The sequence below is a fragment of the Apilactobacillus ozensis DSM 23829 = JCM 17196 genome (assembly GCF_001435995.1).
Classification (GTDB): Bacteria; Bacillota; Bacilli; order Lactobacillales; family Lactobacillaceae; genus Apilactobacillus; species Apilactobacillus ozensis.
Genome location: NZ_AYYQ01000029.1, coordinates 41,364 through 124,889 on the forward strand (window position 1 = coordinate 41,364; position 83,526 = coordinate 124,889).

Below are 83,526 nucleotides of genomic sequence, written 5' to 3' on the forward strand. Positions count from 1 at the left end.
CTATTTGAATATTTAATAAATCGGGAAATAGCTCAGCTTGGTAGAGCGTTGCGTTCGGGACGCAAAGGTCGCAAGTTCGAATCTTGTTTTCCCGATTTTTTTGTACAATCATTTATTTCACAAACAAATTTCTTTGCAATTAATACATAAATTCGTATAATGAAAGTCAATATTAGTCAAAGGTAGGAATAGCTATGCAAGGAAAAAATATTTCTGATATCATAGAAAAATATCTCAAAAAAATATTAGCTGAAGATTCAGAAGTCGAAATTAGTCGATCCGAAATAGCTAATCTTTTTAATGTTGTGCCATCACAAATTAATTATGTAATTAAAACGCGTTTTGGGATTCCGAATGGCTATATTGTAGAAAGTAAGCGTGGCGGCGGCGGTTATATTAGAATTGAAAAAGTTAAATTGTTGGATAACTTGGACATCCTTAATTTAATCATTGATTCAATAGATAACACTTTATCTTATAAAGAGGGTAAGTCTATTGCGTTAACTTTATTGGAAAATGATATTATTGATAATAAGGAAGTAAATATCATTTTATCCGCTATAAGCTGTAAAACGCTTAATACTGGAAATAAAAAAATCGAAGATAATTTAAGAGCACGTATAATGATTTCCATTTTGAATCATTTAAAGTATGAAAGTTAGAAAGTGAGGCTTATTTATGAACAATAATAATATTTTTACACCTAGTGCAAAGAATGTACTAATTTTAGCTCAAGAACAAGCTAAGGGCTTCAAACATCAAGCGATTGGGACTGAACACATTTTACTAGCTTTAACAATGGAAAAGAATGGTATTGCTTACAGTGCTTTACAACACTTTTCAGTTAATGAGGAAGATATTCGTGGCGAAATCGAACGAATTGCTGGTTATGGAAACTTTGTGGATGCTGACAATGACACTTACTTACCTTATTCACCTAAAGCACAAAACGTAATTGCCATGTCTGGTCAAATTGCTAAACAGTATGGAGCTTTAAAAGTAGGTACAGAGCATTTATTATTAGCTTTACTAAGTGACAATGCCTTAATTGCTTCTAGAATTCTATTCTCATTAGATGTTAAACCTAGTGAAGTTCAAAAAGTAACTTTCCGTAAAATGGGAGTTTCTTCAGCTTCAGCTAAACGCATGCAATATCGTAATAAAAACAAACGTAATGAAGGTCCTACTCCAACTCTAGACTCTTTAGCTCGTGATATGACTGAGATTGCTAAACAAGGTGGCATGGATCCTACCATTGGTCGTGACAAAGAAGTTCGTCGAGTAATTCAAATTTTAAGTCGTCGTACCAAGAACAATCCGGTGTTGATAGGTGAACCGGGAGTAGGTAAAACAGCGATTGCTGAAGGATTAGCTCAGAAAATGGTGGCTGGTGAAGTTCCTGGTGACATGGCTAACAAACGCTTAATGATGTTAGACATGGGTTCTTTAGTTGCTGGAACCAAATACCGTGGTGAATTTGAAGATCGTTTAAAGAAAGTCATTAACGAAATTCGCGAAGATGGTCATGTTATTTTGTTTATTGATGAGTTGCATACGCTAATTGGAGCTGGTGGGGCTGAAGGTGCAATTGATGCATCTAATATTTTAAAACCAGCCCTAGCACGTGGTGAACTGCAAACCATCGGTGCAACTACTTTGGATGAATATCAAAAGCACATTGAATCTGACCAAGCATTAGCTAGACGCTTTGCTACAGTTATGGTAAATGAACCTACTCCAGAACAAACTAAACAAATTTTAAGTGGGTTACGTCCTAAATATGAAAAACATCATCATGTAAAAATTACTGATGAGGCAATTGATGAGGCGGTCAAGCTATCCACTCGTTACATTAGTAATCGTTTCTTACCAGATAAGGCAATCGATTTAATGGACGAAGCTGCCGCTAAAATTAGAATTGATAGCATGGGTAAATCTAATCGTTTAGCTGCTAAGCAAAAGGAATTGAATCAACTTTCTAGACAAATGGAACTTGCAATTGAAAATCAAGAATTTGAAAAAGCAGTTCAAATTAGACAAGCAGAGAAAAAACTTCAAGATGAATTAGAAAATCTTAAAGAACGTGCTGAAAAGAAAAATCAAACTGAAAATGATAACTATTCATTAACTGAAACTGGTGAGGATATTGCTAACATAGTCCATGAATGGACTGGCATTCCAGTTAACCAAATGACTAAATCAGATTCCGCTAAGTTAGTTAACTTAGAAAAAATATTACACAAAAAGATTGTTGGACAAGACGAAGCAGTATCAGCTATTGCACGTGCTATTAGAAGAGCTCGTAGCGGTTTGAAAAATCCTAATCGTCCAATCGGTTCCTTCATATTCTTAGGTCCTACTGGAGTTGGTAAAACTGAGTTAGCTAAGGATTTAGCTGAAACTATGTTTGGTTCTAAAGATGATATGATTAGAGTAGACATGTCTGAATACATGGAAAAATACTCTACCAGTCGTCTAGTGGGTTCCGCACCTGGATATGTCGGCTATGATGAAGGTGGTCAATTAACTGAAAAAGTACGTCAACATCCATATTCAGTAGTATTGTTTGACGAAGTGGAAAAGGCTCATCCGGATGTATTTAACTTATTACTTCAAGTTTTAGATGATGGTTACATGACTGATTCTAAAGGTAGAAAAGTTGATTTCAGAAATACTTTATTGATTATGACTTCTAACTTGGGTGCTACTGCCTTACGTGATAAAAAGACGGTAGGTTTTGGTGCTGAAAGTGCTGATGAAAATTCATTTGAAGCCATGTCTAGTGTTATTAAAGCTCAACTTAAAAAGCATTTTAAACCTGAATTTTTAAATAGAATTGACGAAACGGTTATCTTCCATTCATTGAAGAAACCACAAATTCGTCAAATCGTTAAACTTAACTTAAAAGATTTAATTGCTAGAGTTGAAGAACAAGGCATTGAAATTAAATTTACACCAGCTGCTATTGATGTCATTGCTAAAGCTGGATTTGATCCAGAATACGGTGCAAGACCAATTCGTCGAGCTATTCAAACTCAAGTTGAAGATAAAGTCAGTGAAATGATTTTATCAGGTGACTTATCAGCTGGAAGTACACTTTCAATTGGTTCACATAAGGGTAAATTAACATTTAATAATAAAGAAACAGTTAAGCAATAAAATGAAAAAAGAGAAGATAATCCTTCTCTTTTTTTATTGACTTTTTAATACTTAGATAGTATAGTGGCATGTATATGACTATGAATTAAATGCACGTTTGCGATCTATTGTCCGTAAAACGTACCTATAATAACCAAAAGTAAGAAAAATTCTCTTATTTTTGGATTTTTTTTGCTCATTTTTAGATATAAATACCATTTTTTGGTATTTGTAATGAAAATGTAACATTTAATTCAATAGAATAATTTGGAGAGGTGAAGAACTTGGCAGGACATTTAGTTAAATATGGTAAACACCGTATTCGAAGAAGTTATTCGCAAATCAAGGAAGTTCTTGATTTACCTAATTTAATTGAAATCCAGACTGATTCATACAAATGGTTCTTAAAAGAAGGTTTACGTGAGATGTTTAACGGCATCATGCCAATTGATGATTTTCAAGGAAAATTATCATTGGAATTCGTTGACTATCAATTATTAGAACCTAAGTACACTGTGGATGAAGCAAGAGATCATGAAGCAAATTACTCAGCTCCACTTCATATCACATTAAAATTAACTAACCACGAAACTGGAGAAATCAAAAACCAAGATGTTTTCTTTGGTGATTTCCCATTGATGACAGAACAAGGTACTTTCATTATTAATGGTGCAGAACGTGTTATCGTTTCACAATTAGTAAGATCACCTGGTGTATTCTTCCATCAAGATAAGGCTAAAAACGGTAGAACTGTTTTTGGAACTACTGTAATTCCTAACCGTGGTGCTTGGATGGAATTTGAAACTGATGCTAAAAATCTTTCATATGTTCGTATTGATAGAACTAGAAAATTACCAATTACTGAATTGGTACGTGCATTAGGCTTCGGTTCGGATGACGAAATTTCTCAAATATTAGGTAGTAATGACAGTCTTTCTCTTACTTTGGAAAAAGATGTTCACAAGAACACAGATGATTCTCGTGTTGAAGAAGCATTAAAAGATATCTACGAACGTCTACGTCCTGGTGAACCTAAGACTGCGGATTCTTCTCGTAGCTTATTAACTGCTAGATTCTTTGATCCAAAACGTTATGACATGGCTCCAGTTGGACGTTACAAAACTAACAACAAGTTAAGTCTTAAAACTCGTTTATTAGGTCTAACCCTAGCTGAAACTTTAGCTGACCCTGAAACTGGTGAAATCATCGTTAAGAAGGGTACAGTTATTGACAAACAAGTCATGCAAACTCTTGCACCATACTTGGATAACAAAGACTTTAAAGCTTACACATTTAATCCTTCTGAAGAATCAGTTGTTCCAGAACCAATGACTGTACAAATCATTAAAGTTCAATCTGAAAAAGACCCTGAACATGTCGTACCAGTAATTGGTAATGACAACATTCCTTTGGACTACAAGCACATTACTCCTGCTGATATTATTTCATCAATTAACTACTTCTTTAATTTACAAGAAGGTATTGGTGAACCAGATGATATTGACCATTTAGGTAATCGTCGTATCCGTTCAGTTGGTGAATTACTACAAAATCAATTTAGAATTGGTTTAGCTAGAATGGAACGTGTTGTTCGTGAAAGAATGTCTATTCAAGACACTTCAACCGTTACTCCTCAACAATTAATCAACATTAGACCAGTAGTTGCTTCTATTAAAGAATTCTTTGGTTCATCTCAATTATCACAATTCATGGACCAAACTAACCCATTAGGTGAATTGACTCATAAACGTCGTCTTTCAGCTTTAGGACCTGGTGGTTTGACCAGAGACCGTGCTGGTTACGAAGTTCGTGACGTTCACTACACTCACTATGGTCGTATTTGTCCAATTGAAACTCCCGAAGGTCCTAACATTGGTTTGATTAGTTCACTTTCTAGTTATGCTAAAGTTAACAAATATGGATTTATTGAAACTCCATACCGTCGTGTTTCATGGGACACTCATAAAGTAACTGATAAGATCGATTACTTATCAGCTGATGAAGAAGATAATTATGTTGTAGCGCAAGCCAACTCACCATTGAATGAAGATGGATCTTTTGCTAATGATGTTGTAATGGCTCGTTACAAGTCTAACAATATTGAAACTAAGATTGAAAACGTTGACTATATGGACGTTTCACCTAAACAAGTTGTTTCAGTTGCTTCTGCATGTATTCCTTTCTTGGAAAACGATGATTCCAATCGTGCCTTGATGGGAGCCAACATGCAACGTCAAGCGGTTCCTTTAATCAAGCCACATGCACCATTAGTTGGTACAGGTATTGAATATAAGGCAGCCCATGATTCTGGAGTTGCATTAATTTGTAAACACCCAGGAACTGTTGAATACGTTGATGCTCGTGAAGTTCGTGTTCGTCGCGATGATGGTGCTTTAGATACTTATAAATTAATGAAATTTAGACGTTCTAATGGTGGTAAGAACTACAACCAAAGCCCAATCGTTCGTGCAGGTGATAAAGTTGATGCTGATGAGATTCTTGCCGATGGACCATCAATGGAAAATGGTGAACTAGCATTAGGTCAAAACCCTGTTGTTGCATTTATGACTTGGCAAGGTTATAACTTCGAAGATGCCATTGGTATTTCTGAAAGATTAGTTCGTGATGATGTATATACTTCAATTCATATTGAAGAATACGAATCAGAAACTAGAGATACTAAACTTGGACCAGAAGAAATGACTAGAGAAATACCTAACGTTGGGGAAGACGCATTGAAGAACCTTGACGATGAAGGTGTTATCCGTATCGGTGCTGAAGTTCATGATGGTGATATTTTAGTTGGTAAAGTTACGCCTAAGGGTGTTACAGAATTATCTGCTGAAGAAAGATTACTACATGCTATTTTCGGTGAAAAATCACGTGAAGTTCGTGATACATCATTACGTGTACCACATGGTGGTGGCGGAATTATCCAAGATGTAAAAGTCTTTACTAGAGAAAATGGTGATGAATTATCACCTGGTGTAAACAAGATGGTTCGAGTTTACATTGCTCAAAAACGTAAAATTCAAGTTGGAGATAAGATGTCAGGTCGTCATGGTAACAAGGGTACTGTTTCCATTGTTATCCCTGAAGAAGATATGCCATACTTACCAGATGGTACTCCAATCGATATCCTATTGAGTCCAATGGGTGTGCCTTCACGTATGAACATTGGTCAAGTTCTTGAATTACACTTAGGAATGGCTGCTAGAAAATTAGGAATTCATGTTGCAACTCCTGTTTTCGATGGTGCTCGTGATAGTGATATATGGGATGTAGTTAAAGAAGCTGGAATGGCATCTGATGCTAAGTCAATCGTTTATGATGGTCGCACTGGTGAACCATTTGATAAACGTGTTGCTGTTGGTGTTATGCACTACTTGAAACTTGCTCACATGGTTGATGACAAGATTCATGCTCGTGCAATTGGGCCATACTCATTAGTTACTCAACAACCACTTGGTGGTAAAGCACAATTTGGTGGACAGCGTTTTGGTGAAATGGAAGTTTGGGCACTGGAAGCTTATGGTGCTGCTTACACACTTCAAGAAATCTTAACTTACAAGTCTGATGATGTTGTTGGACGTGTTAAGACATATGAAGCAATTGTTAAGGGTGAACCAATTCCAAAACCAGGTGTTCCTGAATCATTCCGTGTTTTAGTTAAAGAATTACAAGCTTTAGGTTTGGATATGAAAGTTCTAGATAATGACAACAAAGAAATTGAACTACGTGATATGGATAGTAGTGATAATGACGAAGTTGTTAATGTAGATGCTTTAAGTAAACTTGCTGAAAAGCAAAAAGAACAAAAAGCAGCTGAAAAATCTAAGACTGAAGATGCTAAAGCTGACGAAGCAAATACAAATACTAAGGAATAGAGAAGGAGGACTATCAGTTGGTCGATGTCAATAAATTTTCAAGCATGCAAATTGGATTAGCATCTTCTGATAAGATCCGTAGTTGGTCATATGGTGAAGTTAAAAAGCCAGAAACTATCAATTATCGTACTTTAAAACCTGAAAAAGATGGTTTGTTCGATGAAAGAATTTTTGGACCAACTAAAGATTGGGAATGTGCTTGTGGTAAATACAAACGTATCAGATATAAGGGTATTGTTTGTGACCGTTGTGGAGTAGAAGTTACACGCTCTAAAGTACGTCGTGAAAGAATGGGTCATATTGAATTAGCTGCCCCAGTTACTCACATTTGGTACTTTAAAGGAATTCCAAGTAGAATGGGTCTTGTCTTAGATATGAGTCCACGTGCATTGGAAGAAATTATCTACTTTGCATCATATGTTGTTACTAATCCAGGCAATACACCATTGGAAAAGAAACAACTACTATCTGAACAAGAATATCGTCAAAAGAAACAAGAATATGGTAATCGTTTTGAAGGGGAAATTGGTGCTGAAGCCATTAGAACCTTACTAAAAACAGTTGACGTAGAAAAAGAAATTACCGAACTAAAAGAAGAACTTAAAAAAGCTACTGGCCAAAAACGTGTTAGAGCAGTTCGTCGTTTGGACATCTTAGAAGCCTTTTACACTTCTGGTAACGACTTATCTTGGATGGTAATGGAAACTATTCCAGTTATTCCACCTGATTTAAGACCAATGGTTCAACTAGAAGGTGGCCGTTTTGCTACTTCTGATTTAAATGATTTATACCGTCGTGTTATTAACCGTAACAATCGTCTAAAACGTTTGTTAGATTTACATGCACCAGGAATCATTGTGCAAAACGAAAAACGTATGTTACAAGAAGCTGTCGATGCCTTAATTGATAATGGTCGTCGTGGTCGTCCAGTTGCCGGTCCAGGTAACCGTCCATTGAAGTCACTATCACACATGCTTAAGGGTAAACAAGGTCGTTTCAGACAAAACCTTTTAGGTAAACGTGTTGACTACTCTGGTCGTTCAGTTATTGATGTTGGACCAAGTCTTAAGTTCAACCAAATGGGACTTCCAGTGCCAATGGCTATGGAACTATTCAAACCATTTATCATGAAAGAATTAGTTAAACGTGGGATTTCTTCAAATATTAAGAACGCTAAACGTCAAATTGAACGTGAAGAATCTGAAGTGTTTGATGTACTAGAAGATGTTATTAAAGAACATCCAGTACTATTGAACCGTGCACCTACTTTGCATAGACTAGGAATTCAAGCATTCGAACCAGTATTAGTTTCTGGTAAATCAATGCGTGTGCATCCACTTGCCTGTGAAGCTTACAATGCCGATTTTGATGGTGACCAAATGGCCATCCACGTTCCTTTATCTGATGAAGCACAAGCTGAATCTAGACTATTGATGTTAGCTGCCAGTCATATTTTGGCACCTCGTGATGGTAACCCAATCGTTGCTCCTTCTCAAGATATGGTTATTGGTAACTACTACCTAACTATGGAAGAAGAAGACCGTGAAGGTGAAGGCATGATCTTTAGTAGTACTGATGAAGCTCAATTGTCTTACCAAAATGGGCTAACACACTGGCACACTAGAGTTGGAATTGCCGCATCATCAATGCCTAAGAAACCATTTACTGATGAACAAAAAGGTAAAATTTTAGTAACTACTATTGGTAAAATTATTTTTAACAAGATTTTACCTGAAGCCTTTCCATTCTTGAACGAACCTACTGATACTAACCTACGTGGTCATTTATCAGATAGTTACTTCTTGGAACCAGGTGAAAACATTCATGATCACTTGAAAAATGCCAAGCTAGTAAAACCTTTCAAGAAAGGTTTCTTATCTGATGTAATTGCTGAAGTTTACAAGCAATATAAAGTTACTGAAACATCTCATCTTCTAGATCGCATTAAAGATTTAGGTTACAATGAGTCAACTAAATCAGGTTTAACTGTTGGTATTGCCGACATTACTGATTTAAAACAAAAACCTGAAATTATTAGCGAATCTCATAAAAAGGTTGCTACAATCACTAAACAATTCCGTCGTGGTTTAATTACTGACCAAGAACGTTATGAAAGAGTTATTAGTGTTTGGAACGATGCTAAAGATGAAATCCAAAATCAATTAATGAAAAACTTCGACCCTCAAAATCCTATCTTTATGATGAGTGATTCAGGTGCTCGTGGTAACATTTCAAACTTTACTCAGTTAGCTGGTATGCGTGGTTTGATGGCTGCTCCTAATGGTGAAATCATGGAATTACCTATTACTGCGAACTTCCGTGAAGGTTTATCAGTTATGGAAATGTTTATTTCTACCCACGGTGCTCGTAAAGGTATGACCGATACAGCCTTGAAGACTGCCAACTCAGGTTACTTAACTCGTCGTTTAGTTGATGTTGCTCAAGATGTTATTATTCGTGAAGACGATTGTGGAACTGATCGTGGTGTTATTGTAAAAGCCCTTAAAGAAGGCAAAGAAATGATTGAACCACTTTATGATCGTATCCTAGGTCGTTATGCGATGAAGACAGTTAAAGTCCCTGAAACTGGTGAAGTAATTGTAAAACGTAATCAAATCATTAACGAACCAGAAGCTCAAAGAATTGAAGACGCTGACATTGAAGAAGTTGAAATTAGATCAGCATTTACTTGTAACACTATCCATGGGGTATGTAAGAAATGTTATGGTAGAAACTTAGCTACTGGAGATGCCGTTGAAGTTGGTGAAGCAGTTGGTACAGTTGCTGCTCAATCAATTGGTGAACCTGGTACTCAGTTGACCATGCGTAACTTCCATACCGGTGGGGTTGCTGGTAATGCCGATATTACTCAAGGTCTACCTCGTGTTCAAGAAATTTTTGAAGCTCGTAATCCAAAAGGTAAAGCTGAAATTACCGAAGTTACTGGTGAAGTTTCATTGATCGAAGAAAACCCTGCAGAACGTGTTAAAGAAATTACTATTAAAGGTGATTCTGATACTCGTACTTACAAGGTCCCAATCAATGCCCGTATGAAAGTAACTGAAGGTGACTTTATTCATAGAGGTCAAGCACTTAATGAAGGTTCTATTGATCCTAAAGAACTTATCAAAGTTAAGGATTCTCTATCAACTGAAGTTTACTTACTAAGTGAAGTTCAAAAAGTTTACCGTATGCAAGGGGTTGCCGTAAGTGATAAGCATGCTGAAATTATGGTAAGACAAATGCTTCGTAAGGTTAGAATTATGGATCCAGGTGACACTGATGTTCTTCCTGGAACTCTAATGGACATTAACCAATTCGAAGACGCTAACCGTGATGCAATTATTACTGGTAAAATTCCTGCAACTGCTCGTCCAGTTATTCTTGGTATTACTAAAGCCGCTCTTGAAACTAACAGTTTCTTATCTGCTGCTTCATTCCAAGAAACTACTCGAGTATTAACAGATGCTGCTATTCGTGGTAAGAACGATCCATTAGTAGGTCTAAAAGAAAATGTTATTATTGGTAAGCTTATTCCTGCAGGTACTGGAATGAAGACTTATGGTGATATTGAGCCAGAAGAAATCGGAAAATCAAGTACTGATGGCGTTTACTCAATTAGTGAATTGGAAAAACGTATGCAAGAAGAAGACGCTAAAAAATAATCAAATATAAAAAGGGGCTGTGACATAAGTCTCTAAAAAAATAGGATTTACGTTTGGAACTGAACGTAAATCCTATTTTTGTATATAAATTTATAAAACTAATGACTTTCGTCATTAGTTTTCTTATATTTAATGCCATTACAGTAAAACCAATTTCTTTTTTTACCTTTTCGATTCCCCTAACAGAGAATCGATTGAAACGTAAAGAAGCCTTTAGTTTACCAAAAACTGATTCTACATCTATTTTTCTTCGTGCATAGATATCACTTGTTTTTGGTGTCAAAAGCAATTCTTTTTGTTTATTTAAGAACGGAATTAAGGTTCGAGTATCGTTAGGATTTTGATAAATATCAAAATTATTTATGAATTGTCCACTAGTAGCAATTTGTAAATTATAGGCAGGTTTCAATTGTCCGTTCAACATGTGATTTTCTTTAATACGCATGAAGGTAGCATCATGATCAGTTTTAGAATAACTATTACGATTAGCAAAAATTTTCTTGGTTTCTTGGTATTCTATTTGTTTATTTTTGCGAAAACGAAGTTTTCTTTTAATAGATTTTAACTTACGACGTTTTTGCTTATTGGGATTAGGTGATAACTTCTTATCTTTTTGAATTTGATTATTTAAATCCTCTAAACAATTTTCTAAATGAATAATAATTTCATCTAAATCATCTAATGAGATACTAGATTCAGCTGGAAGTTGTCCCATATATTTAACATCATTCATGTCATGAAGTAATTTTATAATCGCTACGCGATTTAATTTATCAAAACGAATTATATTTTTACGCCAAACAAATGAATATTTATTAGCGTCCGCTAGTATCTTAGTTCCATCAATAAAGCTTACATCATCAATACAATTGTTTTTTCTTAGATATTTAGTTAATTGATTCATGCATTTACTAATTAAATTTTCTGCTTCATCTGAAATCCTAAATCGACAAACTGTTCGATATGAAGGAAATAAATTTTTAGTTAACCAACGTGCAGGTAAATTTTCTTCTGCCAATTCGCTAATTTGGCGACTACTAAAAATTCCTTTGGAACAGGCAAACAAGGTTAACTTTAATAGTGACCGTAGGTCATATTTTCGTGGCCTACCAAATATGCATTTTTCTTATAAACCAATCATTTCAACAATTTTATTGATAATGTTTACTGGATGATTATTTTTAGGTTGCCAATCTTTAATATTTAAAGTATAATAACTACTCATTATTTTTAAGTTTCCTTTCAAGGAAATTTATTTAAACGATATCGGTTGGTGCGATATCGTTTTTTATTATGCATAAATAACGCTCGTTGGAAAAATCAAATTCCAACGAGCGTTATTTTTTTAGAGACTTATGTCACAGCCCCTTTATATTAAATAATTTACCAAAAAACCAGTTGTGAGAAATGGAATAAAAGCTATTTTATCTTTTTCACTGAATTTTATATATATTAAAGCTAAGAATGAAGCTATGAAAATAATTTTTATAACATTTTGTATTTCATATATTATAAAAAAGATGAATAATACATCGATATCACCATTTCCAATAAAATTGAATTTATGCCAATTGTTCACTAAGTATGTTCCTATATAACATAGAAGAATGATTATAATCGTAGCAAAACTTTTACTAGTTATTATTAGGCTAACTAAAAATGTTATGTATAAAGTTATACTAGGGACACATAAACTTTTTAAATCACTTAATGACATATATAACATTAAAGCTGCAATAATCAAAACTAAATAATCTTCATAATTTTCAATTTGCAAACCGGCTGATATAAGTCCTAAGTAGACTTCACTTAATAAATATACCATTGGGATTTTAAAATTACATTCTGCACATTTTCCTTTAGAAAATAAATAACCTAAGATAGGTATTTTTTCGATAATGGTTAAAGTTCTTTGACATTGATTACAATGAGAAGGTGGTAAAACAATTGACTCATGGTTACTACTCCTTTCAAATAACAAATTTATGAAAGAGCCTAATGATGCTCCAAAAAATATTTTTAAAAATAAAAAGTAAATTAAAATGCTGTAACCTCCTATGACATAAATATTTACGCTAATTAAGTTTGAAAATTTTTAAAAACTAACGTTGACACTAAAAAATATGAGTGTTACTATAATTTAGTGCTTTAAGCAGCAGGTGGTTATTTATCAAAAAATGAACCACCTGGATGTGTGGACTTAAATAAAAAATAATTTCGGAAGGAGGAATTTTTAGATGCCTACTATTAACCAATTAGTACGTAAAGGTCGTCATTCTAGAAGTTCTAAATCAAAAGCCCCAGCTTTAAACCATGGTTACAACAGTTACAAGAAGAAGCAAACTAATAACCCAGCTCCACAAAAACGTGGAGTTGCTACTCGTGTTGGTACCATGACTCCTAAAAAGCCTAACTCAGCTTTACGTAAATATGCTCGTGTTAGACTTTCAAACTTAATTGAAGTTACTGCTTATATCCCTGGTATTGGCCATAACCTTCAAGAACATAGTGTTGTTTTAATTCGTGGAGGCCGTGTTAAGGATTTACCTGGTGTGCGTTATCACATCGTTCGTGGTGCTCTAGATACTGCCGGTGTTACTGATCGTCGTCAAGGTCGTTCAAAATACGGTACTAAGAAACCTAAAGATTAAAACTAATTAATACGCTATTGCAATAAGGAGGACATTTTAATGCCAAGAAAAGGAAACGTACAAAAACGTGAAGTTCTTCCTGATCCAATTTACAATTCAAAATTGGTTACTCGTTTAATCAATCATTTGATGTTGGACGGTAAAAGAGGAACTGCAACACAAATCTTATACAATGCATTTGAAACTATCAAGAAAGAAACTGGTAACGAACCAGTTGAAGTATTCGAAGAAGCAATGAAGAACGTAATGCCTGTACTAGAAGTAAAGGCTCGTCGTGTTGGTGGTTCTAACTACCAAGTTCCTATTGAAGTTCGTCCTGATCGTCGTACTACTTTAGGTCTTCGTTGGATCGTGAACTATGCTCGTTTACGTGGTGAACACACTATGACTGAACGTTTAGCTCGTGAAATCATGGATGCAGCTAACAATACTGGTGCTTCTGTTAAGAAACGTGAAGACACTCATAAAATGGCTGAAGCCAACCGTGCATTTGCTCACTACCGTTGGTAATCTAAACATAGTTAAAACAACTATGTTATCTGAGTGGCTAATCCAAATTAGCCACTTTTTTCAAAAAGTGAACTATTTGAGAGGAGAAACAATTTATAATGGCTAACACTCGAGAATTTCCATTAGAAAAAACTCGTAACATTGGGATTACTGCTCATATTGATGCTGGTAAGACTACTGCTACTGAACGTATTTTGTACTACACTGGTAGAATTCACAAAATTGGTGAAACTCATGATGGTGCTTCACAAATGGACTGGATGGTACAAGAACAAGAACGTGGTATTACTATTACATCTGCTGCTACTACAGCTCAATGGAAAGACCACCGTATCAACATTATTGATACACCAGGACACGTGGATTTCACTGCCGAAGTTGAACGTTCACTACGTGTGCTAGATGGTTCTATTACTATTTTAGATGCCGCTGCTGGTGTTGAACCTCAAACTGAAACAGTTTGGCGTCAAGCATCTGAATACGAAGTTCCACGTATTGTTTTCGCTAACAAGATGGATAAATTAGGTGCTGACTTTGATGCATCTGTTAAATCACTTCACGAACGTCTAGATGCTAATGCACATGCCGTTCAAATGCCAATTGGTGCTGAAGATTCATTTAGAGGTATTATTGACTTAATCGAAATGAAAGCCGATTTATACGACGAAGATGAATTAGGTACTAAATGGGACATTGTTGATATTCCTGATGAATTCAAAGAAGAAGCACAAAAACGTCACGATGCTTTAGTTGAAGCAGTTGCTGATGTTGATGATGACATTATGGAAAAATACCTTGAAGGTGAAGAAATCAGTAAGGATGAATTAAAAGCTGGTATCCGTAAGGCTACTTTAAATCTTGAATTCTATCCTGTATTAGCTGGTTCAGCATTTAAGAACAAGGGTATCCAAATGTTAATGGATGCTGTTCTAGAATACTTACCATCACCTCTTGATGTTCGTCCTTACAAGGCTAACGATCCAAAAACTGGTGAAGATATCGAATTAAAAGCTGATGACAACAAACCATTTGCTGCCTTGGCATTTAAAGTTGCAACTGATCCATTCGTTGGACGTTTAACTTACATTCGTGTTTACCAAGGTACTCTTGAATCAGGTTCATATGTATTGAATGCTACTAAGAACAAACGTGAACGTGTTGGTCGTTTACTTCAAATGCACTCAAACAACCGAGTTGAAATTCCTGAAGTGTTCTCTGGTGATATTGGTGCTGCTATTGGTCTAAAGAACACTACTACTGGTGATTCATTAACTGACCAAGACCATCCATTACATCTTGAATCAATGGAATTCCCTGACCCAGTTATTAGTGTTTCTGTAGAACCTAAGACTAAAGCTGATCAAGATAAGATGAATACAGCTTTACAAAAACTTTCAGAAGAAGATCCAACATTCAAGGCTGAAACAAATCCTGAAACTGGTGAAACTATTATCGCCGGAATGGGTGAACTTCACTTGAACATTATCGTTGACCGTATGAAACGTGAATTCAAGGTTGAAGCAACTATTGGTCAACCACAAGTTGCTTATCGTGAAGCATTTACTAAGGCTACTAAAGCACAAGGTAAATTCGTTCGTCAATCTGGTGGTAAAGGTCAATATGGTGATGTTTGGATTGAATTTACACCTAACGAAACTGGTAAAGGATTCGAATTCGAAAATGCTATCGTTGGTGGGGTTGTTCCTCGTGAATTTATCCCTTCAGTAGAACAAGGCTTGAAAGAATCAATGGAAAATGGTGTTCTTGCAGGATACCCATTAATTGATGTTAAAGCTAAGTTATACGATGGTAGTTACCATGATGTCGATTCTAGTGAAGCTGCCTTTAAGGTTGCTGCTTCTATCGCCTTGAGAAATGCTGCTAAATCAGCTGGCCCTGTTATTTTGGAACCAATCATGAAAGTTGATATTGTTGTTCCAGAAGAATACATGGGTGATGTTATGGGACAAGTTACTTCACGTCGTGGTAACGTTGATGGTATGGAGTTGAGAAATAAAGCTCAATTAATTCATGCATTTGTTCCATTATCAGAAATGTTTGGTTACGCTACAACTCTACGTTCAGCTTCACAAGGTAGAGGTACATTCTCAATGGTATTTGATCACTACTCTCCAGTTCCAAAGAGTATCCAAGATGAAATCATTGAAAAAAATGGTGGAGAAAAATAATTTAGTCATTTAATTATTTTAAAAGAGCAATGCTATAAAGCATTGCTCTTTTTTTATTTTTTCTATTCATAACCCCTTGCATTTATATAATAAATCTAGTATTATGAATAGGTAATTGCCGCAGGGGATTAGTATGCTCTTGGGGTATATGCTTACATTCGGCTTTGATGTGAAAGGTTGCGACACACCCGGCCGCTTTGCCATGATAGGGCGTGGCGGTAATTTTCACGGAGCTAGTCTTATTTTCAAATAAAGGCGAGGAGGGAAAACAATGGCAAAACAAAAAATTCGTATTCGTTTAAAGGCATATGAACACCGTATATTAGATCAATCTGCTGAAAAGATTGTTGCTACTGCGCAAAGAACTGGAGCAAACATTTCTGGTCCAATTCCATTGCCAACAGATAGAACTGTTTATACTGTCTTGGCTTCACCACATAAATTCAAGAAGTCACGTGAACAATTTGAAATGTTAACTCACAAACGTTTAATCGATATTTTGAATCCAACACCAAAAACTGTTGATTCATTAATGAAACTTGATTTACCAAGTGGCGTTGATATCGAAATCAAACTATAATTAATACTTATAAATACATTAATATCGGAGGTGTACTCATGACCAAAAAAGGAATCTTAGGTAAAAAAGTTGGAATGACTCAAGTTTTCGATGAAAACGGAGAATTAATTCCAGTAACTGTTGTTGACGTAACTCCTAACGTTGTATTACAAACTAAGTCTGCAGAGGCTGATGGTTACAACGCTATTCAATTAGGTTACGATGACAAGAGAGCTGTTTTAAGTAACAAGCCAGAACAAGGTCATGTAGCAAAAGCAAAAACAGATCCTAAGCGCTTCATTAAAGAAATCAGAGATGTTGAGCTTGGTGATTATAAAGTATCAGATGAAATCAAAGCAGATATTTTCCAAGCGGGAGATGTCGTTGATGTAACTGGAATTACAAAGGGTCATGGATACCAAGGTAACGTTCATAAAGATGGTCAAGCTCGTGGACCTGAAACTCATGGTTCAAGATATCACCGTCGTCCTGGTTCACTTGGTGTAATTATTAACCGAGTAACTAAGGGTATGAAACTTCCTGGTAGAATGGGTAACAAACAAGTTACTATTCAAAACCTTGAAATTGTTAAAGCTGACGCTGAAAACAACGTTCTTTTAATTAAAGGTAATGTACCAGGTGCAAATAAATCATTCTTAACTATTAAATCTGCTTCACGCGGATCACAAAAATAAGAAAGGAGGAACCATAAATGACAAGCGTAGCATTATATAAACAAGATGGTAGCAAGAGCGGTAACGTTGATTTAAACGATGCAATCTTTGCTATTGAACAAAATGATAACGTAGTATTTGATGCAGTAACTATGCAAAGAGCATGTTTACGTCAAGGTACTCACGCTGTTAAAAATAGAAGTGCTGTTAGCGGTGGTGGTAAAAAGCCATGGCGTCAAAAGGGTACTGGACGTGCTCGTCAAGGTTCAATTCGTTCACCACAATGGCGTGGAGGCGGTATTGTATTTGGACCAACTCCTCGTTCATACAGTTACCACTTACCTAAAAAAGTTAGCCGTTTAGCTTTAAAATCTGTTTTAACAGAAAAAGTTGCTAACGATAATTTAGTAGTTGTTGATTCAATCAACTTTGATGCTCCTAAAACTAAGAGCTTTAAAGACATGTTAAGTAACTTGAACTCAGCAGCTAAAACATTAGTAGTTTTGGAAGAAGACAACAAGAACGCTGCTCTTTCAGCTCGTAACATTAACAATGTTAGAGTAGTAAACGCTGAAGGCATCAACACTTTAGATGTTTTGCGTAGTGAAAAAGTTGTCATCACAAAGGCTGCTCTTTCTCAAGTAGAGGAGGTGCTCGCATAATGGAATCACGCGATATTATTTTACGTCCAGTTATAACTGAAGCATCTACTTCAGTTATGGATGACAAGAGATATACATTTGATGTTGATTTACGAGCAACTAAAACACAAGTAAAGAAAGCAATTGAAGATATCTTTGATGTTAAAGTTGTTAAAGTTAACATAATGAATCTTAAAGGTAAATTAAAACGCCAAGGTCGTTATGTTGGATATACTAAGAAACGTCGTAAAGCAATTGTTACTTTATCTGACGATTCAAAAGAAATTAAATTATTTAGCGATAAATAAAATAAATAATATAGGAGGGAAATACAGTGGCGATTAAAAAATACAAGGCAACCACTAATGGTCGTCGTAATATGACTGGTTTTGATTACAGTGTTATCACTACTTCAACACCTGAAAAGTCATTATTAGCTGCTAAAAAGCACACTGCTGGTCGTAATAACTACGGTCATATGACTGTTCGTCATCGTGGTGGCGGTAACAAAAACCAATACCGTATTATTGATTTCAAGAGAAATCATGACGATGTAGATGGTATTGTTAAAACTATCGAATACGATCCAAACCGTACTGCTAACATTGCTTTAGTTGTATATACTGATGGTATTAAATCATACATTATTGCACCTAAAGGCTTAAAAGTTGGCGATAGAGTTCAATCAGGTTCAAACGCTGATATCAAGGTAGGTAATGCGTTACCATTAAAGGACATTCCTGTTGGTACTGTTATCCACAATATTGAATTAAAACCTGGTAAGGGTGGACAATTAGTTCGTTCTGCTGGTGGTTCAGCTCAATTACTTGGTAAGGAAGGTAAATACGTATTAGTAAGATTATCTTCTGGTGAAGTTCGTATGATTCTTTCAGTTAACCGTGCAACTATTGGTAGCATTGGTAACGAAGAACACGAATTAATCAACGTTGGTAAAGCTGGTCGTAACCGTTACAAGGGTCAACGTCCTCATGTTCGTGGTTCTGTAATGAACCCTAATGATCACCCTCATGGTGGTGGTGAAGGTAAAGCTCCTGTTGGTTACCCATCACCATTATCACCATGGCATAAGAAGACTAACGGTAAGAAAACTCGTTCTAAGAAAGCTCGTTCTAACAAGTTTATCGTTCGTCGTCGTAAAGCAAGAAAGTAATATAATTTATCTGCAAAACTTTGTAGATCGTTTTTATAAAGTTATCGAAGAGGAGGTTTCATAATGGGTCGTAGTTTAAAAAAGGGACCTTTTGCCGACAAACATCTTTTGAAAAAGATTGATGCTCAACAAGATCAAGAAAAGAAATCAGTAATTAAAACTTGGTCACGTCGTTCAACTATTTTCCCTAGTTTTATTGGTTACACTATCGCAGTTTATGATGGGAGAAAACATGTCCCAGTTTACGTTCAAGAAGATATGGTAGGCCATAAATTAGGTGAATTCGTACCAACTCGTACATTCCATGGACATGGTAATGGCGACGATAAGAAAACTGTTTAACAAGGGAGGATAACTAATGGCTGAACAAATTACATCAGCAAAAGCTACTGCTAGAACTGTTCGTATTGCAGCTCGTAAGGTCCGCCTTGTAGTTGATCTTATTAGAGGTAAAAGCGTTTCAGAAGCAAATGCAATCTTGAAGTTCACTCCAAGGAGTGCATCTCCAGTTGTATCAAAAGTTCTTATGTCTGCTGTAGCTAACGCAGAAAACAATTTTGATTTAGATAGAGAAGACTTGGTAGTAAGCGAAGTTTTTGTTAACGAAGGACCAACTTTAAAACGTTTCCGTCCTCGTGCTAAGGGTTCCGCTTCTCCAATTAACAAACGTACTAGTCACATTACAGTAGTAGTCTCAGAAAAATAGGAGGGATAAAGCCGTGGGTCAAAAAATTAATCCAACCGGATTGCGTGTAGGAATCATTCGTGATTGGGAAGCCAAATGGTATGCAGAAAAAGAATTTGCTGCTAATTTGAATGAAGACTTAAAAATCCGTGCTTATATTGAAAAAAGACTCGCTGACGCATCCGTCTCAACAGTAGAAATTGAACGTGCAGCTAAACGTGTTAACGTTTCAATTCATACTGCAAAACCAGGAATGGTTATTGGTAAAGGCGGTTCAGAAGTCGAAAATCTTCGTAAAGAATTAAATACTTTAACAAGCAAACGTGTACACATCAACATCATTGAAATCAAAAAACCTGATTTAGATGCTAAATTAGTTGGTGAAAACATTGCTCGTCAACTAGAAGGCCGTGTAGCTTTCCGTCGTGCAATGCGTCAAGGTATGCAACGTGCAATGCGTTCAGGAGCAAAGGGTATTAAAACTCAAGTTGCTGGTCGTTTAAACGGTGCAGATATGGCTCGTATTGAAACATACTCTGATGGAACTGTTCCTTTGCATACTTTAAGAGCAGATATTGATTATTCATGGGTAGAAGCACATACTACTTATGGTTCAATTGGTGTTAAGACTTGGATTTACCGTGGTGAAGTATTACCAACTAAACCAAGTGATAAGAAAGAAAATAAAGGAGGGAAATAAACATGCTAGTACCTAAACGTGTTAAGTTCCGTCGTGAACACCGTGGTAAGTTACGTGGACACTCAAAGGGTGGAAACAAGGTAGCTTTCGGTAGTTATGGTTTACAAGCTTTAGATTCACACTGGATCTCAAACCGTCAAATTGAAGCTTGTCGTATTGCTATTACTCGTTATATGAAACGTGGTGGGAAAGTTTGGATTAAAATTTTCCCTCACAAGTCATACACTGAAAAAGGTGTAGGAGTTCGTATGGGTAACGGAAAAGGTTCTCCAGCAGGATGGGTAGCACCCGTTAAACGTGGAAAAGTATTATTTGAAGTTGGAGAAGTTTCTGATGAAGTTGCTAAAGAAGCTTTGCGTTTAGCTTCAACAAAACTTCCTGTTCGAACTAAGATTATTAAACGTGAGGAAGTAGGTGGCGAATCAAATGAAGGCTAAAGAAATTAATGAACTAACCACTGCTCAAAAGATTGAGAAGGAACAAAGTTATAAAGAAGAATTGTTCAACCTTCGTTTTCAATTAGCTACTGGTCAATTGGAAAACACTGCAAGATTGAAACAAGTTCGTAAAAACATTGCTAGAATTAAGACATCTTTACGTCAAGAAGAATTAAACAAGTAGAATACGATAAAAGGAGGTTATAATGTATGGAACGTAATATGCGTAAGGTCTACAAAGGCCGTGTGGTTTCAGACAAGATGGATAAAACTATTTCTGTTGTTGTTGAAACATATAAAATCCATCCTACTTACGGAAAACGTGTTAAGTACTCTAAAAAGTACAAGGCTCATGACGAAAACAACGAAGCTAAATTTGGCGATATTGTTGAAATTATGGAAACACGTAAACTTTCAGCTACTAAGCATTTCCGTTTAGTAAATATCGTTGAAAAAGCGGTAACTATCTAGGATTTATATTTTATCGTATTCTGAGTAAATACCGGAAGGAGGGTATTAACTGTGATTCAACAAGAAAGTCGTTTAAAAGTTGCTGATAACTCAGGTGCCCGTGAACTTTTAACTATTAAAGTTTTAGGCGGATCAAGTAGAAGATACGCTGGTATCGGTGATATAATTGTTGCTACTGTTAAGCAAGCAACACCAGGTGGCGTTGTCAAAAAAGGTGACGTTGTAAAAGCTGTTATTGTTAGAACAAAGGCGGTTTCTCGTCGTGCAGATGGTTCATACATTCGTTTTGATGAAAATGCTGCTGTTTTAGTACAAGACGATAAAAGTCCAAAGGGAACACGTATTTTTGGACCAGTTGCTCGTGAACTACGTGACAACCAATTTATGAAGATTGTTTCCTTAGCGCCTGAAGTACTTTAATACTATTGTTGACCAAGGAGGTGCCGTTAAATGTTTATTAAGACCGGTGACAAAGTTCGCGTTATTAGTGGTAAAGATAAAGGTAAAGAAGGAACTGTTACCAAAACTATTGCCTCAAAAGACCGCGTAGTCGTTGAAGGTATTAACAAAGTTAAGAAACATCAAAAAGCTTCACAAGCTAATCCACAAGGTGGAATTCAAGAAGTTGAAGCTCCAATTCATGTTTCAAACGTTATGTTAATTGATCCATCAAACAATGAACCAACACGTGTTGGATTCAAAGTTGAAGATGGAAAGAAAGTTCGTATTTCCAAAAAGACAAACAAATCAATTGATTAATACTTATTGAAAGGAGGATACCTTTTCATGTCAAACCGTTTGCAAGACAAATACAAGAATGAAATAAGCAAATCTTTAGTTGAAAAATTCAACTATTCATCAATTATGCAAGCTCCTAAGCTTGACAAAATTGTTTTAAACATGGGTGTTGGTGACGCTGTTACCAATGCTAAAAACTTAGACGAAGCAGTTGCTGAATTAGCATTAATTTCTGGTCAAAAGCCTTTAATTACTAAAGCTAAAAAATCAATTGCTGGTTTTAGATTACGTGAAGGTAACGCTATTGGAGCTAAAGTTACTCTTCGTGGAGAACGTATGTATGATTTCTTAGATAAATTAATTAATGTTTCATTACCTCGTGTTCGTGATTTCCATGGTGTAAACAATAGATCATTTGATGGTCGCGGTAACTACACTTTAGGTATTCGTGAACAATTAATTTTCCCAGAAATTAATTACGATAACGTTAACCGTGTTCGTGGTTTAGACATCGTTATTGTTACAACTGCTAACACTGATGAAGAATCAAAAGAATTGTTAGGTCAATTCGGCATGCCATTCGCTAAATAAGAGGAGGTTATACAATGGCTAGAAAAGCATTAGTTGTAAAGAGTGAACGTCCAGCAAAGTTTTCTACTCAAAACTACACACGTTGTGAACGCTGTGGACGCCCTCATTCAGTTTACAAGAAGTTTCATTTGTGCCGACTCTGCTTAAGACAACTTGCTCATAAGGGACAAATTCCTGGTATGAAAAAGGCTAGTTGGTAAAATATATTTAAAAACAAGGGAGGTTTACGTTAATGTCCATGACAGACCCAATTGCAGACTTTTTAACACGTATTCGTAACGCTAACATGGTTCGTCACGAATCTGTTGAAGTTCCTGCTTCAAAAATTAAGCGTAACATTGCTGAAATCTTGAAACGTGAAGGTTTCGTTCGCGATGTTGAATACATTGATGATGACAAACAAGGCGTTATTCGTGTATTTCTTAAATATGGTAAAAACAATGAACAAGTTATTTCTGGATTAAAGAGAATCTCTAAACCAGGTTTACGTTCATATGTTAAATCTGATTCAGTTCCTAAGGTTTTAAATGGTTTAGGAATTGCTATCATTTCAACTTCTGAAGGTGTTATCACTGATAAAGAAGCTCGTGCTAAAAAAATTGGTGGAGAAGTATTAGCATACATTTGGTAATACTTTTTTAAAGAAATGGAGGTGTAATAATGAGTCGTATCGGTTATAGAAAAGTTGTATTACCTGAAGGCGTTGAAGTAAAAAGAGATGGTGATATGGTTACTGTTAAAGGTGCAAAGGGTACTTTAACCCGTGAATTTTCACCAATGATTAAAATGAACATTAACGATAACATCGTAACTTTTGAACCTACTGGTAAGTACGACAACAAAGAACGTGCAATGCACGGTACTATGCGTGCTAACTTTAACAACATGGTTGAAGGTGTTACTAATGGTTTTAGTAAAACACTTAAATTAGTCGGTGTTGGTTATCGTGCACAAGCTAAGGGTAGTAACTTAACTCTAAATGTTGGTTACTCAAATCCAGTTGAAATCGCTATTAACGATGATTTAACGGTTGAAACTCCTAACAACACTACAATTAACATTAGCGGTATCAACAAACAATTTGTTGGTGATTTTGCTGCTAAAGTTCGTGCCGTTCGTTCACCAGAACCTTACAAAGGTAAAGGTATTCGTTACGAAAACGAAATTGTACGTCGTAAAGAAGGTAAAACTGGTAAATAATCTTTTTGATTATATTACTTTATTAATATTTGAATTTAGAGGTGACTATTTTGATTTCAAAACCAGACAAAAACAAAACACGTCAACGTCGTCATTTACGTGTTCGTAACAAAATTTCTGGTACTGCTGAGTGCCCACGCTTAAATGTTTATCGTTCTAACAAAAACATCTACGCTCAAGTTATTGATGATGTAGAGGGTGTAACGCTTGCTAGTGCCTCTACTCTTGATAAAGAAGTTAGTGGTAGCAGCAAAACTGAACAAGCAAATGCTGTTGGTTCATTAGTTGCAAAGCGTGCTGCTGACAAGAAAATTAAAAATGTTGTTTTCGATCGTGGTGGATACTTATACCATGGACGTGTAAAAGCCCTAGCTGAAGGCGCACGTGAAAACGGATTAGAATTTTAAGAAAAGGAGGAATTAACCACAAATGGCAGAATTTATTGATCCAAGTAAATTAGAACTTGAAGACACTGTTGTTTCAATCAACCGTATCACTAAGGTTGTTAAAGGTGGTCGTCGTCTTAGATTTGCCGCTTTAGTAGTTGTTGGTGATAAAAATGGACATGTTGGATTCGGTACTGGAAAAGCTCAAGAAGTTCCTGAAGCTATTCGTAAAGCCGTTGAAGATGGTCATAAGAACTTAATCACTGTTCCAATTGTTGGTACAACTATTCCTCATGAAATTATCGGTACTTACGGTGGTGGTAAGATCATGTTAAAACCAGCTGAAGAAGGTTCTGGAGTTGCAGCCGGTGGTGCTGTACGTTCAGTTATGGAATTAGCTGGTGTTGCTGATGTTACAAGTAAGCGTTTGGGTTCAGATACCCCAATTAATGCTATTCGTGCAACATTTGCAGGATTAAAATCATTAAAGAGTGCAGAAGAAGTTTCCGCTTTACGTGGTGTTTCTACTCAACACTTAGCAGAATAAGGAGGGGTTAGAAGATGGCTAAATTACACGTTACTTTAACTCATAGTGCTGCTCACCGACTCCCCAAACAACGTAAGATTGTTAAAGCTCTTGGCTTAGGCCGTGTTAACAGTCAAGTTGAGTTACCAGACAATGAAGCTACTCGTGGAGCTTTGTTTAAAATTGCACACTTAGTTAAAGTTGAACAAGTTAAGTAAAATAACAAGGAGGTGCGCTTCTCATGAAATTACATGAATTAAAATACGCTGAAGGTTCACGTAGTTCAAGACAACGATTAGGTCGAGGTCTTGGAAGTAAAGGTAAGACTTCTGGTCGTGGACAAAAAGGTCAAAAAGCTCGTAGCAAAACTCGTTTAGGTTTTGAAGGGGGCCAAATGCCTTTATACCGTAGAATTCCAAAACGTGGTTTTACTAACATTAGTCGTAAAGAATACGCTGTTGTTAATTTAACTACTTTAGAACAATTCGATAACGGTACTGAAGTTACACCAGAATTATTAAAAGAATCTGGTATTGTTAAAAACACTAAGAGCGGTATCAAAGTTCTTGCAAATGGTAGTTTAAGCAAAAAGCTTACAGTTAAAGCAAGTAAATTTTCTGCTACTGCTAAGGCAGCAATTGAAGACGCTGGCGGTAAGATTGAGGTGATCTAATGCTATCAACCATGAAAAACGCTTTTAAGGTCAAGGATATTAGAAATAAAATCCTTTTTACCTTAGGAGTATTGATCGTATTTAGGCTTGGAGCTTTTATAACTGTTCCTGGAATAAACGCAAATGCACTCCAAAGCGTTGCCTCATCTGGATTGGTTAGCATTTTGAACACCTTTAGTGGTGGTGGATTAACAAATTATTCACTTTTCGCTATGGGTGTTTCGCCCTATATTACAGCACAAATAGTTGTTCAACTTCTTCAAATGGATATTGTCCCTCGCTTCGTCGAATGGAGCAAACAAGGAGAAGTTGGTCGGAAAAAATTAAATCAAGTCACACGGGTATTAACCGTTTTTCTTGCTTTTATACAATCTATTGGAATTACAGCAGGATTTAATGCTTTAAGTAGCTTAAACCTTGTTGAGAACCCTGGTCCTTCCACTTATATTAGTATTGGTTTAATTCTTACAGGTGGTTCTATGTTAACTACTTGGATGGGTGATATGATTACTGATCGAGGTATTGGTCAAGGTGTTTCAATGATTATTTTTGCCGGTATTATTGCTAGAATTCCTGTTGGGATTCAACAACTTTACAAAGAATATTTTGTTGGGGATTCTAATTCACAATTATGGCAATCAATAGCTTTTGTTGTAGCATTGTTTATAGTTATTCTTATAATAGTTACTTTTGTTACATGGGTTCAGCAAGCTGAACGAAGAATTCCTATTCAATACACCAAGAGAGTTTCAGGTTCATCTAGCAACAGTTACTTACCTTTAAAAGTTAACGTAGCTGGTGTTATCCCTGTAATTTTTGCTAGTTCTTTCATATCTACGCCACAAACTATTTTGATGGCTTTTGCTAAGAATCACTCCGGTGATACTTGGTATCAAGTTATGAGTAATGTCTTTAACATGCAAACTGTTTATGGAGCAACATTATATACATTATTAATTATCTTATTTACTTTCTTTTATGCTTTTGTTCAAGTTAACCCTGAAAAGTTATCTGAAAACCTTCAAAAGCAAGGAAGTTATATACCGGCTGTTTGGCCTGGTCATGAGACACAAAGCTATGTTTCATCATTATTAATGAGATTAAGTGCCGTTGGTGCTATTTTCTTAGGTGTAGTTGCTTTGATTCCTTTGATAGCTCAAAATGTTTGGAACTTAGATGAATCTATTGGTTTAGGTGGTACCAGCTTACTAATTGTTGTTGGTGTTGCTATCGAAACCATTAGACAAATAAAGGGTCTAATGATGAAACGAGAATATGTTGGTTTTATCAAAGACACTCGTCCCGATAAATTATAATTTTGAGCTGGAGGATATTATTATGTCAATGAATTTAATTTTAATGGGTCTTCCTGGTGCTGGTAAAGGTACTCAAGCAGAAGACATTGTTGCAAAGTACAAGATACCTCATATATCTACTGGGGATATTTTTAGAGCAGCAATTAGCAATAAAACTGATTTAGGATTAAAAGCAAAACAATATATAGATAAAGGTAACCTAGTACCTGATGACGTTACTTGTGGAATTGTTAAAGAAAGACTATCTAAAGACGATACCAAGATTGGTTACATGCTAGATGGTTTTCCTAGAACAATTGATCAAGCTAACAGTTTAGAAGATATAACTTCTGAATTAGACAATAAACTAGATGCTGTTATTAATATTGATGTTGATCCTGATGTTTTAGTTGAAAGACTCTCAGGCAGATTTATTTGCAAAAACTGTGGCGCTACTTACCATAAAATCTACAAAATGCCTAAAGTTAATGATACTTGTGATATCTGTGGTGGACATGAATTTTATCAACGTAGTGATGACAAACCCGAAACTGTTAAGAATCGTTTAGATGTTAACATAAAAATGAATACACCTTTAATTGATTTTTATAAACAAAAAGGTTTGTTATATACAGTTGATGGTAATCAAAATATTGATGATGTTAAAAAAGACATTGATAAAATATTACAAAGATTTTAGTAAGATACTTTGATTATAATGTTTATTGTAGCTATATTATTTGTATGATAGACTTTTGTGTATAATGATTGTGTTCTAATAGAATCTTTTAATGTTTTGTTTACTGATATAATTTATTTATTAAGTAAATTTACTATTTTCGAGGAGGAAATTCTTTGTCTAAAGATAATGTTATTGAAATTGAAGGTAAAGTTACTGAAACTTTACCTAATGCTATGTTTCGTGTTGAACTTGAAAACGGACATGAAATTTTAGCACATGTTTCCGGTAAAATACGTATGCACTATATTAGAATTTTACCTGGAGATCGCGTTACTGTTGAAATGTCACCATATGATTTAAGCAAGGGACGTATTACTTACAGATTTAAGTAGTCGTCTTGCATAGTATAGGAGGTTTATAGTATGAAAGTTCGTCCATCAGTAAAACCGATGTGTGAAAATTGTAAAGTTATTAAGAGAAAAGGCCGCGTTATGGTTATTTGCTCAAACCCTAAACATAAACAAAGACAAGGTAAATAATTTACCTATAAAAACAGGAGGTGTATTCTAATGGCTCGTATCGCCGGAATTGATTTACCACGTGAAAAACGTATCGTTATTGGTCTAACATACATTTATGGTATTGGTCAAAGTACTTCTGCTGAAATCCTTGCTAAAGCTGGTGTTTCAGAAGATGTTCGTGTTCGTGACTTAACTCCAGATCAAGAAGATAAAATCCGTGAAGTTGTAGATAACTACAAAATCGAAGGTGACTTACGTCGTGAAGTAAGTATGAATATCAAGAAGCTTCAAGAAATTGGTTCATACAGAGGTATTCGTCATCGTCGTGGATTACCAGTTAGAGGTCAACATACTAAAAACAATGCCCGTACTCGTAAGGGTAAAAAAACCACAATGGCTGGTAAAAAATAGTATATAAAGGAGGTTTGTAAACCATGGTTCAAAAAAGAAACAGTCGTAAACGTAGAGTAAAGAAAAACATCGAAAATGGTGTTGCTCACATTCATTCTACTTTTAATAATACTTTAGTTATGATTACTGATGTTCAAGGTAATGCAATTGCCTGGTCATCAGCTGGTGCTTTAGGTTTCCGTGGAAGTCGTAAATCAACTCCTTTTGCTGCCCAAATGGCTGCAGAAGCTGCTGCTAAGACTTCAATGGAACACGGTATGAAATCCGTAGAAGTTTCAGTTAAAGGACCTGGTTCTGGTCGTGAATCTGCAATTCGTGCACTTCAAGCTACTGGTTTAGAAGTTGCTGCAATTCGTGATGTTACCCCAGTTCCTCATAACGGTTCTCGTCCTCCAAAGCGTCGTCGAGTTTAATTTCTTATTCATCTAGTTCAAGATGAAAATAATTTTTGACTCATAGCGTTTTGAAAGGGGTAAAGGATAAGAATGATTGAATTTGAAAAACCTAATATTCATAAGATTGATGAAACTGATAATTATGGAGAAGTTGTCGTAGAACCATTAGAACGTGGTTATGGTACAACTCTTGGAAACTCGTTGCGAAGAATTTTACTTTCATCTTTACCTGGTGCCGCTGTTACTAGTATTCAAATTGATGATGTGCTACATGAATTCTCAACTGTTAAAGGTGTAGTAGAAGATGTTGCTCAAATTATTTTGAATGTAAAGAAAATTTCTTTGAAACTTGATATCGCTGACGATGAAGAGAAATCAATGGAAATCAATGTAACTGGTCCTGCTCAGGTAACTGCTGGAGATATCCAAGCTGATGGTGACGTTACTGTTTTAAACCCTGATCTTAAGATTTGTACAGTTGCTGAAGGTGCAACATTCCATATGAGAATGACTGCTAACAAAGGCCGCGGATACGTTTCTGCTGATGAAAATAAGGCTCGTAATGATGGAATGCCAATCGGTGTCTTACCAGTTGATTCCATTTATACCCCAATCGAACGTGTTAATTATCAAGTTGAAAATGCACGTGTTGGTCAAAGAGCTGATTTTGACAAATTAACATTGGATGTATGGACTGATGGTTCTATTACTCCTAGCGAAGCTGTTAGTTTAGCAGCTAAAATTTTGAGTGAACATTTATCTATGTTTGTTGATTTAACCGATGAAGCTAAAAATGCTGAAGTTATGGTTGAAAAAGAAGAAACACATAAAGAAAAAATGCTTGAAATGACTATTGAAGAACTAGATTTATCTGTTCGTTCATACAATTGTTTGAAACGTGCTGGAATCAACACTGTTCAAGAATTGACTGACAAAAGTGAAATGGATATGATGAAGGTTCGTAACTTAGGACGTAAGTCTTTAGTTGAAGTAAGAGAAAAACTTGCTAACCTTGGATTATCATTTCGTAAAGAAGATTAGTATAAAGGAGGATATCCAATTATGAGTTACCGTAAATTGCAACGTACTAGTGCACATCGTCGTTCACTATTAAGAAATTTGACTACTGACTTACTAGTTAATGGTCAAATTAAAACTACTGAAGCTCGTGCTAAAGAAGTACGCTCAACTGCAGATAAAATGATTACCCTTGGTAAACGTGGTGATCTTCATGCTCGTCGTCAAGCAGCTGCATTTTTACAAAATGTTGTTGCTGATGCCAAAGAAGATGGTAATGGTGTTAAGGTTACAACTGCATTACAAAAGCTTTTTGATGAAATTGCACCAAAATATGCTGACCGTAATGGTGGTTACACTAGAATCTTAAAGACTATGCCTCGTCGTGGTGATGGAGCATCAATGGTTATATTACAATTAGTTGATTAATATTTACTTTTTTAATATCTTATCATAGGAATCACTAGGGTTTTATAGTATAAAGCGTTATGATGATGGATTTATTCCAAGTCTAGCTTGAATGGAGATTTTATCTTCGTACTATAAGGCCTTATAGTGATTTTTTTATACATAAAATTATTAAATTATTTTATAGGAGGTGTCTGCTTGAGTTCAAATAACATAATAGAAGTGAAAAATCTTAATTTTAAATACGAAAATTCTAAAGAAAATACAATTAATGATGTAAGTTTTAATATTAAGCGTGGCGAGTGGGTATCAGTTATAGGGCATAATGGTAGTGGGAAAAGTACTTTAATAAAACTTTTAGATGGATTACTTCCCATTGATAGTGGTAGCATTACTATTAATGATAATTTAGTAAAAGAAAATAATTTAGATCAAATTAGGAAAAGCATAGGATTAGTGTTTCAAAATCCAGATAATCAATTTGTTGGTGCTACTGTCGAAGATGATATTGCTTTTGGCTTAGAAAATAATCAATTTTCACGAAATGATATGAACGTTATTATTGATAAGGTTTTAAAAGTCGTTGATATGAGCAATTATCGCACCCATGAACCTAGTAAATTGTCTGGTGGACAAAAGCAAAGAATAGCATTAGCTGGAGTTTTAGCTTTAAGTCCCAAAATATTAATACTAGATGAAGCTACCAGTATGATAGACCCGCAGGGGAGAAATGAAATTCTTGATATAATCAATAATTTTAGAACTGATAACAATATGACTGTTATATCCATAACGCATGATGTGGAAGAAATAAAGCTTTCTAGCCGAGTATTACTTTTAAAATCTGGAATGTTGATAGAAGATACTAATCCTTATGAATTATTTAACAGTGTAGAAAATTTGGAAAAATATTCTTTAGAAATGCCGTTTTCTGCTCAACTATCTAGACATTTAATAAACAGTGGTTTGGATATTCCCAATAGTTATATGGATGAAGAGGAATTAATTAAATGCATAAAGAAATTATATTTAAAAATGTAGATTATTATTATCAGCAAAATACACCATATGAACATAAAGCTTTGAAAAATATTAATTTACACATTCCAATGGGCTCTTTTACTTCTATAGTTGGCAAGACTGGTAGCGGTAAATCAACTTTAGTGCAAATGCTTAATGCTTTAATAAAGCCAACTCATGGATCATTAATAATTGATGAATTTAAAATAACTTCAGAAACTACTAATAAAAATTTAAATCCACTTAGAAAAAAAGTAGGTTTAATTTTTCAATTTCCAGAAAAACAGTTATTTGCTGATTCTATAAAAGAAGATGTTGCTTTTGGACCGCGTAATTTTGGAGTTGAAGAATCTAAAATAAAGCAGATTGTTGAAAATAGTCTAAAATTAGTTCAGTTACCTTTAGACATAATGGAAAAGTCACCTTTTGAAATATCTGGTGGTCAAATGAGGAGAGTAGCCATTGCCGGAGTTTTAGCTACAAACCCTGAAATATTAGTTTTAGATGAACCTACAGTGGGACTAGATCCCAAAGGTCAAAAATTTATTATGAATTTGATAAATAAACTTCATGTAGAGAAAAATATGACGATAATATTGGTTAGTCATCAAATGGACATCGTTGCTGAATATTCAGATAATGTTATCGTTATGCATGATGGTAAAATGATTAAAAGTGATAAATCTAATGTGATATTTAATGATGAAAAACTTTTGAGCAGATATAATTTAGAATTACCATCATCAGTAAAGTTCTATAATAAACTTGTTGAAAATAATATTCCTTTAGGCGAAGGGGTACCGCTAAATGTTGAAAGCCTAAGTAATCAAATTTTAAAATCGTTTTCTAAAGGGAGCAAGCGTAATGGATAATTTCATTTTTGGTCGATACATGCCTGGAAAATCTAAAATCCATAGTTTAAATCCAACTATAAAAATAATAATGAGCTTTTATTTTATAGTTATTGTGTTCTTTGCAAACAATCTTATAACTTACGTATCTTTGTTTTTATTATGCTTAGTTGCATTAAGATTTTCTAAAATACCTTTAAAATTTTTTGTAAATGGAATTAAGCCGTTAATCATACTAATAATTATAACGGTATTGTTACAGCTAGTTTTTAGTACAGGTGGTCAAACTTATGCTTCATTTTGGATATTTAAGATAACGTCTTTAGGATTATTGAGTGCGTTTTATATATTTATGCGTTTTATACTTATAATTACTATATCAACTTTATTGACTTTAACGACGAGCCCTCTAGCAATAGCTTATGGGATTGAAAAAATACTCTCACCATTAAAAAAAATTCATTTACCGGTAGAAACAATTTCTTTAATGATATCAATAGCACTAAGATTTGTTCCTACATTAACTGATGAGGCTATGAATATAATGAATGCACAACGTTCCAGAGGCGTTGATTTTGGTAGTGGTAACATTATTAAAAGAATTAAATCGTTGATTCCGTTGTTAGTACCACTATTTGTGAGTGCGTTCAAACATGCTGATGAATTGAGTATTGCTATGGAAGCAAGGGGATATTCACCGGAGATGAAAAGAAGTAAATTCAAGTCGTATCCTATAGAACATAATGACTATATTGGTATGATTGTAATTTTATTTATTAGTTTAATGGTAATATTTTTAAGAAATTAGGGAGACATTATTTTGAGATATAAGGTAACAATTGCTTATGATGGAACTAATTTTGCGGGATTTCAAAGGCAACCAAATCAAAGGACCGTTGAGGGAACTGTAACTAAAGCGGTTAATAAAATGGCTCATTCAGAAAGAATTGAAGTATTTGGTTCTGGTCGAACTGATTCAGGAGTGCATGCGCTAGGTCAAGTAGTTCATTTTGATTTTCCCTTTGATTTAAAAGAAATAAATATGTTCAAAGCTTTAAATAGTTTGATGCCGTTAGATATTGAAATTATTAAAGTAGAAAAAGTTGCTGATGATTTCCACGCTAGGTATGATGTTTCTGGAAAAAAATATGTATATAAAGTTTACTTAGGCGAATTTATTAACCCATTTAAACGCTTTTATACGGCGCATTGGCGTTTTCCGGTTAATTTGGATAGCATAAATGTAGCTTTACAGGATTTAATTGGCGAACATGATTTTACTAGTTTCGTAGCTTCTGGCTCTACTGCTAAAAGTAACATTAGAACTATTTATAATGCTACTTGTAAGTATGACAAAGTAGAAAATGAATTAGAATTTGAGTTTTACGGAAATGGATTTTTGTATAATATGGTTCGAATAATGGTTGGCGTTTTATTAGAAATTGGCTCAAAGTATCGTGATGAACATGATATTTTAAGACTATATAAGGTAAAAAATCGCGACCAGGCTCGTCGAACGGCAGCAGCCTGTGGACTATATTTAAAAAAGGTTTATTATAAAGGGGAGGATCCGGAGCATCCAACTAAATTACCATATCGTTAAAGTCATATTATGGTTGACTTTGTTGACATTTATTTGTATTATGGTAACTGGTATTGTTTGCCCCACAATAAGCCCCGGAAACTTATATTGGTGTCGAACAAACACAGAAACATGGAGGAATTTAAAGTGCGTACAACATATATGGCAAAACCAGGTGAAGTTGAAAGCAAATGGTTCATTATTGATGCGACTGACGTAAGTTTAGGTCGTCTTACTTCTACAGTTGCTAAGATTTTACGTGGAAAAAATAAACCAACATTTACACCTAACGTAGATACTGGTGATAATGTAATTGTGATTAATGCTGAAAAAGTTGCATTAACAGGTCGTAAAGCAAGTCGTAAAGTATACTCCCATCATACTGGTTATTTAGGTGGTCTTAAACAAAAGACTGCTGGAGAAATGCGTAAAAACACTCCAGACAAATTAATCGAAACATCAGTTAAAGGTATGCTTCCTCATAACACACTAGGTCGTAAACAAATGTTACATTTACACGTTTATGCTGGTGCTGCTCATGGTCATGAAGCTCAAAAACCTGAAGTATTAGACATTAATAACCTAATTTAAGGAGGAAACTTAATTGGCTCAAGTACAATATCGCGGCACAGGCCGTCGTAAAGATTCAGTTGCTCGTGTACTTTTAGTACCAGGAACTGGTAAAGTTGTTATGAACAAAAAATCTATTGAAGACTACATTCCATTCCCAAGTTTGAGAGAAGTAGTTGCTCAACCATTCAACGTTACTGAAACTCTAGGTAACTACGATGCTTTAGTTAATGTTCATGGTGGTGGATACTCTGGACAAGCTGGTGCTACTCGTCACGGAATTGCCCGTGCATTGCTAGAAGTAGATCCAGACTTCCGTGGTCCTTTAAAGAGCGCCGGTTTATTAACTCGTGATGCTCGTATGAAAGAACGTAAGAAACCTGGTCTTAAGAAAGCTCGTAAATCAGGACAATTCTCAAAACGTTAATATTATTAATGTTGAAAGACACTTTATTTTATTTAAAGTGTCTTTTTCTTTTAAATAATTGTTTTTGGAAGGAAACTTAAATGAAAAAAAGAAGTAGTTATAATGTCATGCTAGCCATGTTCATTGCTTTAATTTTAGTTCAAACGACCGTTCCAATTATAGGAAATATACCATTTGGTCCACTAAGTATAACTATTATACCTATAACTGTTATAGTATCTGCTATTTTAATGGGACCAAAATTTGGTGGAATAGTTGGATTTTCTTGGGGATTTATAACATTTATTAGAGCTTATTGGTGGCCTACAAGTCCGTTAGCTGCAATCGTTTTAGTAAATCCGATTATTTCGATAGTTCCGCGTATGTTGATTGGTATTATTATTGGATTTCTATATTTAAAGCTAAAAGATAAATATAAATCTAAAATTTTATTACCTGTGATGGGAATTTTAGGTTCACTAGTTAACACAATTATATTTCTAAGCTTAATTTATGTCTTTTATAGAAATCAATCATTCCAGCTTTACCACATAGATAATTCTTCAATGCTACCTTTTCTGCTAGGGGTAGCGGGAACTAATGGTTTAATTGAAATGTTGGTGTCAGGATTAGTAGTTCCATTAATAGTTAGACCACTACAAAAAATTATTAAATAAAAAGGCGTTGCATTAGCAACGTCTTTTTTAGTTCTTTTTGACCATTTTTAAGTTCTTATTATTAATAACAACTTTATCATGATATTTATCTTCTAATTCAATATCATTTGATTTAAATCCGATTAAAAAAGCATTTGTATAACTTTTTTCGATGGTTCCAGTGAATTCTTTTTTCTCTAGTTTGAATTTTACAGTGTCGCCTACGTCAAAGGGTGATTTTTCGTTACTGGTAGTTTTATCTTTTGGCATTTTTAGCATCTCCTAATTTATGTCTATATTTCAAACTAACTAAAAAAGCTGCTTTTGTCAATTAATTATGTTTATAAACGTTGTAAAATAGTGTATTTCCGGTTAAAATATTCATTAACAAAAGGAGCTTTTATTAAATGCCTAGAAAAAAAAGTAAAAAAAATTATCAAATAACGGTTAGTTTCAATAAACTATTAATTGCTGTCATATTTTTTGTAGGTTTATTTTTTTCAGGGATTTATTACGTTAATCATCGTACATATGATGTATATAATCAGACTAATGTTAATGTAAAACATAAAAATTTTATTAACAAAATTATTCCGTCAGCTTATCGTGCACAAAGAAAGTATAATATACTTGCTAGCGTTAGTATTGCTCAGGCTATCTTGGAGTCAGACTGGGGGACTAGTGGCTTGTCGGTTAAGTATAATAATTTATATGGAATGAAAACTAGTATCCACGATAGTGATGCGGTTAATCTTTCAACTCAAGAATATGTTAATGGGCAGTTCATTACTACCACAGGCAGATTTAAAGTATATCAAAGTTGGGACGAATCCGTTTTAGCGCACGCAGCACTTTTGAAAAATGGAACTTCTTGGAATCCTCAACAGTATCAGGATGTGGTAAATTCTGATAATTACGTAGAAGCTGCTGCTGGATTACAAAGTGATGGGTATGCAACTGATCCATCCTATACCAAAAAAATTATTCAAATCATAGAGAAATACCGTTTAAATCAATATGATAAATTAAAATGATTAGGGGGGATATTATTAAATATGAAATTATTAGAAGAACGTATACTAAAAGACGGAAATGTTTTGTCTGGCGACATTTTAAAAGTTGATACCTTTTTAAATCATCAAGTAGATCCACAATTAATGAATTCTATTGGAAAAGAGTTTAAAAAGCTATTTGATAATGAAAATATAACAAGAATTTTGACTGTAGAATCTTCTGGAATAGCTCCTGCAGTGTTAACAGGCTTACAAATGAATGTGCCAGTTGTTTTTGCTAGAAAACATAAAAGCGTCACAATGAATGATAATGCGTATACAAGTGATGTATATTCTTATACCAAAAAAGTAAATAATCATATCAGTATTGATAAACGTTTTATTAATGCCGATGATAATGTCCTCATCATTGATGATTTTCTAGCCAACGGTCAAGCTGTAAATGGTTTAGTAGATATTATCCATCAAGCTAATGCAAATGTTTCTGGAGTTGGTATAGTGATTGAAAAAAGTTTTCAAGATGGTAGAAAAAAATTAGACAATGAGGGCTTGCATGTGGAATCTTTAGCAAGAATATCTTCATTAGACAACAATAAGGTGACTTTTGTTGACTAGTTTAAAGGGTAGGCGTTTTTATGAATGATATTAAATTAGGTGATAGTATTGGCATAATTGGGTCTGATGTATTAAATATTGATTTAATAATTTTTTTACGTAGTCATGGTCTACGAGTGAACTTATACGATGAAACAAATTCTGATAATGTTGCCAAATATGTTGATTACTATCAGCACGGTAGTATTGATAGCTTTGAAACTTTAAATGATTTTATTGACAAATCTGATTGTGTTATTTACAACTCTGAGCTTATAAATGCTAATTTTATTAGAAAAAATGATAAATTTATACAGGAAAGTAAAATATTAGACTTTATTCAAGACCGCGTTATTGCTAAAACTTTATTTAAACAACTAAACATAAATACAGCTCCATACGTAACCGTTTTAAATGATGATGATTTAAAACAAGGAATTAAAGAAATTGGTTTTCCCGCCGTTTTAAGACCAATTCAAAAAAATGCTACTTTTGCAAAAGAATTTGTCTTGCGTAATGTTGATGACTTATTACACGCTAATAAATTATTGAAACTGGGAACTTTTATTTTAGAAGCTTACTTAGACAATAAAAAAGAATATGCTACCATTGTTTCTAAAGGTAAGCGTTGCTTTCAAATATCACCAATAATTGATGAAGGTACTAATGAAAATGATAATCCGTTATTTTCATTAAATACTAATTTAACTAGTGAAATATTTGAGGAATTACAAAGTATTGCTAGAAAATTAGCACTTAGTATTAATTACGTAGGACCATTTATTATTTATACTTATATTGGACCTAATGATTTAATTTATTTGGATCATTTGAGTATTAAATTAAATAGCTCAATCAATTTATTTGATGACTTAGTTTTTGAAAATTACTTAAGAGGAATTCTAGATGCAAAATTAGTACCTTATCGTTTTGATAATCATGATAAAAAGTTATGTGAAATTGATTCATCTAATCGTAAGAATGTTTTTAAACAGTACTTGCAAGATGAAAATACTAAGTTGCATTTTTATCAAGACAATAGGTTTAGTCTTAACGGATATTTTTTGAAGAATAATTAATTTCATAACTAGATTAGGTCGGTTGATACCGGCTTTTTTACGTTGATAGATGTAAAATTAATTGTGGTCCGTATGATATAATTAATGTAATAAAAATATAGAGAGGATTGTGTTTTACTTGCCAGATAAAGATTTAGTTTCAGGAATGAATGATAAACAAAGAGAAGCAGTTTTATGTACCGAGGGTCCTCTATTAATTATGGCAGGTGCTGGTAGTGGTAAGACTAGAGTTTTAACTCATCGAATTTCATATTTGATTCAAGCTAAAAATGTTTTACCATGGAATATTTTAGCTATTACTTTTACCAATAAAGCTGCTAAAGAAATGCGCGAAAGAGTGGGAAAACTTCTAGAGTCAGGTGGAAAAGAAGTTTGGGTTTCTACTTTTCATGCGCTTTGTGTCAGAATTTTAAGAAGAGATATTGATAAATTAGGATATAATCGTGCCTTTACAATTGCTGGTAGTTCAGAGCAAAGAACATTGGTTAAAAGAATTATGAAAGAATTAAACATAGACCCTAAAAAAAATGATCCTAGGGCTATTTTATCTTCGATTTCTAATGCTAAAAATGATTTACAAACTCCTGAAGAGTATATTAGTAGTCATGGTGGGAATAATCCTTTTGAAAAAAATGTGGGCTTAGTTTATCAAGAATATCAAAAGCAATTACATAGTAATCAAGCTCTAGATTTTGATGATTTAATTATGCTTACAATTGATTTGTTTAAACAAAATCCAGAAATTTTAAACTATTATCAAGATAAGTTTAAGTACATTCATGTTGATGAATACCAAGATACCAATGAAGCTCAATATAAATTAGTTCGTATGTTAGCTGATAAATATAGAAATATTTGTGTGGTTGGGGATGCTGACCAAAGTATCTACGGTTGGCGTGGTGCTAACATGAATAACATTTTAAACTTTCAAAATGATTATAAAGACGCTCATGTGACATTATTAGAGCAAAACTATCGTTCAACTAAAAATATTTTACGTGCTGCTAATTCCGTAATTCAAAATAATGCAGAACGTAAAGATAAAAATCTTTGGACTGAAAATGCTGAAGGTGAAAAAATATCTTATTATCGCGGTCATGGTGAAGTTGATGAAGCTTTATTTGTAGTTTCTAAAATTAAAGAGGGCATAGAAAGCAAATATTCTTATGGTGATTTTGCCATTTTGTACCGTACCAATGCTCAATCTCGTATTATTGAAGAAACTTTTCTAAAGTCTAACATTCCTTATACAATCGTGGGTGGACACAAATTTTACGACCGTAAAGAAATTCAAGATGTTTTAGCATATTTAACTTTAATTGCTAATCCTAGCGATTCAATTAGCTTTGAAAGGGTTATTAATGAACCTAAGCGAGGAATAGGTAATACTAGTGTAGATAAACTTAGGTCATTTGCTCAAATGAATAATTGGACGTTATTAGAAGCAGCTAAAAATATTGAATTAAGTGGTGATTTATCTTCAAGAGCTAGAAGTGCAATTTCAGATTTTGGAATGCTAATTGGGAAATTACAAGCTCAGCAAAGTCAATTATCATTAACAGATTTAACTAATGCTATTTTAGAACAAACTGGTTATTTAGATATTTTAAAAGCCTCCAAGTCATTAGAATCTAAAGCTAGAATTGAAAATATTGAAGAATTTCTATCAGTAACAAAACAGTTTGATGATAATTATCAAGAAAGCGAAGATAGTGATTCAATGTTAGCTAATTTCTTATCGGATTTAGCTTTGGTGTCAGCACAAGATGATGTTGAAGATGACGCTCCACAAGTTACTTTAATGACTTTACACGCTGCAAAAGGTTTGGAATTTCCAGTAGTATTTTTAATGGGAATGGAAGAAGGCATTTTTCCATTAGGACGAGCTGCAGCTAATGATGATGAATTAGAGGAAGAACGTAGATTAGCATATGTTGGAATTACCCGTGCTCAAGAAAAGCTATACATTACAAACGCTTTTTCTCGTATGTTATACGGTAGACGCCAAAATAATCCTGAATCTAGGTTTATTGATGAAATAGATACCGATTTAATTAAAAACGAAAATCAGACTGACAACAATAGTCAATCAGCTTCGTTTGATTCAAGCATAAAAAGATATCGTGAACGTAAAACTCGCTATAGTTCATATCGTCAACCAAATACTAAGGTAGAAAAGCCTAAAGAAACTGGTGCAAACAAAAAATCATGGACGATTGGTGATAAGGTAATTCACAAGGCTTGGGGAACTGGAACGGTAGTTAAAATAACCGGTTCTGGTGAAGATATGGAATTAGATATTGCCTTTCCTGACAAAGGGTTAAAACGCTTATTGGCTGCTTTTGCTCCAATCAGCAAGGGTTAAAAAGGAGGAATTAATTTGGATAGCGTTTCGATTGATGGTTTAAACCCAGACGAAGCAAAAAAAGAAATGCTTCGATTAATCGATAAATTAAATCAGTGGAGTCATGAGTATTATGAATTAGACAGTCCAACTGTAGAGGATTCAGTCTATGATAATTTATATGAGAAGCTAACACGAATTGAACATAAATATCCAGATTTAGTTTCTAAAGATTCTCCTACACAAAAAGTTGGTGGAGCAGTTTTAGACGGCTTGAACAAAGTTAACCATGATGTACCAATGCTTTCATTGGGTGACGTATTTTCTAAACGAGAATTATTTGAGTTCCTAAATAGATTAAAAAATAATAATCCAGGAATTAATGCTTATAATTGTGAGTTAAAAATCGATGGACTATCAATTTCTTTAAGATATGAAAATGGTATATTTGTTCAAGGCTCCACCAGAGGAAATGGATTGATTGGCGAAGATATTACTGAAAACTTAAAAACGATTCCATCAATTCCAAAAAAATTAACTAAGCCAATCAATATTGAAGTACGTGGCGAATGTTACATGCCTAAAAAATCATTTGTGAAACTCAATGAACAACGTGAAAAAGATGGACAAAAGCCGTTTGCCAATCCACGTAATGCCGCTGCTGGCAGCTTGCGACAGTTGGATTCAATGGTAACAAAATCTAGAAATCTAAGTACTTTTATGTATAATGTGTCTGATTATAATGATTTAAAATCAGATACACAAAGTGGGATGTTGGAAGAACTAAGCAGTTTAGGTTTTTCAGTTAATGATACTTATCAAGTTACACATAATAGTGATGAAATTGGAAAATATATTGATAACTATACTAATCAACGTAGTCAGCTTGATTACGGTATCGACGGGATTGTAGTTAAAACTAATAGTTTAGCACTGCAAAGCAAAATAGGTCATACTGTTAAAGTTCCTAGATGGGCAATTGCCTACAAATTTCCGCCTGAAGAAGCTGAAACTAAGTTATTAAATGTTGAGTGGACAGTAGGACGTACTGGAGTGGTAACACCTACTGCTATTATGGATGAAGTCACTTTAGCTGGTACTAAAGTGTCACGAGCATCATTGCATAATCCAGATTATCTGAGAGAAAAAGGCTTAAGAATCGGTGATGTAGTTAGACTTCACAAAGCTGGTGATATTATTCCTGAAATATCTGAATATATAGCATCTAAGCGTCCTGACGACAGTGAAAAGATTGATATTCCTGACGAATGTCCGTCATGTGAGGCTAAGTTAGTTCATTTAGATGAAGAAGTAGTGTTGAGATGTATAAACCCCAAATGTCCAGCTCAATTGACTGAACAGATCAATCATTTTGCTTCTAGAAACGCAATGAATATTGACGGTTTAGGGCCTAAAATAGTTAACCAGTTGTTTGAAAATAATTTAGTAAGTGATGTAGCTAGCTTGTATAGTTTAAACTATGATGATTTATTTAAATTAGATAAGTTTGGCGAGAAAGCAACCAATAATTTAATTAATTCTATCAACAACAGTAAAAAAAATTCTTTAGAAAGATTATTATTTGGTTTGGGAATACGTCATATTGGAGCTAAGGCTTCTAAGTTAATTGCAAAACACTTTGGTAGTATGGACAAGCTTATTCATGCTGATAGTGACGATATTTTGCAAATTGATACAATTGGTCAAACCATCGCTGATAGCATAAAAACTTATTTTGCCAATGATGATTCGATTAAACTAATTGATGAACTAAGAAGAGCAGATGTGAACATGAAATATTTAGGTTCTAATGCCCAAAATATTCCAGAAAACATCTTTAATGATAAACATATTGTTTTAACTGGAAAGCTACAAGAAATGAGCAGACCACAAGCGATGGAAATTTTAGAAACGTTAGGTGCCAAAATAATTGGTAGTGTTTCTAGCAAAACAGATATTTTAATTGCTGGAGAAAAAGCTGGAAGTAAGTTGACCAAAGCACAGTCTTTAAATGTTAAAATAATGTCTGAAAGTGATTTTTTGAAAGAAATTAATCGGATTAATGACTAATCCAGGAGGAAAAAATAACATGAAGAAATTTAGAATTATTATGTTATTAATGGCTTGTACACTATTTTTAGCTGCATGTGGTAAGTCGGAAAGTAGTAAAAAGGGTAAAGATAATAGTTCCAATACTCAATTAATTGGCCAGACTAGTAATAAATATTACCAAGGAGTAATTAAAAATGGTCATTATCAAACTAGTAAATCCCGTGGGGTTACCGTTCAACAAAATGATAACCAACTTAATTTGAAGAGCTTTGAGAATGGTTTGCTAAATATTTCTAAGTCTCATTTTTCAACTGATAAATATATATTCCAAGAAGGTCAATATATAAATACTAATACAGCTGAAAAATGGTTAGATAGAAAAACTAAAAAGAATCCAGAAGGACTAAATCCTTCTGGAAAAGATACAAAAGTTCCAATGTATTTACAACAAATTGACGAACAAGATTTTATGACTCAGCAAAATAACTCTTTAAAAATCAGTGGTATGACTATTGGTGTGGGGATCAATTCAGTTTATTACTACCGAAAAGAAGCCTATGGTGCTATTTATCAAAAGAAACTAACTAATTCAGAAATTAAAGAGCAGGGAAAACAAATTGGAAATACTATTTTACAAAGATTGCGTAAAAATAAAGATTTGAAAAATATTCCAATTGTCATTGCACTTTATAAGCAAGCACCTAATGATAGTTTAGTTGGTGGTAACTTCTTTGCTTATTCTGTGAATAATGATGGAGCTACAAAAGTATCTAGTTGGCAAAAAATGAACATTAAAAACGAGGTATTGCCATCACAAAGCAGCAAGACAAATAATAACGATGAAGATGCTTTTGATAACTTCAAGAGTCAAGTACAAAACTTTTTCCCTAATTTGAGTGGGATAACTGCTCAAGCTCATTATGTTAATGGTAAGTTGAGTGGGATGCATGTAAATATCACAACCCAGTTTTATGGCGAAAGTGAAATCATTAGTTTTACACAATATGTACAAACTCAAGCTGAAAAATACTTACCTAGCGGGATTCCAATTGATATTAGTATAAGTTCTACTGAAGGAATGCAAAGTTTCTTATCTAGGAGCTCTAGTAGCAAAGAATTCTATTCACATGTATTTTCAAGCTATTAATTAACATACGATTTTGTATGTTAAAATTATTATTAAAACAATAAACTTAAAGGGGAATGAGTTCACTATGAGTAATAGGATTACTAAAGAACAGGTTGAACATGTTGCATCTTTAGCTAAGCTAGAATTAAGCGAGAAGCAACTTCCTTATTTTACTGAACAACTAAGTAATATTATGGGATTATTTGAAAGCTTTGAAGAAGTTGATACTTCTAACATAGAGCCTACTTTTAATGTTACAGATCAAATAAATACTATGCGTGAAGACGTTGCCGATAATTGGAATGAAAAAGAAGCACTATTACAAAATGCGCCTGACGTTGCTGATGATTTAATCAGAACACCAACAATTATTGACGAAAGTGAGGACTAGTAATGAACTTTTTAGATAAAAGCATTGCTGATATTCATACAGCTTTAGTTAATGGTGATATTACTGCCGAACAACTAACTGTTGAAGCAATACAAAATGCTAAAGAAAACGAAGATAAAATTTCAGCTTTTATTACTATCAATGAAGAACAAGCGATTGCTGAAGCTAAAAAAATAGATGAGGCAGGAATTGATTCAAATAATTTATTATCTGGAATTCCAGTCGCATTAAAAGATAACTTATTAACTAAAGACATTTTAACCACTGCTGGTTCTAAAATGTTATATAACTTTAAGCCAATTATTGATGCTACAGTTGTGCAAAAACTAAATAAATTAGGTGCAATTAGCATTGGTAAAACCAACATGGATGAATTTGCCATGGGTGGTTCCACTGAAACATCAGCTATGAAAATCACTAAAAATCCATGGAATTTGTCTAAAGTTCCTGGTGGTTCTTCTGGTGGTTCAGCTGCTGCCGTTGCTGCTGGAGATGTGCTATCTGCCTTAGGTTCTGATACTGGTGGTTCGATTCGTCAACCAGCAGCTTTTAATGGTATTGTTGGAATGAAACCTACTTACGGACGAGTATCTCGTTGGGGCTTGATTGCTTTTGCTTCAAGTTTTGATCAAGTGGGTCCGCTAACTCGCAATGTTTACGATAATGCTTTGGTATTAAATGCTATTTCGGGTCGTGATGAACATGATATGACTAGTTCTGACCAAGAAGTACCTGATTTTACTAAAGACATCAAAGCTGGTGTTAAAGGAATGAAAATTGGTTTGCCTAAAGAATATTTAGGTGAAGGAATTGATGAAGAAGTTAAGCAAGCTATCTTAAAGGCTGCCGATATTTATCGTAAATTAGGTGCTGAGGTTGAAGAAGTTTCTTTACCACATAATAAATATGGAGTTGCTGCATATTATATTATTGCACCTTCAGAAGCTTCATCTAATTTACAAAGATTTGATGGTATTAGATACGGTTACCGTGCTAAAGACGCTAAAAATCTTGAAAAATTATACGTTAAGAGTCGTTCCGAAGGATTTGGTGATGAAGTTAAGCGTCGTATTATGTTAGGGACTTATTCTTTATCTGCTGGTTCTTACGATGCTTACTTTAAAAAAGCAGCTGAAATCAGGACTTTGATTATTAATGACTTTAAAAAAGTCTTTAAAGACTACGATTTAATTATGACTCCAACTACTCCAACTCCAGCCTTTGGAATTGGTGAAGAAAATGATGATCCTTTGACTATGTACATGAATGATGCTTTAACAATCCCAGCAAACATGGCAGGTCTACCTGGTATGTCAGTTCCAGCTGGATTTTCTAAAGATGGAATGCCAATTGGAATGCAATTACTAGCTCGTCATTTTGACGAAACATCAATTTATAAAGCTGGTTATGCTTTCGAACAAAATACTGATTTTCATAAACAAACACCTAAGATGGGGGGAGCAAAATAATGAACTTTGAAACAACAATTGGACTTGAAGTTCACGTTGAGTTAAAAACAAATTCTAAAATTTTTAGTCCTTCTCCTGTAGAATACGGGGATGAACCTAATAAGAACACGAATGTGATTGATTGGGGATATCCCGGAGTTTTACCTACTACCAATAAAGGTGTAGTTAAATCTGGAATCATGGCCGCTTTAGCACTCCATGCTGAAATAGAAAGGCATCCTCATTTTGACCGAAAAAACTATTTCTATCCTGATAATCCTAAAGCATATCAAATCACTCAACATGATACTCCCGATGCTCATGATGGATGGATTGAAATTGAAGTTGATGGCCAAAAGAAAAAAATTGGAATTGAAGAAATGCACATTGAAGAAGATGCTGGTAAAAATACCCATGGAAATAAATTTTCTTATGTGGATTTAAACCGTCAAGGAACTCCATTAATTGAAATTGTTTCTAAACCAGACATTGCTTCGCCTGATGAAGCCTATGCTTACCTAGAAGCTTTAAGACAACGCCTATTATTTACTGGAATCTCTGATGTTAAGATGGAAGAAGGTTCCATGCGTGTGGACGTTAACATTTCAATTCGACCATACGGACAAAAAGAATTTGGAACTAAAGTAGAACTTAAAAACTTGAACTCATTTAACTATGTGCGTAAAGGTTTAGCATATGAAGAAAAACGTCAACAACAAGTATTAATGTCTGGTGGTAAGATTCAACAAGAAACTAGACGTTTTGATGAAACTAACGGTACTACTATATTAATGCGTGTTAAAGAGGGGGCTGACGATTACCGTTATTTCCCAGAACCAGATTTACCCGCTTTGAATATATCAGACGATTGGATAAATGAAATTCACGAAGAATTTCCAGAAATGCCTGGTAGTCGTAGAGATAGATATATTAATAAGTTAGGGTTAACTGACTACGATGCGATGGTTATTACACAAACTAAACAAATGTCAGATTTCTATGATAAGATGATTGAATTGGGTGCTGATGCTAAAATGGCATCTAACTATTTACAAGTGAACGTAAATGAATATTTGAATTCTAAACAAGTAGATTTAGATGATACTGAAATTACCCCTGAAAACTTAACTACTATGATTAAGTTAATTAGCGATGGTACAATTTCATCTAAAATGGCTAAAAAAGTTTTCAAAGCAATTACTGAAGGTAAGGAACCTAAACAATTTGTGCATGAAAATGGGATGGTTCAATTGTCTGATCCTAAAGAATTGCAACCAATTATTGACCAAATATTATCTGATAATCCTCAATCTATTGAAGATTTCCACAATGGTAAAGATAGAGCTATTGGTTTCTTAGTTGGTCAAATAATGAAACAAACTCGTGGTAAAGCTAATCCTCAAGTTGTTAATAAATTATTAATGCAATCAATCAACAAATAGATAGGAAGTATTTATTAACATGCAAAAACGTGCTCGAGTAATCTATAACCCAACTTCTGGTCGTGAGGCATTAAAACAAAATATGATTGATATTTTAAATGTTTTTGAAGAAGCTGGTTACGAAACAAGTGCATATGCCACTACTCCAGAAGAAAATTCTGCTAAAAATGAGGCTACTAGAGCTGCCAAAGCTGGCTTTGATTTAATTGTAGCTGCCGGTGGCGATGGTACAATTAACGAAGTAGTTAACGGAATTGCATTTTTGGATTATCGACCTAAAATGGCTATTATTCCTGCTGGAACTACCAATGATTTTGCGAGAGCTCTACACATTCCACGTGAAAATCCAGTGGATGCTGCTAAGATAGTTCTTAAGAATCAAACTTTTAATATGGATATTGGTAAAGCTGGCAATAAATACTTTATGAACATTGCTGGTGGAGGTTTATTAACTGAGCTGACTTATGATGTTCCTTCTAATTTGAAAACTATTTTTGGATATTTAGCATATCTAGTTAAAGGTGCTGAGTTATTACCAAGAATTAAACCAATCGATATGAACTTAGAGTATGATGACGGAAAATTTGAAGGCAAAGCTTCAATGTTTCTACTTGCTATGACTAATTCAATTGGTGGATTGGAAAGAATCGTACCAGATGCTTCACTGGATGACGGTAATTTTACAATGATTATTGTAAAAACTAGCAATATTATTGAAATTTTACAATTATTAGCTAAAGTGCTTAGTGGTGGTCGTCATATAAATGATTCTAGAATTATTTATAAAAAAACTTCTAAATTAATCGCACGTCCGGTTAATGACAAAATGCAAATTAATTTAGACGGTGAATATGGTGGAGATGCACCTATGGAGTTTGTTAACTTAAAACAACACATTGAGATGTATGCTAATCTTGATAGTATGCCTAAAAAAGCAATTAGTTATGACTCAGTTGAAGCAGAAAAACAATTTATTGATGAAGTAGACAATTTAAAATAATTTTTTATTTGAGAAGTTTTACTGTATTATAATAAATGAGATAATACAGTAAGACTTTTTGTTTATTAAGGAGAAAATATGAAAATAGAAACACCAGTTATTAAAAATAACGAATATGAAGTAAATATCGTAGACTTAACTTATCAGGGCTTAGGAGTGGCTAAAATTGAAGATTTTCCAATTTTCATCGAAGACACATTGCCTGGTGAAATAGCTAAGGTAAAGATTACTAAGGTTAACAAAAATTTTAGCTTTGGGAAGTTAGTTGATTTAATTAAAAAGAGTGAAGACCGAGTTGAAGATGTGAACCTAGACTACATCAAAACAGGAATAGCACCTTTACAACATTTAAAATACGATGCTCAATTAAAATTTAAGCAACATCAAGTTAAAGAATTATTTGATAAAGCTAAAATGGATGTTGATGTATTACCTACAATTGGAATGGACAAGCCTAACAAGTATCGTAATAAGGCTCAAGTACCAGTCAGAAAAATTCACGGTAAATTGGAAACTGGTTTTTATCGTAGACATTCACATGATTTGATACCAATCGAAGATTTCTATATTCAAGACCCTAAAATTGATGAAGCTATTTTAGTAGTTAGAGATGTATTGAGGAAGTTCCATGTGGCACCTTATAACGAAGGCGGCCACAACGGTGTTATTAGAAATATCATTGTAAGAAGAGGGTATTACACCGGAGAAATCATGATTGGACTTGTTACTAGAACTAAAAAGTTACCAATGGTTGATTTAGTGGTTAAAACAATTACAGAACGATTACCAGAAGTAACTAGTATTATTCAAAATATTAATTTAAGTGATGGTAATGCTATTTTTGGTAAAAAGAATGTTAAACTATTTGGTAAAAACTATATTGAGGATAAATTATTAGGTTTAACCTTTGCAATTTCACTAAATTCTTTCTATCAAGTTAATCCAACTCAAACTGAAAAATTATACTCATTGGCAATTGAAAATGCTGATTTAACATCAGATCAAACTGTTATCGATGCTTATTGTGGAATCGGAACAATTTCACTTGCTATGGCTAAACATGTTAAAAAAGTTTATGGTGTTGAAATAGTTGCTAATGCAATTGAAGATGCTAAAATCAATGCTCAAAAGAATCATATTAATAACGCAAGATTTGTGGTTGGAAAAGCTGAAGAGCAAATGGCTAGATGGCAAGAAAACGGTCTTAAGCCAGATGTTATAATGGTTGATCCACCACGTAAAGGTTTAGATGAAAGCTTTATTGAAAGTGCTGCTAAAATGGCTCCACAAAAAATCGTTTATATTTCTTGCAATCCAGCCACTTTAGTTCGAGATGCACAAATTCTTTCTGATTTAGGTTATGAGATAAATCAACCAGTGCAACCAGTTGATCAATTTCCTCAAACTGTGCATGTTGAAACTGTAACTGTATTTAATAAAAATAATTAATTTTATTTAAGATTAAAATTAAATTAAAGAAAAAATAAAAATATTAAAATATATTGTTGATTTTTAATTTAATTTGAGTTATTATTTTCTATAACAAATTAACTAGAAAGACGAGTAAGCAAATTTAATCGTTAAGTGAGCTAGTGTTAGTGTGAAACTAGTCGACCCTGATTTGCTGAAAAACCCTTTCCCAAGTTGCTAACCCAAATGATTATTATCAGAGTAGGCTTAGACGTATCCGGTACGTTACAATCGGTGGAGTATTATTTGTACTCTTATATGAGTTGGTCTATATATAATAGGCAACTTGGGTGGTACCGCGGAAATAAGCCTTTCGTCCCTTGTAATTAGGGGATGGAAGGCTTATTTTTTATCTCTAAATTAGATTTTATTAGATAAGGAGCGATATTATGTGTGGATTTTTAGCTGTAGATTCAATTAAATTTGATTTAAAAACTTTCGATGAGGCTTTAGAAAAAAATTTCCATCGTGGACCTGATATGACTAGTAAACTACAAGCTGATGAAATGATGTTTGGATTTAACCGCCTAGCGATTATGGATTTAAGTGATGACGGAATGCAACCATTTAAATCAGATAAATGCACCTTAGTTTGCAATGGAGAAATATATAACTATTTAACTTTAAAAGATAACTTACAATCTGAATATGATTTTAAGAGTGGTAGTGATTGTGAAGTTCTAATTCCTTTATATCGTAAGTATGGTTTAGATACGATGTGCAAAATGTTAGATGCTGAATTTGCATTTGTACTTTATGATCAAACCACTAAAAAAGTTATGGCTGCTAGAGACTCAGTGGGAATTAGACCCATGTTTTATGGTTACACTAAGGAAGACCATCAAATTGCATTTGGATCAACCGCTAAAACATTGATGCCTTTATGTGATAAAATTTTACCATTTCCTCCAGGACACTATTATGATGGCGATAAATTTGTCTGCTATCATGATCCTGCTATGGTTGAAAAAATGATAACACCTAGTTTACAAGAAGCTACTAAGGGAATTCATGATCGATTGGTAGCGGCAGTTAAAAAACGTTTACAATCTGATGCACCAGTTGGATATTTATTATCTGGTGGTTTAGACTCATCATTAGTTTGTTCAATTGCCTCAAAATTAAAAGGTGGAGCACCTATTAAAACTTTTGCGATTGGAATGGATCGTAACCCAATTGATTTAAAGTATGCTAAAGAAGTTGCTGATTACTTAGGTACGGACCATACTGAATTTATTATGACTAGAGAAGATGTTCTTGGCGCCTTGAGAGAAGTAATTTATACTTTAGAAACTTGGGACATAACAACAATTAGAGCTTCGATTGGAATGTATTTATTATGCAAGAGAATTCATAAGAATACAGACTTAAAAGTAATTTTAACTGGTGAATGTTCAGATGAAATGTTTGGATATAAATATACTGACTACGCTCCAAACGCTGAAGAATTCCAAAAAGAAGCAATGAAACGGGTTAGAGAACTTTACATGTACGATGTATTAAGAGCTGACCGTTGTATATCATCAAACTCGCTAGAAGGGCGAGTACCATTTGCGGATAGAGATTTTATGGAATATGTAATGTCTATTGATCCAGCTATGAAGATGAATAAATATGATAAAGGTAAATATCTTTTAAGAGAAGCATTTGCCGGACAAGATTATTTATCTGATGATATTTTAATGCGTGAAAAAGCAGCATTTAGTGATGCAGTAGGACATTCATTAGTAGATGATTTAAAAGACTATGCTGATGAAATGTATACTGATGAAGACGTGGCTAACGCAAAGGATAAATATGATTATCGTACTCCTTTTACTAAGGAATCATTACTATATCGTGACATTTTTGAAGAATATTTCCCCGGCAAAGCTAGTTGGATTAAAGATTTTTGGATGCCTAACAAAAATTGGGAAAACTGTGATGTAGATGATCCTAGTGCACGTGTATTAAAAAATTATGGTGATAGCGGTAAATAATATAAAAAATAAAGGCCTCTAAATATAGAGGCCTTTATTTTTTATTGTTTATTTATCTGGTGTTTGTGGAAATAGTAAATTGGGTATGAAAGTAGGGTTAATAGCATACCAATTAGGGCTAAATTAAATTGAGTTAATAAAGTTTCAACCAATATAAATCCGCCACCAACTAATGCGATTGCAGGAATAATTGGATACCAAGGAACTTTGTATGGTCTAATCATTTCAGGGTGCTTAATTCTAAGCTTAAATACTGCTATAAATAATAAACAGTTAAATATCCACATAACAAATACTAACATATCAGTTAATAAGTCAAATGTTCCTAGAAAAATCATAATTACTGCAATGGCAACTTGAAATAATCCAGCTACATATGGAACTGCTGTCTTTTTAGTAAGCTTAGTGAAGTATTTACTAAATGGTAACGTATCACTAACTCCCATAGCGTATGGAATCCTCATTCCACTAAGGGTATATCCGTTAATTGATCCATATACAGAAACTAAAATCCCAATTGTAACTAATTTACCACCTAATTCACCAAAAATTTTCATAGCCGCTTCAGCAGCCGCGTTTTGGTTTCCAGCAATTTGGTCTAATGGCAATGTTTTTAGAAATACAAAATTAATTAGTGTATAAATGATAGTTATAAAACTTAATCCTAAAATAATAGCTCTAGGTAAATTTTTCTTAGGATTTTTGATTTCTCCAGCAACATCACAAATTCCAATCCATCCATCATATGCAAACATAGTAGCTAATAGCCCAGCACTAAAAGCAAAAAATGGGTTAGCACCATTAGTAGGCGTAGCTGGAAATAGCGAAATGTTTACGTTTCCTGGAATAATTAAACCTACGATTGATATTAAGGCAATAGGGACTAATTTTAGTATCAAAGTAGTGGTCTGAAAATATCCAGTAACCTTTGCACCTAATAAATTAACAAATAATATACTAAAAGCAGAAATAATAGCTATAGGAATATTTAAAGATGCATTTAAGTGGAATAAATTAATTAATTGAGTGGCAAATATAATTGATTCCGCTGCAATGTTTGCAGGATAATAAACCAAGATTTGTGCCCATCCCATCGCAAAACCAGTGGTAGGACCATATGTGTAATCTAAATATTTAATGGCTCCACCGGTTTTAGGAATAGCAGCTGCTAATTCAGAAACAGTTAATCCAGCACAAATTGTTAGTAGCCCTCCAACAATCCAAGCTAAAATAGTTAAAGCAAATGAATGGGTACTATTTACAACACTGGCAGTTTTAAAGAATACCCCAGCTCCAATTACAGTTCCCATTACTGTTGATAGGGCTGCGGTCATACCGATTCCTCGTTTTAAGTTGTTATTTTCCAACTTCAGTTCCTCCTGACTTTTAAATTAACGTATTGTAACACATTAACATTTTACAGGCACTTATAAAAAATAACCATAATCTTTTTTGATTATGGTTGCTTTTTTTATTTTTCATTATTGTGTGTTCTTTGAAATTTTGCAATATTACTATATTCTGGCTTTAATAATCGATTAAGTCGAATATATATAGGAACTAATTCTCTGTAAACATGGTAGTTTTCTGGATTAGGTTCATATGATTTTACTTTTCCGACCAATGACGCTACTTGTTTTAAGCTGTCAATCATTCCTAAACTGTACATACCAATTGTAGCAGCACCTAATGCAGTTCCTTGAACGTTTTCTGGAATATTTACTTCTTGTTCAAAAACATCTGATAAAATTTGTCTCCACAATGCTGATTTAGCAAATCCACCCGTAGCTTGAATTGATTTTGGTTTACCAACAACTTCTTCTAATGCAAGGCTAACGGTGTATAAATTATAAATAATTCCTTCTAACACAGCTCTGATCATGTCAGCTCTTGTATGGTTTCTTGTTAATCCAAAGAAGGAACCACGTGCATCTGAATCCCAAATAGGAGCACGTTCACCACCAAGATAGGGGTGGAAAATTAAACCCTTAGCGCCAACTGGAACTCGAGAAGCGATTCCGGACAAGACACTGTAAGCATTTATTTTCATTTGTTCAGCGATTGTTTTTTCAGGCGCACATAATTGATCTCGAACCCATTTAAAAACAATGCCACCATTATTAACGGGACCACCGACTACCCACTTATCTTTAGCTAAATAGTAACAAAAGACTCTGCCCTTAGGGTCAATAGTGGGATGATTAGTTACAACTCTCACAGCTCCTGAAGTACCAATTGTAACGGCTAGCACGCCTTCATCAATGGCGTTAACACCTAGATTAGCTAGTGGTCCATCAGATGAACCGATAATAAATGGGGTGTCTGCATTAATTCCGATTACCTTGGCGTATGATTTATCGATTCCATGAAATTGATAAGTGGTATCGACTAATTCTGGTAATTGATTTTTGTTTAATCCGGTTAATTCTAGTGCCTGTTTATCCCATTGCATTTCAAAAATATTAAACATTCCAGTTGCATTAGCAATTGAGTAGTCTTCTTTTAATTCTCCAAATAATTTATGGAAAATATACTCTTTAATTCCAACGAACCAATGTGCTTTTTTATATAATTCATGTTGCTCGTTTTTTAGCCAAATTATTTTTGAAAGGGGAGTCATTGGATGAATTGGAGTTCCAGTATGCTCGTATAAAGTTTGTCCTAAGTCGCTTTCTTTTAACTCTTTAGCATATCTAGATGCTCGGTTATCGGCCCAAGTAATTGCTCTAGTTAAAGGATTAAAGTTTTCGTCTAATAATATTAAGCTATGCATAGCGCATGAAAATGATACCCCGGATAAATCATCGCGATTTATCTTAGACTTTCGAATTACTTTACTCATGCCAGATATCACTGCGGAAAATATTTCATCAGGGTCCTCTTCAGCCATACCATATGAGTCTTGATAAAGTGGGTAGTCATCATTTGAAGACTCGATAACGGTTCCTTTATCATCAAATAAAATGGTCTTAGTGCTAGTAGTTCCAATATCTACACCAATAATGTATTTCATATTTATACCTCCGTAGCTGTTTATTTTTTTACTCCAGTTATATTGTAAGTATAGTCATCGGCTTCATCGTATAAAGATGTCGGAGTGTTATTTTTATTAGTTCTGACAACTAAAGTATATCCAAAATTATCAATCAATCTTAGTTCATTTTTATCAATGTTTTTTGTTTTAGTTTTAACACTATTATTATCCAGTAAGATTGATAAATCTGGATTTATCGTGAGAGAATGAGTAAAATTATGTCGATCAAGGAAGTTCCATTCACCAATATAGTATAATTGGATAGGGGAATCTTGCTTATTTTTACTTTTTTTGCCAGCCTTAACGAGTTCATTGGCTAATCCAACAAAAAATGTAGCACCGATTAAAACTAAGTTTCTTTTTCGCAAAAGATATCTCCCTTCACTATAAAATTTAATATAAATTATCGCTGTTAAACCAAATAATATAAGTATATTATAGTGCTAATTTTTTTGTTATTATAGTTATAACTATTGTTTTTATAAAAAAATTAGGAGTAATTTAATGAACGAACATTTTAAAAATTATTTTGAAAAATTAGGCTTTGATAAACAAACGATTATTCAATCATCTGTTTATGAACCGTTAAAAAAAGGTGATAATGTTTTAGGATTATCGCCGACTGGTTCTGGTAAAACATTGGCTTTTCTTATGCCAACTATTGAAACTTTGATAGCTGGCGAAGGAACTCAATTAATGATTATTGAACCATCACAAGAATTGGCAATGCAAGTTACCAGAATTGCACGAAGCTGGGCTAAACTAGTTGATTGTAAAGTATTGTCATTGACTGGTGGTGCCAATGTAAAACGTCAAACAGATAGTTTAAAGAAACGTCCGGAAGTGGTTATTGGAACTGCAGGTAGAATTAAAAGTTTGATTAGTGATAAAAAGTTAAAAACTAACCACATTAAAACAGTTATAGTCGATGAAGCCGATGACTTGCTACAAGGTGAAACGTTAACCACAGTTCGTCAAATTATAAATGCCTGCTATTCTGATGTTCAACTGGGCTTCTTTTCAGCTACTAAAACTGAAATTTTAGAGGAATTGACTAATTGGTTTGGCAATAAAAAGATAGAGAAATTTGATGTTAGAAATATTGACGATACACGTGGAGAAGTTAAACATGGTCTACTGGAAGTCTTAAGATCTAATCGTAATAAAATGTTAGTAAGATTGACACACATTAAAGAATTTAAAGCATTGGTATTTTTTAACCAAATGAACGATTTAAATAAAGCTTATAGTTATTTTGTGCATGAGCATTATAATAATATTGCTAAGCTAACTTCTGATCAAAATAAAATAAAGCGTCAAAAGGCAATGGAAGATTTTAGATTAGGGCGAGTTAAATTGCTATTAACGACTGACGTTGCTGCTAGAGGAATTGATATTCCTAAACTACCAGCTGTTATAAATTATGATTTACCAGATGATGCAATTGATTATATTCATCGCGTGGGTCGAACTGGCCGAATGGGTGAAAAGGGGGTTGTACTTAATTTTGGTGATGACCACGATTTAAGAGATTTGAAGAACCTACTAAAAAATGAAGAATATAATTTACAACCAATTTATTTCTTCAAGAACAAATTAGTAGATGAAGTTCCAAAACAACCTAAGGTAGATAAGGCAATTAAAAAAGCTGATAAGGTTACCAAATCGAATGCTTCTGATGATAAAAAGATTAGAAAAAATACTAACAAGAAAATAAATAAGCGTTCAAATGTTAGTCAACCAAACTTTTCCAAAAAGAAGAAAAAGAATAAACATACCAAAAACAAGGGAATGCGCAAAAAATGGCGCAATATGAATCATAAATAATATAAGTCGTCTTTACTTTATGCAATTTACGTGAGAAAATATAAAATGTCTTGTTTAAATTGCATATGGCTCCATAGCACAACGGGATAGGGCGACCGCCTCCTAAGCGGCTGATCTCGGTTCGAGTCCGAGTGGAGTCATAAAAGGGACCTAGATATAGCTAGGCCCCTTTTTTGTTTGGAAAATTTTTTACATAAAAAATACATAAAAATTATAATTAATTTACATTCATTTGATACTTTATAAGTGTACTAATTAACTTGTGGGGTGTTGTCTATGAAGAAATTAATTTATTTTGTTTCTATAGTTGGAGTTTCAATTTTATTTTTAACGGGGTGTTCGTCTGGTAGTCAATCTAAATCTAAAGAAGTTACAGCAGTTGGTTCAACTGCTTTACAGCCTTTAGTAGAACAAGCAGCTGATGATTATGGAACTAACCAAGGGGCTAAAATTAATGTTCAAGGTGGAGGATCAGGAACTGGATTAAGTCAGGTTGCCCAGGGATCAGTTTCTATTGGTAATTCAGATATATTTGCTGACAAGCAATCTGGAATTGATGCTAAAAAATTACTAGATCATCAAGTGGCAGTAGTTGGGATTGCTCCGGTGGTTAATAAAGATACTGGCGTTAAAAATGTTTCTAGCAAGCAGTTACAAGATATATTTACCGGCAAAATCACGAATTGGAAACAACTCGGCGGTAAAAATCAAAAAATTGTTGTTATTAATCGTGTCAAAGGTAGCGGAACTAGAGCAACTTTTGAGTCTGCAGTTCTTAATGGAAAATCAGCTGTAAATGCTCAAGAACAAGATTCTAACGGAACAGTTAAGAAAATTTTAGCTAAGACGCCAGGTGCTATAAGTTACTTGTCATTTTCATTTTTAGACAACACTTTACAACCTTTATCTATAGATAAAATAGCCCCAGAAAACAAAAATGTATTAGATAATAAATGGAAGATATGGTCTTATGAACATATGTATACACAAAAAAATCCTAGTAAAGATGTTCAAAAATTTATTGAATATTTACAATCTAAAAATGTTCAAAATAATTTAGTTAAAAAATTAGGTTACATTAGTATTCATGATATGAAGGTTATTAAAAGCTCAGACAATGTTGTTACAAAAAAATAAAAAATTAAAAGGTTTCTAGTGAAGTGACCCCCAAAAGTTGTCCAACTTTTGGGGTTCACATCACTAGTATTCATGCTAGAAACCTTTTTACAATAATTTACAAAAAATTTACAAAAAAATCATAATGATTTTACATTAATCTGTTAAATTAATAGGCATATTGATACGAAAATTTTATGGAGGCTTATTATGAATAACAGATTAATTCATTTTATATCTGCATTAGGAATTATAATATTATTTTTAACAGGATGCTCTGCTAATAATAAATCTAAATCAAAAGAAATTACAGCAGTGGGATCGACTGCTCTACAACCTTTAGTAGAACAAGCTGCTCATCAATATGGTACTGAAAAAGGAATTAACATTAACGTTCAAGGTGGGGGTTCAGGAACTGGTTTAAGTCAAGTTTCTCAAGGTGCTGTAAATATTGGTAACTCAGATGTTTTTGCTGACAAGCAAGATGGTATCGATGCCAAACAATTAACTGATCATCAAGTAGCGGTTGTTGGAATTGTTCCAGTAGTGAATAAACAAGTTGGAGTTAAAAATATTTCTACTAAACAATTAAGAGGCATATTTACTGGCAAATTTACAAATTGGAAACAATTAGGTGGTAAAAACCAAGAAATTATAGTGATTAATCGTGTTAAGGGTAGTGGAACTAGAAATACTTTTGAATCTTCAGTTTTAAATGGTGAGAAAGCTTTAAATGCTCAAGAACAAGACTCTAATGGAACTGTTAAAAGGATAGTTTCAAGTACTCCTGGAGCGATTAGTTATCTATCATTTTCATTCTTAGACAATACACTGCAACCATTATCAATTGATGGGGTAAAACCGGAAGATAGAAATGTAGAAAATAATTCATGGAAAATATGGTCTTATGAGCACATGTATACATCTAAGGATGCTAAAGGCAATGTTAAAAAATTTATTGAATATTTACAGTCGAAGGATACACAAAATAGTTTAGTTAAAAAGCTAGGTTACATTAGTATTCATGATATGAAAGTTACAAAAAATTCAGACAATGTTGTTACTAAAAAATAATAGTAATGAGAGGTAGGCTTACAATGAAAAATACTTTAAAAGAAAAGTTTTTATCTCCTTCCAAACAAACATATCAAGAGTCTATTGGAAAGATAATATCTTCTTTATGTATATTAATAATTATTACTTTAGTTGTATCTATTTTAGGATTTGTTACCACTAAGGGAATCGATACATTTACACAAAGTAAAATTAATGTTTTTGATTTTCTATTTGGGAATGTTTGGAGTCCATCATCTACAGGTGCTAATGGAAAGCCTGAAGTAGGGGCTGCTCCTATGATTGTTACTTCATTTACAGTCACTTTAATTTCAGCAGCTATTGCAACACCTTTTGCTATTGCTTGTGCAATCTTCATGACTTTTATTGCTAATAGTAAAGGTAGTCGTTTGTTGAGATCTACAATTGAATTGTTAGTAGGAATTCCTTCAGTTATATATGGTTACATTGGTTTAACACTAGTTGTGCCATTAGTGAGAAGCTTTTATGGAGGTACTGGATTCGGAATTTTAGCCGGAGCAATTGTATTATTCGTTATGATTTTGCCAACGGTAACTTCATTAACAGTAGATAGTATAAAAGCAGTTCCGGATTATTATATCAAAGCTTCTTATGGGTTAGGAGCTACTAGATGGCAAACTATTTATAAAGTGGTATTAAAAATATCATTGCCGGGCATATTAACTGCGATTATTTTTGGAATGACTAGAGCTTTTGGTGAAGCATTAGCAGTTCAAATGGTAATTGGTAACTCTATTACAATGCCAACTAATTTAACAACTCCAGCTTCCACTTTGACTAGTCAATTGACTACTGGAATTGGAAACACAATTATGGGGACATTACAAAACAATGCCTTATGGTCATTAGCATTAGTATTACTATTTATGTCATTATTTTTCAATGTATTAATTAAGATTATTGGTAAAAGAGGTGCAGCTAAATATGAATCCTAAATCCGTTAACCGAATAGCAACTACTATAATTAATTCTTTAGTGGGGGTAGTTGTTGCACTATTGTTACTTTTGATTTCATATATTTTAGTAACAGGACTACCGCATTTGTCATTTAACTTTTTGCTTTCGCCGTCGCAATCTTATCAAGCTGGTGGTGGAATTAGAGATCAGCTTTTTAATTCAATTTATCTAGTTATATTAACATTAATTATATCGTTTCCAATTGCTTTAGGAGCAGGAATTTATTTAGCTGAATATGCCCCTAAAAACTGGATTGTAGATGTTATCAGAACATTGATTGAGGTTCTAAGTTCTTTACCATCAGTGGTAGTTGGATTATTTGCATATTTAGTTTTTGTTATTAAATTTCAAATTGGATTTTCAATTATATCTGGTGCAGTTGCATTGACCATCTTTAATTTACCTCTTCTAACTAGAAATATTGAAGATTCAATTAAGTCAGTTCCGGATTTTCAAATGCAAGGCTCATTAGCGCTAGGATTATCAAAATGGACAACAATCGTAAAAATTATCTTTCCTTCGGCAATTCCGGGAATAATAACAGGAATTATTTTAAGTTCTGGAAGAATTTTTGGGGAAGCTGCAGCTTTAATTTACACTTCTGGTCAAAGTGCACCAGTTTTAAATTATGCTAACTGGAATCCTTTCAGCCCAGATAGTTTTTTAAATCCAATGCGTCCAGCGGAAACTTTAGCTGTGCATATTTGGAAAGTCAATTCTGAAGGAATTACACCAGATGCAAATGCAATTTCTAGCGGAGCATCCGCCGTCTTAATTTTAGTAATTATTTTATTTAACTTTTTTGCACATTGGATAGGTAAAAAGTTGTATAAGAAATTTACAGTTGGGGAAGTGAAATAATGCAAAAGTACGATTTAAGCAAGTCTTATGTAAAAGAGGTTACTTCAAATATTGCTTTAGAGACTGATAAATTGAGTGTTTTTTACGGTAAAAAACAAGCAACTTACGACATTAGTTTAAAAATACCAAAAAATAGTATAACTGCGTTAATTGGAGCTTCTGGATCTGGTAAGTCAACTTATCTTCGATCATTAAATCGCATGAACGAAAGTGGTAATACTAATGTTGAAGGTAAAATAATCTATGAAGATATTAATATTAACAGTCCTAAAATCAACGTTTACGAAGTAAGAAAACATATTGGGATGGTATTCCAAGAACCCAATCCTTTCGCTAAATCAATTCGTGGAAATATTACGTTTGCACTAAAAAATCATGGAATTAAGGATAAAAAAGTTTTAGATGAACGTGTTGTTAGCAGTTTGAAGCAAGCAGCCATTTGGGATGAAGTAAAAGATCATTTAGATGATAGTGCAATGTCATTATCAGGTGGACAAAAGCAAAGATTATGTATTGCCAGATCGATTGCAATGCAACCTGATATATTACTACTAGATGAACCAACCAGCGCTTTAGATCCAGTTTCAACTGGTAAGATAGAAGCTACTTTACGCGAATTAAAAGAAAAATATACAATAATTATTGTGACGCACAATATTCAACAGGCTTCAAGAGTTAGTGATTACACTGCATTTATGCATTCAGGACACCTTTTAGAATATAACGATACTAATACAATATTCAATAATCCAGCAATGCAAATAACTAACGACTATATTTCAGGACACTTTGGATAGTAAGGAGATTGTAAATGGGTAAAATATTAAGTACTAAAAATTTACGTTTATATTATGGAAAATCTGAAGCTTTGCATGGTATTAGTTTAAAATTTTTAGATGGCGAAATTACCGCTTTAATTGGTCCATCAGGCTGTGGAAAATCCACTTATCTTAGATGTTTGAATCGTATGAATGATTTATTAGATAATGTTACGATTACAGGAACTATTAAACTACAGGGGAAGGACCTTTATTCACCTAAAATTTCAAAGTCAGAAATTCGTAAAAAAATTGGTATGGTATTTCAACAACCAAATCCTTTTCCTTTTTCCATTTATGATAATGTAGCTTATGGTCCTCGAATATCTGGGATAAAAAATAAAAGTCAACTAGATGAAATCGTTGAAACAAGTCTAAAAAAAGCAGCAATTTGGGATGAAGTAAAAGATGACTTGAAAAAGAATGCAATGGCATTGTCAGGTGGGCAGCAACAAAGGGTTTGTATTGCACGTACACTTGCAGTAAATCCCGATGTTATTTTGCTGGATGAACCAACTAGTGCCTTAGATCCGATTTCTAGTGTTAAAGTAGAGTCTACTCTAATGGATATTAAAAAGGATTACAATATTATTTTAGTTACTCATAACATGCAACAAGCTTCTCGAATTTCTGATAAGACTGCTTTTATGCTGAATGGTCGATTAATTGAATTTGATAAGACTGAAAAAATGTTTTTAAACCCTGAAAATAAAATAACCAGTGATTATCTAAACGGTCGTTTTGGTTAGAAAGGTGATAACTTATGGCAAAAACATTTACTGAAGAACTAAAAAAACTACAAAATAATTTTATATCAATGGGAGTTGACGTGAACGAAGAAATATATCAGGCAACTAAATTGTTTCTTAGTTCTAACCATCCTGATAAAAATATAGTTTCTAAGCAAGACAAAAATGTTAACCAAAAAGAAGTTAACTTAGAAGAACAAGCATTAAATTTAATTGCTCTGCAACAACCAGTAGCAAATGACTTCAGAGAAATCATTTGTATTTTAAAAGCAAGTTCTGACTTAGAAAGAATTGGTGATCACGCAGCTTCTATTGCTAACGAAGCTGTTCACTTAAAAGCAGTTATCCAAGATCCAGACGTTGAACGTATTATTACTCAAATGTCTCTAAAAGTTAGAACTATGTTGGAATCTTTTTTAAATTCTTATTACCATAATGATAGTTACGAATCTAAGGTAATTGCTCAAGAAGATATTTTAGTTGACAAGTATTTTGTACAAGCTCGTAAATTGATAATGCAAGAGGCTGAAGAGCACGATTTAGCAATCGATGCATTGTATAACTATCTAAGAGTAATTAGATTATTGGAAAGAATTGGTGACCATATTGTCAATTTGACTGAGTGGGTTTTATATCGTAATTCTGGAGAATTAGTTGAATTAAATCCCGGAAAAATTGAACCAGATTTAGTTAGAAGAGATTTGGAAAAAAATGGAAATAATGGTTTAATAGAAAATAAAGATAGTAAATAACTTTCTAAATCAAAGAGGTGTTCATTTTGAAGACGGTTCTTCTTTTGACCAATCAACTGCATTTAGCATTAAAAATAAGTTCTGCTGGCAATAAAAATAACGTATTTATTAATAATGTTAGTCAGTTTGATAAGATAACTTCTTTGTTAGATAGTTATGATTTTAGCGCTTTTATCATCGATCTTAGTATTTGGAATAGTGTAGATTTAGCTATAAAAGATATTTATTTGCTCAAAAAAGATTACAATGTACCATTTATTGTTTTTAAAAATGAATTAACTAATGAGGATAAATCATCAATATATGAAAACAATATCGAGGATTATGTTTACAAGCCTATTGATGCCGAAGAAATAATCATTAAAACTATTCATTGGATTGATAATTATTCTAGGTTTAGCATTAATTCACCTAGCAAAAAGAAAAAAGATGTTAAAACTTTTAATAATTTTACAGTTAATTTGAAAAATTTTAAAATTATATATAATGATGTCGATATGGAATTAACCCCTAAAGAATTTCATTTAATGTATTTTCTTATTCAACAAAGCAATCAAGTCTTGAGCAGAGAACAAATTTTTAATGGAGTTTGGAAAAGTGATAACGATGGTAATTCATACATACCATCAAGAATCGTTGACATTCATATTAGTCATTTGAGAGATAAGATTAATGAAGTGAGAACAAATAATGATGTAAGTATCGAAACAGTTAGAGGTTTTGGATATTTACTTAAGAATAAATAAAAAAGGTTAGCCATATGGCTAACCTTTTTTGCTGAATTATTTTAAGAAAACAGTTACACAAGCTGATATCAATATCAATACTAAACCAATAATTGTAACAACTGTTTCTTTAGGAGTTTTCTTTTCATGTAAAACATAAATTCCAGTTAATGTTGCTAAAACAACTGATGTTTGTGATAGAACGAAACCGGTTGCTAAACCATTCATATTGGGTTGAGCAGAAACTAAATATGTTAAAGCTGCGAAGGCAAAGAAAAATCCTGAAATAATTTGTTTGTATGAAACCGGGTTGGTAAATACGTTATGATTTTTAATATCAAACGCACAGTATATGACTGCTACTAAAACCATCCCCATAGCTTGAGGTAGAAATGCATGCATTCCATCTATATGAGCAGCTTGTGGTGCAGCTGAGTATCCCCAATAACCTACAACACCAATTACTAATAGTATAACTGCTTTTTTAAGGTTTGCGGAACTATCAGCACTACCGTTTTCTTCCCAAGCGGTCATAGTAGCACCAATTATAATTACAATTAATGCAATAAATCCAATGATTTTAAAGGTAGCACCTGGCCAATTGCCTAAAACAAATACTCCCCATAAAGCAGTGACGATTAACTGTAAAGCAGTGGTGATTGGCATTACTCTAGATGACCCAACCAGTCTAAATGCTTTAAAAGACATTATTTGTCCAAAAGCCCAACCAGCTCCAGATAATAAAGATAAGAAAAATTGCATGCCAGTTGGAATTGAAAGTCCTGAAATCATCATATAAACGATTGCAAAAATTAAAGTACCAACAGTGGAACCAAAAATTTGGTTTGTTGGACGACCACCAAACTTAGATGCTACAGTGGGATAAATACCCCAACCAATAAGCGGGCCTAAACCAATTAATAAAGCTACAGAATTCACGATAAACTCCTCCTTATTATTAACTAAATGCTCTTTTGTAAGCGCTAACAATATTATAACAGCAAACCATTTTAAATGTATATATATTGTTTAAACTTAATAATTACTTTGAATAATATAACATATATCAATAATATTTTAATTATTAAATAAAAAAGGTTGCTATAATTTTAGCAATCCTTTTTATTTTTGAAAACTGCTAATTTAGACCAAAAGTAATTAAATACAATTACTGCAATTTGACCAATAATTTTAGCAATATTTGAATTTATTCCCAGGGCATTTATAAATAGCCATAGAATGAAGTCTTCAATTAGTAATGATGCAAATCTTCCAACTGAAAATGATATAAATTCTTTTAGATATTCTTTTAGGGAGTTACTTTTAGAATTAAATACCCATTTACGATTAGTCACATACGCAAACAGCACACTAACAATCCAGGCAATTCCATTATTAATAAAGTAATCCCAGCTAGTGCATTTCTGCAAAAAAACAAAAACAATAATGTTAATGACGGTAGTTAAAACTCCCCAAAATAGGTAAGAAATAATTTGTTTATTACTTTGTATTAATTTCATATTATTTTTTCTCTTTAATGATGTATTGTGGTCGGTGTTTACTTTCTAAATGAATTTTGCCAACATAGTTTCCTAATATTCCTAGACAGAATAATTGAACTCCACCAATAAATAGAATTATTGATACAAGTGATGGCCAACCAGCAACAGCTCCGCCGAATAATAAAGCTCTAATAACAACAAACAGCATACCTAATATTGAGATGATACATGATAAAACACCTATCCAAGTCGCCATTTTTAGTGGTACATCAGAAAAGTCAATAATTCCTTCAAGTGAATACTCTAATAGCTGATATAAAGACCAATGTGTTTCACCCGCAGCTCTTGAAACACCTTTGTATTCTAAATATTTAGTTTTAAAGCCGACCCAACTAAACATACCTTTAGAAAAACGATTGTATTCTTTTAATGAAATTACGGCATCTACATACTGTCTAGTCATTAAACGATAATCTCTAACGTTTTGCTTTATTTCTACATCTGACATCCAGTTAATAACTTTATAAAAGCTGGAAGATAGAAAAGCACGGATAGGATTTTGCTTTCTAGAAGTTTGGATGCATCCAACGCAGTCATAATTTTCATCACGAATATATTTTATCATCTTAGGTAATAGCGATGGGGGATCTTGTAAATCAACATCCATGACAGCTATGTAATCACCTTGAGCATTATTTAATCCAGCAGACATCGCTGCTTCTTTACCAAAATTTCTGGAAAAGGATATGAAATGAACATTGTCATCCGCTTTTTTTAATTCTTTGATTTTATCCAAAGTGTTGTCACTAGAACCATCATTTATAAACCAATATTCATGGTTGTAATTTTCTTTTATGTCATTAAACACTTTTTCAACTGCATCATAAAAAATGCCAATTGATTGTTCCTCGTTGTAACATGGGACAATTAAGCCAATGTTTTTCAATTGAATGTCCTCCTTAATATGGTAATAACAATATAATTTATGAATGTATAATAACGAATTTAATTTTAACACACTAATTATCGTGCGAACTACAAATGTTGATAAATTTATATCTATCGGAAATTAAGTTTACATTTGTTATAATTAAAGTTATTACATTATAAATATGGGGGTTTTAGAGTGAAAGCTCCAATTAGAGTTATGACTGTTTTTGGGACTAGACCGGAAGCCATTAAAATGGCACCAATTATTTTAAGAATGAATCAAAATTTAGATAAGTTTAAGCCAATTACAGTACTAACGGGTCAGCATCGTGAAATGTTAGATCAAGTTATGGATATATTTAAGATTAAAGCTGATTACAATATGAACATTATGAAGTCACAACAGACTTTAAGTTCAATTACCACTTCAGTAATTAGTAAACTAGATAAGATTATAGATGAAACCAAGCCAGATGTTATTTTAGTACATGGTGATACGACAACTACTTTTGCTGCTTCGATTACAGCATTTTATCATAAAGTTCCCTTGGGACACGTTGAAGCTGGTCTAAGAACTTGGGATAAGTATTCTCCTTATCCAGAAGAAATTAATCGTCAACTAACGGATGTTTTATCTGACATGTATTTCGCACCTACCAAGTTAAGCAAAAGTAATTTATTAAAAGAAAATCATGATATTAAAAATATTTACGTAACTGGAAATACAGCAATCGATGCTCTTAATCAAACGGTTAGTGATAACTACAAACATTCAGTTTTAAAAAACATTGGTGATAACCATAAAATTATCCTATTAACTATGCATCGTCGTGAAAATCAAGGTGAACCAATGCATAGAACTTTTAAAGCAATTAAAGAAGAATTAAACAAGCATAATGATATAGAGATTGTTTACCCAGTACATTTAAGTCCAGCAGTTCAAAAAGTAGCTCATGAAGAATTTGACGATGTTTCGCGTGTTCATTTAATTGAGCCACTTGATGTTTTAGATTTTCATAATATTGCAGCCCGCAGCTACTTTATTATGACTGATTCGGGTGGAGTTCAAGAAGAAGCACCTTCCTTAGGGAAGCCAGTTTTAGTTTTACGTGAAGATACCGAACGTCCAGAAGGAGTTACGGCTGGAACTTTGAAACTGGTTGGTACGAATCCAGATAAGATTAAAAATAATATGGACTTGTTGTTAGATGATAAAGACTTTTATAACAAAATGGCAACAGCTAACAATCCATATGGGGATGGAAAGGCTTCTGAATATATATTGAGAGCCATACTTAACAGGTTTAGTTAGGATAATTTTATGCAAAATGTTAAACGTAGTATAAAAAAAATAAAAGTAATTTCATTATTGTTAAAAAGTAGATTTAAGATGGCCAATGTTTCAGATTCAGCTGCGGTAATATCTTTTTATGCGATTTTGTCACTATTTCCAGTGGGCATAGTACTAGGCAATGTTTTAAGAATGCTTAATATTAGCGTGTATAAAATACTATACTATTTAAAGCCGGTTTTGCCGGAAACAATATTTTCTATCATAAAGCCAATTATTACGTCCTCTTTACAGGGAGGAAATAGTGAAAAACTTTCAATAGGGTTGGTCATAACTATTTGGTCAGCTAGTCGAGCAATTGCTGCTTTTCAAAGAAATGTTGATCGAGCATATGGAATTGAAAAAAATGGGGCTTTTATAAATCGAATAATTTCGTTCGTTTGGACTTTATTATTGATTCTGTTGATTATGGTACTAATTTTATTTTTAGGATTTAGTAAATTTATTATTAATTATGTAGTGGATTTTATCGGTATATCAGCTAATATGGCAGATGTTTTCTCTATGTTGAGAATTCCGGTAATCCTTATCGGGTTATTTATATTAATTTTGCTATTATTTTATTTTGTACCTAGTGCTAATGTAAAAATGAAATATGTATGGGTTGGTTCTTTAATCTCTTTAATCGGTTCAATAATACTTTCAAAAGGTTTTTCCATTTATATATACTATTTTTTAAAAAATGTTGATGCGTATAAAACGTTAGGAGCGTTTTTAGTTTTGATGATGTGGTTTTACTTGTTGGGAATTATTTTTCTGTCTGGAACTGTTATCAATGCAACTTTACAAGATATTAACCATGAAAGAATTTATCGTAAAATACCAACTTTTAATTCTTGGAAATTGTCGAAAAGAAAAAACCGTTGATTTTAATTCAACGGTTTAATTATAGATTTTTGAATTTATTGATCAATTCGGCTGAAAATTTATCTAGGTTTTCAATATCTTCTTCTTCAGGTGCTAAATTTATTTTCAAGCTCTTAGCTCCTTGTTTGGCACCAGTTTTACTTAGTTGATCAGTAAATTTATCTACGGCTAAATTGTAATATTCTTGATAGTAAACATCCCCAGAGCCAGCAACTCCAAACACTTTGTTGCTTAAGTCAAGGTTTTCTAAATCATCAAAAAAGTCTAAACCTTCTTCTGGTAGGGAACCTTCATCGTATGTGTATGCACAAATAACACATATATCAGCTGCTTTTAATTCATTAGCATCTGTTTGCGACATTTCAGTTTGCTTAACTTCAACGCCTAAATCTTCTAAACCTTCGGTGATAATGTCAGCTACATCTTCATTATTACCGGTAATTGTAGCGAAAACAACGTGTGCTTTTATCATATTAATTTTTTCCTTTCAGTATTTATTCAATTAAGTTAGTATATCAGAACTTTTATTACTTGTTAATTTATATAATTAGGAGGTTTATTGCATTTGTCAAATAAAGTTACTAAGATAGCTGCGCAAAAACGTAAAGGGCGATTTAATGTATTTATCAATGATCAATACGCCTTTCCAATTAGTGAAGAGATAATGCTAAAATATCGTATTTTCCAAGGCACTGAAATTGATGATGAATTAAAATCTAAACTGCTTTTGGAAGATGATATATCAAAATTGTATGATAAAGCGATTAATTACTTGTCATACAAACTAAGAACTGAATATGAAATAAAATCATTTTTGAAAAAGTATACTGAAAATGATTCTCAAATCCAATCAGTAATAAATAAGTTATTAGATCAACAATTGATAGGTGACCAAAACTATGCTAATAGCTTTGTCCGCACAGAACTTAAAAAGCATGATAAGGGCCCAAATGATATTTTCAACAAATTACGTTTGAGTCATATTGATGAAGATAAAATTCAATTGGCGATTGAAAATAATTATCAAACAGCTGATATTATTGATAATGGAATTACACAAGCTCAAAAAGCTTTTAAACATTATAAAAATGACGGATATACCTTGCGCTTACAAAAAGTTAAACAACATTTGATTAAAAAAGGTTATCCAATTAGTGAACTAGGTGAAATAATTGAAAAATCAAACTTAGAAAATGATGTTAGTCAGCAAAATGAAGCTTTAAAAATGCAGGGTGATAAAGCCTATCGTCGTTACTCACGATTGGATGCTAAAAAAAGAGATTTAAAATTAAAGCAGTTTTTATATCGAAAAGGATTCGATTTAGATTCTATTAACCAGTATATAGAGGATAAAAAGATAAATGAGTCGGAAGGAGTATAAAATGGACAAATTAAAAAAATCGCCAATAATATTTTGGTCATTGGAAATATTGATTGTAGTTTCTATAATTTTTGTTTGTACAAAAATTAGTTTTGTATTTTCACCAATTGGGATTTTTGTATCAACAGTATTTGCACCAATTTTAATTGCGGGTGTTTTATTTTACATGTTAAATCCAATTGTTAATTTGTTAGTAAAAATTAAAATTAAGCGTTTTAAAATAACAAGAACTTTAGCGACAGTTATCGTTTTTCTATTTTTGCTAGGCATTCTAGTTTATTTAATTTCGTCGTTCTTACCGAGATTAATTAATCAAGTTTCAAATCTGGTATATAATATTCCATCATTAGCTAAAACAACCACTAAATCAGTTAACAGCTACTCGCATAGTGGAATATTAAAAAATGCTTACATTAGCGATTATATTGATAAGCTTCAAAGTAGTGCGTACACTTATGCACAAAATTCATTAGGCAGTATCACTTCTAGTGTTGGTCAAATTATTTCTATGGCTACTAGTTTTGTTATTCTACTTATTACAGTGCCCGTTATTTTATTTTATATGTTAAAAGATGGTTATAAGTTATTGCCTAGTATTAAGAAAGTGTTACCACCAAAACATCGTGATCAAACTATTGACCTAATTACTAAAATGAGCCAAACTATTTCAAAATATATTGGTGGACAGATGATTGAGTGTTTATTTGTGGGAACTTTTACTTCATTAGGTTACTTTTTAATTGGCCAAAATTATGCCTTACTGTTAGGAGTTTTTGCTGGAATTTGTAATATTATTCCATATGTTGGTCCATACATTGGAATTGTACCAGCGGTATTTGTGTCCTTATCAGATAGTTGGATTAAATTATTATACGTAATCATCGTTGTTTTAATTGTTCAACAGTTAGATGGAAATCTAGTTTATCCTAATGTTATTGGGAAATCCTTGCAGATACATCCGTTAACGATTATCATTATTTTGCTAGCGGCGGGAAATATAGCTGGACTATTAGGGATGATTTTAGCAATTCCTTTGTACGCAGTTGTAAAAGTTGTTGTACAATATATATATAATATTTGGCTATTACAAAAAAGAGAAAACGAATCAAATATAAAATTATAAGATTGACGTAGCCAATGTTTATGATAATATTGAAATAAATTTCAATTAATTCAATTGTAAAATGGGAGAAATTATGAAAAAAGTTATTACTTACGGGACTTTTGATTTATTACACAAAGGTCATGTTAGATTATTAAAACGTGCTAAAGAACTAGGCGATGATTTAACTGTTTGCTTATCAACAGATGAATTTAATGCTGAAAAAGGTAAGAAGGCTTATACTTCTTTTGAAGACCGTAAATATGTATTGGAAGCTATTCGTTATGTAGACCGAGTGATTCCAGAAAATGGTTGGGACCAAAAAATCAAAGACGTTGTTGATAACAAAATTGATGTTTTTGTTATGGGTGACGATTGGAACGGTAAATTTGATTTCTTAAAAGATTACTGTGAAGTAGTCTACTTACCAAGAACTGAGGGGATCTCAACTACTAAAATTAAAAAAGATTTAGGTATAAAAGACAGTAAAGATTGGAAAGCCTAACTTGAAAGCATCCTTTAATAAGGGTGCTTTTGTTTTGAAATATGATTCATTGAACATATGTTACAATATTTTTAAATAATTAAATTATAAAATGGAAGGATTCATTAAATGAGTGACGTTAGCTTAGATAAAAGCGTAGATAAAAGAAGAACTTTTGCCATTATTTCACATCCGGATGCTGGTAAAACGACAATTACCGAACAGTTACTTTTGTTTGGTGGAATCATAAGACAAGCTGGAACGGTAAAGGCTAAAAAGTCAGGTAATTTTGCAAAATCTGACTGGATGGAAATTGAAAAAAAACGTGGTATTTCTGTAACTAGTTCAGTTATGCAATTTGATTATGCCGGTAAGAGAATTAATATTTTGGATACTCCTGGACATGAGGACTTTTCTGAAGATACTTACCGAACTTTGATGGCTGTTGATTCAGCTGTGATGGTTATTGATGCTGCTAAGGGAATTGAACCACAAACTAAAAAACTATTTAAAATATGTAAGATGCGAGGAATTCCAATTTTTACATTTATGAATAAATTGGATCGAGATAGTCGAGACCCAATGGAATTAATTAGCCAATTGGAAGACGTATTAGGTATTGAAGGTTATCCAATGAATTGGCCAATTGGTTCTGGAAAAGTTTTACGTGGACTATATGATCGTTATAACAAACGAGTAGAATTATATCGTCCAGAAGATAAAGACAATCCATATTTACCTTTAGACGATGATGGTAATTTAACCACTGACAATGAAATTACTGAAGATAGTGTTTATCAAGATGCTAAGGAAAGTATGGACTTAATTACTGAAGCGGGAAATCCTTTTGATATTGATAAGATTAAACGTGGGGACCAGACTCCAGTATTCTTCGGTTCAGCTTTAGTTAATTTTGGAGTTCAAACATTTTTAGATGCTTATTTAAAATTTGCACCTGCACCTAATGTTCATGAAACTCAAGATGACGAAATTGTAAAACCAGATGACGAAGAATTTTCAGGATTTGTTTTTAAAATTCAGGCTAACATGAACCCACGTCATCGTGACCGTATTGCGTTTGTTAGAGTTTGTTCTGGTAAATTTAGTAGGGGCATGGATGTTACTTTAGAGCGTAATCAGAAATCATTGAGATTATCTAATGTGACTGAATTTATGGCTAATACACGTGAAAATGTTCAAAATGCGGTTGCTGGTGATATTATTGGATTGTATGATACAGGAAACTTCCAAATAGGTGACACTATTTATACTGGAAAGAAAAATATTAACTTTAAGAAACTTCCACAGTTTACTCCAGAACTATTCGTTAAGGTTTCTGCTAAAAATGTTATGAAACAAAAATCTTTCCATAAAGGAATCAATCAATTGGTCCAAGAAGGGGCTGTACAATTATATACAGCCTACACTACTGGCGATTACATTTTGGGTGCTGTGGGACAACTTCAATTTGAAGTATTTCAATTTAGAATGCAAAATGAATATAATTCAGAAGTTGTTATGGAAACTATGGGACATAAAACAGCTAGATGGATTAACCCTGATCAATTAGATGAAAAAATGTCATCTTCCAGAAACATTTTAGTTAAGGACGTCCACGATGAACCATTATTCTTATTCGAAAATGCTTTTGCTGAAAGATGGTTTAAAGATAAATATCCAGATGTAGAGTTAACTTCTAAGCTATAAAAGAAATGCAACAACATTTCTTTTTTTATTAAAGGAGATAATAAAATGAATAAGCATTTATCAGCATGTACAAGTATATTAGTAGGTAAAAATGCAACCATTGACGGTTCAACTATGATTGCTAGAAATGACGATACTTTTTTGCCATTGACTCCGCAACGATTTTGCGTAGAACCAGCAGTTAAAAATCGTAAAGCTACTTGGATTTCAAATCAAAATGGCTTTACAGCTCCAATGCCAGCGAATGGCTATCGTTATTCTATGACCCCCAATGTAGAAGTTGAAAAGGAAGGGGTCTATGCTGAAAGTGGATTTAATGAGAAAAATGTTGCCATGTCTGCTACTGAAAGTGTTTATGGGAATGAACGTGCGCTAGCCTTTGATCCATTAGTTGAAAATGGTTTGGCAGAAGATTCATTGCAATCAATGGTATTACCATTTATTGATTCGGCAAGGGATGGAGTTAGATATTTAGGTGATTTGATTAAGAAATATGGTTCTCCAGAAGGTAACGGAGTGCTATTTTCGGATAAAGATGAAGTTTGGTATATGGAAATTGTAACTGGACATCATTGGGTTGCTCAAAGAATTCCAGATGATGCCTATGCAGTATGTGCTAATCAAGTTGCTATTCAAGAAGTTGACTTTGATAATCCTGATAATTTTATGTATTCAGATGGAATTCAACAATTTGTGGAAGATAATCATTTGAATACTGACAAGACTGGGTTTAACTTTCGTCACATTTTTGGAACGGATAATGAAAAAGATAGGCACTATAACACACCTAGAGTTTGGTTTGGACAAAAGTACTTTAATCCAGAAATTGAGCAGTCACCCACATCATCAGATTTACCATTTATTTGTAGAACTAATAAAAAAATTAGTGTAGAAGATATTGAGTATGTTTTAGGTTCACATTACAATGAAACTGAATATGATCCATTGAATTCAAAAAATGATGATAGAAAGTTGAAATTTAGACCAATTTCCATGAATAGAACTCAAAATTCACATGTTTTGCAAATAAGAAATGATGTAGACGATAATTGTTCAGCTATCATGTGGCTATGCTTTGGAGTTCCAGCATTTTCACCATTTGTACCATTTTTTGGTAATGCTAACGACACAGATTCATCTTATGCAAACACGCCTGTACATTTAGACGACAATAGTGCTTATTGGATGTATAGAAAATTATCCATGCTAGTTGAGTCACATTATGCTGATTTTATTCAAGATGATATTGATTTCTTAACGGATGCTAAAGAACAATTGAGAAGGCATGTTGATGAAAGTATTAAATATGCCCAGACTTTAACTAATAGTAGTGAGGTTACTGAGTATCTAACTAAACAAAATCATGTAGTAACTGCTAAAATGAAAGCAATAACAACTAAGTTTTCCAATGATTTAATTGAAAAAGGTTTGACGCTTTCTAAGTTAACATTTAATATGGATAAAAATTTATAATTACTACAAACTAAAAAAGACTAAAGAGAATATCTTTAGTCTTTTTTATTTGCAATTTTATTTTGGAAAAATTTTTTACTTTTTGTTAAGTTTTCGTCTTTTATCCACTGATTACCACCTAAATTTAGCCATACTCCATTATTCGTTTTAATTTCTAAAAATACTTTCCAAGTGCTATTTTCTGGTAATTTAGTTCTTAATAAGTATCCATTGGGATTATTATAGGAATTTGTATATCTTTTTAGGTTAATAAAATATTGTACAAAGCTAACCGTTTGCCAGTTAGCATTTCGATAGTAGAAAATAATAGTATTGGAAATATCATTAAAAGTACCATTTAACCAGCCGGTGTAAGAATATATTTTATAACCGTTTATTTGCGGACTTACAACATGATATTCATTTCCCCAAGTGCCAATTAAGAAATCTGGTGGTTTTATAACTTCATAAGTATCAAAGTTAACATAATAAATAGAAACAGGTGAACCATTTTTTAAGCGATAGCAAATTGTAATCTGTTGGTTTTCTTCAGTAAAAACTGAGTTAAATCCATGAATATATTCCATTATGTAGTTTTTGAAAGTAGGAATGTTAAGATTTATGGGCTTTCCAATATATCCTAGCATTTTTCGAGGCTCATCTAAAAATAAGTGGTTATGATTATCCATAAAATAAACAGTTACTTTAGATTGAGGAAGTGGTTTAACATATTTATGTTTATGATTTTTTTTATGCATATTGTTTTCTGCTTTTTGTTTATGTTGACTTTTTATAGTATGACTACGCTGTAAGTTATATGCATTTTTATGTCCAACTAACTTTGATATTAGCCAATTTAATATTTGCATCACCTCATTCCTCCTTTTATATAACAATATTAACATAGCTTTACCTTTAAATATGTACAAAAAAAGACCTGTGAGGGTCTTTTTTAATTATTTTTTACAATAATTTCTTGATTATTATCTACATCCAATAGTATATTTCCAACTTGTTCAGCTTTCTCTAGGCAATAATCAGCAATTTTATCTTCAATTTGTTCTTGGATTACTCTTCTTAAAGGCCTTGCGCCCATTTTAGGATTATAACCTAATTCAACAATTCTATTTTTAGCACCATCAGAGAGCTTAATGCTTATATTTTGTGATGACAACATATTATTTAGGTTATTAATCATGATTTCAACAATTTCTTTTAAATTATTTTTGCTTAGTGGGTTGAATTCAACTATATCGTCAAAACGGTTGATGAATTCAGGTTTAAAGTAATTTGTTAATTTATTTACAATCGAATTAACACTATTAGTTCTTTCAGCACCAAATCCAACGCTAGTTTCATGGATTTCCGATCCAGCATTACTGGTCATTATAATAACAGTATCTTTAAATGATACCACTCTACCTTGTGAATCAGTTAATCTACCGTCGTCTAAAATTTGTAGAAATGCATGTAATACATCTGGATGGGCTTTTTCAACTTCGTCAAATAAAATTAAACTGTATGGATTGCGACGAACTTTTTCAGTTAATTGGCCGGCTTCATCATACCCAACATATCCAGGAGGTGAACCAATCAGTTTAGAAATAGAATGTTGCTCACGATATTCAGACATGTCAAATCTAATCATGGCTTCTTTAGATCCAAACAACTGTTTAGCCAATTGTTTGGCCAACTCGGTTTTACCAACACCGGTGGTTCCTACAAATAAGAAAGAACCAATAGGCCTACCAGTACCATTAAACCCAATTCGGTTACGTTTAATTGCTTTAGTTAACTTTTCTACGGAGTTATTTTGTCCAATGACATTAGATTTAAGATTCTCTGATAAATTCTTTAGTTTATCTTTTTCTTGTTCCTGCAGCTTTCCGACTGGAATTCCAGTGTCATTTTCGATTATTTGTTCAATATCTTTTACATTAATGTTAGGGAATTTAGTGTTTTCTTGATTATCATCTAAGCTATCGTCTTTAAGAGCTTTAATTTTATCTCGGTAAAAAGCTGCTTGTTCATAGTCTTCTTTCTTTAAAGCTGCTTGCTTATCAGCTTCATAACTAATTATTTTTTGCTTAACGGTTTCTGGATCCATTATGTTTAACGATAGATTAGCTTTTGAACCAGCTGTATCTAATAAGTCGATTGCTTTGTCTGGTAAAAAGCGGTCTTGAATATATCTTTTGGAAAGTTTTACAGTAGCTTCAATGGCATCTTCTGTATAGTTAACGTGATGATATTCTTCGTACTTTTTTTGAATTCCCTTTAAAATAGCGATTGCTTTGCTGACAGAAGGTTCTTTAACCATTACCTTTTGAAGCCTTCTAGCTAAGGCAGCATCTTTTTCAATATTTCGATATTCATTGAGTGTAGTTGCTCCAATAAGTTGGAACTCACCTCTAGCTAAAGCTGGTTTTAAAATATTTCCAGCATCCATGCCACCTTCAGCGTTGCCAGCTCCCATAATTTCGTGAATTTCATCAATAAATAAAATAATATTAGGGTCGCTTTTGACTTCACTAATTAATTTATTAATTCTTTGTTCGAATTGTCCACGAAATCCAGTTCCTTGAACTAATGCAACCATGTCTAATCTGAAGATTTTTTTATTAATTAATTTGCTAGGAACTTCTTGTTTGGCGATTTTCAAAGCGAGACCTTCAACAACAGCAGTTTTTCCAACTCCTGCTTCACCGATTAGAACGGGATTATTTTTAGTTCTTCGATTTAGAATTTCGATTGCTTTGTTTATTTCATTATCTCTGCCAATGACAGGGTCGATTTCATTTCTTTCGGCTAGCTCCGTCATATTGACACCAAATTGTTTTAATAAGCTTTTCTTATTTTTGGCTGATGACCTAGGATTCTTTTTATGGTCACCAGATTGATTTCCACTTCTCATAGAATTTAAGATGTCATTGAGGCTACCTAAATTTCCATCACTTAAGTTGGCTCCTTCTAAATTATTTTGGAAGCCTTGATTTTTGGAAAGTTCAAGGTAACATTCTTGGCAAAGATCTAGTTGTTGTTGTTTACCATTATTGTTTACAAATAAATGAATACTTGCTTCGTTTTTATTACAATTTTGACATAACATGTGTAGGCCTCCTTTACATACAACATTGACCATTGTTGACCTTTTGAGAATCATTATACATCAATCTCTTGTTATCACAAGTAATTTAACCAGAACGATACATATTTAGTTTGTATCGTATTATAATGATTAAAGGAGGGATTATCATCGAAGAAAAAGATTATACCGAGATGTTAAATCGCCTGAAAAACGGTGAGGTAAAAAGTATTGATATAAAACCGGATGAATTTATTCTTTTTCAAAGAGCTTTTATGAATTTTGATACTAGAAAAAGTATCTTTGGTAAGGCACATCAAAACGGTGAGATAACATATTTTTATGAACATGGAAACGACAATAAATAATAAATCTTGTTTTTTACTATATTCACTGATATTCTAAAATTAATTATATCTTCACAATGATAAGGGGTAATAAAATGGAAAAGCGTACTTTTAAAGTTGTTGCTGAGACTGGTATTCATGCTCGTCCTGCTACTCTTTTAGTGCAGGAAGCAAGTAAGTATATATCAAAATTGACTTTGGAATATCAAGATAAGACGGTTGATTTAAAGTCAATTATGGGTGTTATGTCATTGGGAGTCGGCCAAAATGCAGACATTTTAGTTACTGCTGATGGTGATGATGAAAAAGCTGCTATTGAGGGTATTAGTAATGCCTTTAAACGTGAAGGCTTAACGGACTAATTAAGATAACTATTTAGATTGTTGTTAAGAGGATTAAAATATTATTTTTAATCCTCTTTTGTTTTTAGGTAATTTGCAAACGATTTAACAAACAAATATAATTACAATGATTAAACATTTCGATAAATAAAATAGGAGGGGTGCTAGATTGAATATCGGTATTTTTACTGATACATATTTTCCACAAGTTAGTGGAGTTGCTACCTCAATTGAAACTTTAAAAAATCAGTTAGAAACCCAAGGTCATCAGGTATATATATTTACTACTACAGATCCACATGTAAAAAAGGATGCTTTTGAAAAAAATATATTTAGATTTTCAAGCATTCCGTTTATATCTTTTACTGATAGGAGAATAGCTTTTAGAGGTATGTTTCAAGCGTATCAAATTGCTAAAAAATTAAATCTGGATATTGTCCATACACAAACAGAATTTTCTATGGGTGTCATAGGTAAAGTGGTTGCTAGATTTTTAAGTATTCCATGCGTTCATACTTACCATACAATGTATGAAGATTATCTACATTATGTTGCTAATGGACGTCTCTTAAAACCGGTACATGTTAAAGAAGCGACACTAGCTTTTTGTCATAATATGTCAGGAGTTGTTGCACCTAGTAACCGTGTTTTAGAAACTTTAAAACGCTATGGTGTTAAAAGTCCCATTAGCATTATTCCTACAGGAATTAACATTAATAAATTTAATGGTAAAGTTTTAAACGATGTTAGAAATGAATTAAATTTATTAGATAAACCAATTCTTTTATCAGTTAGCCGATTGGCATACGAGAAGAACATTCATGAGCTTATCAATGCGATGCCTAAGATTATTGCTAAAATGTCCGACACCACTTTAATCATAGTGGGAGATGGACCAGCTAAAGAATCCCTACAAACGCAGGTTAGAGAAATGCATTTGACTAAAAACGTTATTTTTGTTGGTGAAATTAGTAACGATGAAGTTAGTGACTATTACCATGCAGCAGATATTTTTGTTTCTACTTCTAACTCTGAATCACAAGGATTGACTTACATTGAGGCGATGGCTTCAGGAACTAAGGTAGTTGTTTCCAAAAGTGAGTATACAGATAGTTTATTAGATGATAAATCACTAGGTATAACGTTTGAAACAGAAGATGAATATGTAGATGACGTTATGTACTACCTTAGTGATGTTAATCAAATCAATGAATATCATGATAATCATTTGTTAAAACAAAAATTAAATGAAATATCAGCAGAAACTTTTGGTGAAAAAATAGTTCAATTTTATCGTAATGCTCAAATAAAATATGAGAGTAAATCAAGCAAATCTTCAGAGCTTAGTAATTAGGAGGTAATATGTTAAAAATAAACATGTTTTCAACTGCTGACAAAGTTAAAGGACAAGGAGTGGGGAGTGCTTATCTTGAACTAATTAAAATGTTAAATAAACATTTTCCTAAAGAATTTGATATTTCTATAAATAAACATGGTGCAGCTGATGTAACCCATTATCATACTATTAATCTTGGATATTATTTTTCAACGTTCTCTAAAAAAAGAGGTCGTAAAGTCGGTTATGTACATTTTCTTCCAGAAACTCTAGATGGTAGTTTGAAGTTACCAGCTTTTTTTAAATTCTTTTTCTATAAGTATGTGATTGCTTTTTACAAAAGAATGGATCACATCGTAGTGGTTAATCCCACATTTATTCCTAAGCTGGAACAATACGGAATTCCTAAAAATAAAATTACCTACATTCCTAATTTTGTAAGTAAAAAAGAGTTTTATCCAGTTAGTATTCAAAATAAGAGTAACTTAAGAAATGATTATGGCTATTCAAACAGTAAATTCACAATTTTTGGGGTTGGCCAAATTCAAACTAGAAAAGGGATTTTAGATTTTGTTAAACTAGCAAAACTAAACCCTGATATGCAGTTTATTTGGGCTGGTGGATTTTCATTTGGAAAGATAACTGATGGTTATAAAGAACTTAAACAAATTGTAGATGACCCGCCACAAAATTTGTCTTTTCCAGGAATAGTTAGTCGAGATAAATTAGTTGATTACTATAACATGTCGGATGTATTTTTGTTGCCATCATATAATGAATTATTTCCAATGTCAGTACTCGAAGCTTTTTCGTGTGGGAAACCGGTTATATTAAGAAATCTTTTATTATATAAGAAAATTATTGACGGTTACTATGTTTCGTTTAATAATCTAGAAGAGTTAAATAATGAAATTAAATCGCTTAATTTGGACAACAAAAAAATTCATGACTTACATGAACTATCATTAAAAGCTTCAGATTATTATTCTGAAGAACATCTTGCATCAATATGGCATGATTTCTATATAAATCAATCAAAAGAAGGTTAGATATGTCAAAACGAAATGTTATTACCTTAGTAGTTATGTTTTTAATTGGGGCTCTAATATTTTGGTATGCTTCAAGAGATATTAAACTAGACATTCTTATTAACGATTTTTTTGCTATTAATTGGTGGTGGATACTAGTAGCTCTTGTATGTATATTATTATATTTTCTTTTAGAGTCATGGATAACGCATTCTATTGTTGCATCGCAAACTAACCAGTTTACTTTTAAAGATGCAATTAGGGTTCCACTAGTAGAGCAGTTATTTAATGGAATCACACCTTTTTCGTCAGGTGGTCAGCCGGGACAATTGTTTGTAATGGTGCAAACTGGAGTAGATGCAGGAAAAGCTAGCTCTGCTTTGCTGATGAAGTTTATTGTTTTTCAAGGAATGATAGTTATCAACTTTATAATAAGCTTATTGATAGGCTTTCACTATGTTGTTGATAAATTACATGCTTTATCTTGGTTAGTAGTTTTTGGCTTTGTTATTCATTTTTTTGTTATATTAATTTTATTGTTGATAATGTATTGGTACTCTTTAACTAAAAAGTTAATAAACATAATTATTAAGCCTGCTAAGTATTTTTTGAATGATGATCGTTATTTAAAATTTAATAAGATGATAAATGAAAAAATTGACACTTTTCATTCTGAAAGTCTTCGAATAGCTAAGGAATGGAAACTATTATTGAAAATTTCAATAATAACCTTTTTTCAACTGCTATTTTATTATTTGATTCCATACTTCATTATTCTAGGCTTAGGCTATAGTGGAGTAGATGTAGTTATGATTATTAGCTTACACGTTCTAATAGTTATGATTATTTCATTGTTTCCCATTCCAGGCGGATCTGGTGGTGCGGAATACAGTTTTGAACTTTTATTTCAAAGTTATATAACTAATAATAGTAAATTAGTGTTGGCAATTTTACTTTGGCGGCTATTAACTTATTATCTAGGGATGATTTTAGGATTTATTGCGATTGGCATTAAACCAGATAAGGTTTATAAGTAATCTATAACTATTAAATTAAATACTTTCGGAGGCATTATTATGTCTAGTCATATTAAGAAAACTAGAAATTTATTAAACACTCGGCTTGGATTCTTTATTTTAGCAACTGTATTATTTTGGATAAAAACATATATTGCTTATCGAACCGAATTTACCTTAGGTGCTAAGGGAACAGTTCAACAGATTTTACTTTTTGTAAATCCAATTCCAGCGTTAATTTTAATATTTGGTTTAGCACTATATTTTAGAGGGAGACTGTTTTATTGGGTATTAATGTTGTTACATTTAATTGAATCAATTTGGTTATTTGCTAACATACTATATTATCGTGAATTTTCAGACTTCTTATCATTTGGAATTATTAAAGGTTCCGGAGATGTGCAAAATAATTTAGGAAAGAGTTTAGCTGAAATACTACATCCGTCAGATTTCTTCGTTTTTGTTGATTTTGTGATATTAGTAGTTTTACTAATTTTCAAAGTTATTCAGGTTGACCGTAGAAAATTCAAGTTTAGAAATGCATTTGCATTAACTATCCTTTCATTTGTTTTGATTTTTTCTGAATATGGTGTAGCTAATGCTAATCGTTCTGGATTGCTTACCAGAACTTTTGACAACAACTACATTGTTAAATATCTTGGATTAAATGAATATGCAGCCTTTAATGCTTATCAAACGGCTAAGGAGAGTGCAACCAGATCTAACGCTAAATCCTCAGATATTGACAGTGTTTTAAACTTTGTTAAAAAGAACCGTAGTGCAATCAATCCAGAATACTTTGGTAAAGCTAAGGGCAAGAATGTTTTTGTGATTCATTTAGAGAGTTTCCAGCAATTTCTTATTAACTATAAAGTAGACGGTAAAGAAGTAACTCCTAATCTAAATAAATTTTATAAGAACAAGAATACAATTTCTTTTGATAATTTCTATCACCAAGTATCACAAGGAAAAACTTCTGATGCTGAAATGATGATGGAAAACTCTTTGTATGGACTTCCTCAAGGTTCAGCTATGGTAACCTATGGTACGCAAAATACTTACCAAGCAGCACCAGCTATCTTAGATCAAAAAGGCTATACGACGGCATCATTCCATGGGGATGTTCCAAGCTTTTGGAATAGAGATAATACTTATAAATCATGGGGATACCAATATTTCTTTGATTCTGATTATTATCAAGAAAAACCATCATACAGTGTTGGATATGGATTAAAGGATAAAATTTTCTTTAAGGATTCCGTAAAATATATTCAACAATTACCACAACCATTTTATGCTAAGCTAATTACATTAACTAATCATTATCCATATGAATTAGATAAACCTAACGTTAGTTTCCCAGCTACTAAGACTGGTGATAATACGGTAGATCCATATGTACAGACAGCACATTATTTAGATCAAGCATTTGGTGAATTTATCAAATACCTAAATAAAACTGGTTTAATGAAAAATAGTATGATTGTTTTATATGGTGATCATTACGGAATTTCAAATAATCACCGAGCTGCAATTGCCCAACTATTGCATAAAAAAGAAATAACTGATTATGATTTAGCCCAATTCCAAAAAGTTCCATTTATGATACATGCTGATGATCTTAAGGGTGGCATTAATCATACTTACGGTGGGGAAATAGATGCACTTCCTACTATATTACATTTATTGGGCATAAAAGATAATAATACTGTGCAATTTGGAAATGATTTATTGTCTAAAAAACGTGATCAAACGGTTGCATTTAGAAATGGTGATTTGGTTTCACCTAAGTATACTGTTATTGGTAGTAATGTATATTTAACCAAGACTGGTAAGGAAATTACTCCAAATGATGAACAAAGCAAAGAAATTAAAAAACTGCAAAATCACGTAAACAAAGAATTATCAATGTCTGATCGTGTTATATTAGGTGACTTGTTGAGATTTTACAATCCTAAAGGCTTTAAGAAAGTTAATAAAAAGGATTTTAACTATAAATATTCATATGCTATGAAAGCTTTAAAAGACTCTGATAATAAGTCTAAAAAAACGCTTTTAGATAAAATTCATAAAAAAGATACTGAAAAACTATATAAAACTGACGCTCCAGAATTGAAAAAATAATTTAAGAAGACTTGCTAAATTAACGTTTAGCAAGTCTTTTTAGTTTTTTTGAATTTTTTTAATAAAAAAGGTTGACGGTGATATGTAATCTTGATACAATAGTTTCTGTTGTTAAGGACGACAAACAAAAAAACAAGCAATTAAATTTTTAAATAAAAAAATAATTTAAAAAGTGCTTGACTTAATAAAAACAAGATGTTATTATTAAATAGTTGTCGTTAAGGAGATGACAAAACAGATTAGATCTTTGAAAACTGAACAAGATTTTGATAATCGATGATGTGTAAGGAAC

88 protein-coding genes, 2 tRNA genes, 1 pseudogene and 1 other annotated feature are annotated in these 83,526 nt (G+C 33.0%); of the genes and pseudogenes, 79 read left to right on the top strand and 12 right to left on the bottom strand.

The annotated features are described in order from the left end of the window. Positions 1 to 21: 21 nt before the first annotated feature. The 5 genes from FD06_RS03615 to rpoC all read left to right on the top strand — a co-directional run bounded on the left by FD06_RS03615 (position 22) and on the right by rpoC (position 10,690). Positions 22 to 95 (top strand) — tRNA-Pro (locus FD06_RS03615). A 99-nt stretch (positions 96 to 194) separates the two neighbouring features. Next, positions 195 to 662 (top strand): CtsR family transcriptional regulator, encoded by a 468-nt coding sequence (locus FD06_RS03620; RefSeq protein WP_056966139.1) that lies wholly within the window; start codon positions 195 to 197, stop codon positions 660 to 662. A gap of 16 nt (positions 663 to 678) precedes the next feature. Further along, positions 679 to 3,159, top strand: coding sequence for an ATP-dependent Clp protease ATP-binding subunit (locus tag FD06_RS03625; protein WP_056966141.1), 2,481 nt, complete (start codon positions 679 to 681; stop codon positions 3,157 to 3,159). A gap of 254 nt (positions 3,160 to 3,413) precedes the next feature. Continuing rightward, positions 3,414 to 7,025, top strand: coding sequence for a DNA-directed RNA polymerase subunit beta (gene rpoB / locus FD06_RS03630; protein ID WP_054657556.1), 3,612 nt, complete (start codon positions 3,414 to 3,416; stop codon positions 7,023 to 7,025). Between the two features lie 17 nt (positions 7,026 to 7,042). After that, positions 7,043 to 10,690, top strand: a complete 3,648-nt coding sequence (gene rpoC / locus FD06_RS03635) for a DNA-directed RNA polymerase subunit beta' (protein WP_056966143.1) — start codon at positions 7,043 to 7,045, stop codon at positions 10,688 to 10,690. Positions 10,691 to 10,805: 115 nt separating this feature from the next. On the opposite strand, the pseudogene FD06_RS03640 reads toward rpoC, so the two are convergent. Beyond that, positions 10,806 to 11,807, bottom strand: a pseudogene (locus FD06_RS03640) (transposase); the annotation flags it as partial. 252 nt (positions 11,808 to 12,059) lie between these two features. Continuing rightward, positions 12,060 to 12,770 (bottom strand): prepilin peptidase, encoded by a 711-nt coding sequence (locus tag FD06_RS03645; protein ID WP_082605284.1) that lies wholly within the window; start codon positions 12,768 to 12,770, stop codon positions 12,060 to 12,062. 157 nt (positions 12,771 to 12,927) lie between these two features. On the opposite strand from FD06_RS03645, the gene rpsL reads away from it, so the two are divergent. From rpsL to FD06_RS03840, 39 genes are all read left to right on the top strand, one after another. Next, the gene (rpsL, locus tag FD06_RS03650) at positions 12,928 to 13,341 is read left to right on the top strand and encodes a 30S ribosomal protein S12 (RefSeq protein WP_054657562.1); all 414 of its coding nucleotides are present in this window, start codon (positions 12,928 to 12,930) and stop codon (positions 13,339 to 13,341) included. A 39-nt stretch (positions 13,342 to 13,380) separates the two neighbouring features. Beyond that, positions 13,381 to 13,851 carry a 30S ribosomal protein S7 gene (gene rpsG, locus FD06_RS03655; protein WP_054657564.1) on the top strand — a complete coding sequence of 157 codons (471 nt, stop codon included), beginning with the start codon at positions 13,381 to 13,383 and terminating at the stop codon, positions 13,849 to 13,851. A 98-nt stretch (positions 13,852 to 13,949) separates the two neighbouring features. Beyond that, positions 13,950 to 16,040, top strand: a complete 2,091-nt coding sequence (gene fusA / locus FD06_RS03660) for an elongation factor G (RefSeq protein WP_056966148.1) — start codon at positions 13,950 to 13,952, stop codon at positions 16,038 to 16,040. A gap of 271 nt (positions 16,041 to 16,311) precedes the next feature. Beyond that, positions 16,312 to 16,620, top strand: a complete 309-nt coding sequence (gene rpsJ / locus FD06_RS03665; RefSeq protein ID WP_056966150.1) for a 30S ribosomal protein S10 — start codon at positions 16,312 to 16,314, stop codon at positions 16,618 to 16,620. A 38-nt stretch (positions 16,621 to 16,658) separates the two neighbouring features. Beyond that, positions 16,659 to 17,294, top strand: a complete 636-nt coding sequence (gene rplC, locus FD06_RS03670; protein WP_056966152.1) for a 50S ribosomal protein L3 — start codon at positions 16,659 to 16,661, stop codon at positions 17,292 to 17,294. A gap of 17 nt (positions 17,295 to 17,311) precedes the next feature. Further along, positions 17,312 to 17,935 carry a 50S ribosomal protein L4 gene (rplD, locus tag FD06_RS03675; protein ID WP_056966154.1) on the top strand — a complete coding sequence of 208 codons (624 nt, stop codon included), beginning with the start codon at positions 17,312 to 17,314 and terminating at the stop codon, positions 17,933 to 17,935. Then, positions 17,935 to 18,222 (top strand): 50S ribosomal protein L23, encoded by a 288-nt coding sequence (gene rplW / locus FD06_RS03680; protein WP_054657568.1) that lies wholly within the window; start codon positions 17,935 to 17,937, stop codon positions 18,220 to 18,222. Before rplD ends, rplW begins: the two co-directional genes overlap by 1 nt. 26 nt (positions 18,223 to 18,248) lie before the next feature. Further along, positions 18,249 to 19,085, top strand: a complete 837-nt coding sequence (gene rplB / locus FD06_RS03685) for a 50S ribosomal protein L2 (protein WP_056966155.1) — start codon at positions 18,249 to 18,251, stop codon at positions 19,083 to 19,085. 63 nt (positions 19,086 to 19,148) lie between these two features. Next, on the top strand, positions 19,149 to 19,427 hold the full coding sequence (gene rpsS / locus FD06_RS03690; protein WP_056966157.1) for a 30S ribosomal protein S19: 279 nt from the start codon (positions 19,149 to 19,151) through the stop codon (positions 19,425 to 19,427). Positions 19,428 to 19,443: 16 nt separating this feature from the next. Then, positions 19,444 to 19,791, top strand: a complete 348-nt coding sequence (gene rplV, locus FD06_RS03695; RefSeq protein WP_054657574.1) for a 50S ribosomal protein L22 — start codon at positions 19,444 to 19,446, stop codon at positions 19,789 to 19,791. A gap of 13 nt (positions 19,792 to 19,804) precedes the next feature. Then, a complete protein-coding gene (gene rpsC / locus FD06_RS03700; RefSeq protein WP_056966159.1) occupies positions 19,805 to 20,470 on the top strand; it encodes a 30S ribosomal protein S3 in 666 nt (221 codons plus the stop codon). A gap of 2 nt (positions 20,471 to 20,472) precedes the next feature. Further along, complete coding sequence (rplP, locus tag FD06_RS03705) at positions 20,473 to 20,907, top strand: 50S ribosomal protein L16 (protein WP_054657578.1); 435 nt, start codon at positions 20,473 to 20,475, stop codon at positions 20,905 to 20,907. Then, positions 20,897 to 21,091, top strand: a complete 195-nt coding sequence (rpmC, locus tag FD06_RS03710) for a 50S ribosomal protein L29 (RefSeq protein WP_054657580.1) — start codon at positions 20,897 to 20,899, stop codon at positions 21,089 to 21,091. The genes rplP and rpmC overlap by 11 nt, the downstream gene beginning before the upstream one ends. Before the next feature lie 26 nt (positions 21,092 to 21,117). Continuing rightward, complete coding sequence (gene rpsQ, locus FD06_RS03715; protein ID WP_054657582.1) at positions 21,118 to 21,378, top strand: 30S ribosomal protein S17; 261 nt, start codon at positions 21,118 to 21,120, stop codon at positions 21,376 to 21,378. Between the two features lie 51 nt (positions 21,379 to 21,429). Then, a complete protein-coding gene (gene rplN, locus FD06_RS03720; RefSeq protein ID WP_054657584.1) occupies positions 21,430 to 21,798 on the top strand; it encodes a 50S ribosomal protein L14 in 369 nt (122 codons plus the stop codon). Between the two features lie 30 nt (positions 21,799 to 21,828). Continuing rightward, complete coding sequence (rplX, locus tag FD06_RS03725) at positions 21,829 to 22,137, top strand: 50S ribosomal protein L24 (protein WP_054657586.1); 309 nt, start codon at positions 21,829 to 21,831, stop codon at positions 22,135 to 22,137. A 27-nt stretch (positions 22,138 to 22,164) separates the two neighbouring features. Then, positions 22,165 to 22,707, top strand: a complete 543-nt coding sequence (gene rplE, locus FD06_RS03730) for a 50S ribosomal protein L5 (protein WP_054657587.1) — start codon at positions 22,165 to 22,167, stop codon at positions 22,705 to 22,707. 14 nt (positions 22,708 to 22,721) lie between these two features. After that, positions 22,722 to 22,907, top strand: coding sequence for a type Z 30S ribosomal protein S14 (locus tag FD06_RS03735; RefSeq protein ID WP_054657589.1), 186 nt, complete (start codon positions 22,722 to 22,724; stop codon positions 22,905 to 22,907). 32 nt (positions 22,908 to 22,939) lie between these two features. Then, a complete protein-coding gene (gene rpsH / locus FD06_RS03740; RefSeq protein ID WP_054657593.1) occupies positions 22,940 to 23,338 on the top strand; it encodes a 30S ribosomal protein S8 in 399 nt (132 codons plus the stop codon). Between the two features lie 29 nt (positions 23,339 to 23,367). Further along, entirely contained in the window at positions 23,368 to 23,907 is a 540-nt protein-coding gene (rplF, locus tag FD06_RS03745; protein ID WP_054657595.1) for a 50S ribosomal protein L6, read from the top strand. A 41-nt stretch (positions 23,908 to 23,948) separates the two neighbouring features. Further along, positions 23,949 to 24,314 carry a 50S ribosomal protein L18 gene (rplR, locus tag FD06_RS03750; RefSeq protein ID WP_054657626.1) on the top strand — a complete coding sequence of 122 codons (366 nt, stop codon included), beginning with the start codon at positions 23,949 to 23,951 and terminating at the stop codon, positions 24,312 to 24,314. Positions 24,315 to 24,336: 22 nt separating this feature from the next. Continuing rightward, positions 24,337 to 24,840: a 30S ribosomal protein S5 gene (rpsE, locus tag FD06_RS03755; protein ID WP_054657597.1), complete on the top strand. Its 504-nt coding sequence runs from the start codon at positions 24,337 to 24,339 to the stop codon at positions 24,838 to 24,840. Positions 24,841 to 24,854: 14 nt separating this feature from the next. Next, positions 24,855 to 25,037, top strand: a complete 183-nt coding sequence (rpmD, locus tag FD06_RS03760) for a 50S ribosomal protein L30 (RefSeq protein WP_056966161.1) — start codon at positions 24,855 to 24,857, stop codon at positions 25,035 to 25,037. A 23-nt stretch (positions 25,038 to 25,060) separates the two neighbouring features. Further along, the gene (rplO, locus tag FD06_RS03765; protein WP_054657599.1) at positions 25,061 to 25,492 is read left to right on the top strand and encodes a 50S ribosomal protein L15; all 432 of its coding nucleotides are present in this window, start codon (positions 25,061 to 25,063) and stop codon (positions 25,490 to 25,492) included. Beyond that, a complete protein-coding gene (gene secY, locus FD06_RS03770; protein ID WP_056966163.1) occupies positions 25,492 to 26,808 on the top strand; it encodes a preprotein translocase subunit SecY in 1,317 nt (438 codons plus the stop codon). Before rplO ends, secY begins: the two co-directional genes overlap by 1 nt. A gap of 28 nt (positions 26,809 to 26,836) precedes the next feature. Beyond that, a complete protein-coding gene (locus tag FD06_RS03775) occupies positions 26,837 to 27,487 on the top strand; it encodes an adenylate kinase (protein WP_283949377.1) in 651 nt (216 codons plus the stop codon). A 155-nt stretch (positions 27,488 to 27,642) separates the two neighbouring features. Further along, a complete protein-coding gene (gene infA, locus FD06_RS03780; RefSeq protein ID WP_054657603.1) occupies positions 27,643 to 27,861 on the top strand; it encodes a translation initiation factor IF-1 in 219 nt (72 codons plus the stop codon). A 30-nt stretch (positions 27,862 to 27,891) separates the two neighbouring features. Continuing rightward, complete coding sequence (rpmJ, locus tag FD06_RS03785) at positions 27,892 to 28,008, top strand: 50S ribosomal protein L36 (RefSeq protein ID WP_034531530.1); 117 nt, start codon at positions 27,892 to 27,894, stop codon at positions 28,006 to 28,008. A gap of 30 nt (positions 28,009 to 28,038) precedes the next feature. Next, the gene (gene rpsM, locus FD06_RS03790; RefSeq protein WP_056966164.1) at positions 28,039 to 28,401 is read left to right on the top strand and encodes a 30S ribosomal protein S13; all 363 of its coding nucleotides are present in this window, start codon (positions 28,039 to 28,041) and stop codon (positions 28,399 to 28,401) included. Positions 28,402 to 28,424: 23 nt separating this feature from the next. Continuing rightward, positions 28,425 to 28,814: a 30S ribosomal protein S11 gene (rpsK, locus tag FD06_RS03795; RefSeq protein ID WP_056966166.1), complete on the top strand. Its 390-nt coding sequence runs from the start codon at positions 28,425 to 28,427 to the stop codon at positions 28,812 to 28,814. A 72-nt stretch (positions 28,815 to 28,886) separates the two neighbouring features. Continuing rightward, complete coding sequence (locus tag FD06_RS03800) at positions 28,887 to 29,837, top strand: DNA-directed RNA polymerase subunit alpha (RefSeq protein ID WP_056966168.1); 951 nt, start codon at positions 28,887 to 28,889, stop codon at positions 29,835 to 29,837. A 21-nt stretch (positions 29,838 to 29,858) separates the two neighbouring features. Continuing rightward, complete coding sequence (gene rplQ / locus FD06_RS03805; protein WP_054657608.1) at positions 29,859 to 30,242, top strand: 50S ribosomal protein L17; 384 nt, start codon at positions 29,859 to 29,861, stop codon at positions 30,240 to 30,242. A gap of 177 nt (positions 30,243 to 30,419) precedes the next feature. After that, on the top strand, positions 30,420 to 31,262 hold the full coding sequence (locus FD06_RS03810) for an energy-coupling factor transporter ATPase (protein ID WP_156403092.1): 843 nt from the start codon (positions 30,420 to 30,422) through the stop codon (positions 31,260 to 31,262). After that, positions 31,232 to 32,113, top strand: coding sequence for an energy-coupling factor transporter ATPase (locus tag FD06_RS03815; protein WP_054657610.1), 882 nt, complete (start codon positions 31,232 to 31,234; stop codon positions 32,111 to 32,113). Before FD06_RS03810 ends, FD06_RS03815 begins: the two co-directional genes overlap by 31 nt. Continuing rightward, positions 32,106 to 32,900 carry an energy-coupling factor transporter transmembrane component T family protein gene (locus FD06_RS03820; protein WP_056966170.1) on the top strand — a complete coding sequence of 265 codons (795 nt, stop codon included), beginning with the start codon at positions 32,106 to 32,108 and terminating at the stop codon, positions 32,898 to 32,900. Before FD06_RS03815 ends, FD06_RS03820 begins: the two co-directional genes overlap by 8 nt. Positions 32,901 to 32,909: 9 nt before the next feature. Then, entirely contained in the window at positions 32,910 to 33,695 is a 786-nt protein-coding gene (truA, locus tag FD06_RS03825; RefSeq protein WP_056966172.1) for a tRNA pseudouridine(38-40) synthase TruA, read from the top strand. A 126-nt stretch (positions 33,696 to 33,821) separates the two neighbouring features. Beyond that, on the top strand, positions 33,822 to 34,265 hold the full coding sequence (gene rplM, locus FD06_RS03830; protein ID WP_054657611.1) for a 50S ribosomal protein L13: 444 nt from the start codon (positions 33,822 to 33,824) through the stop codon (positions 34,263 to 34,265). Between the two features lie 13 nt (positions 34,266 to 34,278). Beyond that, the gene (gene rpsI / locus FD06_RS03835; RefSeq protein WP_054657612.1) at positions 34,279 to 34,671 is read left to right on the top strand and encodes a 30S ribosomal protein S9; all 393 of its coding nucleotides are present in this window, start codon (positions 34,279 to 34,281) and stop codon (positions 34,669 to 34,671) included. A gap of 80 nt (positions 34,672 to 34,751) precedes the next feature. Beyond that, positions 34,752 to 35,327, top strand: coding sequence for an ECF transporter S component (locus FD06_RS03840; RefSeq protein WP_054657614.1), 576 nt, complete (start codon positions 34,752 to 34,754; stop codon positions 35,325 to 35,327). A gap of 27 nt (positions 35,328 to 35,354) precedes the next feature. Here the strand turns inward: FD06_RS03840 and FD06_RS03845 are convergent, their stop codons facing one another. Then, complete coding sequence (locus FD06_RS03845) at positions 35,355 to 35,576, bottom strand: DUF2187 family protein (protein ID WP_056966175.1); 222 nt, start codon at positions 35,574 to 35,576, stop codon at positions 35,355 to 35,357. A 137-nt stretch (positions 35,577 to 35,713) separates the two neighbouring features. Here FD06_RS03845 and FD06_RS03850 point away from each other — a divergent pair, with 137 nt between their 5' ends. From FD06_RS03850 to asnB, 12 genes are all read left to right on the top strand, one after another. Beyond that, a complete protein-coding gene (locus FD06_RS03850; protein WP_056966177.1) occupies positions 35,714 to 36,340 on the top strand; it encodes a glycoside hydrolase family 73 protein in 627 nt (208 codons plus the stop codon). 21 nt (positions 36,341 to 36,361) lie between these two features. After that, positions 36,362 to 36,934 carry a xanthine phosphoribosyltransferase gene (locus FD06_RS03855; RefSeq protein ID WP_056966179.1) on the top strand — a complete coding sequence of 191 codons (573 nt, stop codon included), beginning with the start codon at positions 36,362 to 36,364 and terminating at the stop codon, positions 36,932 to 36,934. 20 nt (positions 36,935 to 36,954) lie between these two features. Continuing rightward, positions 36,955 to 37,992: an ATP-grasp domain-containing protein gene (locus tag FD06_RS03860; RefSeq protein ID WP_056966181.1), complete on the top strand. Its 1,038-nt coding sequence runs from the start codon at positions 36,955 to 36,957 to the stop codon at positions 37,990 to 37,992. Between the two features lie 118 nt (positions 37,993 to 38,110). Continuing rightward, a complete protein-coding gene (gene pcrA / locus FD06_RS03865) occupies positions 38,111 to 40,357 on the top strand; it encodes a DNA helicase PcrA (protein ID WP_056966183.1) in 2,247 nt (748 codons plus the stop codon). Positions 40,358 to 40,423: 66 nt separating this feature from the next. After that, the gene (ligA, locus tag FD06_RS03870; protein WP_054657630.1) at positions 40,424 to 42,406 is read left to right on the top strand and encodes an NAD-dependent DNA ligase LigA; all 1,983 of its coding nucleotides are present in this window, start codon (positions 40,424 to 40,426) and stop codon (positions 42,404 to 42,406) included. A 19-nt stretch (positions 42,407 to 42,425) separates the two neighbouring features. Continuing rightward, complete coding sequence (locus FD06_RS03875) at positions 42,426 to 43,535, top strand: CamS family sex pheromone protein (protein ID WP_056966185.1); 1,110 nt, start codon at positions 42,426 to 42,428, stop codon at positions 43,533 to 43,535. A gap of 67 nt (positions 43,536 to 43,602) precedes the next feature. Beyond that, positions 43,603 to 43,908: an Asp-tRNA(Asn)/Glu-tRNA(Gln) amidotransferase subunit GatC gene (gatC, locus tag FD06_RS03880; protein WP_054657621.1), complete on the top strand. Its 306-nt coding sequence runs from the start codon at positions 43,603 to 43,605 to the stop codon at positions 43,906 to 43,908. 2 nt (positions 43,909 to 43,910) lie between these two features. Then, positions 43,911 to 45,377 (top strand): Asp-tRNA(Asn)/Glu-tRNA(Gln) amidotransferase subunit GatA, encoded by a 1,467-nt coding sequence (gene gatA / locus FD06_RS03885; protein WP_056966187.1) that lies wholly within the window; start codon positions 43,911 to 43,913, stop codon positions 45,375 to 45,377. After that, entirely contained in the window at positions 45,377 to 46,798 is a 1,422-nt protein-coding gene (gene gatB, locus FD06_RS03890) for an Asp-tRNA(Asn)/Glu-tRNA(Gln) amidotransferase subunit GatB (RefSeq protein ID WP_056966189.1), read from the top strand. Before gatA ends, gatB begins: the two co-directional genes overlap by 1 nt. A gap of 19 nt (positions 46,799 to 46,817) precedes the next feature. After that, entirely contained in the window at positions 46,818 to 47,798 is a 981-nt protein-coding gene (locus tag FD06_RS03895) for a diacylglycerol kinase (protein ID WP_056966191.1), read from the top strand. A gap of 78 nt (positions 47,799 to 47,876) precedes the next feature. Beyond that, the gene (gene rlmD, locus FD06_RS03900; RefSeq protein WP_056966193.1) at positions 47,877 to 49,247 is read left to right on the top strand and encodes a 23S rRNA (uracil(1939)-C(5))-methyltransferase RlmD; all 1,371 of its coding nucleotides are present in this window, start codon (positions 47,877 to 47,879) and stop codon (positions 49,245 to 49,247) included. A gap of 92 nt (positions 49,248 to 49,339) precedes the next feature. Further along, positions 49,340 to 49,592: a binding site (T-box leader), on the top strand. Between the two features lie 65 nt (positions 49,593 to 49,657). Beyond that, positions 49,658 to 51,247, top strand: a complete 1,590-nt coding sequence (asnB, locus tag FD06_RS03905; protein ID WP_056966194.1) for an asparagine synthase B — start codon at positions 49,658 to 49,660, stop codon at positions 51,245 to 51,247. Positions 51,248 to 51,288: 41 nt separating this feature from the next. Here the strand turns inward: asnB and FD06_RS03910 are convergent, their stop codons facing one another. From FD06_RS03910 to FD06_RS03920, 3 genes are all read right to left on the bottom strand, one after another. Further along, positions 51,289 to 52,614 (bottom strand): APC family permease, encoded by a 1,326-nt coding sequence (locus tag FD06_RS03910; RefSeq protein WP_054658396.1) that lies wholly within the window; start codon positions 52,612 to 52,614, stop codon positions 51,289 to 51,291. A gap of 104 nt (positions 52,615 to 52,718) precedes the next feature. Next, entirely contained in the window at positions 52,719 to 54,260 is a 1,542-nt protein-coding gene (gene gntK / locus FD06_RS03915) for a gluconokinase (RefSeq protein WP_056966196.1), read from the bottom strand. A 20-nt stretch (positions 54,261 to 54,280) separates the two neighbouring features. Beyond that, complete coding sequence (locus tag FD06_RS03920) at positions 54,281 to 54,649, bottom strand: DUF4828 domain-containing protein (RefSeq protein ID WP_056966198.1); 369 nt, start codon at positions 54,647 to 54,649, stop codon at positions 54,281 to 54,283. A gap of 136 nt (positions 54,650 to 54,785) precedes the next feature. Between FD06_RS03920 and FD06_RS03925 the strand changes: the two genes are divergently transcribed. The 10 genes from FD06_RS03925 (at position 54,786) to FD06_RS03970 (ending at position 63,202) form a co-directional block, all read left to right on the top strand. Next, positions 54,786 to 56,108 carry a DEAD/DEAH box helicase gene (locus FD06_RS03925; RefSeq protein WP_056966201.1) on the top strand — a complete coding sequence of 441 codons (1,323 nt, stop codon included), beginning with the start codon at positions 54,786 to 54,788 and terminating at the stop codon, positions 56,106 to 56,108. A gap of 67 nt (positions 56,109 to 56,175) precedes the next feature. After that, positions 56,176 to 56,248: transfer RNA gene (locus tag FD06_RS03930), tRNA-Arg, on the top strand. Between the two features lie 136 nt (positions 56,249 to 56,384). Next, positions 56,385 to 57,245, top strand: coding sequence for a phosphate ABC transporter substrate-binding protein (locus tag FD06_RS03935; RefSeq protein WP_056966203.1), 861 nt, complete (start codon positions 56,385 to 56,387; stop codon positions 57,243 to 57,245). A 189-nt stretch (positions 57,246 to 57,434) separates the two neighbouring features. Next, positions 57,435 to 58,298, top strand: a complete 864-nt coding sequence (locus tag FD06_RS03940; protein ID WP_056966204.1) for a phosphate ABC transporter substrate-binding protein PstS family protein — start codon at positions 57,435 to 57,437, stop codon at positions 58,296 to 58,298. Positions 58,299 to 58,321: 23 nt separating this feature from the next. After that, entirely contained in the window at positions 58,322 to 59,254 is a 933-nt protein-coding gene (gene pstC, locus FD06_RS03945; protein WP_054658400.1) for a phosphate ABC transporter permease subunit PstC, read from the top strand. Next, on the top strand, positions 59,244 to 60,137 hold the full coding sequence (gene pstA / locus FD06_RS03950; protein WP_056966206.1) for a phosphate ABC transporter permease PstA: 894 nt from the start codon (positions 59,244 to 59,246) through the stop codon (positions 60,135 to 60,137). The genes pstC and pstA overlap by 11 nt, the downstream gene beginning before the upstream one ends. Continuing rightward, the gene (gene pstB, locus FD06_RS03955) at positions 60,137 to 60,934 is read left to right on the top strand and encodes a phosphate ABC transporter ATP-binding protein PstB (protein ID WP_056966208.1); all 798 of its coding nucleotides are present in this window, start codon (positions 60,137 to 60,139) and stop codon (positions 60,932 to 60,934) included. Before pstA ends, pstB (FD06_RS03955) begins: the two co-directional genes overlap by 1 nt. A gap of 14 nt (positions 60,935 to 60,948) precedes the next feature. Continuing rightward, complete coding sequence (gene pstB, locus FD06_RS03960) at positions 60,949 to 61,704, top strand: phosphate ABC transporter ATP-binding protein PstB (protein ID WP_056966210.1); 756 nt, start codon at positions 60,949 to 60,951, stop codon at positions 61,702 to 61,704. 14 nt (positions 61,705 to 61,718) lie between these two features. Further along, a complete protein-coding gene (phoU, locus tag FD06_RS03965) occupies positions 61,719 to 62,456 on the top strand; it encodes a phosphate signaling complex protein PhoU (protein WP_054658402.1) in 738 nt (245 codons plus the stop codon). A 44-nt stretch (positions 62,457 to 62,500) separates the two neighbouring features. After that, a complete protein-coding gene (locus FD06_RS03970; protein WP_162256011.1) occupies positions 62,501 to 63,202 on the top strand; it encodes a winged helix-turn-helix domain-containing protein in 702 nt (233 codons plus the stop codon). Positions 63,203 to 63,238: 36 nt separating this feature from the next. On the opposite strand, the gene rbsU is transcribed toward FD06_RS03970, so the two are convergent. The 3 genes from rbsU to FD06_RS03985 form a co-directional block, all read right to left on the bottom strand. Then, a complete protein-coding gene (rbsU, locus tag FD06_RS03975; RefSeq protein ID WP_056966214.1) occupies positions 63,239 to 64,120 on the bottom strand; it encodes a ribose/proton symporter RbsU in 882 nt (293 codons plus the stop codon). Between the two features lie 170 nt (positions 64,121 to 64,290). Next, positions 64,291 to 64,701, bottom strand: a complete 411-nt coding sequence (locus tag FD06_RS03980) for a GtrA family protein (RefSeq protein WP_056966216.1) — start codon at positions 64,699 to 64,701, stop codon at positions 64,291 to 64,293. Position 64,702: 1 nt separating this feature from the next. Beyond that, the gene (locus FD06_RS03985) at positions 64,703 to 65,629 is read right to left on the bottom strand and encodes a glycosyltransferase family 2 protein (RefSeq protein ID WP_056966218.1); all 927 of its coding nucleotides are present in this window, start codon (positions 65,627 to 65,629) and stop codon (positions 64,703 to 64,705) included. 201 nt (positions 65,630 to 65,830) lie between these two features. Between FD06_RS03985 and wecB the strand changes: the two genes are divergently transcribed. Both wecB and FD06_RS03995 read left to right on the top strand, forming a co-directional pair. Beyond that, positions 65,831 to 66,925: a non-hydrolyzing UDP-N-acetylglucosamine 2-epimerase gene (wecB, locus tag FD06_RS03990; RefSeq protein ID WP_056966245.1), complete on the top strand. Its 1,095-nt coding sequence runs from the start codon at positions 65,831 to 65,833 to the stop codon at positions 66,923 to 66,925. Positions 66,926 to 66,934: 9 nt separating this feature from the next. Beyond that, positions 66,935 to 67,831 (top strand): YihY/virulence factor BrkB family protein, encoded by an 897-nt coding sequence (locus FD06_RS03995; protein WP_056966220.1) that lies wholly within the window; start codon positions 66,935 to 66,937, stop codon positions 67,829 to 67,831. A gap of 19 nt (positions 67,832 to 67,850) precedes the next feature. On the opposite strand, the gene FD06_RS04000 is transcribed toward FD06_RS03995, so the two are convergent. Continuing rightward, on the bottom strand, positions 67,851 to 68,303 hold the full coding sequence (locus FD06_RS04000; RefSeq protein WP_054658410.1) for a flavodoxin: 453 nt from the start codon (positions 68,301 to 68,303) through the stop codon (positions 67,851 to 67,853). A 93-nt stretch (positions 68,304 to 68,396) separates the two neighbouring features. On the opposite strand from FD06_RS04000, the gene FD06_RS04005 reads away from it, so the two are divergent. The 5 genes from FD06_RS04005 to FD06_RS04025 all read left to right on the top strand — a co-directional run bounded on the left by FD06_RS04005 (position 68,397) and on the right by FD06_RS04025 (position 73,978). Beyond that, the gene (locus tag FD06_RS04005) at positions 68,397 to 69,212 is read left to right on the top strand and encodes a regulatory protein RecX (RefSeq protein WP_056966222.1); all 816 of its coding nucleotides are present in this window, start codon (positions 68,397 to 68,399) and stop codon (positions 69,210 to 69,212) included. A 1-nt stretch (position 69,213) separates the two neighbouring features. Next, a complete protein-coding gene (locus tag FD06_RS04010; protein WP_056966224.1) occupies positions 69,214 to 70,335 on the top strand; it encodes an AI-2E family transporter in 1,122 nt (373 codons plus the stop codon). Positions 70,336 to 70,408: 73 nt separating this feature from the next. Further along, a complete protein-coding gene (gene tagD / locus FD06_RS04015; protein ID WP_056966226.1) occupies positions 70,409 to 70,819 on the top strand; it encodes a glycerol-3-phosphate cytidylyltransferase in 411 nt (136 codons plus the stop codon). Between the two features lie 108 nt (positions 70,820 to 70,927). Continuing rightward, positions 70,928 to 72,505, top strand: coding sequence for a peptide chain release factor 3 (locus FD06_RS04020; protein ID WP_054658418.1), 1,578 nt, complete (start codon positions 70,928 to 70,930; stop codon positions 72,503 to 72,505). A 45-nt stretch (positions 72,506 to 72,550) separates the two neighbouring features. Next, positions 72,551 to 73,978: a C69 family dipeptidase gene (locus tag FD06_RS04025; RefSeq protein WP_056966227.1), complete on the top strand. Its 1,428-nt coding sequence runs from the start codon at positions 72,551 to 72,553 to the stop codon at positions 73,976 to 73,978. A gap of 35 nt (positions 73,979 to 74,013) precedes the next feature. On the opposite strand, the gene FD06_RS04030 is transcribed toward FD06_RS04025, so the two are convergent. Both FD06_RS04030 and FD06_RS04035 read right to left on the bottom strand, forming a co-directional pair. Beyond that, positions 74,014 to 74,826: a MucBP domain-containing protein gene (locus FD06_RS04030; protein ID WP_056966230.1), complete on the bottom strand. Its 813-nt coding sequence runs from the start codon at positions 74,824 to 74,826 to the stop codon at positions 74,014 to 74,016. 83 nt (positions 74,827 to 74,909) lie between these two features. Then, complete coding sequence (locus tag FD06_RS04035; protein ID WP_056966232.1) at positions 74,910 to 77,066, bottom strand: ATP-dependent Clp protease ATP-binding subunit; 2,157 nt, start codon at positions 77,064 to 77,066, stop codon at positions 74,910 to 74,912. A 170-nt stretch (positions 77,067 to 77,236) separates the two neighbouring features. On the opposite strand from FD06_RS04035, the gene FD06_RS04040 reads away from it, so the two are divergent. The 6 genes from FD06_RS04040 to FD06_RS04065 all read left to right on the top strand — a co-directional run bounded on the left by FD06_RS04040 (position 77,237) and on the right by FD06_RS04065 (position 83,234). Further along, on the top strand, positions 77,237 to 77,410 hold the full coding sequence (locus FD06_RS04040; RefSeq protein WP_237757231.1) for a hypothetical protein: 174 nt from the start codon (positions 77,237 to 77,239) through the stop codon (positions 77,408 to 77,410). A gap of 74 nt (positions 77,411 to 77,484) precedes the next feature. After that, positions 77,485 to 77,751: a phosphocarrier protein HPr gene (locus tag FD06_RS04045; protein ID WP_054658424.1), complete on the top strand. Its 267-nt coding sequence runs from the start codon at positions 77,485 to 77,487 to the stop codon at positions 77,749 to 77,751. A gap of 148 nt (positions 77,752 to 77,899) precedes the next feature. Continuing rightward, entirely contained in the window at positions 77,900 to 79,084 is a 1,185-nt protein-coding gene (locus FD06_RS04050; protein ID WP_056966234.1) for a glycosyltransferase family 4 protein, read from the top strand. 8 nt (positions 79,085 to 79,092) lie between these two features. Then, entirely contained in the window at positions 79,093 to 80,115 is a 1,023-nt protein-coding gene (locus FD06_RS04055) for a glycosyltransferase family 4 protein (RefSeq protein WP_056966237.1), read from the top strand. 2 nt (positions 80,116 to 80,117) lie between these two features. Continuing rightward, positions 80,118 to 81,131 (top strand): lysylphosphatidylglycerol synthase transmembrane domain-containing protein, encoded by a 1,014-nt coding sequence (locus FD06_RS04060; protein ID WP_054658426.1) that lies wholly within the window; start codon positions 80,118 to 80,120, stop codon positions 81,129 to 81,131. Between the two features lie 39 nt (positions 81,132 to 81,170). Then, the gene (locus FD06_RS04065) at positions 81,171 to 83,234 is read left to right on the top strand and encodes an LTA synthase family protein (RefSeq protein WP_156403093.1); all 2,064 of its coding nucleotides are present in this window, start codon (positions 81,171 to 81,173) and stop codon (positions 83,232 to 83,234) included. The last annotated feature ends 292 nt before the right edge of the window (positions 83,235 to 83,526 follow it).

Excerpts from the sequence above, each read along its gene's own strand:
- ligA (WP_054657630.1), top strand. The coding sequence starts at position 40,424 with ATGCTTCGATTAATCGATAAATTAAATCAGTGGAGTCATGAGTATTAT.
- wecB (WP_056966245.1), top strand. The coding sequence starts at position 65,831 with ATGACTGTTTTTGGGACTAGACCGGAAGCCATTAAAATGGCACCAATT.
- FD06_RS03815 (WP_054657610.1), top strand. The coding sequence starts at position 31,232 with ATGCATAAAGAAATTATATTTAAAAATGTAGATTATTATTATCAGCAA.
- rpsH (WP_054657593.1), top strand. The coding sequence starts at position 22,940 with ATGTCCATGACAGACCCAATTGCAGACTTTTTAACACGTATTCGTAAC.
- pstB (WP_056966208.1), top strand. The coding sequence starts at position 60,137 with ATGCAAAAGTACGATTTAAGCAAGTCTTATGTAAAAGAGGTTACTTCA.
- rplC (WP_056966152.1), top strand. The coding sequence starts at position 16,659 with ATGACCAAAAAAGGAATCTTAGGTAAAAAAGTTGGAATGACTCAAGTT.
- FD06_RS03840 (WP_054657614.1), top strand. The coding sequence starts at position 34,752 with ATGAAAAAAAGAAGTAGTTATAATGTCATGCTAGCCATGTTCATTGCT.
- rpmD (WP_056966161.1), top strand. The coding sequence starts at position 24,855 with ATGGCTAAATTACACGTTACTTTAACTCATAGTGCTGCTCACCGACTC.
- rplQ (WP_054657608.1), top strand. The coding sequence starts at position 29,859 with ATGAGTTACCGTAAATTGCAACGTACTAGTGCACATCGTCGTTCACTA.
- rpsM (WP_056966164.1), top strand. The coding sequence starts at position 28,039 with ATGGCTCGTATCGCCGGAATTGATTTACCACGTGAAAAACGTATCGTT.
- rpmC (WP_054657580.1), top strand. The coding sequence starts at position 20,897 with ATGAAGGCTAAAGAAATTAATGAACTAACCACTGCTCAAAAGATTGAG.
- FD06_RS03820 (WP_056966170.1), top strand. The coding sequence starts at position 32,106 with ATGGATAATTTCATTTTTGGTCGATACATGCCTGGAAAATCTAAAATC.
- FD06_RS04045 (WP_054658424.1), top strand. The coding sequence starts at position 77,485 with ATGGAAAAGCGTACTTTTAAAGTTGTTGCTGAGACTGGTATTCATGCT.
- FD06_RS03775 (WP_283949377.1), top strand. The coding sequence starts at position 26,837 with ATGAATTTAATTTTAATGGGTCTTCCTGGTGCTGGTAAAGGTACTCAA.
- FD06_RS03845 (WP_056966175.1), bottom strand. The coding sequence starts at position 35,576 with ATGCCAAAAGATAAAACTACCAGTAACGAAAAATCACCCTTTGACGTA.
- FD06_RS03935 (WP_056966203.1), top strand. The coding sequence starts at position 56,385 with ATGAAGAAATTAATTTATTTTGTTTCTATAGTTGGAGTTTCAATTTTA.
- FD06_RS03625 (WP_056966141.1), top strand. The coding sequence starts at position 679 with ATGAACAATAATAATATTTTTACACCTAGTGCAAAGAATGTACTAATT.
- FD06_RS03940 (WP_056966204.1), top strand. The coding sequence starts at position 57,435 with ATGAATAACAGATTAATTCATTTTATATCTGCATTAGGAATTATAATA.
- FD06_RS04060 (WP_054658426.1), top strand. The coding sequence starts at position 80,118 with ATGTCAAAACGAAATGTTATTACCTTAGTAGTTATGTTTTTAATTGGG.
- rpmJ (WP_034531530.1), top strand. The coding sequence starts at position 27,892 with ATGAAAGTTCGTCCATCAGTAAAACCGATGTGTGAAAATTGTAAAGTT.
- FD06_RS04010 (WP_056966224.1), top strand. The coding sequence starts at position 69,214 with ATGGACAAATTAAAAAAATCGCCAATAATATTTTGGTCATTGGAAATA.
- FD06_RS04030 (WP_056966230.1), bottom strand. The coding sequence starts at position 74,826 with ATGCAAATATTAAATTGGCTAATATCAAAGTTAGTTGGACATAAAAAT.
- fusA (WP_056966148.1), top strand. The coding sequence starts at position 13,950 with ATGGCTAACACTCGAGAATTTCCATTAGAAAAAACTCGTAACATTGGG.
- FD06_RS04025 (WP_056966227.1), top strand. The coding sequence starts at position 72,551 with ATGAATAAGCATTTATCAGCATGTACAAGTATATTAGTAGGTAAAAAT.
- rplW (WP_054657568.1), top strand. The coding sequence starts at position 17,935 with ATGGAATCACGCGATATTATTTTACGTCCAGTTATAACTGAAGCATCT.
- FD06_RS03995 (WP_056966220.1), top strand. The coding sequence starts at position 66,935 with ATGCAAAATGTTAAACGTAGTATAAAAAAAATAAAAGTAATTTCATTA.
- FD06_RS03800 (WP_056966168.1), top strand. The coding sequence starts at position 28,887 with ATGATTGAATTTGAAAAACCTAATATTCATAAGATTGATGAAACTGAT.
- secY (WP_056966163.1), top strand. The coding sequence starts at position 25,492 with ATGCTATCAACCATGAAAAACGCTTTTAAGGTCAAGGATATTAGAAAT.
- rplP (WP_054657578.1), top strand. The coding sequence starts at position 20,473 with ATGCTAGTACCTAAACGTGTTAAGTTCCGTCGTGAACACCGTGGTAAG.
- rlmD (WP_056966193.1), top strand. The coding sequence starts at position 47,877 with ATGAAAATAGAAACACCAGTTATTAAAAATAACGAATATGAAGTAAAT.
- rplD (WP_056966154.1), top strand. The coding sequence starts at position 17,312 with ATGACAAGCGTAGCATTATATAAACAAGATGGTAGCAAGAGCGGTAAC.
- FD06_RS03620 (WP_056966139.1), top strand. The coding sequence starts at position 195 with ATGCAAGGAAAAAATATTTCTGATATCATAGAAAAATATCTCAAAAAA.
- FD06_RS04035 (WP_056966232.1), bottom strand. The coding sequence starts at position 77,066 with ATGTTATGTCAAAATTGTAATAAAAACGAAGCAAGTATTCATTTATTT.
- FD06_RS03860 (WP_056966181.1), top strand. The coding sequence starts at position 36,955 with ATGAATGATATTAAATTAGGTGATAGTATTGGCATAATTGGGTCTGAT.
- rpsJ (WP_056966150.1), top strand. The coding sequence starts at position 16,312 with ATGGCAAAACAAAAAATTCGTATTCGTTTAAAGGCATATGAACACCGT.
- gntK (WP_056966196.1), bottom strand. The coding sequence starts at position 54,260 with ATGAAATACATTATTGGTGTAGATATTGGAACTACTAGCACTAAGACC.
- gatB (WP_056966189.1), top strand. The coding sequence starts at position 45,377 with ATGAACTTTGAAACAACAATTGGACTTGAAGTTCACGTTGAGTTAAAA.
- FD06_RS03895 (WP_056966191.1), top strand. The coding sequence starts at position 46,818 with ATGCAAAAACGTGCTCGAGTAATCTATAACCCAACTTCTGGTCGTGAG.
- tagD (WP_056966226.1), top strand. The coding sequence starts at position 70,409 with ATGAAAAAAGTTATTACTTACGGGACTTTTGATTTATTACACAAAGGT.
- phoU (WP_054658402.1), top strand. The coding sequence starts at position 61,719 with ATGGCAAAAACATTTACTGAAGAACTAAAAAAACTACAAAATAATTTT.
- rpsS (WP_056966157.1), top strand. The coding sequence starts at position 19,149 with ATGGGTCGTAGTTTAAAAAAGGGACCTTTTGCCGACAAACATCTTTTG.
- FD06_RS03980 (WP_056966216.1), bottom strand. The coding sequence starts at position 64,701 with ATGAAATTAATACAAAGTAATAAACAAATTATTTCTTACCTATTTTGG.
- gatA (WP_056966187.1), top strand. The coding sequence starts at position 43,911 with ATGAACTTTTTAGATAAAAGCATTGCTGATATTCATACAGCTTTAGTT.
- FD06_RS03850 (WP_056966177.1), top strand. The coding sequence starts at position 35,714 with ATGCCTAGAAAAAAAAGTAAAAAAAATTATCAAATAACGGTTAGTTTC.
- FD06_RS04020 (WP_054658418.1), top strand. The coding sequence starts at position 70,928 with ATGAGTGACGTTAGCTTAGATAAAAGCGTAGATAAAAGAAGAACTTTT.
- rpsQ (WP_054657582.1), top strand. The coding sequence starts at position 21,118 with ATGGAACGTAATATGCGTAAGGTCTACAAAGGCCGTGTGGTTTCAGAC.
- FD06_RS04000 (WP_054658410.1), bottom strand. The coding sequence starts at position 68,303 with ATGATAAAAGCACACGTTGTTTTCGCTACAATTACCGGTAATAATGAA.
- rpsE (WP_054657597.1), top strand. The coding sequence starts at position 24,337 with ATGGCAGAATTTATTGATCCAAGTAAATTAGAACTTGAAGACACTGTT.
- rplX (WP_054657586.1), top strand. The coding sequence starts at position 21,829 with ATGTTTATTAAGACCGGTGACAAAGTTCGCGTTATTAGTGGTAAAGAT.
- pstA (WP_056966206.1), top strand. The coding sequence starts at position 59,244 with ATGAATCCTAAATCCGTTAACCGAATAGCAACTACTATAATTAATTCT.
- rplF (WP_054657595.1), top strand. The coding sequence starts at position 23,368 with ATGAGTCGTATCGGTTATAGAAAAGTTGTATTACCTGAAGGCGTTGAA.
- FD06_RS04065 (WP_156403093.1), top strand. The coding sequence starts at position 81,171 with ATGTCTAGTCATATTAAGAAAACTAGAAATTTATTAAACACTCGGCTT.
- FD06_RS03735 (WP_054657589.1), top strand. The coding sequence starts at position 22,722 with ATGGCTAGAAAAGCATTAGTTGTAAAGAGTGAACGTCCAGCAAAGTTT.
- FD06_RS03875 (WP_056966185.1), top strand. The coding sequence starts at position 42,426 with ATGAAGAAATTTAGAATTATTATGTTATTAATGGCTTGTACACTATTT.
- asnB (WP_056966194.1), top strand. The coding sequence starts at position 49,658 with ATGTGTGGATTTTTAGCTGTAGATTCAATTAAATTTGATTTAAAAACT.
- gatC (WP_054657621.1), top strand. The coding sequence starts at position 43,603 with ATGAGTAATAGGATTACTAAAGAACAGGTTGAACATGTTGCATCTTTA.
- rplO (WP_054657599.1), top strand. The coding sequence starts at position 25,061 with ATGAAATTACATGAATTAAAATACGCTGAAGGTTCACGTAGTTCAAGA.
- FD06_RS03855 (WP_056966179.1), top strand. The coding sequence starts at position 36,362 with ATGAAATTATTAGAAGAACGTATACTAAAAGACGGAAATGTTTTGTCT.
- pstC (WP_054658400.1), top strand. The coding sequence starts at position 58,322 with ATGAAAAATACTTTAAAAGAAAAGTTTTTATCTCCTTCCAAACAAACA.
- rpsG (WP_054657564.1), top strand. The coding sequence starts at position 13,381 with ATGCCAAGAAAAGGAAACGTACAAAAACGTGAAGTTCTTCCTGATCCA.
- rplV (WP_054657574.1), top strand. The coding sequence starts at position 19,444 with ATGGCTGAACAAATTACATCAGCAAAAGCTACTGCTAGAACTGTTCGT.
- rplE (WP_054657587.1), top strand. The coding sequence starts at position 22,165 with ATGTCAAACCGTTTGCAAGACAAATACAAGAATGAAATAAGCAAATCT.
- FD06_RS04055 (WP_056966237.1), top strand. The coding sequence starts at position 79,093 with ATGTTAAAAATAAACATGTTTTCAACTGCTGACAAAGTTAAAGGACAA.
- FD06_RS03925 (WP_056966201.1), top strand. The coding sequence starts at position 54,786 with ATGAACGAACATTTTAAAAATTATTTTGAAAAATTAGGCTTTGATAAA.
- FD06_RS04040 (WP_237757231.1), top strand. The coding sequence starts at position 77,237 with ATGTTAAATCGCCTGAAAAACGGTGAGGTAAAAAGTATTGATATAAAA.
- rpsL (WP_054657562.1), top strand. The coding sequence starts at position 12,928 with ATGCCTACTATTAACCAATTAGTACGTAAAGGTCGTCATTCTAGAAGT.
- pstB (WP_056966210.1), top strand. The coding sequence starts at position 60,949 with ATGGGTAAAATATTAAGTACTAAAAATTTACGTTTATATTATGGAAAA.
- rpsK (WP_056966166.1), top strand. The coding sequence starts at position 28,425 with ATGGTTCAAAAAAGAAACAGTCGTAAACGTAGAGTAAAGAAAAACATC.